A 112,193-nucleotide genomic window follows, 5' to 3' on the forward strand; every position below is an offset into this window, starting at 1 on the left:
TGCAGCGGGCTGTAGCTCGCCAGTTCTTCACCGAGGTAATCCAGCAGCGCTGGCAGCGTGGCGAGGGCGACGTGATTGACCTGGCCGGGCACCAGCTCCAGCACGTGGTAATGCTGTTGGACCTGAATCAGGTAGCGATGATTGAGGTTACTCAACAGCAGGTTCTGTGCGGTATCGAGGACTTCTTCGACCCGGCGTGCGATGAACTGCGCGCGGTTGTGGCAAAAGCAGCGAACCCGCAACTTGGGTTGTTGTGCTCCGCCAGGGAGGTTGTTGAGGTAGTTGCGCAGGCAGTCGAGTAGCGCATGGGGGCCGTCATAGCGGCTGACCAACACTTCGTTCCAGCTATTAAGCGTGACCTGGTCCAGGGTCAGCACCAGATTTTCGCGGACCCCGGCGTAGCTCAAGGAGTCGGTGCGTTCGGTGGTCATCAGGATGTTCAGGTCGCGGTGATGCTTGAGCGGATCGACGCCGACGTTCACCAGAATCAGCACTTCACTTGGCACGCTGGGGCGCAGCAACGGTTCTTCGGCAACCGTTACCAAGGGCAGGACGATGGTCTGTTGCAGGCTGCCAAGCAGGTTGAACAGTTCAAACTCGCTCAAGTCGCTGGTGCCGGGGTGCAAGGCGAGACGGGTGCTGCTGTCGATCACACCGTTACGATGGCACCAGGTCAGCAACTCCAGCAACTGGCGGCTGCGCTTGATCGGCGCGAAATGTTCCCACTCGTGGGCGGCCAGGCTGCCGTTGTACAAACACCACTGAATGTTCCCCGGCTCTTTCTTGTTGGGCGCCTGAACCAGCGTCAGGGTGTCTTCGGCCAGGTCCGGGGCGATGCCAGGGTTGATGAACTCGACTTTGTCCGCTTTGCGCTCAAACGCCGCGTACAGCCGCCGACCCAGCACATTGAGGTCGCGTTTGTTGATCAGGCTGACGGTTCGTTCGTTGCGGGCAAACTGGGTCAGGAAGCGGTAGCTGTAGTTCAGCTCGTTGACCAGGGCGCGGCGTTCTGCGCTGACCTGGCGGACCTTCCATTGGCTGCGGCTGTCGAGCAGCGCGAGTTGTCGCTGATCCCAATTCCATTCATGAGCCAGCCGCTCAAGCAGTGAGCGCTGCCAACTCTGGGTGCGACTGCTGCCGGTGAGCTTGCGGTTGACCTTCAGGTACAGCGCGCGGCGGACCAGTTCCAGCCGCTCAGGCTCGCCACGGGCCGTGAGGTATTCCTCGATGCGCCGATAAACCACGATGTAGGGATCGAGCTCATCGAGGTCCAGCTGATTGGCGAACACCGCTTGCTTGAAGCGCAGGCTCAGGCAATGCACCTTGGGATGTTCGCTGGCGTAGACCTCGGTCAGTAACAGCTTGAGCACGGACTTGTACGGCGACTCGATGCCTTTGAACAACTGCCAGAGCCCGGCGCCGATGAATTCGCCGGGCGGGATGTAGGCCAGATGCCCCAGATCCAGTGACTCATCAGCCCGGATGAAACGCTTGGACAGCAGCGTGTGGGTGTAACGGTCGTAGGCCGCTTCCTCGTAGACCGGCACCAGCCACCAGATGGGCGTGCGTCCGGCCAGCCAGATGGCGGTGCGGTAGAACTCGTCCAGTAACAGGTAGTGCTGAGTGGTGCCGCAGTCTTCCGAACTCAGCTGCGTGTCGCGCTCGCCGAGCACGAAGCGCGTCGGGTCGATCAGAAAGAAATGCGCCTCGGCGCCTTGGCTGGCGGCCCAGACTTCAAGCAACTGGCACTTTTTACGCAGTTCGCCGAGTTCATTTTCGCTCAGGTCCGGCGCGTGACAGACCCACATATCCATGTCGCTCTGATCGGCCTGGGCCAAAGTGCCCAGGCTGCCCATCAGGAACAGGCCGTGAATCGGTCGCGGCGGATTGCTGCCGTGGCGCGGCTTATAGGAAAACGATCGGGTCAGGCGTTGGGCTTCAGCGAGGGCGTTGGCGTCAGGCTCGAAATTCGCCAGCCCCGCCGGCGTGCTGCCCGAAACGTAACCTGGCAACAGCGGATGATTGACGTGGAAAAACAGTGGCAGCAGCGTCAGCACTGTTTGTTGGCGGGTCGACAGCCCTTCCATGGCGCGGGCCATGCGGCCTTCGTTGAGTTTCAGAAAACGTGCGCGCAGTTGGCTGAGAACCTTGCGGTCGATTCCCTCGTCCAGATCGGGTCGGATTTCATGGGTGCGGGTCATGTCAGCTCAAACCGGCTCGCGTAGCTCGGACGTGGGGTCTGCGGATGAGGGGCAGTTTAGCGCCTCGTGCCCGGGACTTTTAAGCTGATTTTGTATGTTTGACGTCAGATTCTTATCGTGCGGCGACGGCAGGAAGCGAAGTGTGCCCGCGGAAATCCCGTGGCAGGGGTTTCCGTGGGCGATGCGTTGATGCTCAGGCTGTTTCCTGGACGCTCAGAATCGTCAGAACGGTTTGTACGTTTTGTGCGGCGTCACGACCCAGACTGGTCAGATAACCGCCATCGGGCTGGTCGATCAGTTCTTTTTCGTACAGGCGTTGAGCGGCAGCAATGGCTTTCGGGGCAGCGGTCTGATGAATTTTCAAACCTTCCTGGGAACTGTCCAGGTTGAAGAGGGCAAGGATTTCCAGTTCGGCAACCAACTCAGGGGTAAGCGACATAAGGACTCCAGACTTTCTAGGAATTGGACGACAGCGCCCCTAAGGTGAGCCCACTCGTGCGGCATGTCCAGTGCCGGCATCAGGGTTTTTTCGCCTTGGGAAGCATTCCCCGGCGGGTGGTGCGGCAGCGGGGTGCGTACCAGTGTAGTCAGGGGCTGGGGGAAGGCAGGAATGTTTCGTGACAATCTGTGTTGGGAGCGCGTTGCACGCTCCCGACGGTGTTCGATTTACTTCTTTTCCGGCGGCAATTCCGGCAGCGCACGCAGCGCTGTTTCGTACCATTCGGTATTGAACGCGCGGTCTTCTTCCAGGATCGCGTCGATTTCTACCGCTAAAACGTGAGCCATCAGGTTGAGGATTTCTTCACGTTCGTAACCCACCAGTGTCAGCTTGTTGAAGGTGGCCTTGGCCGCTGGAGGGTTGTCGCTTTCAATCTGGTTTTCGATGGCTTCGATCAGTGTGTTTTCGGCGAACTCTTCTTCGTCGATCTCGATATCAGTTGGCTCGCTCATGGCAGGCTCCTCAAGTTAAGGCGGCCAGTTTACCTGCATTCAGCGCTGTGATGCTGCTGGCAAGAATCGCCTTGGCATTCTATAAAACAGGACTGCCAACCCCGCACGGCCTGGAGGCTATGTGATGCTCAAGCTTTATGGTTTTTCCGTCAGTAACTACTACAACATGGTGAAACTGGCGCTGCTGGAGAAGGGACTGCCGTTCGAAGAAGTGCCTTTTTATGCCGGCAATAGCCCCGAGGCGCTGGCCATCAGTCCACGCGGCAAAGTGCCGGTGCTGGGCGTCGAGCAAGGTTTTATCAACGAAACCGCTGTAATTCTTGAATACATCGAGCAAAGCCAGGCCGGCACGCCGCTATTGCCGAGCGATCCGTTCGAGCGGGCGCAAGTGCTGGCGCTGGCCAAGGAAATCGAGCTGTACATCGAGCTGCCTGCTCGGGCCTGTTTTCCCCAGGCGTTTTTCGGCATGCAGGTGCCGGACGCGATCAAGGAAAAGACCAGGGCGGAGCTGTTGCTGGGGTTTGCGTCCTTGGGCCGGCACGGCAAATTCGCCCCTTATGTGGCGGGTGAGCGTCTGAGCCTTGCCGATTTGTATTTCCTGTACAGCGTGCCGTTGGCCTGTGCGGTTGGGCAGAAGCTGTTCGATATCGATCTGCTGGCCGAAATGCCGGCGGCCAAGGCGCTGCTGGAGCGTCTGGAACAGAATCCGAACGTGAAGAGAATTGCAGCGGACAAGGAAGCGGCGATGCCAGCGTTTATGGCGATGGTCGCGTCCAAGAAGTGAGCTTTATAAGGTTCTGAAGTCAGTCATCGCGAGCAGGCTCGCTCCCACAGGTTCAGTGTGATCCTTGTGGGAGCGAGCCTGCTCGCGATGCTTTTTAGCGGCTGGCGAGCAGCGCCTGGCCGCGTGCCACTGCCTTCTTGACCTGCGCCGGCGCAGTGCCGCCGATATGGTCGCGGGCATTGACCGAGCCTTCCAGGGTCAACACGGCAAACACGTCCTGATCGATCTGGTCGCTGAACTTGCGCAGCTCTTCGAGGCTCATTTCCGCCAGGTCTTTACCGCTTTCCACGCCGTACTTCACGGCATGACCAACGATTTCGTGGCAGTCACGGAACGGCAGGCCACGACGCACCAGATAATCGGCCAGGTCGGTGGCGGTGGAGAAACCGCGCAGGGCCGCTTCGCGCATCATCGCGTGCTTGGGTTTGATCGCCGGGATCATGTCGGCAAAGGCCCGCAGCGAGTCGCGCAAGGTGTCGGCGGCGTCGAACAGCGGTTCCTTGTCTTCCTGGTTGTCCTTGTTGTAGGCCAGTGGCTGGCCTTTCATCAAGGTCAGCAGGCCCATCAAGGCGCCGAACACACGGCCGGTCTTGCCGCGAACCAGTTCTGGCACGTCCGGGTTTTTCTTTTGCGGCATGATCGAGCTGCCGGTGCAGAAACGGTCCGGCAGGTCGATGAACTGGAATTGTGCGCTGGTCCACAGCACCAGCTCTTCGGAGAAGCGCGACAGGTGCATCATCGCGATGCTCGCGGCCGAGCAGAACTCGATGGCGAAGTCGCGATCGGAGACGTTGTCCAGTGAGTTGCCGCCGACCGCGTCGAAGCCCAAAAGCTGAGCGGTGTATTCACGGTCGATCGGGTAGGTGGTGCCGGCCAGTGCAGCACTGCCCAGTGGCATGCGGTTGGTGCGCTTGCGGCAGTCGACCAGGCGTTCGTAGTCGCGGCTGAGCATTTCGAACCAGGCCAGCATGTGGTGCCCGAAGGTCACCGGCTGTGCGGTTTGCAGGTGAGTGAAGCCCGGCATGATGCTGCCCGCTTCGCGCTCGGCCTGTTCCAGCAAGCCTTTTTGCAGGCGGGTGATTTCGCTCAGGATCAGGTCGATCTCGTCACGCAGCCACAGGCGGATGTCGGTGGCCACCTGGTCGTTACGGCTACGGCCGGTGTGCAGCTTTTTGCCGGTGACGCCGATGCGGTCGGTCAGGCGCGCCTCGATGTTCATATGCACGTCTTCGAGGTCGATGCGCCAGTCGAACTGGCCGGCCTCGATTTCGCTCTGGATGGTCTTCAGGCCATCGGTGATGCTGTCGCGCTCGGCATCGGTCAGCACGCCGACCTTGGCCAGCATGGTGGCGTGGGCGATCGAACCCATGATGTCGTGGCGATACAGGCGCTGGTCGAAAGTGACGGAGGCGGTGAAGCGGGCGACGAAGGCGTCGACGGGTTCACTGAAGCGGCCGCCCCAGGACTGATTGGTCTTGTCAGTGCTCATGAATTCGCTCGTATCGGCTGGAGAAAAATGTCGTTGGAAGCTGCCGCGGATAATAACAGGGTTGCCAATCCTGTCGCTGACACTGGTCGACACGTTTTTTTCTCATCCCCCGGTCCATACTCAGGGCAGGCCTTGTGGGAAATTGCACAACGATATTTTTCAATTGAGCAATATCGTCTCGGCAACCGTCTACAGTTGGACAGTAGGATCAGCGCACTTCTGGGCGCTGCCGCTGACTATAAAAAGAGGGGGTGTTCATATTGTGTATCGGCAAACCCTACGGCGATACCTCGCTAACGCGGGCCAGAGCCTCCAAACATTCGGCAGTTGAAAATTTAGCCGGCGGTCTCGCGGCACTTTTTGGCCCTCGCGCCAGTCTTAGCGTGGATCGCGGTGACGGACGTCACTTCCCCTGTCTACGCTATCCTTGTGCGAGACTCACGCAGGAATCCAGCGCAATATGAATGTCCTGATCGTTGATGACGAACCCCTAGCCCGCGAGCGCCTGAGCCGAATGGTTGGCGAACTTGAGGGATACAGTGTCCTGGAGCCCAGCGCCACGAACGGCGAAGAGGCGTTGGCACTGATCGACAGCCACAAGCCGGATATCGTGCTGCTCGATATCCGTATGCCAGGCCTTGATGGCCTGCAAGTGGCTGCCCGGTTGTGCGAACGCGAAACCCCGCCCGCCGTGGTGTTTTGCACCGGGCCCGATGAATTTGCCGTGGAAGCCCTGCAGGCCAGCGCCGTGGGCTATCTGGTGAAGCCTGTGCGAACTGAACATTTACATGAAGCATTGAAAAAAGCCGAGCGGCCCAATCGTGTCCAGCTCGCAGCCCTGACCCGTCCCGCCGCCGAAACCGGCAGCGGCCCGCGTAGCCATATCAGTGCCCGTACCCGTAAAGGCATTGAACTGATCCCCTTGGGTCAAGTGGTTTACTTTATTGCCGACCATAAGTACGTGACCTTGCGCCACGAAGGCGGCGAAGTGCTGCTGGATGAACCGCTCAAGGCCCTTGAAGATGAGTTCGGCGATCGATTCGTGCGAATCCACCGTAATGCATTGGTCGCTCGCGAGCGTATCGAGCGCTTGCAACGCACGCCTCTGGGGCATTTTCAGCTGTTCCTCAAAGGCCTGAACGGTGACGCCCTGATCGTCAGCCGCCGTCATGTGGCCGGCGTGCGAAAAATGATGCAACAGCTTTAATACGCTGTTTGCAGGCGGATTTCATACCCGATTGCTGGAGATTCGAGGCCAGGGAGGCCGCGCAGTGTCTGATACAAGTCAAAGTGGATTTGGCTGAGCTGTTATTATCCGCCGTATCTATTCAGTACGGATTGATCCATGTCCTCTCGCGAAATCCGCATCGCCACCCGCAAAAGTGCTCTCGCCCTGTGGCAGGCCGAATACGTCAAAGCCCGTCTGATCGAGGCCCATCCGGGTCTGCTCGTGACGCTGGTGCCCATGGTCAGTCGCGGCGACAAACTGCTCGACTCGCCGCTGTCGAAAATCGGTGGCAAGGGCCTGTTCGTCAAGGAGCTGGAAACCGCGCTGCTGGAAAACGAAGCCGACATCGCGGTGCACTCCATGAAAGACGTGCCGATGGACTTCCCCGAAGGCCTCGGCCTGTTTTGTATCTGCGAGCGCGAAGACCCACGTGATGCCTTCGTTTCCAACACATATGCCAGCCTGGATGCGTTACCACCGGGCAGCATCGTCGGGACGTCGAGCCTGCGTCGCCAGGCCCAATTGTTGACCCGTCGCCCGGACCTGGAAATCCGTTTCCTGCGCGGCAACGTCAACACCCGTCTGGCCAAGCTCGATGCTGGCGAGTACGACGCCATCATTCTGGCGGCGGCCGGCCTGATTCGCCTCGGCTTTGAAGATCGCATCACCTCGCCGATCAGCGTCGACGATAGCCTGCCGGCCGGTGGCCAGGGCGCAGTCGGTATTGAATGCCGCAGCGCCGACAGCGAAATCCACGGGTTGCTGGCGCCGCTGCATCACCAGGACACTGCCACTCGGGTGATCGCTGAACGTGCTCTCAACAAACATCTGAATGGCGGCTGCCAAGTGCCGATCGCCTGCTACGCCGTGCTTGAAGGCGAACAGCTCTGGTTGCGTGGTCTGGTCGGCGATCCGAGCGGCGGCTTGCTGCTCAGCGCTGAGGCCCGTGCGCCGCGCGGTGACGCAGAAGCCTTGGGCGTACAAGTCGCCGAAGACTTGCTGAGTCAGGGTGCCAACGACATCCTCAAGGCGGTCTACGGCGAAGCAGGTCACGAGTGACGGGTTGGCGCCTGCTGCTGACACGCCCTGCGGATGAGTCAGCGGCGTTGAGTGGCGCGTTGGCGCAAGTGGGGATTTTCAGCAGCAGCTTGCCGCTTTTGGAAATAGCCCCGATCCCGGTATCTGACACAATGCGCGACGTCATTCAGGGGCTGAACCGGTTTGACGCGGTGATCGTGGTCAGCAAGCCGGCCGCTCGCATAGGTGTTGACCTGCTCAATCGATATGGGCCGCAGCCATCGTCCCCAAGCTGGTTCAGCGTGGGGGCGGCGACCGCGCAGGTCCTCGCGGATAACGGGGTAAATGTGAGTTTTCCTGTCGAGGGCGATGACAGTGAAGCCTTGCTTGAACTTCCCTCGTTGCGCGAGGCTGTCGCTCGACCCTTTTCACGCGTGTTGATCATGCGCGGGGAGGGCGGTCGTGAGTTGCTGGCTGAGCGTTTGCGCGAGCTTGGTGCTAGTGTCGAGTATCTGGAGTTGTACCGTCGGGAGCTGCCTCAGTACCCGCCGACGGCATTGCCTGGCCGGATTGAAGCGGAACGCTTGAACGGGCTGGTGGTCAGCAGTGGGCAGGGTTTTGAGCACCTGCGCCAATTGGCGGGTGATGCCTGGCCTGCGCTGGCGCGGTTGCCGTTGTTTGTTCCAAGCCCCAGGGTCGCCGAGCTGGCACGTGCCGCCGGGGCCCTGACAGTTGTGGATTGTCGTGGCGCCAGTGCCGCGGCTTTGCTGACGGTGTTACGGGAGCATCCCGAACCCGTTTTTTAATGCAAAGGATGGATACGTGAGCGAAACAGCCTTGCCTAAAGATGACGTCCAGCCGGTGCTCGATGCACCGGTTGATGCACCGGTTCAAACACCACCACCCGCTGCTGTGCAGCGCCGGGGCAATGGGCTGGCAATCGTCGCGCTGCTGTTGGGCGCTGCCGGTGTTGCCGTAGGCGGTTGGGGTGTCTGGCAGGTGCGTCACCTGCAAGCCAATACCCAGCAGCAATTGAGCCAGGTCCAGGCGTTGAGCGATCAGGCGCAAAGTCTGAAACTTAACGAACAACGACTGAGCGCGCGCCTTGAGCAACTGCCCGCGGCCGAGGAACTGGACGCTCGCAGCCGTCTGGTGATTCAGCTTCAAGCTGATCAGCAACGCCTGAACCAGCGTCTGGAAACCGTCCTCGGTGCCAGTCGCAAGGATTGGCGTCTGGCCGAAGCCGAGCACTTGTTGCGTCTGGCCAGCCTGCGCCTTTCCGCGTTGCAGGACATCAGCAGCGCTCAGGCCCTGGTGCAGGGTGCCGATGAAATTCTTCGCGAACAGAACGACCCGGGTTCCTTTGCCGCTCGCGAGCAAGTGGCCAAAACCCTGGTGGCTCTGCGCAGCACCGAACAACCGGATCGCACCGGACTGTTCTTGCGACTGGGCGCTTTGCGTGATCAGGTCATTAACCTCACTGAACTGGCGCCTGAGTACAAGGATCGCGGTGAGTCGCTGTTGGGCCTGACCGCCGATGGCGATGGCGCCAGTCGTTGGGCGCAGTGGTGGGACCAGATTTCGCGCTACATCCGTATCGATTTCAATGCCGACAAGAATGTTCGTCCGTTGCTGGCTGGGCAGAGTCTGAGTCAGGTACGTCTGGCCCTGAGCCTGACACTTGAACAAGCGCAATGGGCCGCGCTCAACGGTCAGGCCGCTGTTTATACCCAGGCGCTGGCCGAGGCGCGTGACGTATTGAAAGGCAATTTCAACCCGGACAACCCGCAAAGCAAAGTCATGCTTGAACAGGTGGCCGAGTTGAGCACGCAGCCGGTGACGGTCATCACACCGGACCTGACCGCAACGTTGAGCACGGTTCAGGGTTATCTGGAGCGCCGTAATGTGAACGCCGAAGATTCGATCAAACCAATGGCCAAACCTGCTGCGAACACTGCGCCGGAGGCCACGCCATGAAGCGTCTCTATGTGATCGTGTTTCTGGTCATCGCGGCGGCCGCCGCGCTGGGCCTGGCGATCGCCGAGCATTCCGGTTACGTGTTGATCGCCTACAAAACCTTTCGCTATGAAGCGAGCCTGTGGGCAACCCTGGCGCTGGTCGCGGTGCTCTGGCTGGTGTTCTGGGGCATCAAGGCGCTGATCGAGCTGGTCGCGACCTCCAGTGGCGTGGTCAATCCCTGGTCGCGGCGCAATCGTAGTCGTCGGGTGCAAGTGGCGATCGAGCACGGCCAACTGGACCTGGCCGAGGGACGCTGGGCCAGTGCGCAGCGTCATCTGCATCGCGCCGCCGAAGCCGAGCGCCAACCGCTGCTTTACTACCTCGGTGCGGCGCGTGCCGCCAACGAACAAGGCCTTTACGAAGAAAGCGACAACTTGCTGGAACGCGCCCTTGAGCGTCAGCCCCAGGCTGAACTGGCCATTGCGTTGAGCCATGCCCAGTTGCAGACCGATCGGGGTGACACCGAGGGCGCCCTGGCGACGCTGCAAGCGATGCACGAACGCCATCCTCATAACGTCCAGACCTTGCGCCAGTTGCAGCGCCTGCACCAGCAGCGCGGCGATTGGTCGGCAGTGATTCGTCTGCTGCCGGAGCTGCGCAAGGATAAAGTATTGCCACCCGCCGAACTGACCGAACTGGAACGCCGGGCCTGGGGCGAAAACCTTACGCTGGCGGCGCGTCAGGAAGAGGACGGCACGGTCGGACTGCAATCGCTTAACCGCGCCTGGCAGCAGCTCACTTCCGCTCAGCGCCAAGAGCCACAGCTGGTCCTGGCCTACGCCGAACAGTTGCGGCAATTGGGTGCACAAGTCGAAGCTGAAGAGGTTCTGCGCACGGCCCTCAAGCGTGAGTACAACAGTCACCTGGCGCGTCTCTACGGCTTGGTTCGCGGTAGCGATCCGGCGCGTCAGTTGCACACTGCCGAAGGTTGGCTCAAGGATCACCCCGCAGACCCGAGCCTGTTACTGACACTGGGCCGCTTGTGTCTGCAAAGCAGTCTTTGGGGTAAGGCGCGGGACTATCTGGAAAGCAGTTTGCGGGTGCAGCGCAATCCCGAGGCGTGTGCCGAACTGGCACGGTTGCTCGCGCAACTGGGCGACACGGAACGCAGCAATCAGTTGTTTCAGGAAGGTCTGGGACTGCTGGATGAACGCTTGTTGGCAGCACCGCTGCCGGCGCCTGTTTATGCCTGAAACCGGTCCTCAGTGGCTGTAGCGTTGCGCAGTCACTTCGGGGGCCGAAGCTGATTTTTGGCGCTATTCTGTCGCCCAAAATGGGTTGGATGTTAGGCGTTGTAGTCCCTTATAGGCATCGTCCTACACGGGACTACACCAAGTCCTCTAGCTCCTGTCGGGAATTCCCTACACTTTTGGTGAAGTGTCCGTGCTGGCCTGCCTTGAAAGGCTGGCGCGCTTTCCTCTACCGTAACAGCCTGTCTCTACTGTTACGGATAAGCCATGTTTTTGGCCTGCTCACGCTCCTTGTTTTTCATGGCTTTCATTGCAGGTGCCCTGGCCTTGGGTGTTTCCTATTACCTGGAATATGCGGTCGGTCTCAAGCCTTGCGGATTGTGCCTTTTGCAGCGGCTTTGCCTGGCATTGTTCGCCGGTGTCTGCCTGGTGGCTTCGGTACATGGCCCTGGCCGCTTCGGGAACTTCCTCTATTGGCTGCTCGGCCTGTTCTGCAGTCTTGCGGGTACGGTCACCGCATGGCGACAGGTTTTATTGCAGAGCGATCCGTTGCAGCTCTCGGCTTGTTCGGCAAATTCCGGGGCGCTGTATGAGGACGTGCCGTGGTTGTGTCGAGTGACGAAAATGTTCAGCGGAGACGCGGATTGCGCAGAAATCTCCTGGACGCTATTCGATTTGAGTCTCCCGGAATGGAGTCTGCTGCTGTTCATGGCGATGACGATCCTGGGGATCTATCAGCTGCTGCGCATTGTCTGGCTTGCCTGCAAACGACCGCTCAGCGGCACGTCGTCGCACCGGGCACCGGCGGGAGATTAAACACTTGTATGAACTTTATCTCCTGCGTACCTTGAAGCCATTGTCGCGCGGGCATAATCTGGCCCGCACGTGTCATTGGAATTATGTTGCTCGATGACGCTCTGCCTGGTCGTTTCTTGATTTCAAGTCTGCGACAGGTGTAGGGCAGCATGACCCACAAGGGAAGAGAGATCACCATGCTCGAAAGTTGTCAGAATGCTCAGGAACGTTGGGGTGGAGTGCATCTGCTGATCGATCGCTGGTTGCAGGAGCGTCACGAACTGGTTCGAGCCTACGATGCTCTCGGTGCCAAGCCAGAGGCTTTGGGCGAAAATCGAAAGCCTTTGCAGGAATTCTGCGGAGTGCTGGTTGACTACGTGTCTGCCGGGCATTTCGAGATCTACGAACAGCTGACCGGGGAGGCCAAAGCCTTCAACGACAAGCGTGGTCTGGAACTCGCCGAGACCATCTACCCGCGCATCGACGTCATCACCGAGAAGCTGCTCGCGTTCAACGACCTGTGTGATGCAGGCAAATGTGTCGCGGAGAAATTCAAGGAGCTGGGCGGGTTGTTACACGAGCGCTTCGAGCTGGAAGATTGTCTGATCGAAGTGCTGCACACCGCTCACAAGGAAGAGGACTCGGTTCAGGCCTGAGTCTTCCCTGCAAGATCCTCCCTCCCAAAGGGAAGCTGAAAACGGTGCGCCATGCGCGCCGTTTTCGTTTCTGGCTATCAGCTCGTGACGCCGCGCAATTCGACTTCAAACACCAGCGGCGTGAACGGCGCGATCAGGTCGCCGGCACCTTCTGCGCCGTAGGCTTGAGACGATGGAATCACCAGTCGCCATTTCGCGCCGACCGGCATGTTTTGCAAGGCGCTGCGCCAGCCGCTGATTACACTGTCGAGACTGAACCATTGCGGCTTGCTGTTCTGGTCGAACACGGTGCCGTCCGGAAGGCGCCCGATGTACACCACTTCGACCTTGCCATTTGGGCCAGCCTTCGCTCCAGTGCCCGGCGCCAACTCCGTCAGTAAAATTCCATCCGCGAGTTCGCGAACACCCGGCCTGGCTTTTTCCTCGGCGAGAAAATGTTGCTCTTTTTCAAGCGCAACTTCACTTTGCGGGACGGAGGACTGCTCGGCGACTTGCGCTTCATGCTGGGCAAGAATCTGTTCGATCTGCTCGTCTTTCAACGCCAGCGGTTTGCCTTGGTAAGCTTGCTGCAAGCCGTCGAGCAGTGCCTGGATTTGCAGGTCCGGTACCTCTTGGCGCAAGCGTTCGCCCAGGCTCGCACCCAGGCTGTAAGCGAGATCGTGAGCGTCATTTGCAGTGGTTTTTTCAGCGGCCTGGGCAACGGAAAAAAACACGCACAGCGATAAAAAAAGGTAGCGCGACATGGGCACTCTCCGACCTGAGATGCGGTGGATTATGCCAGTGTGAAAGCGCTCGAAGGTGAACTGGTTTTGCGCAAGTGCAGAAGATTTTCGATCCGTTGCAACGCAGCGCTTTCGATACTGTCAACATGCCCTAGCGGCGGTGTCTACAGAGGTCTAGTATGACCCGCACCCACGTCAGCCAGGAGGTAAACCATGTCGGCCACCAAGAAGCCAGTAAATACCCCGTTGCACTTACTCCAACAACTCTCGGGCAGTCTGCTCGAGCATTTGGAAACCGCTTGTTCGCAAGCCTTGGCTGATGCTGAAAAACTGCTCGCCAAACTGGAAAAGCAGCGCGGAAAAGCGCAGGAGAAATTGCACAAGTCCCGTACCAAATTGCAGGACGCCGCAGCAGCTGGAAAAGCCAAGGCGCAAACCAAAGCCAAGGATGCGGTGAAAGAACTTGAGGACTTGCTCGATGCCCTCAAGGATCGTCAATCCGAAACGCGCAGCTACATTCTGCAACTCAAGCGCGATGCTCAAGAAAGCCTGAAACTGGCCCAGGGCGTCGGTCGTGTACAAGAGGCTGTCGTCAAGGCGTTGTCCCTGCGTTCGGCCAAGCCTGCTGCGGCACCTGCCAAGAAAGCTGTTGCCAAACCGGCTGCTGTAAAAGCACCGGCCAAGCCTGCTGCCAAGGCACCGGTGAAAGCTGCAGCCAAGCCAGCTGCTAAAACTGCCGCTGCAAAACCAGCTGCAAGAACTGCCGCTGCCAAACCTGCTGCCAAGCCAGTTGCTGCGAAAACAGCTGCCGCTAAACCTGCTGCAAAAACCGCTGCTGCCAAACCGGCTGTGGCGAAAACCGCAGCGGCAAAACCAGCTGCTAAATCGGCCGCAAAGCCAGCCGCTAAAACTGTTGCTGCCAAGCCAGCTGCTAAAACTGCCGCTGCAAAACCAGCTGCTAAAACTGCAGTTGCCAAACCGGCTGCCAGAACTGCCGCTGCCAAACCTGCTGCCAAGCCAGCCGCGGCAAAAACCGCTGCAGCGAAACCGGCTGCAAAAGCTGCGGTAAAACCAGCCGCCGCAAAACCTGCTGCAGCCAAACCCGCCGCTGCGAAGCCAGCTGCAAAACCTGCTGCCAAACCAGCCGTGAAAAAACCGGTTGCTACTGCCAAGCCAGCCACTGCGCCAGTTGCAAAGCCAGCGACTTCGGCTCCGGCACCTGCTGCATCGGCTGCTTCGGCGCCAGCCACAACCTCGACAACTGCGCCTGCGCCAACGCCAGCTGCCCCGTCGAGCACCAGCACCACCCCAACCAGCGCTTCCTAAGTGCCGGTTACCGCGACGCGCAGCTGATGCAGCGCGTCGCGGTCCAGGTGTGCGGCGCCTGCCGCTACACCTTCCAGCCAGGCCGTTAGATCGGTCGCCTCATACTGCGGCCAACGCTGCGCCAAACGCTCCAGCCGCGACAACAAATGCCGTTCGGCTTCCATCTCAAGTGACTTCACTTTTTCGCGTAAACCATCCAACCCGGCGTCCTCGCTCGCGGCAGCTTTCCATTGCTGGCGTAAAGCGCGCAACGGTTGCACGACATCCGCGTCCCAAGGCTCGGCTACATCGCGAAGCTGCTGCAAGCGTTGTTCGTTACAGGTCACGCCACGTTCTTCCAGCCACAACCCGCACAGCAGCAGGCACACGTTCACCCCCGCCGACTGCAAGTGCAGGCACGAACGTTCAACCCCAGGTCGGGCGTAGGCGGTCAGGGAAAAGCTCCACAGGTCAGAGGACATAGTGCTACTCGCGCCAGTTGCGAGCGAAGCTGGTAGACTCCGCCGCCATTATGATTCGACTTCAGAACCTGACTTTACAGCGTGGCCCTCAACGTCTGCTAGAAGACGCTGAGCTGACCCTGCACGCCGGCCACAAAGCCGGCCTCATCGGTGCCAACGGCGCCGGCAAATCGAGCCTGTTCGCCTTGATCCGGGGCGAACTGCACCCGGACTCGGGTGACTGCTTCCTGCCGGCCGACTGGCGCATCGCCCACATGCGCCAGGAAATCGAGACGCTCGAACGCCTGGCGGTCGACTACGTGCTCGATGGCGACCTGCGCCTGCGTGAGGTGCAACGTGACCTCGCTGCGGCCGAAGCGGCGCATGACGGCGCGGCTCAGGCCCGCCTGCACTCGGAACTCGACAGCGCCGACGGTTACACCGCCGACGCCCGTGCCCGCAAACTGCTGGCCGGCCTCGGGTTCACCAACGAGCAGATGGATCGCCCGGTAGGAGATTTCTCTGGTGGCTGGAGGATGCGTCTGAACCTGGCGCAGGCTTTGATGTGCCCATCGGACTTGCTGCTGCTCGACGAACCGACCAACCACTTGGACCTCGACGCCATCATCTGGCTCGAAGAGTGGCTCAAAAGCTACCCCGGCACCTTGCTGCTGATTTCCCACGACCGGGATTTCCTCGATGCCGTGGTCGATCACGTCGCCCATGTCGATCAGCGCAAGATCACCCTGTATCGCGGTGGTTACAGCGCCTTTGAACGCGCCCGTGCCGAACGTCTGGCGCAGCAACAGCAGGCCTACGAGAAGCAACAGGCGCAACGTGCGCACATGGAAAGCTACATCGCCCGCTTCAAGGCCCAGGCCACCAAGGCCCGTCAGGCGCAGAGCCGGATCAAGGCGCTGGAGCGGATGGAAGAACTGTCTGCCGCCCACGTCGATTCGCCGTTCGACTTCGTCTTCCGCGAATCGCAGAAAATCTCCAGCCCATTGATCGATTTGTCGGACGCTCGTCTGGGTTACGGCGACAAAGCGGTGCTGGAGAAGGTCAAGCTGCAACTGACTCCGGGCGCGCGGATCGGTTTGCTCGGGCCAAACGGTGCGGGTAAATCGACCCTGATCAAAAACCTCGCCGGCGAACTCGAGCCGTTGGCTGGTCGCCTGACGCGCGGTGAGAACACCGTCGTGGGCTACTTTGCCCAGCATCAGCTGGACTCTCTGGATTCCAAAGCCAGCCCGTTGCTGCACTTGCAGCGCTTGGCTCCGACCGAACGCGAGCAGACATTGCGCGACTTCCTCGGTGGTTTCGATTTCCGTGGCGCACGTATCGATGAGCCGGTGCTGAATTTCTCCGGGGGCGAAAAGGCCCGTCTGGCCCTGGCCTTGATTGCCTGGGATCGGCCGAACCTGTTGCTGCTCGACGAACCGACCAACCACCTGGACCTGGAAATGCGCCTGGCGCTGACCATGGCCCTGCAGGAATTCAGTGGCGCGGTATTGGTGGTCTCCCACGATCGCCATCTGCTCAAAAGCACCACTGACAATTTCTATCTGGTGGCCGACGGCAAGGTCGAGGAGTTCGACGGTGACCTGGAAGACTACGCCCGTTGGCTGGTCGAGTATCGTCAGCGCAATGCCCCGGTCAGCAACACCCCGGTCAATCCGGACAAGACCGACAAGAAAGCCCAGCGTCAGGCCGCTGCTGCGTTGCGTCAGCAACTGGCGCCGCACAAGCGCGAAGCTGACAAGCTTGAAGCCGAGCTGGGCAAGCTGCACGAGAAGCTGGCGAAGATCGACACAAGTCTTGGCGACAGCGACATTTACGAACCGGCGCGCAAGAACGATTTACGTGACCTGCTGGCCGAACAGGCCAAGCTGAAAGTGCGTGAAGCCGAGCTGGAAGAAGCCTGGATGGAAGCCCTGGAACTGCTGGAAAGCATGCAGGCGGAGCTGGAGGCGCTGTCCTGATGGACGCCTTCAAGCTGCCGCTGCCAGCGGTGTGGATCGAGCCGATCTGGCTCGTTGCGCAAATCCTGTTGATCCTGCTGGCCGGCTACTTCGCCCAGCGCTTCGTCGCTAAATGCCTGACCCGCCTGGGTGATCGTTACCCGTTTCCGCCGCAGTTGCTCATGCCGCTGCGCGGTGGGTTGCGCTGGCTGATCATGGGCAGCGCGCTGATTTTCGTGCTGGAACGCCTTGGCGTCTCGGCGACAGTGCTCTGGACGGCGTTGTCCGGGTTTGTGGCCGTCGCGGCGGTGGCATTCTTCGCCATGTGGAGCGTGCTCTCCAATCTGCTGTGCGCCGTTTTGATCTTCACCGTCGGCCCGTTCCGCCTCGGCGATGTGGTCGAACTGGTGGACACCACCGACAAGCCTGGCGTCAAAGGTCGGGTGGTGGCGATCAATCTGCTTTACACCACACTGATCGAAGCGCAAGAGCTCGGCACTGGTAGCGCCATGGTGCAAGTGCCCAACAGCCTGTTCTTCCAGCGCTCGGTACGACGCTGGCGCGGCAGTGACGTGATTCCTTCGAGCGGGTTTGAGAAGTAAATCTTCCGATAGACCGCTTTCGCGAGCCTGATGCCGTAAACGCTGGTCGGTAGCAGCAACATCCTGCAAAAAATCGGTGGTCATCGGCCCAAAGCCGCATTAGCTTAGACGTCTGATACGAGTCTGAGTCGAGGTGTGCGATGGAGCTTCAAACATGGCTGGCATTTTTTGCCGCCTGTTGGGTGATCAGTTTGTCTCCCGGTGCCGGCGCCATTGCGTCGATGTCCAGCGGTCTGCAATACGGTTTCTGGCGTGGTTACTGGAATGCGCTGGGCCTGCAATTGGGTCTGGCGGTACAGATCGCGATTGTTGGCGCCGGTGTTGGCGCGATTCTCACGGCGTCTGCTTCAGCTTTTTATGCGATCAAATGGTTCGGCGTGGCGTACCTGGTGTACCTCGCGGTCAAGCAATGGCGCGCGCTGCCCAGCGACATGAGCGACGACGCAGCCGTGCGCCAGATTGGCAAGCCGATGGCGTTGGTGTTCCGGGGCTTCCTGGTCAACATCAGCAACCCCAAGGCGCTGGTGTTCATGCTGGCGGTGTTGCCGCAATTCATTGATCCGCATGCGCCGCTACTGGCTCAGTACCTGATCATTGGCGTGACCATGGTCTGCGTTGACCTGATCGTCATGGCCGGTTACACCGGATTGGCGTCGAAGGTGCTGCGTCTGTTGCGCACGCCCAAACAGCAAAAACGCATGAACCGCACGTTTGCCGGGCTGTTTATCGGTGCGGCGGCGTTTATGGCGACCCTGCGCAAAGCGGCAGTCTAAAAGGCTCAGGTACAAAAAAAGGCGACCCTCGAGGTCGCCTTTTTCGTTTCAGGTTTCAGCGCAGAATGACTGGCGCGGTATCCGGCGGCAGGTCATTGCGTGGTTCTGGTTGCCCCGACGGCACATACCTGCCATCCCCGAGCTGTTCGATCAATTGGCGAACCACGTCCTCGCCCAAGGACCTCGACACGTCCCGCACCACTCGCGGGCGGTTCACCGATACGTGGATATCACGATCATTCACCAGTTTAGTGTCCTGGGCTTCACCCATGGCGGTGAACGCCGAGGTGATCTCGTACGTCCTGGTGTTGATCAGGCTGAAGTCCGCGACCAGAGTGAGTGCCAGCACTGCCGAATAGCCGTCGGTAATGGCCAGTTCATTCATGTCATCGGTGAAATCGATGTCCGACAGTGTGCCGAACAACACGTATTCGGCCCCTTCGAATTGGCCAGCCTTGATGCGTCTGATCACGTCGTACACATCGCTTTTGGCGCTGGCGGTGTAGGGCGTGCCCTGAATCAACTGGAACCTACCGGTCTTGAGCATCTGGCCTTTGATGTCGCCACTGAAACGACGGATTTCGGACTGTTCCAGATAGCTGTTCTGCGTCGTGTACTCGTCATATCTGGACAAGCCGCTGACCCCGTAATAATCCTGCTGATGGTTGTCCCGGGCCGAGATCACGTGGACGTATTGATCCACGCTGGCTTCATAGGCAAGGTCGGTAACGGCGATTTTCGGGGCCGCCTGGGCGCTAACGGCGCAGGCCAGGGCCATGATGCCAATCCATGCACGCATTGCTTAGCGCTCCGTGGTTTTGCGGATTTCTTTCTCGTCCATCCACTCGGCCAGCCCGCTTTCGACGTCGACCAATTGCAGGCTGAATTTGTAGAAGACGTCCTTGTAGTCGTTGCTGCGCTTGATGATCGAACTGATCGAGCCTTCCAGACGATAGCGTGCAGCGATCATGTTGCCGGTTTTGGCCACCGTACTTTTTTTGTACAGACCGCTCTGGTTCTGCAGTTTGAGGTGGTCGACCTGGCTCTGCATGTCCGTGTTGTCGCTGGCAAAGCGCGCGGTGCCGGAGCGCATCAGTTGGGTCTTGATCGACGTGGTGATTTCGCGGGTATCGATGTACTCGCTGGTCTTGTTCATCACGTCGTAGACCTGAACCACCGGCCGTCCTTTCAGAACGCCCGACTGCGCGAGCGAGCGGGTCATGCTTTCAGCGATCATCTGCAGGTCAGTCGAGCCGAATTCGTTGGTCACCAGTTCAACAGCTTTCGGGTCGCCGTAGCTGATGTTGCCACTGCCCAGCACAGGCGAGCGATTCTCAGCGCAGCCACCGATCAGCAGCGCGGCCAGGGTCAGCAACGAAACGCGTAAAAACATGGGCAAGGTCTCAAGGGGACGGTTCACGGCGTATTGATCTCCAGACGGAAATCCACGGCTTGTGGCACGGGGGCGATGGCCGGCACAAAACTGGTTTGCCCTGCGTACAGGGTCAAGCTTTTCCAGGTGTCGGCTTCGGCCACGGGAAAACCTTCTGGCCCCATCCACAAATAGCGGTAATAGAGCGTTCGATTGTGGGTGTCGTTGTTGCTCAACTGCGCGTTGACTGTCAGGAAACCGTTCTCCCTGGCCATGCGCATCGGACCGATTGCCACGGCCTCAATCGGTCCCGTGGCCAGCACTTTGCTGGCGGCACTGCCCGGCTCCGGCGGCGGTTGGGTGGCGCAACCAGCCAACAGGGCCAGCGCGACAATAGCGAAGCGTTTCAATCCCATGAAATTCTCCGTTCAGGGGTGGGCAGGGCTGGCTGCAGACTGCGGTGCGGGATGGGGCGCGAGTTGCAAGGCAACATCAGCGGCGAATCTGCGGTTACCCACTGCGCGCAAGCTGAAGGCTTGATGTGTCTGTTCCACCTTGAAGCTGACCGGTTTTGCGTCCGGCGCATTGGGCACGGTCAGTTGATGCACGCCTTTCTTGAGGCGCAGGCGGGCGACCAGCGTCTTGTCCGGCAGTGTGCGCCAGACGCGGGTGTCGGCATCCTCGCGTTGCGTCTGCAGCAGGAGTGTTTCTTCAAGCTTCTCGGGCCTGTGCTTTTTCAGATAAGCCAGGTATTCGACATTGGATCGGGCGCGATGGAGCGTGCGTTGAATAATGCCCGGCATGTCGTCACGCAAGGTGCGCCGTGACATGTCGCCGAAGCTGTTGAGCAGCGTCAGCTTGTGTTTCTTGCCGTCCACCATAACGAAGTCCACGGGGGGCGTGGAGGTGTCGGGGACGATGATCGGGAACGACATGTTGGTGATGTAGGTTTCACCCTCGACATCCACCGAAATCGGCACGCGCACCGAACTGCGAGCCGGCGCCAGCCCGGTTTGCACGATCAACAGAAAATCACTTTCGTCCGCCTTGAGTGGGGATTTGGCCAGGTTGCGCAATGATTGTTCAAGCAGCGGCGTATCCGGGCGCAGTTCAATGGCCTGGCGATAGCCCGGTGCGGCGAGGTCTTTCTCGTCCAGCGTTTCATAGATGAAACCGGCGAGGTAATGGCTGAACGCACTCTGGTAGCTGTTTTTCAGTGCGATCACTTCGGGGGCGTCGAGGGTTGCTACCGGGTAGCCCTGAAGGTCCTGGAGTTTCATCGCGACCCCTTGCTCTTTGGCCTGGGTTTCCAGTTCCAGGTATTGCTTGTCACGTTTGTCGGCAATGGTTGCTTCGCGCTCGTGGGTTTTCTTGATCATGACGCGCGCCAGTTCCGTTTCGGAGCCGGAGAGCAGCATCAGGGCCATTTGCGTGGTGAGGGCGACTCTCTCGAAATCGTAGCCATCGTATAAGCGCACCTTGTCGTTGGCGCTGTAACTGTTGAACTCGGTGAATTTTTTGAAGGGGACGAACATAGGCGAATTGTCCCAGCCTTCAATCAACCGGTCGGCGTAGTCCCAATGTTGATAACTGTCGGGGAAATTACCGCTGAGGCGCAGCAATTCGCCTTTTTCGAAGTGGTAAAGCAGGTCGCCCGGAGGAATGGGGTTGTTGCGGTCGAGTACGGCAACCGCACCATCGAGCTGACCGGCCTTGAAATAATCGAGGGTCTCGTTCAGTTCGGCGTTGTAGTCACGCAGGGTAGGACAGCCACTCAGTAGCAAACAGGCACTGAGTACAAACATGAGGCGCAGGCGGGTGACCATTTACCTTGAGTCTTCCTTGAAAAAAAGCCGTCATGAGGCGGCAAATTATAGACTTGGATGATGGCACTTTGTTCCTGTACTTCAGCGGCCGCCGCAGACAAAGCTTGAGTGAATGGCATTGGAAGTGAACAATGTGTTACTTCGTATTTCCAATTGAGATTCATTCATGACTGCCCCGTCCCGATTCCTGGCCTGGCTGGTGTTTCCGCTGTTTGCCTTGTGCAGTTTCAATCTGCTGGCCAACACCGTAGAAGGAGCGCCGCAAGCGCTGCATTTGCTCGATTACATCGGCGCGGATTACCCGGACACGGTGCAAGCGGGCAAGGTCATTGATGAGGGTGAATACCGCGAGCAGCTGGAATTCATCAAGGTGCTGCAAGGCTTGATCGCCGCGATGCCGGCCAAGCCGGAAAAAGACGGGCTGGAGCAGGGCATCAGCACGCTGCGCAATGCCATTTCTGCGCGTCAGGACGGTGCGGACGTCGCCCGCCAGGCCCGCCAGCTCGGTGCAAAACTGGCCGTGGCCTATGAAGTCAGCCAGGCGCCGATCATTACCCCGGATCCGACACGGGGTGCGCCACTGTACGCCCAGCATTGTTCGGTTTGTCATGGTGATACGGGGGCCGGTGATGGTCCGGCTGGTGTCGGTCTGACGCCGCCACCGGCCAATTTGCGTGATGCCGCGAGACTGGATCGCCTGAGCTTGTATGCGCTCTACAACACCTTGGGAATGGGCATCGAAGGCACCGACATGCCCGCTTTCGCCGATCAACTGGACGATCGCCAACGCTGGGACTTGGCGACCTACATCGCCAGTTTCAGTGCCGACCCGGCCGCAACAACATCAACATCCGAAAAAACCTACAACATCGCTGACCTGGCTCGTCAGACCCCCGTCGAAGTGCTGGCCGCTGACGGCCCACAAGCCGCGGCGACCTTCCGTGCGCAGCGCGCACAACCGGCGCAGGTCAAGCGCGGCCCGGCGCAGTTGCTCGATTACACCGCCGCTACATTGGACAAGAGCATCGCCGCCTACCGCGCCGGGGATCACGATCAAGCCTATGACCTGTCGGTAGCGGCGTATCTGGAGGGCTTCGAGCTGGTTGAAAGCTCGTTGGACAACGTCGACGCCAACGTGCGCAAGGACACTGAGAAATCGCTGATGGCTTACCGTCAGTCGTTGCAGGACGGTTTGCCGGCGGCCGAGGCGCAGCTGCGTCTGGACGCGGCCAAGGCCAAGTTGAAGCAATCGGCGGGTTTGTTGGGCAGTGATGGCTTGAGCTGGTCCCTGAGCTATATCTCCGGCCTGCTGATTCTGCTGCGTGAAGGGCTGGAAGCGATTCTTGTGCTGGCGGCGATCCTCGCGTTCCTGCGCAATACCGGCCAGCAATCGGCGGTGCGCAGTGTCAACGTCGGTTGGGGCCTGGCGCTGTTGGCGGGCCTGGGGACCTGGGCGGTGGCGGCCTATGCGATTGATGTCAGCGGATCGCAGCGGGAATTACTGGAAGGTGCGACGGCGTTGTTTGCCGCCGTCATGGTGCTCTGGCTCGGCGTGTGGATGCACGACCGTCGGCACGCCGCAGCCTGGCAGGATTACATCAAGAGCAGCCTGGTGGGCGGTGGCGGGCGTTTCGGGTTTGCGACGCTGGCGTTCTTCTCGGTGTATCGCGAGTTGTTCGAAGTGATTTTGTTCTACGAAACCTTGTGGTTGCAGGCAGGGCCTGCGGGGCATAACGCAGTGCTGGCCGGTGGCGCAACGGCGCTGGTGCTGCTGGTCGGCCTGGCGTGGGTGATCCTGCGGGGTTCGGCGAAGTTGCCGCTGGCGTTGTTCTTCAGCATCAACGCCGGATTGCTCTGTGCATTGTCGGTGGTGTTTGCCGGACATGGCGTGAAGGCATTGCAGGAAGCCGGCATCTTCGGCACTCGGCCGGTGGCGTTCTTCGACTTCGATTGGCTGGGGATCCACGCTGATGCGTATTCGTTGAGTGCTCAGGCGGTGGCGATCATTGCGATCATTGTGCTGTATGGGCGTAGCTGGATGGCGGAAAAGCGGCGGGTGCCGGCTTCTTAAGAGCATTCGCTGCGCTCATATTCGCGGGCAAGCCCGTTCCCACAGGTTTAGCGTTAACCTTGTGGGAGCGGGCTTGCCCGCGATGCTTTTCAAAAGAGGAAAACACAATGCGTGTCTGGATTGATGCCGATGCCTGTCCCCGGGCGGCCAAGGATCTGGTGGTGAAGTTTGCGCTCAAGCGCCAGTTCGAAGTGGTGCTGGTCGCGGGACAGCCGCAGACCAAGCCCGGCCTGGCCCTGGTCAAGCTGATCGTGGTGCCGAGCGGCCCGGATGCAGCGGACGATTATCTGGTGGAGTACGCGGTGCCGGGTGAGCTGGTGATTTGCAGCGATGTACCGCTGGCGGATCGGCTGGTGAAGAAAGGCGTCGCCGCGCTGGACCCACGAGGCAAGGAGTTCGATGCGCAAAACATGGGCGACCGGCTGGCGGTGCGCAACCTGTTCACCGATTTGCGTGAACAAGGCCAGATGAGTGGCGGGCCAGCGCCGTTTGGCGAACGGGAGAAGCAAGCGTTCGCCAATGCGCTGGACCGGATCCTGACACGGCTCACACGCAAAACCTGAGTCTTGCAAAGAACCCTGTGGGAGCGGGCTTGCTGGCGATAGGGCCGGCACTTTCAACATTGATGGCGCCTGATAGGTCGCTATCGCGAGCAAGCTCGCTCCCACATTTGAATCGGGTCAGTCGTCGTTTTCGTGGGTCAGTTCGAGGACGCGGTCGACCAGTTTGTTGATGCCCGACGCCGCTTCGCTGATCGATTGAGCCAGCATGTACGCCGGGGTGCTGACCAGTTTGCGTGCCTTGTCTTCAACAATTTCCGTTACCGCGCAGTCAGCGTGGGTCGCGCCCATCTTGTTCATGGCGGCGGCGGTATCGGCGTCATTGCCGATGGTGCAGGTCACGCCCGGCCCATAAATCTTCGCCGCCAGCGCTGGCGAGATGCAGATCAGGCCGACCGGTTTCCCCGCTTCGGCGAACGCTTCGGTCAAGGCCAGGACATCCGGTTGAACCGTGCAGCCAGCGCCTTCGATGGCGAAGTTCGACAGGTTCTTGGCCGCGCCGAAACCGCCAGGCACGATCAGCGCGTCGAAGTCTTCGACGTTGGCCTCACGAATGTCCTTGATGTTGCCCCGGGCAATCCGCGCCGACTCCACCAGCACGTTACGCGACTCGGGCATTTCGTCGCCGGTCAGGTGATTGATCACATGCAACTGCGCAATATTGGGGGCAAAGCATTGCACCTGGGCGCCACGCTGGTCCAGTCGCAGCAGGGTGATCACGCTTTCGTGGATCTCGGCGCCGTCGTACACGCCACAACCGGAAAGGATCACTGCGATTTTTTTGCTCATGGGTTTTTCTCCAGATTCATGGCGTTAAATGTCCACTAATTTGTCACTCGTTGCCATAGGGTTAATTCACGGCTACACCTAGCATCTGTCCTCAAGATTCCGATCAGGGCGCGTCATGGACTTCATTCTGTATGCGGTGCCGTTCTTCTTTGTGTTGATCGCCGTCGAGCTGCTGGCCGATCGTTGGCGCGGGGTGAGCAATTATCGGGTGGCGGATGCGATCAACAGCATCAGCACCGGGGTGTTGTCGACCACCACCGGCCTGCTGACCAAGGGTGTCGGCCTGGTCACCTACGCCTTTGCCCTCAAGCATCTGGCGCTGTTCGAACTGTCTGCCGACAGCGTCTGGGTCTGGGTGTTGGCCTTTGTTCTCTATGACTTCTGTTACTACTGGCTGCATCGCATGGGCCATGAGCGCAACATCCTCTGGGCCGCGCACTCGGTGCATCACCAGAGCGAGGACTACAACCTCTCCACGGCCTTGCGCCAGACCAGTACCGGTTTCCTGTTGAGCTGGATTTTCTACTTGCCGATGGCGGTGGTCGGGGTGCCGCTGCTGGTGTTTGTCAGCGTTGCGGCGTTGAACCTGCTGTATCAGTTCTGGGTGCATACGCGGCACATTCCCAAGCTTGGCTGGTTCGAGTGGTTTTTCGTGACGCCGTCCAATCATCGGGCCCACCACGCGCAGAACGCTCTCTACATGGATCGCAACTACGGCGGGGTGTTCATTATTTGGGACCGTCTATTTGGCTCGTTTCAGGAAGAGGACGACAACGAACCGGTGATTTTCGGTGTGACCACGCCTTTGGCGAGCTGGAATCCGTTGTGGGCCAACGTGCAGTTTTATGCGCAGCTTTGGGACGATGCGCGACGGGCTGAAAGCAAATGGGACACGTTGCGGATCTGGTTCATGCGCACTGGTTGGCGGCCAGCGGATGTGGCGGCGAAATACCCGATGAGCAAGCCGGACTTGAGCCAGTTCCGTAAATTCGAGGTGCCGCTGGACGGGCGTCAGCAGTTGTACGTGGCGGTGCAGTTCTGTGTCTACATCGCGCTGGGCAGCTACTTGATGAATCTGGAACCGAGTTTGCCGACCGCAGCGCTGGTGCTGGGCTGGAGTGCCGTGGCGCTGGGTCTGTTTACGTTGGGGATGGCCCTGGAGAATCGCCCGCAGGCGCTGAAGCTGGAGCTGCTGAGGCTGGCGTCGAACGTGCCGCTGGTATGGCTGGCGCCGCTGGTCGGGTTATGGCCGGCCAGTGCGGCGGGTTGGGTCGGCGTGCTCAGTTACAGTCTGCTCAGCGGGATCGGTCTCTACTGTTGTAGAAACCGCTTCACTCGACTGGCGTCTTAGTCTCGGCAGCCTTGGCCAGTTCAGCCTGCTCGTCGGCGTAGATCTTCTTCGCCAGACGGGCATTCTTGAAGCGGCGGCGCAGCCACAGGCACAGACCCAGCAGGAGCAGGGCGCCAAGGACCCACAGCTCGTACTTCTTGACGCTGCCCAGCATGCCTTCGAGCACCGCGCCGAAGTGATAGGCCGCAGCAGCCAGCGCGGCCGCCCAGATCGCAGCACCAATCCCGTTGAGCAGCAAATAACGTCCTGGTGGATAACCCGACAAGCCGATTGCCACCGGCATCACCGTGCGCAGGCCATAGACAAAGCGGAAGCTCAGCACCCAGATGTCCGGGTGTTTGCGAATATGTTCCAGCGCCCGGTCACCCATCAATTGCCAGCGTGGTTTGCGCGCCAGCAATTTGCGCCCGTGCTTACGCCCGAGGAAATACCACAGCTGATCGCCGGCATAACTGCCACAGAAAGCCACGATCGTGACGATCTGGATGTCCATGTATCCGCGGAACGCGAGGAAGCCTGCGAGAACCAGAATGGTTTCGCCTTCGAAGAACGTACCGAGAAAAAGGGCGAAGTAGCCGAATTCCTGAAGAAATTGTTGGAGCATTGTCTGGGTGCTGGCGAAATGAACGCGCAGCCTAACCCTTCGTGCACATTCATGAAAGTGTCCAAATGTGTCTCGACGTGAACATTTCCTACAAGGACAATGGAATGCGACTACCTGTCACAGGGGTGCACATAACTGTAATACGACCGTCATAATGGTCGCTTATAACTGTCACGCTCGCCCCCCAGCGGGCTCAGGAGTCTGCCGTGAGCTTTACCCCCGCCAACCGTTTGTTTCCTGCAACCCGCCTGCGCCGCAACCGTCGTGATGATTTTTCGCGTCGACTGGTTCGTGAAAACGTACTGACCGTCGATGACCTGATCCTGCCGGTATTTGTGCTGGACGGTGAAAACCGTCGCGAAGCGGTGGCGTCGATGCCGGGCGTCGAACGCCTGACCATCGATCTGTTGCTTGAAGAAGCGGCGAAGTGGGTCGAACTGGGGATTCCCGCGCTGGCCCTGTTCCCGGTGACGCCACCGGAACTCAAGTCCCTGGACGCCGCTGAAGCCTGGAACCCCAACGGTATCGCCCAACGCGCCACTCGCGCCTTGCGTGCGCAGTTCCCTGAGCTGGGTGTGATCACTGACGTCGCCCTCGACCCGTTCACCACCCACGGGCAGGACGGCATCCTCGACGAAGAAGGCTACGTGCAGAACGACATCACCGTCGAAGCACTGGTCAAGCAGGCCTTGTCCCACGCCGAAGCCGGTGCTCAGGTGGTGGCTCCGTCGGACATGATGGACGGTCGCATCCAGGCAATTCGCGAAGCGCTGGAGCTGGCCGATCACGTTAACGTGCGGATCATGGCCTACTCCGCCAAGTACGCCAGCGCCTATTACGGCCCGTTCCGCGATGCGGTGGGTTCGGCGCTGAACCTGGGCAAGGCCAACAAAGCGTCCTATCAGATGGATCCGGCCAACAGCAATGAAGCCCTGCATGAAGTGGCGGCGGACTTGTCAGAAGGCGCGGACATGGTCATGGTCAAGCCTGGCATGCCGTACCTGGACATCCTTTACCGGGTCAAAGAAGAATTTAAAGTGCCGACCTTTGTTTATCAGGTCAGCGGTGAATACGCCATGCACATGGCGGCGATACAGAATGGCTGGTTGAGTGAAGGAGTTATCCTCGAATCCCTGACCGCTTTTAAACGAGCAGGGGCTGATGGCATCCTGACTTACTTTGCCGTGCGTGCCGCTCAATTGTTACGAGAGCAAAAATAGCCCTCACAGGAACATTCCATGAATACCGAAGGACTCACTGAAGTTGCCGTAAAAGACGCTCAACCCCTGGTGGAGCAAATCGCCGAGACCCCGCCGGAGCTGGAGCCAGCTCCCGTCGTGGTGGTGGCCGATGGCGCCGCCGCCGCCGCCGCCGCCGCGGCCCCGGCGATTGCCATTCCCGGTCTGGATGACAGCAGCCTGTATATCCACCGCGAGCTGTCGCAACTGCAGTTCAATATCCGCGTGCTGGAGCAGGCGCTGGACGAGTCCTATCCCTTGCTGGAACGGCTGAAGTTTTTGCTGATCTTCTCCAGCAACCTGGACGAGTTCTTCGAAATTCGTGTGGCCGGCCTGAAGAAGCAGATCACCTTCGCCCGTGAACAGGCGGGCGCCGATGGCCTGCAACCACATCAGGCCCTGGCCCGCATCAGCGAGCTGGTACACGGTCATGTCGACCGCCAGTACGCGATCCTCAACGACATCCTGCTGCCGGAGCTGGAAAAACATCAGGTCCGCTTCATCCGTCGTCGTCACTGGAACACCAAGATCAAAACCTGGGTGCGCCGCTATTTCCGCGACGAGATCGCTCCGATCATCACCCCGATCGGCCTCGACCCGACGCACCCGTTCCCGTTGCTGGTGAACAAGAGCCTGAACTTCATCGTCGAGCTCGAAGGTATCGACGCCTTCGGTCGCGATTCCGGGCTGGCGATCATCCCTGCGCCGCGCCTGTTGCCGCGTATCATCAAGTTGCCGGAAGAAGTGGGTGGGGCTGGCGACAACTATGTGTTCCTGTCGTCAATGATCCACGCGCATGCCGATGACCTGTTTCAGGGCATGAAGGTCAAGGGCTGCTACCAGTTCCGTCTGACCCGAAACGCCGACCTCGCGGTCGATACCGAAGATGTCGAAGACCTGGCCCGCGCGCTGCGCGGTGAGTTGTTCTCCCGTCGCTACGGTGACGCGGTGCGCCTGGAAGTGGCCGACACATGCCCGAAACACCTGTCCGACTACTTGCTCAAGCAGTTCAACCTGCACGAGACCGAGTTGTATCAGGTCAACGGTCCGGTCAACCTGACCCGGCTGTTCAGCATCACCGGCCTGGACAGCCAGCGAGCGCTGCAATACATGCCGTTCACGCCGCAGATCCCGAAACTGTTGCAAAACAGCGAGAACATTTTCAGCGTGATCAGCAAGCAGGACATTCTGCTGCTGCACCCGTTCGAGTCGTTTACCCCGGTGGTCGACCTGCTGCGTCAGGCTGCCAAGGACCCGCATGTGTTGGCGGTCCGTCAGACCCTTTACCGTTCCGGTGCCAACTCGGAAATCGTTGATGCGCTGGTGGATGCGGCGCGCAACGGCAAGGAAGTCACCGCGGTGATCGAATTGCGCGCACGGTTCGATGAAGAGTCCAACCTGCAACTGGCCAGCCGTCTGCAAGCGGCCGGTGCGGTGGTAATTTACGGTGTGGTCGGCTTCAAGACTCACGCCAAGATGATGCTGATCCTGCGTCGTGAGGCCGGCGAAATCGTACGCTACGCCCACTTGGGGACCGGCAACTACCACGCGGCCAACGCCCGTCTGTACACCGACTACAGCCTGCTGACGTCCGATGATGCCTTGTGCGAAGACGTCGGCAAACTGTTCAGCCAGCTGATCGGCATGGGCAAAACCCTGCGAATGAAGAAGCTGTTGCATGCGCCGTTCACGCTGAAGAAGGGCATGCTCGACATGATTGCCCGCGAAACCCAGTTCGCCCTCGATGGCAAACCGGCGCACATCATCGCCAAGTTCAACTCGCTGACCGATCCGAAGATCATCCGCGCGTTGTACAAGGCCAGCCAGTCCGGGGTGCGTATCGACCTGGTGGTGCGCGGCATGTGCTGCCTGCGTCCGGGCATCGCCGGGGTTTCGCACAACATCCACGTGCGTTCGATCATCGGTCGTTTCCTGGAACACACCCGGGTCTTCTACTTCCTCAATGGCGGTGAAGAACAGATGTTCCTCTCCAGCGCCGACTGGATGGAGCGCAACCTCGACAAGCGCGTCGAGACTTGCTTCCCGGTGGAAGGCAAGAAGCTGATCATGCGGGTCAAGAAAGAGCTGGAGCTCTACCTGACCGACAACACCCACAGCTGGAGCTTGCAGGCGGACGGTCGTTACATCCGCAACACACCGACCGGCAACCAGAACCCGCGCAGTGCGCAGGCGACCTTGCTGGATCGTCTGGGCAGCCCGATCCTGGCTGTGCGTTAACGCACAAAACCTGTGGGAGCGGGCTTGCTCGCGAAGGCGTCGTTTCAGTCAATATCGTTGTTGCCTGACACACCGCTTTCGCGGGCAAGCCCGCTCTCACATGAGGTTTATGGTGTTTGCTGGATGCTGGATGCTGGATGCTGGATGCTGGATGCTGGATGCTGGACATGAAAAAGGCCTTCCGAAGAAGGCCTTTTTTTATTTCAGCGAACGTCTTTAGCGAACGTTGAGGATGAACCCCACACGGGTCAGCCATTCCGCTTCCAGGGCGAAGTCGGCCTGGGTCAGCTGGTTTTCGTCCAGCCAGTTTTCCGGGAACAGTACATCGAGGTTCTCGCCGTTGGCTTGCAACACGACCTGAGGCATTTCCTGGGTGCCGCGGATGTGATGGAACAGGATCGCAAAGCGCAGCAGCACGCACAGGCGAATCAGCTTGATGCCTTCATCGCCGAACTCGGCAAACTTGTCCTTGGGAATATTGCGACGGTGGCCCCGTACCAGTAGCGCGAGCATTAACTGGTCTTCGCGGGAGAACCCGGCCAGGTCCGAGTGCTCGATCAAGTAGGCGCCGTGCTTGTGGTACTGATAGTGGGCGATGTCCAGGCCCACTTCATGCACCTTGGCCGCCCAGCCGAGCAATTCGCGCCAGACGCCGTCGTCCAGCTCCCAGTCTTCGGCGACCTGATCAAAGGCATGCAGCGCTTTGCGCTCAACGCGTGCCGCTTGTTCCAGATCGACGTGATAACGCTCCATCAAGGAGCTGAGCGTGCGCTCACGGACGTCTTCGTGATGATGACGGCCCAGCAGGTCGTAGAGCACGCCTTCGCGCAGGGCGCCTTCACAGTGGTCCATGCGTTGCAGCTCAAGGGCGTCGAAGATCGCTTCGAGAATCGCCAGACCGGCGGGGAAGATTGCCCGACGGTCAGGCTTGATGCCTTCAAAATCGATCTTCTCGACGTCGCCGAGTTTGAACAGTTTGCGCTTGAGCCAGGCCAGGCCTTCGGCATTGACCTCGCCGGCGCTGTGGCCGCCGGCTTTCAGCGCCAGGCCAATGGCGCGAATGGTGCCCGAGGAGCCGATGGCTTCATCCCAGGTCAAGCGGTGCAGGGCGTGCTCGATGCTCATGATCTCCAGCCGCGCCGCGGTGTACGCCTGGGCGTAACGGGCCGGGGTGATCTTGCCGTCCTTGAAATAACGCTGGGTATAACTGACGCAGCCCATTTGCAGGCTTTCGCGCAGCAGCGGTTCGAAGCGCTGGCCGATGATGAACTCGGTACTGCCACCGCCGATGTCGGCGACCAGGCGTTTGCCCGGGGTGTCGGCAAGGGTGTGGGACACGCCGAGATAGATCAGGCGCGCTTCTTCACGGCCGGAGATGACTTCCACCGGGTGGCCGAGGATTTCTTCGGCGCGGCGGATGAATTCGTTGCGGTTACGGGCTTCACGCAGGGCGTTGGTGCCGACGATCCGCACGGCGCCGGGAGGCATACCGTTGATCAGTTGGGCAAAACGCTTGAGGCAATCGAGCCCGCGTTGCATGGATTCTTCGCTGAGCTGACGCTCTTCGTCGATGCCGGCGGCCAGCTGAACCTTCTCCCCGAGACGTTCGAGAATACGGATTTCGCCATTCTGGGCCTTGGCCACGACCATGTGAAAGCTGTTGGAGCCCAGGTCGATCGCGGCGATCAGGGACAGATTCTTGGCTTGGGATTGCGGCATGATCAGGGGGTCTCGGTCGATTACCTCGACATCGTGCCACGATCAACCGCTGGCGCCAACGCGTAGCGTTCAATGCCTTGATCCGGCGCAGGAAAGCGGGGGATCTGATCGTTCCCACGCTCCGCGTGGGAATGCAGCCCGGGACGCTCTGCGTCCCATTGGAACGCAGAGCGTCCCTTGAGGCATTCCCACGCGGAGCGTGGGAACGATCAGAGGGTGTTTTCAACCGTGCCAATGAAATTCGCCAGCTCCGCGGTCTGCGGATTGGCGAACAACACCTTCGGATCCCCTACCTCATGCACCTTACCCTGATGCATGAACACCAACTTATCCCCAACCTCCCGGGCAAAACGCATCTCATGGGTGACCATAATCAAAGTCATTCCTTCCCTGGCCAGTTGGCGAACCACGCTGAGCACCTCGTTGACCAGTTCCGGGTCAAGCGCCGAGGTGATTTCGTCGCACAGCAACACTTTTGGCGACATTGCCAGGGCCCGGGCAATCGCCACCCGCTGCTGCTGTCCACCTGACAGCCGATCCGGGAAAGCGTCAAACTTCTCTCCCAGCCCGACGCGCTCCAGCATCTCCCGCGCCAGCACGGCTGCTTTGGCTTTAGGCACTTTCTGCACCACTTGCGGCGCGAGCATGATGTTCTCGCCCACGGTCAGGTGCGGGAACAGGTTGAACTGCTGAAACACCATCCCGACTTTCTGCCGCAAGCTGCGCAGGTCGGCGCGAGCGGCATCCAGGTATTCGCCGTCGACTTCAATCACGCCATCGTTGATCGACTCCAGGCCATTGAGCGTGCGCAGCAACGTCGATTTGCCCGAGCCGCTGCGGCCGATGATCGCCACGACCTGGCCTTCCTCGACGCTCAGGTCGATGCCTTTGAGCACATGGTGGTCGCCGTAATATTTATGCAGGGCGGAAATTCTAAGCAGAGGCATGCAGTCTCCTTTCCAGGTAGCGCGCGCTGAGGGACAAGGGAAAACAGAGCAGGAAGTAACCGAGGGCCACGAGGCCGTAGACCATGAACGGTTCGAACGTCGCGTTGGCGAGCATGCCGCCGGTCTTGGTCAGTTCGGTGAAACCGATGATCGAGGTCACGGCGGTGCCTTTGACCACTTGCACCGAGAAGCCCACCGTCGGTGCCACGGCGATGCGCAAGGCTTGCGGCAGGATCACGTAGCGCAATTGCTCCAACGGGTTGAGTGCCAGGCTCGACGAGGCTTCCCACTGGCCGTTGGGAATCGACTCGACGCAGCCGCGCCAGATCTCTGCCAGGTAGGCGCTGGTGAACAGCGTCAGGGCCAGCGCTGCCGCCATCCACGGTGAAATCTCCACGCCGGCAAGGGCCACACCGAAAAACACCAGAAACAGCTGCATCAGCAGCGGCGTGCCCTGGAACAGTTCGATGTAGGTGCGCGCGACGTTGCGTGGCAGGGACTTTTTCGAAATGCGCATGACCATGATCAGCAAACCGATCAAGCCGCCGCCAATAAACGCCACCAGCGACAGCGCCAGCGTCCATTGCAGGCCGGTGAGCAGGTTGCGCACGACGTCCCAGAAGGTGAAATCGCTCATTGGCTGCTCCTTGCGATGTAGCGCCGGCCGATCCAGTTCAGCAGTTGGCGGATCAGCAAGGCCATGCACAGATAAAGCAGAGTGGTCAGGGCGTAGGTTTCAAACGCGCGGAAGTTGCGCGATTGAATAAAGTTGGCGGCAAAGCTCAGTTCTTCGGTGGCGATCTGCGAGCAGACTGCCGAGCCGAGCATGACGATGATGATCTGGCTGCTCAACGCCGGCCAGACCTTGCCCAGCGCTGGCAGCAAGATCACGTGGCGAAAGGCTTCGAAGCGGGTCATCGCTAGCGCGGCAGCGGCTTCGAGCTGTCCACGGGGAATTGCCTGAATGCCCGCGCGAATGATCTCGGTCGAGTAAGCCCCCAGGTTGATCACCATTGCCAGCACCGCCGCCTGCCATTCTGAAATCTGCAGGCCCAGCGACGGTAAGCCGAAGAAGATGAAAAACAATTGCACCAGAAACGGCGTGTTGCGGATCAACTCGACGTAAACCCCGAAAATCGCCGAGAACGGGCGAATGTTCCACGCCCGCACCAGCGCCCCGACGATGCCCAGCCCTACGCCCAGCACCGCGCCGATGGCCGTTAGTTCAAGGGTGAACAGCGCACCGCGCAGCAGCAGGTCGGTGTTTTGCACCACCGGTATGAAGTCGAACTGATAGGCCATATCAAATCTCCCGGGCGACGATCAGAGATCGGCCGGCAGCGGCTCTTTGAGCCAGGTCCGGGAATTTTTCTCCAGCGCGCCGTCAGACTTGGCGGACGCGAGGATCTGGTTGACCTTGCCCAGCAGCGCCGGCTCGTTCTTGTTCACGCCGACATAGACCGGCGAATCCTTGAGCTTCACTTTCAACGCGGGTACGCGCTTTGGATTTTTTTCGCTGATCGCGACCATCACCACGTTGCCGCTGGCAATCAGGTCGACTTGCCCTGCGAGGTACGCGGCGATCGTCGAGTTGTTGTCTTCAAAGCGCTTGATGGTCACGCCTTCAGGGGCGACTTTGGTCAGTTCGATGTCTTCGATGGCGCCACGGGTGACGCTGATGGTCTTGCCCTTGAGGTCGTCGAGGCCTTTGATGTCGGCGTCTGGCGGGCCGAATACGGCGAGGTAGAACGGCGCGTAGGCGCTGGAGAAATCGATGACTTTCTCGCGATCGGGGTTTTTGCCCAGGCTTGAAATCACCAGGTCGACCTTGCCGGTGGTCAGGAACGGGATGCGGTTGGTGCTGTTGACCGGGGTCAGTTCGAGTTTGACCTTGAGTTGGTCGGCGAGCAGCTTGGCGGTGTCGATATCTAGGCCGCGCGGTTTCATGTCGGGGCCGACCGAACCGAACGGCGGGAAGTCCTGAGGCACGGCCACCTTGAGGACGCCACGTTTGACCACGTCCTCCAGTCCGTCGGCATGGGCGGGCACCTGGCTGAGCATCAGGCTGGCAAACAGGGAGGCGAGGAGGGCGCTGTAACGCAGGGTCATGGCAAATCTCCGGATCGGCGAGAAGTAATTTCTGCGGATCGACAGAGCACGGGCCATGCCAAGAATCGGTTTTGGGGGTTGCAGGCCACGGTTTTGCTGGGTTGATTCGGTCTTACTGGTCTGAACAGTTGCGCCGGGATTCGCACCCCGATGGCGCATCTGCCCAAACCGTCGAACCCCCATGGGGCACGACTTGCCGGGCGCTGCGAATAGCTTTAAAACTAGCGGCACATTCGCCTGGTCCGTCTGAAAAACATGAACTCGATTTCCCGAGCCGTACCTGAAGTGGCGCTGCAAGCCATCCGCAAACTCATCACCGAGCAGGGTTTCGGGCCGGGTGATGCCTTGCCCTCGCAGCGGGACCTGGCGGTGCAATTGGGGGTTAGCCGGGCGTCGTTGCGCGAGGCGTTGTCGTCGTTGAGTGCGTTGGGCGTGGTCAGCATTCAGCCCGGTAAAGGCGTGTTCGTGCAGTCGCCAGTGGATCTGTCACGTTCAGAAGCGGCGTTGAGCTGGCCGTTCGCGGCCCAGGCTTCGCCGCTGGATATTTTCCAGTTGCGCTATGCCCTTGAGGGTTTCGCCGCCGGCTTGGCCGCCGGGACCCTGAGTACGCAGGAGCTCGATGCGCTGGAAGACAACGTTGCTGCCATGCGCAACGAGTTGAAGGCCGGCGATTTCGAGGCGGCAGCGCGACTGGACTTCGAATTCCACCGGCGGATCCTGCTCGCCAGCGGCAATCAGGCGATGCTGAGTATCCTGACGGCCAGCGCCGAGATCTTTCTGGAGAGCCAGAAGCTACCGTTCATCCGGGCCGAAAGGGCCCTGGAAACCTGGCAGGAGCACCGCAAAATCCTTCGTGCGCTGGCTCGGCGCTCGTCCTCCGCGGCGCAGAAGGCCATGCATGAGCATGTGCGCAACGCGGCACTGCGCACAGGAATTGCCTTCGTCGCTCCCGCCACCTCATGACTTGAGCTATACCCAAACTCATGCGCCACCATAGCGAGACTCAATCATCTGCACCTTCCTGAACGAGGGAAGGGCGGCTATGATGGGCCACGTTTTTTTGCTTACAACCTGGAGACTTCCATGAGCAGCGATCTTATCAAACACGTTAGCGACGCTAGCTTCGAGGCCGACGTACTCAAGGCCGAAGGCGCTGTACTGGTCGACTACTGGGCTGAATGGTGCGGCCCTTGCAAAATGATCGCTCCTGTTCTGGACGAAATTGCTGAAACCTACAAAGGCAAGCTGACCATTGCCAAGCTGAACATCGATGAAAACCAGGAAACCCCGGCCAAGCATGGCGTGCGTGGCATCCCGACACTGATGCTGTTCAAGAACGGCAACGTTGAAGCGACCAAGGTCGGCGCACTGTCGAAGTCGCAACTGGCTGCTTTCCTCGACGCCAACATCTAAGCGTCGTTGTAAAGTGTCCGAAAAAAGGCCCCGCACATTGCGGGGCCTTTTCGTTATTCAGGGCTAGACGCTCTGAAACTCAGGTGGTACATTCGGCCCCGCACTGGTTTCTCCATTGCCCCCTGCTAGCCGTCGCCGACGCACTCCTTTTCGAATAAGTACGCGATCCTGTCGCCTTCTCTGCGGCGCGGCCTCATTAAGCCAAAAGCTTAATTTCCCCCCCTCCATAAATGATTACGTCATTCCTATATGAATCTGACTGAACTCAAGCAAAAGCCGATTACCGAACTGCTCGAATTGGCCGAACAGATGGGCATAGAAAATATGGCCCGTTCGCGCAAGCAGGACGTGATTTTCTCCCTGCTCAAAAAGCACGCGAAAAGCGGCGAGGAAATCTCCGGTGATGGCGTGCTGGAGATTCTCCAGGACGGCTTCGGCTTCCTGCGCTCCGCTGACGCTTCCTATCTCGCCGGCCCAGACGATATTTACGTCTCGCCGAGCCAGATCCGCCGTTTCAACTTGCGCACCGGTGACACCATCGTTGGCAAGATCCGCCCTCCAAAGGAAGGCGAGCGTTATTTCGCACTGCTCAAGGTCGACACGATCAACTACGATCGTCCCGAGAACGCGAAAAACAAGATTCTCTTCGAGAACCTGACCCCGCTGTTCCCGACCGTGCGCATGAAGATGGAAGCCGGCAACGGTTCCACCGAAGACTTGACCGGTCGTGTCATCGACCTGTGCGCCCCGATCGGCAAAGGCCAGCGCGGTCTGATCGTTGCACCGCCCAAAGCGGGCAAGACGATCATGCTGCAGAACATCGCGGCGAACATCGCACGTAACAACCCTGAAGTTCATCTGATCGTGTTGCTGATCGATGAGCGTCCGGAAGAAGTAACCGAAATGCAGCGCACCGTGCGCGGCGAAGTGGTTGCCTCGACGTTCGACGAACCGCCAACCCGCCACGTGCAGGTTGCTGAAATGGTGATCGAGAAGGCCAAGCGCCTGGTCGAACACAAGAAAGACGTGGTGATCCTGCTCGATTCCATCACCCGTCTGGCCCGCGCCTACAACACCGTGATCCCGAGCTCCGGCAAAGTGCTCACCGGTGGTGTCGATGCCCACGCACTGGAGAAACCGAAACGTTTCTTCGGCGCTGCGCGCAACATCGAAGAAGGCGGCTCGCTGACCATCATCGCCACCGCGCTGGTTGAAACCGGCTCGAAGATGGATGAAGTGATCTACGAAGAATTCAAAGGCACCGGCAACATGGAATTGCCTCTGGATCGTCGTATCGCTGAAAAACGCGTCTTCCCGGCTATCAACATCAACCGTTCCGGCACCCGCCGCGAAGAGTTGCTGACTGCCGATGACGAGTTGCAGCGTATGTGGATCCTGCGCAAGCTGCTGCACCCGATGGACGAAATCGCTGCCATCGAGTTCCTGGTCGACAAGCTGAAAACGACCAAAACCAACGACGAGTTCTTCTTGTCGATGAAGCGTAAGTAAGACGGTTTTCCAACCGTCTGGAATGGCGCCCTTCGGGGCGCCATTTTTTTTTGCCTGAAAAGTGTGATGACGCAGGGCTTTGCCGTGTCGAGCAAGATGGTCACTCGCTTTAGACCGATGACAATCACCTGTCCGAGGTCGGTGCCCGCTTCATCGCGCCGGTGCTTGAGCCGCTGTTCAAGCGCCTGCAAACCCTGGCGGCGCTGCGCAATGGCAACGTGAATGCGGCCAAGTAAGCAGCGATAAGCTGCCAGCGAGCGGCAGAGCAGGTAGGATGTACGCCTATTTTAGGGGTGCCATCGTCAATGAAATTCAAGGACCTTCGGGATTTCGTGCAGCAGCTTGAGCAGCGCGGAGAGTTGAAACGCATCCAGATCCCCGTCTCTCCAGTGCTGGAGATGACCGAAGTCTGTGATCGCACGCTGCGGGCAAAAGGCCCGGCGCTGCTGTTCGAAAACCCGACCGGGTACGACATCCCGGTCCTCGGTAACCTGTTCGGCACCCCCGAGCGGGTGGCCATGGGCATGGGGGCCGAGGCGGTCAGCGAGCTGCGCGAAATCGGCAAGTTGCTGGCTTTCCTCAAAGAACCCGAGCCACCGAAGGGCTTGAAGGATGCCTGGTCCAAACTGCCGATCTTCCGCAAGATCATTGCCATGGCGCCCAAAGTCGTCAAAGACGCGGTATGCCAGGAAGTGGTGATCGAAGGCGACGACGTCGACCTCGCAATGCTGCCGGTGCAGACCTGCTGGCCCGGCGACGTCGGTCCGCTGATCACGTGGGGCCTGACCGTCACCAAAGGCCCGAACAAGGATCGCCAGAACCTCGGCATCTACCGCCAGCAAGTGATCGGCCGCAACAAGGTGATCATGCGCTGGCTGAGCCACCGTGGCGGCGCGTTGGATTACCGCGAGTGGTGCGAAAAGCATCCTGGCCAGCCGTTTCCTGTGTCCGTGGCACTGGGCGCTGACCCGGCGACCATTCTCGGCGCCGTGACACCGGTGCCGGACAGCCTCTCCGAGTATGCGTTCGCCGGTCTGCTGCGCGGCAACCGCACCGAGTTGGTGAAGTGCCGTGGCAACGACCTGCAAGTGCCAGCCACCGCCGAGATCATCCTTGAAGGCGTGATCCATCCGGGCGAGATGGCCGATGAAGGTCCGTACGGCGATCACACCGGTTATTACAATGAAGTCGACAGCTTCCCGGTGTTCACCGTCGAGCGCATCACCCACCGGATCAAACCGATTTATCACAGCACCTACACCGGCCGTCCGCCGGATGAGCCGGCGATTCTGGGCGTGGCGCTGAACGAAGTGTTCGTGCCGATACTGCAGAAGCAGTTCCCCGAAATCACCGACTTCTACCTGCCGCCCGAAGGCTGCTCCTACCGCATGGCCATCGTGACCATGAAGAAGTCGTATCCGGGTCATGCCAAGCGGGTAATGCTCGGTGTCTGGTCGTTTTTGCGACAGTTCATGTATACCAAGTTCGTTATCGTCACGGACGACGACATTAACGCGCGGGACTGGAACGACGTGATCTGGGCCATCACCACGCGCATGGACCCCAAGCGCGACACGGTGATGATCGACAACACGCCGATCGACTACCTCGACTTCGCCTCGCCGGTCTCTGGCCTGGGGTCGAAGATGGGGCTCGATGCCACGCATAAATGGCCGGGCGAAACCACTCGCGAGTGGGGCCGGGTCATCGTCAAGGACGAAGCCGTGACCAAGCGGATCGATGCCATCTGGAATCAGTTAGGAATAGATTGATGCGTGTAACCTTGCAGCCCTCCGGAGCAGTGCTTGAGATATTGCCCGGCGAGCGGATTCTCGATGGCGCGCGGCGCCTGGGTTATGAATGCCCGCAAAGCTGCCGCAATGGCAATTGCCATGTGTGCGCGGCCTTGCTGGTAGAAGGGCGGGTCGAGCAGGCCGGCGGTGTGCGCGATCATGGCGAGTTCTACACTTGCATAGCAGAGCCGCTGGAAGACTGCATCGTGCTGTGGGATGGCGTGCTTGCGCTGGGAGAACTGCCGGTGCGCAGCTTGTCGTGTCAGGTCATTGAATGCAGGGACGTCGGCGGGGATACCTTCCGCGTGCATCTGCGAGCGCCGGCCGGCAAGTCGCCGCGCTATCACGCCGGTCAGTATTTGATGATCGAGCGCGAGAACGGCGAGAAATCCGCCTTCTCCCTGGCCTCGGCACCGCACTCGGGGCGCGACCTGGAAATTCATGTGCTGGCGCGCGAAAGCAGTGCGCTGAATCTGATCGAGCAACTTCGGCGCAATCCGATGGTGCGAATCGAGATGCCGTTCGGCGATACCCACCTGGCGGAATTGCCCGACGGTCCGTTGGTGTTGATTGCCGCCGGCACTGGCATGGGGCAGATCCACAGCCTGATCGAACATTGCCGCGCCACCGGCTTCAAGCACCCCGTGCATCTGTATTGGGGCGTGCGTCGACCTGAAGACTTTTATGCCATCGAACATTGGGATGAGTGGTTGAAACTGCCCAACCTGTTCCTGCATAAAGTCGTCAGCGACCAATGCGGCTGGCAAGGGCGCTGCGGGATGCTGCATGAGGCGGTGTGTGAAGATTTCCAGGACCTCAAAGCCTTGCATGTCTACGCCAGTGGCTCACCGGCCATGGTCTACGGCACGCTGGATGCGTTGGTCGACGCCGGGATGGACGCTCACCAGATGCGCGCAGACGTTTTTGCGTACGCGCCTCGATCTTGATCCGCGATCTTGATCCTGGATCTTAAATCGTTATACCTCCCTATATAGCCGATCGGTATTTATAAATTTATATAAATGCCGGTAGGTTATATCTCGTTCAGGTAATTATTCAAAAACAGTGCGTGGCACTTAAATTGCCTTAAAACATATGTGCCTTATTGTTACAGCGGTGCGTTCTATTTAGTAATTCTTTATTCGCGGGGAGCTGAACGCTATTCGCCATGAGTGCCATCGAATCTGGATTTTTGAATCTGGCTTACCCTCCGCGGCTCGATCTGGGGCCGCAGCTTACGCACGAACAATTGCTCAGCTCGATGCAATCGACCATGGCGCGCCACAAGGGCGGGCCGGTCTGGCTGTTTGCTTATGGTTCGCTGATCTGGCGCCCCGAATGCCCGGCGGTTGAACGTGTTCGCGGCCGAGTGCATGGCTACCATCGCGGTTTGTACCTGTGGTCCCACGAACATCGCGGCACCCCCGAAGTGCCAGGGCTGGTCTTTGGTCTGGATCGGGGTGGTTCTTGCAGCGGCTTCGCTTATCGCTTGCCTGAAGAACAACTTGAAGCGTCGCTATATGCTTTATGGCAACGAGAGATGCCATTCCCGTCCTATCGCCCACACTGGCTCAATTGCCGTCTCGAAGATGGAAGCCAGGTTCAGGCGTTGGGGTTTGTATTGGAGCGACACCTGCCCAGCTATGCCGGCAACTTGCCGGATCACGTGCTGAGTCATGTGTTCGAAAACGCTTGCGGGCGTTACGGCACCACTCGCGATTATGTCGAGCAGACCGCCAACGCCCTGCGTAGCCACGCCATGCCAGACCGGAATCTGGAGGCGCGGCTCAAGCGCTGCAAGTCAAAAGTCGATCAGGCGATCGCTTCGCGGGTCTGACTGGCGACGTTCTTGTGGCCCAATGTCGGCGCCAGGAACACCATCGCCAGCAGGCAGGCAACGACCAGCAGAATGAAGCCGCCATCCCAGCCGAAATAGTCCACGGTGTAACCCATCAGGGCACTGGCTGCGACTGAACCGCCCAAATAACCGAACAGACCGGTAAAGCCCGCCGCCGTACCCGCGGCTTTCTTCGGCACCAATTCCAGCGCCTGCAAGCCGACCAGCATCACCGGACCGTAGATCAGGAAGCCGATGGCGAACAGCGAGATCATGTCGATCATCGGGTTGCCTGGCGGATTGAGCCAATACACGATTGTCGCAACGGTCACCAACGCCATGAACACCATGCCGGTCAGGCCACGGTTGCCACGGAAGATCTTGTCCGACATCCAGCCGCACAACAGCGTGCCGGGAATCCCTGCCCACTCGTACAGGAAGTACGCCCACGAGGTCTTGTCAAAGTCGAAATGCTTGACCTCTTTGAGGTAGGTCGGGGCCCAGTCCAGGATGCCGTAGCGCAGCAAGTAGACGAAGACGTTGGCCATGGCGATGAACCAGAGCATTTTGTTGCGCAGCACGTATTTGACGAAGATGTCCTTGGCGCTGAATTCCTCTTCGTGGCTGGCGTCGTAGCCTTGCGGGTAATCGTTCTTATACTTCTCGATCGGCGGCAAGCCGGTCGATTGCGGCGTATCGCGCATCACAATGAAGGCAAATACGGCGACCAGCAGCGCCACGGCGGCCGGGACATAGAACTTACTGTGCCAGTCGTTGAACCAGCCCATGCCGAGAATCGCCAACGGGCCGATCAAGCCGCCGCCGACGTTATGCGCGGTGTTCCAGACCGACACCACGCCTCCGCGTTCTTTCTGCGACCACCAGTGCACCATGGTCCGGCCACTCGGTGGCCAGCCCATCCCTTGTGCCCAACCGTTGATGAACAACAGGATGAACATCATGGTCACGCTGGACGTTGCCCATGGCGCGAAACCGAACACGAACATCACCCCTGCAGAGACCACCAGGCCGAAGGGCAGGAAGTAACGCGGGTTGGAGCGGTCGGAGACGATGCCCATCAAAAACTTGGACAGGCCGTAGGCGATCGCAATCGCCGACATGGCCACGCCCAACTGACCCTTTGTGTAGCCTTGGGCGATCAGATCCGGGAACGCCAGTGTGAAGTTCTTGCGCAGCAGGTAGTAACCCGCATAGCCAATGAAAATCCCGGCGAAGATCTGCCAGCGAAGGCGTCGGTAGGTGCTGTCTATTTTTTCTTCAGGCAATGGAGCCTGATGTGCGGCAGGACGAAAGAAAGCAAACATTCAAGAGCTCCAGATTTCTTGTTTTGACTGCGGATGCGAATGTTACAGTTTCGTTACCGAAAATAGCACCGGTTCGCATTAGCAAAACAGCGGAAATCAGGGCGATCGCATGTTCTTTTACGAACATGTCGCTCAGGTATAAGTGAAGGGCGGTATGGGAGCCGTCCTATGCCGCTACACCCGAGCCTATTTTTTGAATGTGATTTGTACGCAGTAGTTGGAGCGCGAGCTGCTCCTATCGTTGATCGCCAACCTGAACAGGCGCGTTTCTCTGGGCCCGGACAATAAAAAAGCGGCCTGGCTAAACCAGACCGCTTTTCCTGGCTCAGCGAACTTGAACCACCACTTTGCCGACCGCCTTGCGCTGGCCAAGATCATTGATCGCCTGCGCCGCATTGCTCAGCGGGTACACCTGAGACACCAACGGCTTCAGCTTGCCTTCGGCAAACCAGCCAAACAGTTGCTGGAAGTTCGCCGCGTTGTCCTGCGGCTGGCGTTGGGCAAAGGAGCCCCAGAACACACCGACCACGGCGGCACCCTTGAGCAGCGCCAGGTTCACCGGGAACTCCGGGATCCGTCCGCTGGCGAAACCGACCACCAGCAGGCGGCCGTTCCAGGCGATGGCGCGCACGGCCTGGTCAAACAAGTCGCCGCCGACCGGATCGTAAATAACATCGGCGCCCTGGCCGTCGGTCAGGCGTTTGATTTCGTCCTTGAGGCTGGTTTCGCTGTAGTTGATCAGCTCATCGGCGCCAGCAGCCTTGGCCACGGCCAGCTTCTCGGCGCTGCTGGCGGCGGCAATCACGCGGGCGCCCATGGCCTTGCCGATTTCCACCGCAGCCAGGCCAACACCGCCGGAAGCGCCGAGCACCAACAGGGTTTCGCCTGGTTGCAGGTTGGCGCGTTGCTTGAGCGCATGCATCGAAGTGCCGTAGGTCATGCTGAAGGCAGCGGCGGTGTTGAAGTCCATCGACGGCGGAATCGGCAGCACGTTGTAGCCCGGCACTGCGACCTGTTCGGCGAAGCTGCCCCACCCGGTCAGGGCCATGACCCGGTCACCGACCTTGAGGTGACTGACCTTTTCACCCACCGCACTGACCACGCCCGCCGCCTCACCGCCCGGCGAGAACGGGAAGGGCGGCTTGAACTGGTATTTGCCCTCGATGATCAGCGTGTCCGGGAAATTCACCCCGGCGGCGTGCACGTCCAGCAGGATTTCATTCTTCTTCGCGACAGGGCTGGCGACCTCTTCCAGCACCAGCGATTCGGCAGGGCCGAAGGCTTTGCACAGCACGGCTTTCATCAGGGCTATTCCTTTGGGAGTGATGGCCGATAAGTGTAGGTGTGTGAGTCGATGGGTCAACGAGCATGCCCGACCCTGATAGTCAGCCATAAGCTTGTGCTTGAGCGGCGGGTCGTTATGCTAGGCCGCAAACCGGATAAGGAGCGAATTGTGAAAGCGTGGATCATGTTGTTGCTGGCCCTGTCTCTGCCTGTGGCAGCGATGGCCGAAGAAGCCAAAGAGGGTGAAGCTCCGAAGGTCAATTACATCACCTTGAGCCCGCCGTTCGTGGGCAATTACGGGCTGGACGGTACGCCAAAGCTCAAGGTCTACAAGGCCGATGTGGCATTGCGCGTGACCGGTGAGGAGGCCACCAAAGCGGTGAAGGCCAACGAGCCGTTGATCCGCAATCAGTTGGTCGCGTTGTTCGCACAGCAGACGACCGAGGCGATGAATAACGTCGAAGCCAAGGAGAAGCTGCGCCAGGAAGCCCTGAAGCAGACTCAGCAAGTGATGAACGATGAAACGGGTAAGCCGGTGGTTGAGGATTTGTTGTTTAACAACCTGATCATTCAGTGAGCCCCCCCGTTTTGCTAGTAGTTCTGTTCACTTAAGATGGTTTTGGGGTTGGGGTTGGGGTTGGGGACATATCCGTTTCTGCGGTAACGGCGGCTTAGGGTTCCGCCCTGACGGCGGGTCACTTGGAAAAGCCCCAAGTAACCAAGGGCTCTTGCCCCTGACGTTCGGTGCCTCGCTAAGGCTCGGCATGCCCTTGCTCCGGTCCTGCTCCGTGGGCCCGCCGCCATCGGCCATCCATGGCCGGGGGCGGCTACCGCGGCATCCTTGCCGCGGTGCCCACTGCGCAGAACCTGCGCTCGGCCTCTCGATGGGGCATGCACCGCAAAAGCCAAAGCGAGGCGGCCTGCGGGCCGGCCTGTTTGCTCAACGCTTGCGCGTCGTGATGGTCGTGATCGTTCCCATGCTCCGCGTGGGAATGCCGCCGGGGACGCTCTGCGTTCCGCTGTCGACACCAGACTTGAGTCTTGCGCAAGGGTGACGCGGAGCGTCACGGGATGCATTCCCACGCGGAGCGTGGGAACGATCAACGGTGTACACCCGTCGCTCCTCACCACTCTTCAGGTCGAGCGTTAGCTCGCCTTCCGCTTTTGATCTTGATCTTGATCTGCCCCGTCGGAAGGCCGAACGCAGGTTCTGCGCAGTGGGCAACCCGGCATGGATGCCGGGTTAGCCGCCCACGGCCATGGATGGCCGATGGCGGCGGGCCCACGGAGCAGGACCGGAGTGAGGGAATGCCGAGCCTAAGCGAGGCACCGTACGTCAGGGGCGCAAGCGCTTGGTTACTTGGCGCTTTTCCAAGTAACCCGCCGTCAGGGCGGAACCAATAGCCGCCGTTACCCCAAAAACGGATATGTCCCCAACCCCAACCCCAACCCCACCCCCAAAACCGCCACCATTCAAGACGCCAGACTCTTGCGAAACCGCATCAACGCAATCGCAAAGAACAGCAGCCCGATGGCGCTCAATGCCAACAGGTCCGGCCAGACCACGCTCAGCCCGGCATCGCGAAACAGGATGGCGGCGCCGAGGCTGACAAAGTGCGTTGATGGTGACCCCTGCATCACCCATTGCAGCCATTGCGGCATGCTGTCGAGCGGCGTGCTGCCACCGGACAGCAACAGCATCGGAATGATCACCGGAATGGCCAGCAGGCCGAATTGCGGCGTCGAGCGAGCCAGGGTCGCGAGGAAAATCCCCAGCGCCGTACTGGCGAACAGATAAACCGCGGTGACCATCAAAAACAGGCTCATGGAGCCCGCCAATGGCACGCCCAGTGCGCCTTTGACGATCACTTCCAGCGAAATCCAGGTGCACACCACCACCACCAGCATGTTGCTCCATATTTTCGCCAGCATGATTTCCAGCGCGGTCAACGGCAGCACCAGCAAATGGTCGAGGGTGCCATGTTCACGCTCGCGCAGCAGTGCCGTGCCGGTCAGGATGATGGCCAGGATGGTGATGTTGTTGACGATCTGAATCACCGCCAGGAACCAGCCACCTTCCAGATTGGTATTGAACAGCGAGCGGGTGGTCAGCAGAACCGGTGCCTGGTTGGCGGGATCGTTTTGCCCACCGTAGTTGAGCAGTTCGCGCTGGAAGATCCGCCCGATGTAACCCGCGCCCATGAACGCTTGGCTCATGGCCGTGGCGTCCACGTTCACTTGCACCGCCGGTTGGCGACCGGCCAACAGATCCGCCTGGAAATTCGCCGGCACATTGATCACAAAGGTGTATTTCCCGCTGTCCATGACCTGATCGAGTTGCGCGTAAGGCAGCAGCACCGGTCGCTGGAACTCCGGCGGTTGCAGGGCTTGCGCCAGTTGGCGTGACAGGTGGCTGTGATCTTCATCCACCATCGCTACGCTGGCGTTGTGCACGCCAATCACCGAGCCGGCGGCGGGCATATAGATCGCCACGGTAAAGGCGTAGAACAGGAACACCAGCAACACACTGTCGTGCCGCAGGCTGGTCAGCTCCTTGAGGCCCAGCCGAAAAATATGCGCAAGCTTGTGCATCAGGCCTCCTGCTTTTTCAGCATCACCAGGCTCAGCCCGGTGAAGGCAAGAAAGAACCCGAACAGCGCCAGGCATTGGGGCCATAACTGTCGCAGGTCGAGCGCTTTGGTGAAGGTGCCGACGGCGATATCGAGAAAGTAACCGGCCGGAAACAGCATGCCCATCACTGCGGCGGCGCCTTCCAGGGAGGAGCGCGGCACGATCAGACCGGAAAACTGGATAGTCGGCAGGCTGGTGATGATCATCGTGCCGAGGATGGCGGCGATCTGGGTGCGGGTGAATGCCGAGATCAGCAGGCCCATGCTGGTGGTTGCCAGCACATACAGCAGCCCGCCGAAGGCCAGGGTCAGGCCGCTGCCCTTGAACGGTACGCCGAACAACCAGCGGTTCATGGCTGTCAGCACCGCCAGGTTGATCAGGCTGACCGCCAGGTACGGCGCTTGTTTGCCGAGCAGGAATTCCAGGCGTGTCAGCGGCGTGGCGTAGAAGTTGGTGATCGACCCCAGCTCTTTTTCCCGCACGATCCCCAATGCAGTGAGCATGGCCGGAATGAACGCGAGAATCAGCGCCATCACCCCGGGGCCGATGGCGTTGACGCTGACGACATCCTGGTTGTAGCGGAATCGGGTTTGCAGTGTGGCCGCGGCTTGTCGATTCAGTGCAGGGCTGCTCTGTTCGGCCAACTGTTCAATGTTGGCCTGATGCACCGCCTCCACGTAATTGCGGCTGGTCTCCGCGCGAAACGGCATGCCGCCATCAAGCCAGGCAGCCACGGCCGGTTGACGTCCGGCGTACAAATCCCGGCCAAAACCTGGCGGCACTTCCAACGCCAATTTGATTTCCGAGCGCTGAAGGCGTCGATGCAGCTCTTTGGTGTCGCGAATCGGCGCTTGTTCGGCGAAGTATCGCGAGCTGCGGAACGCTTCCAAATAGGTGCGGCTTTGCGGCGTCTGGTCCTGATCGAACACGGCGAACGCGAGTTTTTCCACGTCCAGGGAAATCCCATAGCCGAAGATCACCATCATGAAGATCGCCCCGAGCAAAGCGAACGCCATCCGCACCTTATCGCGCAGCAACTCCTTGGCTTCGCGGCTGGCCACTGCCACCAGGCGAGCGACACTGAAACCACGTTGCTTCATCGGTGGAGGCGGTGCGACGGCTACTTCGGTGGGCACCGCAGGCGTCGGTGCTTCGCTTGTGCCTTGGGCCTGTTCCAGGCAAGTGACAAACGCTGCTTCCAGGGTTTCGCCCTCGAACTGTTGTTGCAAGGCCGCCGGGGTGTCACAGGCCAGTACCTTGCCGGCGTGCATGAACGAGATGCGGTCGCAGCGCTGGGCTTCATTCATGAAATGCGTGGAGAGGAAAATGGTCACGCCTTGCTCGCGGGACAGTTCGATCAGCAATCGCCAAAAGTCGTCTCGCGCGGCCGGATCCACGCCGGAGGTGGGTTCGTCGAGGATCAGCACTTCCGGGCGATGCAGCACCGCCACGGCCAGCGACAGTCGCTGACGCAAACCCAAGGGCAGGGCGCCGGACGGCTGATCGGCGACACTGTCCAGATTGAAACGTTGGATGAGTTCGTCAATGCGCCGGGCGCTGTCGGCCTTGGGCAAATCGAACAGTCGCGCATGCAAGTCCAGGTTCTGTCGCACGCTGAGTTCGCCATACAGCGAGAAACTCTGGGACATGAAACCGACCCGTTTGCGGGTGGCCAGGTCCTTGGCGTTTACCGGATTGCCCAGCAGGGTGGCGCTGCCCTCAGTGGCGGGCATCAACCCGGTGAGGACTTTCATGGTGGTGGTCTTGCCGCAGCCGTTGGAGCCGAGAAAGCCGAAAATCTCACCGCGACCGATGGCGAAACTGACGTTATCCACCGCAGTGAAATCGCCAAAGCGCAACGTCAGGCCGTGGGCCTCGATGGCGATATCCGTGCTGGCGCCGGTCCTGGGTGGTATCACCAGCGGCAGGTTGTCGTGGCCGCTGGCGCCCTGAAAGTGAGTGAATGCTTCGTCGAGTTTGCCGCTGGGCGTCGCGGCGGCCAATTCGCTGCTCAGTCCCGTGGCAATCAGTTTGCCGCCGTCGAGCATCAGGCAATGTTCGAATTGCTCGGCTTCTTCCATATAGGCGGTGGCGACGAGCAATGTCAGTTGCGGGCGTTGGCGGCGTACGTCGTCGACCAACTCCCAGAAATGTCGGCGGGACAAGGGGTCTACGCCGGTCGTTGGTTCGTCGAGAATCAGCAGGTCTGGTTCATGGATCAATGCGCAACACAGCCCGAGTTTCTGTTTCATGCCCCCCGAGAGCTTGCCCGCCGGGCGATCGGCGAACCGCAGCAAATCGGTGGCCAGCAACAGGCTGTGCATGCGCTCATCGAATTCAGCTTTCGACAGGCCGAACAGGGTGGCGAAAAAGTGGATGTTCTCGCTGATCGACAAATCAGGGTAAAGGTTGCCGCCCAAGCCTTGGGGCATGAAGGCGATACGGGCATAGAGACTCGTGCGGTGGCGGCGATCCTGGATCGAGCCGCCCAGCACGTCCAGTTGACCGTCCTGCAGGGTTTTCACGCCTGCAATCAGTCCCAGCAAGCTCGACTTGCCGGCACCATCGGGGCCGATCAACCCGCAGCGGGTGCCCGCCGGCAGGCTGAACAGGATGTCACTGAGCGCGTGCTGCTTGCCGTAACGGTGGTTGATGCCGGTCGCTTGCAGCGCCAGGTTGGTCATTGCAGGTTGGCCGGCCAGTTGATCGGCGCCGTGCGCACGTAACCGGCGCCCGGCATGCCCGGTTTAGCCTGGGGCAGGGCGCTCGGATCGGTCAGGCGCAACTTGACGCGGAACACCAGTTTTTGCCGCTCGTCGCGCGTCTCGACTTCCTTGGGGGTGAATTGCGACTTGGCCGCGACGAAGCTGATTTTTGCCGGCAGCGGATGGTCGGGCAGGGCGTCGAGGAGGATCCGCGCTTCTTCGCCGACCGCCAGGCGTCCGGTGATGGAGGCCGAGAGGTAAAGGTTCATGTATTGGTCGCTGGGGTCGATCAGCAACAGCACCCGTCCGCCGGCGCCCAGCACTTCGCCGGGTTCGGCCATGCGCAACTGGATCACCCCGTCGATGGGCGCGCGCAGGCTGCTGTCATCGATTTCGCTGGTCAACATGGCAACTTGTGCCTGCGCCGCTCCGATCGCTGCGCCGACCGCCGAGACTTGCGCTCGGGCCGCTGCGACGGCTGCACCGCCGGTGTCCAGGCGGGCTTGTTGCTGATCAATGATCTGGCCGCTCACGAAACCGTGTTTGAACAGTTCCTGAGACCGTTTCAGTTCCTGTTGAGCGAGCAGTTGTTCGCTCTGGCGCAGTTGCACGTTGGCCTGGGCGGCGGAGAGGTTTTCCCGGGCGCGCAACACCTCGGCTTGCGCCTGATCGCGCTGGGCTTCGAGGGTGCGCGTGTCCATCCGGGCCAGCAGTTGGCCTTTGCTGACCTTGTCGCCTTCATTGACCAGCACTTCGGCCAGTCGACCAGGGGTTTTGCTGGCGATCTGCACTTCCGTGGCCTCGAGCCGGCCGTTGCCGACATACAAGCCTTCGGGCAATCGGTCATGCATCGACTTCCAGTAACCGAAGCCCCCGGCGGCCAGCAGTAAAACCAGCAAAGCGCTGGCAAAAAGAATCGAAGAGCGGCTGTGAGTCGACATGCTGGCATCCTGCGGCTATTGCGTCCTAGTCTGGCAGAGCAAACGCCGGGGCGAGTTGATGCCAGTCAACTGGGACACAGGCTAACCCGGTTCTGCACGCAAAAGGGATGGCGAAGTGGTTTTGATTTTTTAGCGTAGATCGAGAACGGCCGCCCACTGCTCGGCTGTCACCGGCATGACCGACAATCTCGAGCCTTTCTGCACCAATGGCATCTGCTCCAACGCCGTTTGCTGCTTTAGATAATCGAGCTTCAACACCTTGGCAAACGTCTCGACATGCGCGACATCAATGGCGCTCCAGGCGTTTTTTTCTGCGCTGGCCTTCGGGTCGTAGTAATGGCTTTCAGGTTCCAGTGCCGTCGGGTCCGGGTACGCGGCTTCGACAATCTTGCCGATTCCGGCAATCCCGGGCTCGGGGCAGCTGGAGTGATAGAAGAAAAACTCGTCGCCCACCGCCATTGCACGCAAAAAGTTGCGCGCCTGATAGTTGCGAACCCCGTCCCAGCGCGCTCGACCCAGTTTCTCGAGGTCTTTGACCGAGAGCTCGTCGGGCTCGGATTTCATCAGCCAGTACGCCATCGTTTTTGCTCCTTGCGAGGTGGTTGGGCAAGTTATCGGGCGATTTTATGACAAACCGACGGTCGGTTGACGCCAGCGTTTGCGTGTCAGTTCACGTTGTCGCAAAATGCCGGCCTTCTAAGCTTGACGCTGCTGCACGGCCTACACCTACAACGGAAACCGCTGCTGTCATCGTATTGATGTGCCTTTGGGGGGCAATCGATGAAACGCAAACCGGATTTACTATGGATTTTGGTTATTTTGTTCGGCCTCGGCGTCGTGACCACTGGCTATGCCCAAAGCTTGTGGAGCAACAAGACCGACGCGCCAATCGAAATCGCCCAGCAAAAACCCTCGGCTTTCAAACGCTGAACCCGTCTTCGGACGCCGCTGATACCAGTGGCGTCTAGCCTGCGAAATACCACGCCCTGTCTGTCACCGTTCCTTGCAACGGCACATCCCAGCTCGCTTGAGCCAATCGTTCGACTTTCTGACATTCATGGGCCAGTCCCAGCAGCGTTGGCTTGCGCCAGGTTTGGCGGCGCGCCATATAGGCCAGGCTCCGGTCATAGAAACCACCGCCCATGCCGAGGCGTCCGCCGACGTCGTCAAACCCTACCAATGGCAGCAACACCAGGTCCAGCGCCCATACCTTGCGTTGCCGGGCGATGTTTGCCCGGGGTTCAAGAATGCGGAAACGGTTGGGTTTGAGTGTCTCGCCGGGACGGATCCGCTGGAACACCATTTTAGTCCGCGGCCAGGCACTGAGCACCGGCAGATACGTCGCCTTGCCCCGGCGTTGCGCGGCGCGCAGCAACAGGCGCGGATCGATTTCACCGTCGGTGGGCAGATACAGGGAGATGTGTTTTGCGCGGCGAAACAATGGCTGCTGGGCCAATTGCTTGTACAACCCGCGAGCAGCCTGGCGCTGCTGACTGGGCGTCAGTGCGCGGCGGGCCTTGCGCAGCATGCGTCGAAGTTGCGGGCGGGGTAGCTGCGCAGGTTCGTTCATGAATTCAGGCTTCTGCAGGACGAGTACATAAAGCGTACCCGTAAAAAAGCCGATGCCGGTAATTAAACCGGCATCGGACACAAATCAGGCTCCCCGGATGAACCGCTGCTGACTTAGCCCTTGAACCCGAAAGTTCAAGGTGGAAGATGCAGTAGGCTTTAAGGCTTTCCGTCTAGCGGACATGCACACCAGCCCAACGTGCAACTTCCAGGGTAGTGCGAATCGGCTCAGGGACGTGGTCAACTGGCAAGCACCCCAGGGAGTGATGCGAGTATAACCCAAGCCGCCAGCCGAATCAGCCCTTGGTGACGTCCGGATCAGTGGCGAGCACCAGATCGACGCGATCGAGCAGGTCGCGAACCTGCTCGCGAGTCGAACCGCTGGCCTGTACATCCGGGCGTTCTTCCTTGTGCAGAAGATCGTGGGTGATGTTCAGTGCGGCCATCACGGCAATACGGTCGGCGCCGATGACTTTGCCGCTGCTGCGGATTTCGCGCATCTTGCCGTCCAGGTAACGGGCGGCGCTCACCAGATTGCTGCGCTCCTCTTGCGGGCAGATGATCGAATATTCTTTATCGAGGATCTGCACGGTAACGCTATTGCTTGAACTCATGAGTCTTGCTCCAGGGCCTTGAGGCGCGAAATCATTGATTCGACCTTACGCCGGGCGATTTCGTTCTTTTCAATGAGGTGAGCGCGTTCCTCGCGCCAGGTTTTTTCCTGAGCTAATAGGAGTCCGTTTTGACTCTTTAGTTGCTCGACCCGATTAATTAGCAGTTCGAGTCTTGCCATCAGCGCTTGCAGGTCGGTGTCTTCCATTGTGTCCACTGAATTCGGTCTGATGGAGGGTAGATGGCGGACAGCCTTTAATAGTCTTGGCGAGTCTGTCGATGTAGGATACAAGGCCTTCATTCTAGACATAGCGCCGTCTGGCGCCTAGCTGCCCATGCCCATTCAGAATTCCCCGTACCAAGCCTTCGCCACCCTGCTGACTTCCAGCGGTCATAACGTCTCGCCTGCCGAACTGCACGGCCTGTTGCTCGGTCGCAGTTGCGCCGGTGCAGGTTTCGACGCCGAAGGTTGGCTGGTTGATGCTGCCGAACTGCTCGAAAACGAGCCACAGGACAATGTCCGCAACGCCCTGATCGGCTTGCAGGAAATGGTCAAGGGCGAGCTCACCGGCGACGACGTGACCGTCGTTCTGCTGCTGCCGACCGATGACGAACCATTGGCTGATCGTGCCGTAGCACTGGGCCAATGGTGCCAGGGTTTCCTCAGCGGTTTCGGGCTGAACTGCCGTGACAGCAGCATGCTGAGCACCGAGGCCACCGAAGTGTTGCAGGACCTGGCGGCGATTTCCCAGGTGCAAGACGCCCTGGAAGAGTCCGAAGACGGTGAAAGCGACTACATGGAAGTGATGGAATACCTGCGGGTCGCGCCATTGCTGCTGTTTTCCGAAACCAAAAAAGCAGATGCGCCGGCCGCGGCCAAACCGTCGCTGCATTAATCGTTTGCCAGGGAAAGCCATCTGCCCATGATTCATATCCCGAAATCGGAATACAGCCGTCGCCGCAAGGCCTTGATGGCGCAGATGGAACCCAACAGCATTGCCATCCTGCCCGCCGCCGCGGTAGCCATCCGCAACCGCGACGTCGAGCATGTCTACCGCCAGGACAGCGACTTCCAGTACCTCAGCGGTTTCCCCGAGCCTCAAGCCGTCATCGTCCTGATGCCTGGCCGAGAGCACGGCGAATACGTGCTGTTTTGCCGTGAGCGCAACGCCGAGCGCGAGTTGTGGGACGGTCTGCGTGCCGGCCAGGAAGGCGCGATCCGCGACTTCGGCGCTGACGACGCGTTCCCGATCACCGACATCGACGACATCCTGCCGGGCCTGATCGAAGGGCGCGACCGAGTCTATTCGGCCATGGGCAGCAATCCGGAATTCGACCGTCACCTGATGGACTGGATCAACGTGATCCGCTCTAAAGCGCACCTCGGCGCGCAGCCACCGAACGAATTCGTTGCCCTGGATCATCTGCTTCACGACATGCGCCTGTATAAATCGGCGGCAGAAGTGAAGGTGATGCGCGAAGCCGCGCGGATATCCTCCCAGGCGCACATCCGCGCCATGCAGGCCAGCCGGGCCGGGCTGCACGAGTTCAGCCTCGAAGCCGAACTCGATTACGAATTCCGCAAGGGCGGGGCGAAGATGCCGGCATACGGTTCGATCGTCGCGTCCGGGCGCAACAGCTGCATCCTGCATTACCAGGAGAATGATGCGGTGCTCAAGGATGGCGATCTGGTGCTGATCGATGCCGGGTGCGAGATCGACTGCTATGCCAGCGACATCACCCGCACCTGGCCGGTCAACGGCAAGTATTCACCTGAACAGAAGGCGATCTACGAGTTGGTGCTGGCGTCCCAGGAAGCCGCATTCGCCGAGATCGCCCCGAACAAACACTGGAATCAGGCACACGAAGCCACGGTCCGGGTGATTACCGCGGGGCTGGTGAAGTTGGGCCTTTTGCAAGGCGACGTTGACGAGCTGATCGCCAGCGAAGCCTATAAAGCCTTTTATATGCACCGCGCCGGCCACTGGCTGGGCATGGATGTGCATGACGTCGGCGATTACAAGGTCGGCGGCGAATGGCGCGTGCTGGAAGTCGGCATGGCGCTGACCGTTGAACCGGGGATCTACATCTCGCCGGACAATCAGAACGTAGCGAAGAAATGGCGCGGCATCGGCGTGCGCATCGAGGATGACGTGGTAGTGACCAAAACCGGTTGTGAAATCCTGACCAACGGCGTGCCTAAAACCGTCGCCGAGATCGAGGCCTTGATGGCCACTGCAAGGACGCACGCGGCATGAGCCGAGTCAATCTGGCGATTATCGGTGGTGGCCTGGTGGGCGCCAGTCTGGCGTTGGCCTTGCAGGCCGGGGCGAAGGCGCGCGGTTGGAAGATCGTACTGATCGAGCCGTTTGCTCCCGGCCATACTTATCAGCCGAGCTATGACGCCCGTTCTTCAGCGTTGTCCTACGGTGCCAAGCAAATTTATCAACGGTTGGGCGTGTGGCAGGAAATCACCCGTCGCGCTGAGCCGATCAAGCAGATTCATGTCTCCGACCGTGGCCGTTTTTCCACTGCGCGCTTGTCCGCGATGGAAGAAGGCGTTCCGGCCCTAGGCTATGTGGTGGAAAACGCCTGGCTAGGCCAATGCCTCTGGCAAGGCCTGGACAAGGACGTGGTCACTTGGCGTTGCCCGGCGGAAGTGACGCGGATGGAACCGTTGACCGATGGCTATCGCCTGACCCTCAACGACGAAACCACACTGGAATGCGACCTTGCGGTACTGGCCGATGGCGGCCGTTCCGGCCTGCGCGAGCAGTTGGGGATCGGCATCAGGAAGCGCCCGTACAACCAGAGCGCCCTGATCGCCAATATCACCCCGAGTGAAGCCCACAACGGCATGGCATTCGAGCGTTTTACCGACGACGGCCCGATGGCGTTGCTGCCGCTGCCGGAAAACCGCTGCGCCCTGGTCTGGACCCGCCTGGGGATGGACGCGCAACGGTTGGCGGCGCTCGATGAGCGCAGCTTTCTCAGTGAATTGCAGGGCGTGTTCGGTTATCGCCTTGGCACCCTGAAACAGGTGGGCGCGCGGCATCTGTACCCGCTGACGCTGATCGAGGCCGAAGAGCAGGTGCGCCCGCACCTGGCGATCCTTGGCAACGCCGCCCACAGCCTGCACCCGATTGCCGGCCAGGGTTTCAACCTGTCCTTGCGTGATGCCCAGGCGTTGGCCGATGCCTTGTTGGCCAGCGAGAAAGCGCCCGGCGACTTTGCGACTTTGCAGGCTTACCGCGAGCGCCAGCGCCTGGATCAGAACCTCACCGTGGGCTTCTCCGATCAAGTCACCCGATTGTTTGGCAGCACCCAGCCGCTGGTTTCGCTGGGTCGCAACATCGGCTTGCTCGGCCTCGATCTGCTGCCACCGGCCAAGCGCTGGTTCGCCCGGCAAGCCATGGGTCTGGGTACACGTCCCGATGCTTAAGTGGCTGACCGACACGTTCGGCAAAGCGCGGTTGATGCGCTGGGTCATGACCTTCTACCCGCCGTATCTGGGGGCCGGGGTTCGGGTTCAGCACATCAGCGATGATTTTCGCGACATCAAAGTGTCCATGGGCCTGAGCTGGTACAACCGCAATTACGTCGGCACCCAGTTTGGCGGCAGCCTGTATTCGATGGTCGACCCGTTTTTCATGCTGATGCTGATGGAAAACCTCGGTCACCGTTACATCGTCTGGGACAAGGCCGCCGACATCGATTTCATCAAGCCGGGCAAAGGTCCGGTGTTCGCCCGTTTCACGATCGACGACACCTTGCTCGACGAGATCCGCCGGCAGACGGCCAATGGCGAAAAATACCTGCCGCAGTTGCAGGTCGATATTCATGACGGCGCCGGTCACCTGGTGGCGCGGGTCGGAAAAACCCTTTACGTGCGGCGCAAGCCGCAAGCGAGACAGGCTTAAAGCATGGAAATGCGCGCAGATCTGCTGATTGTCGGGGCCGGAATGGTCGGCAGCGCCTTGGCGCTGGCGTTGCAGGACAGCGGGCTGGAAGTCCTGCTGCTCGATGGCAGCCCGATGAGCGTCAAACCCTTCGACGGGCAAGCACCGTTCGAGCCACGGGTGAGCGCCTTGTCGGCTGCCAGCCAGCGGATTCTGGAACGCCTCGGCGTGTGGGACGGCATCGCCAACCGGCGCAGCAGCCCGTACACCGACATGCATGTGTGGGATGGCAGCGGCACCGGACAAATCCACTTCTCGGCTGCCAGCGTGCATGCCGATGTGCTCGGGCATATCGTCGAGAACCGCGTGGTTCAGGACGCCTTGCTCGATCGTTTGCACGACTGCGACCTGGGGATGCTGGCCAATGCGCGCCTTGAGCAGATGCGCCGTTCCGGCGATGACTGGCTGCTGACCCTGGCCGATGGCCGCACGTTGCGTGCGCCGCTGGTCATTGCGGCTGATGGCGCCAACTCAGCGGTGCGGCGCCTGACCGGCGTGGCAACGCGCGAGTGGGACTATCTGCATCACGCGATCGTCACCAGCGTGCGCTGCTCCAGACCGCATCAAATGACCGCGTGGCAGCGTTTCACCGACAACGGTCCGCTGGCGTTTCTGCCGTTGGACCGCGACGGACAACAGGATTGGTGTTCGATCGTCTGGTCGACCACGCCGAGCGAAGCCGAGCGCTTGATGGCGCTGGACGATGAGGCGTTCTGCCGCGAGCTGGAGCGAGCCTTCGAAGGCCGGCTCGGCACGGTTCAAAGCGCCGATCCGCGTCTGTGCGTGCCATTGCGCCAGCGTCATGCCAAGCGATACGTGGCCGAGGGCCTGGCTTTGATCGGCGACGCTGCCCATACCATCCACCCGCTGGCCGGGCAGGGCGTCAACCTGGGCTTCCTCGATGCCGCCGTCCTGGCTGAAGTGCTGTTGCAGGCTGCGGAACGTGGCGAGCGGTTGGCGGATGTGAAAGTGCTCAGTCGCTATGAGCGTCGGCGCATGCCGCACAACCTGGCCTTGATGGCGGCGATGGAAGGCTTCGAGCGCTTGTTCCAGGCCGATCCGTTGCCGGTTCGCTGGTTGCGTAACGCGGGCTTGAAGATGGTCGATCAGATGCCCGAGGCCAAGGCGCTGTTTGTGCGTGAGGCGTTGGGGTTGATCGGGGATCTGCCGGCGCTGGCCAAGGCCTGATCACTTCATTGCGGCTGATGGCCCCATCGCGAGCAAGCTCGCTCCCACATTGGTTTTGTGAACACCGAAGATCCCTTGTGGGAGCGAGCCAGCTCGCGATAGGGCAGGAACATTCCACCGCCAATTTCGAGCGGTGCAACATCTGGTAACTCCTCCGCGAACTGTTTGATTGAGAAGCTAAATGTGAGTCCTTATCATTTGGCCTCATTTTTTCAATCGTGAGATCGCTCCCATGTTGGCACCGAAGCGTCTACTGACCGCACTCGCCCTGACCCTGATTGGCAGCACCGCTGCTCAGGCCGCTGACGAGGTGGTGGTTTACTCCTCGCGTATCGACGAGCTGATCAAACCGGTCTTCGATGCCTACACCGCGAAAACCGGTGTGCAAGTGAAGTTCATCACCGACAAGGAAGCGCCGCTGATGCAGCGCATCAAGGCCGAGGGCGAGAACGCCACCGCCGACCTGTTGCTCACCGTCGATGCTGGTAACCTCTGGCAAGCCGAGCAGATGGGCATCCTGCAACCTTTCACCTCCAAGGTGATCGACGCCAACATTCCGCTGCAATACCGCTCGTCCGCCCATGCCTGGACCGGCCTGAGCCTGCGCGCGCGGACCATCGCTTACTCCACCGATAGGGTGAAGCCGGGCGAGCTCACCACCTACGAAGGTCTGGCCGACAAGAACTGGGAAGGACGCCTGTGCCTGCGCACGGCGAAGAAGGTCTACAACCAGTCCCTGACCGCCACCATGATCGAAGTGCACGGTGCCGACAAAACCGAGAAGATCCTCAAGGGCTGGGTCAGCAACCTGTCTACCGACGTCTTCTCCGACGACATCGCGGTACTGGAAGCCATCAATGCGGGCCAGTGCGACGTCGGCATCGTCAACACTTACTACTACGGTCGTCTGCACAAGCAGAAACCTGATCTGGCGGTGAAGCTGTTCTGGCCAAACCAGGGGGATCGGGGTGTGCACGTCAATCTGTCAGGCATCGGCCTGACCAAGCATGCACCGCATCCAGAAGCCGCCAAAGCCTTGGTGGAGTGGATGACCACGCCGCAAGCGCAGCGGATCTTCGCTGACGTGAACCAGGAATTCCCGGCCAATCCTGAGGTTCAGCCCTCCGCGGAAGTCGCGAGCTGGGGCAAGTTTGTCGCGGATACCTTGCCAGTGGAAATTGCCGGCAAGCGCCAGGCCGAAGCGATTCGCATGATGGATCGGGCCGGCTGGAACTGAGACCCGCGCTGATCGTTCCCACGTCGAACCGTCTGCGTGGGAATGCATCCACCGACGCTCCGCGTCGACGCGTGACGCAGAGCGTGGGCACAATCATTAAACGAGACTTTTCCTTGGCCCACCCCGCCCAACGCCGCTGGTATCCCCTGGTCTTCGCCATCGCCGCGCTGGTCCTGCTGCCACTGAGCGTTCTGTTTCTTTCCTGGCAAACCATCGATCATCAAATCTGGTCCCATCTCTGGGACACCCAGATGCCGCGCTTGCTGGGCAACACGCTGACCCTGGTGCTTGGCGTCGGTGTCGGCGTAACACTGTTGGGCGTCAGCCTCGCCTGGCTCACCAGTCTCTGCGAATTCCCCGGCCGGCGCTGGCTGGATTGGGCGCTGATGCTGCCCTTCGCCATTCCTGCCTACGTTCTGGCGTTTGTCTTTGTTGGCCTGCTGGATTTCGCCGGCCCTGTGCAAACCCTGATGCGCGAATGGTTCGGCAGCGGCCTGCGGTTGCCTCGAGTGCGCTCCACCGGCGGCGTGATCATCGTTTTGGTGCTGGTGTTTTATCCCTACGTTTACCTGCTGGCGCGTAGCGCGTTCCTGGCCCAGGGCAAAGGCTTGATGGAAGCGGCGCGGGTCTTGGGCCAATCCCCGTGGCAGGCCTTCTGGCGAGTCGCCTTGCCGATGGCGCGCCCGGCCATCGGCGCTGGTGTGGCGCTGGCCTTGATGGAAACCCTCGCGGATTTTGGTGCGGTGTCGGTGTTCAATTTCGACACGTTTACGACCGCGATCTACAAAACCTGGTACGGATTCTTCAGTCTCTCCAGCGCCGCACAACTGGCCAGTCTGTTGCTGTTGGTGGTGATGCTGGTGCTGTATGGCGAACGCAGGGCTCGCGGGGCCAATCGGGCGAGTAACGAACGGCCGCGGGTCAAGGCGCTGTATCACCTGCGTGGTTTTAAAGCTGTGGCGGCCATGAGCTGGTGCGGTCTGGTATTCGCCTGTGCGTTTGTCATTCCGATGCTGCAACTGGTGGTGTGGTTCTGGCAGCGTGGGCGCTTCGATCTGGATGAGCGCTACGCCGCGCTGATCGTTCACACCTTGTACTTGGGGGGCATGGCGGCGTTGTTCACCGTCAGCGTTGCCTTGGTGCTGGCGTTTGCCCGACGCCTGGCGCCGACCCGGGCGATCCGTATCGGGGTCAGCCTGGCCAATCTCGGCTATGCGCTGCCGGGATCTGTGCTGGCGGTGTCGATCATGCTGGCGTTCAGTTATCTGGACCGGGAGCTGGTGATTCCGCTGTCGGGTTGGCTCGGCGGAGCAGGCAAGCCGCTGCTGCTGGGCAGTCTGTCGGCGTTATTGCTGGCCTATCTCGTGCGTTTCATTGCTGTGGCCTATGGGCCGTTGGAAAGCAGTCTGGCGCGAATACGGCCTTCTTTGCCCGAAGCAGCACGTAGTCTTGGGGTCAGTGGGCCACGACTGTTTTTCAAAGTGTATCTGCCGTTATTGCTGCCTGGCACGTTGAGTGCTGGGCTGCTGGTGTTCGTCGATGTGCTCAAGGAAATGCCCGCAACCCTGCTGATGCGCCCGTTTGGCTGGGACACGCTGGCCGTACGGATATTTGAAATGACCAGCGAAGGGGAGTGGGCGAGGGCCTCGCTGCCGGCCTTGACACTGGTTTTGGTCGGGCTTCTACCGGTCATCGGATTGATTCGACGTTCGGCGCATCGAAACGCCTAGGTGCCAGTCCTACACCTTGAGGCTACAATGCGCGGCATTCGGTGCGGTCCGTCCTTCGGGCCCGGTAGCTGAGATCGGCTGCAAGCCTTGTACTTCAAGGCTTTCAGTGGTCAAGCACCTTCCCGCACCTTCGCCACGCCCGGAAGGAGAAACCCATGGGACAGCGTACGCCTCTGTATGACCTTCATCTCGCCCTCGGCGCGAAGATGGTCGATTTTGGCGGTTGGGATATGCCTTTGCATTACGGCTCGCAGGTCGAGGAACACCATCAGGTGCGCCGCGATTGCGGGGTATTCGATGTATCCCACATGACCGTGATCGATGTCAGCGGTGCCCAGGCCAAAGCCTGGCTCCAGCATTTGCTGGCCAATGATGTCGCGCGCCTGCACAGCCCCGGCCGTGCCTTGTACAGCGCCATGCTCAATGAACGTGGCGGTATCGTCGACGACATGATCGTCTATCGACTCGAGGACGGTTATCGGTTGGTGGTCAACGCCTCCACCCGCAATCAGGACCTCGCCTGGATGCAGGCTCATCTCGACGGTTTTGATGTGCAGCTCAACGAGCGCTCTGAATTGGCAATGCTGGCCATTCAGGGGCCCCATGCCCGGCATAAAATCTCCGAACTGGTGACCCAGTCCCGCAGCAACCTGATCCAGATGCTCAAACCCTTCGAAGGGTTGGCCGACGGTGACTGGTTCATCGCGCGCACCGGCTACACCGGCGAAGATGGCCTCGAAATCGTTCTGCCGGCCAATCAGGCACCAGGTTTCTTCAACGATCTGGTGGGCGCCGGGATTTCGCCAATCGGCTTGGGCGCGCGCGACACCTTGCGCGTGGAAGCCGGCATGAACCTGTACGGCCAGGATATTCATCAAGACGTTTCGCCACTGGCCTCGAACATGGCGTGGAGCATTGCCTGGGAACCGGCCACGCGCCAGTTCATCGGTCGCACTGCCCTGGAAGCCGAGCGGGCGGGTGGCGTTCAGCACAAACTGGTCGGTCTGGTCCTTGAAGAACGTGGTGTTTTGCGCGCTCATCAAGTGGTCCGCATCGCCAATGTTGGCGAAGGAGAGATCACCAGTGGTAGTTTCTCTCCTACGCTTAGCAAGTCGATTGCACTGGCGCGCGTGCCGATGGCAACTGCCGACCGCGCAGAAGTGGAAATCCGTGGCAAATGGTACCCGGTCCGAGTGGTCAAACCGACCTTCGTACGCCACGGCAAAACCTTGATCTAACCTTTTTTGGCGGGCAATGACCGCTGACAATTTTCTTGAGGATACAGAACATGAGCGATATCCCTGCCGACCTGCGTTTTGCCGAAAGTCACGAATGGGCCCGTCTGGAAGCCGATGGCACCGTCACCGTGGGCATCAGCGATCACGCTCAGGAAGCCTTGGGCGACGTGGTGTTCGTTGAACTGACCGAAGTCGGCAATGTGTTTGCTGCCGAAGATCAAGCCGGTGTGGTGGAGTCGGTTAAAGCCGCCTCTGACATCTACTCACCGATTGCCGGTGAAGTGATCGCGGTCAACGAAGAACTGAGCGGTTCGCCTGAATTGCTCAACTCCGACCCGTACGGCGCCTGGATCTTCAAGCTCAAGCCAAGCAACGCGGCTGATCTGGACAAGCTGCTCGATGCCGCAGGCTACAAAGCCGCCATCGGCGAGTAAGCCCCAGACAAGCAAAAGCCTCGATCACTCGAGGCTTTTTTTTTGGGTTTTTTTCAGGCAGCTCGCAAAACCGCCTTCACCGCTGCCACCGATCGCTCGACGTCCGCTTTGCTCATGGCCGTAAACATCGGCAATGAAACAATCAGGCGTCCAACCCGTTCTGCTACCGGGAACATGCCTTCCTTGAATCCGCGCTCGCGGTAAAGGCTCAGCAGATGAATCGGCGGGTAGTGATAGCCAATACCGACACCCAATGCCTGCATCTGCTCCATAAACGTGGCCCGTGCCGGGAGGCCATCCTTGCGCTCCGGCAGCACCAGCTGGAATAAATGCCAATTGCTGTTCTCGAAATCTGCCGGGGGCAGTTGAGCGCCGTATTGGGCTTCGAAGTCCTCGCCAAAGCAGGCGAAATAGTGTTTGGCCAGTTCACGGCGATGAGCCGTAATCGCTTCGATGTGAGCAAATTGCCCCAGGCCGATAGCCGCCGCGACATCGGTCATGTTGAATTTGCCGCCAAGCACATCCACGTCCAGCCCATCGAAACCGGTGCGGGTTACACCCTGTAATCGGTACTTTTCCGCCAGTCGGGTTTCTTCGGCAGTGTTCAGCACCAGGCAGCCGCCCTCCGAAGAGGTGACGTTTTTGTTTGCCTGAAAACTGAAGGACACGAAGTCACCGGTTGCACCGATACGCTGTCCATTCCAGCTCGAGCCCAGCGCCTGGGCCGCGTCTTCCACTATCCGTAAACCGTGCTTTTTCGCCAGTGCGTAAAGGCGCGTCATGTCCACCGGCAGCCCGGCGAGGAACACCGGGATGATGGCTTTGGTGCGCGGGGTAATGGCGGCTTCAAGCTGATCCAGGTCGATGTTGCGAGTGACCGGGTCGATGTCGGCAAACACTGGCGTCGCGCCGACCTCCAGAATCACGTTGGCGGTGGCTACCCAGGAGATCGGTGTGGTGATTACTTCATCGCCCGGTCCGATCCCGGCGATGCGCAAGGCGATTTCCATGGTGCAGGTGCCGGAGTTGAAGGTGCGCACAGGGCGCCCACCGAAATATTCCGAGAGTTGCGCTTCAAAGGCCTGAACCTTGGGGCCGCTGGTAATCCAGCCTGAACGCAAGACATCGCCGACAGCAGCGATTGTGGTCTCATCAATGGTGGGTTTGGAGAAGGGCAGAAAAGGCAGTTGGCTCATAAGTATGGACACCGATCAGCGGACGTAAGGCATGCGCCGAACATGATGATGCGAATTGGCCAACCGCGCTACGCCCTCCGCATGTTTATCGACTGCTATGCTGCTTTGATCGTGTTGCATCGACGTTGAGCGCCAGTCAAGAGAGAGCCCGTCATGTCCCAGTTGCCGTCCTTGAGCCAGTTACGCGATCCCAATGCCTTTCTTCGCCGCCACTTGGGGCCCGATGCCGCCGAACAGCAGGCGATGCTCGATAGTCTCGGCCTGGGCAGTCGAGTGGAGCTGATCGAGCAAACTGTGCCGCCGGGAATCCGTCTGAACCGGATGCTCGATTTGCCGCCCGCCCTCGACGAAGAGGCCGCGCTGGCCAAGCTGCGTGGCTACGCCGAACAGAACCAGGTCTGGACCAGCCTGATCGGCATGGGTTACCACGGCACGCTCACGCCGAACGTCATTGCGCGCAACGTGCTGGAAAACCCTGGTTGGTACACCGCCTATACGCCTTACCAACCTGAAATCGCTCAAGGCCGGCTAGAGGCGCTGCTCAATTTCCAACAATTGACCATCGACCTCACGGGGCTCGAGCTGGCCAATGCTTCGTTACTCGATGAGGCCACGGCCGCCGCGGAAGCCATGGCCTTGGCCAAACGTGTCGCCAAGTCCAAGAGCAATGTGTTCTTCGTCGACGAGAACTGCCATCCGCAGACTATTTCCGTGGTGCAGACCCGTGCCGAAGGCTTCGGCTTCGAGTTGATCATCGATGCACTGGATAACCTGAAAACCCACCAGGTATTCGGCGCGTTGCTGCAATATCCCGACACCCACGGCGAAATTCGCGACCTGCGTCCATTGATCGATCACCTGCATGCCCAGCAAGCCCTGGCGTGCGTCGCAACAGACTTGCTGAGCCTGCTGTTGCTGACGCCACCGGGAGAACTGGGTGCCGACGTGGTGTTCGGTTCATCTCAGCGTTTCGGCGTGCCCATGGGGTACGGCGGTCCTCACGCGGCCTTTTTCGCCAGTCGCGATGAATACAAACGAGCCATTCCCGGGCGCATCATCGGCGTCTCGAAGGACGCTCGCGGCAACACCGCGTTGCGTATGGCCCTGCAAACCCGTGAGCAGCATATTCGCCGGGAGAAGGCCAATTCGAACATTTGTACCGCGCAAGTGCTGCTGGCCAATATCGCCAGCTTCTACGCGGTTTATCACGGCCCCGAGGGCTTGAAGCGGATCGCCCAGCGGGTGCACCGGCTGACCTGCATCCTCGCGACCGGTCTTGAACGCCACGGCATCACCCGGCTCAACAAACACTTCTTTGACACCTTGACCCTAGAGGTTGGAGGCACGCAGACCGCTATCATCGAAAGCGCCCAGGCTGCACAGATCAACCTGCGGATTCTGGGGCGCGGGCAATTGGCGCTCAGCCTCGACGAAACCTGTGACGAAACCACGGTAGCCAAGTTGTTCGATGTGTTCCTCGGTTCCGATCATGGACTTAACGTCGACGAACTGGACGCCGAAACGCTTGATTGCGGCATTCCTGTCGAGCTGCTGCGCACGTCGCCTTATCTGCGCCATCCAGTGTTCAGCACCCATCACAGTGAAACGGAGATGCTGCGCTATCTCAAACAACTGGAGAACAAAGACCTGGCGTTGAACCAGTCGATGATTCCTCTCGGTTCTTGCACCATGAAACTCAATGCCACCAGCGAGATGATTCCCATCACCTGGCCGAAATTTGCCAATCTGCACCCGTTTGCGCCGAGGGAGCAAGCGGTGGGTTATGCGCTGATGATCGAAGAACTGGAGCGTTGGCTGTGCGCGATTACCGGTTTCGATGCGATCTGCATGCAGCCCAACTCCGGCGCTCAAGGTGAGTACGCCGGGTTGCTGGCAATTCGCAAATACCATGAGAGTCATCAACAGGGGGCGCGGGATATCTGCCTGATCCCGTCGTCGGCTCACGGCACCAACCCGGCTTCGGCGCAAATGGCCGGGATGCGCGTGGTGATCGTCGAGTGCGATGAGGCGGGCAACGTCGATCTGGATGACCTCAAAGGCAAAGCCGCGGAGGCGGGCGACAAACTTGCCTGCCTGATGGCCACCTATCCTTCGACCCACGGCGTGTACGAGGAAGGCATCAGCGAGATGTGTGAAGTTATCCACAGTCACGGCGGCCAGGTGTACATGGATGGCGCCAACCTCAATGCCCAGGTCGGATTGGCGCGCCCGGCGGACATTGGCGCCGACGTGTCGCACATGAACCTGCACAAAACCTTCTGCATTCCCCACGGCGGCGGCGGGCCAGGCATGGGCCCGATCGGGGTGCGCGCGCACTTGGCGCCGTTTGTCGCCAATCACCCGGTGGTGCCCATCGACGGACCGCTGGCGCAGAACGGCGCGGTCAGTGCTGCGCCTTGGGGCAGTGCGAGCATTCTGCCGATCAGCTGGATGTACATCGCGATGATGGGGCCGCAACTGGCGGATGCGAGCGAGGTGGCGATCCTTTCCGCAAATTACCTGGCGCAGCATTTGTCCGGCGCGTTTCCAGTGCTCTACACCGGGCGTAATGAGCGAGTCGCTCACGAGTGCATTCTGGATTTGCGGCCACTGAAGGCGCTAACCGGTATCAGTGAAGAAGACGTCGCCAAACGTTTGATGGATTACGGCTTCCATGCGCCGACCATGTCGTTCCCGGTGCCGGGGACCTTGATGGTCGAACCGACCGAGAGTGAATCGAAGGCCGAGCTGGACCGGTTTATCGGCGCGATGCTGAGTATCCGCGCCGAGATCACCGAAGTGCAGAATGGCAATTGGTCAGCCGAAGACAACCCGCTCAAGCGTGCGCCGCATACCTTGGCCGATATCACTGGGGTGTGGGAGCGGCCTTACAGCATTGAGCAGGCGGTGACGCCGGATGCACACACCAAGGCGCACAAATATTGGCCGGCGGTGAATCGGGTGGATAACGTTTATGGGGATCGCAATTTGTTTTGTGCGTGTGTCCCGGTCGATGATTACCGCTGAATTACTGGCCAACACACATCCCCTGTGGGAGTGAGCCTGCTCGCGATAGCGGAGTAACAGTCGCTGATGAGGTTGACTGATCTACCGCTATCGCGAGCAGGCTCACTCCCACAGTGGTTTGCGGTGGGCAAAAAAATGCCGCTCATGTGAGCGGCATTTTCATTCAGCTGAACGGATTATTCCGAAGCCACGGCGTTCTTCGCCAGGATCGCGTTCGCCAGTTCCATGTCCGTGGCCTGAAGGCCCGGGTTGTCGGCGCGGACTTTCTGCATCGCGGCTTCCAGATAAGGACCGCGAATGCCGCCATCACTGGCAACAAAGCTGCCGGCATCGTCCTGGGCTGCGACGATCAGCTTGTGATCCTTGAAAGTCAGGTAGGTCGAGCCGGTGGTTGCACCGGACGAAATGACGTTACGCCAAAAGCTATCGGCCATCGCCGAACCGACTGGAAGGGACAACAAGGCGAGGGTAGCGACAGCAAGTTTGAGACGCATAGGGGTACTCCACTGGGTTAACTACGGGATTTGATTGCCATTCCCTCAATCGAGTTCCGTGACGCCCAGCCTACTTCTGCTCGCTCTGTGGTGTCACCCGTAGAACCTCCTCGACCGTGGTCAATCCGGCCGCCACTTTCTGGGCCCCCGACAATCGCAGACTGCGCATGCCTTCCTTGAACGCCTGTCGCCGCACTGCGAGCAAATCGGTATCGGGATTGATCAGCGCCTTGACGCCGTCAGTCATTTGCATGATTTCGTAGACCCCGGCGCGACCGCGATAGCCGGTGTCGCGGCATTCCAGGCAGCCGATGGCGCGCTGGGCATTGGTGGGCAGTGGCGCTTGCCAGGGTTTGGTCAGGGTTTGCCAGTCTTCTTCGCCCAAGGTCAGCGGGGCCTTGCAATCGGGGCACAAGGTTCGCACCAGGCGCTGGGCCATGACGCCGAGCACCGTGGCCTTGATCAGGTAATGCGGCACGCCGAGTTCGAGCAGGCGGCTGATGGCGCTCGGCGCATCGTTGGTGTGCAGCGTCGAGAGCACCAAGTGACCGGTGAGCGCGGCCTGGATCGCCATTTCAGCGGTTTCCAGGTCGCGGATCTCGCCGATCATGATGATGTCCGGGTCCTGTCGCATCAGCGCGCGCACGCCGGCGGCGAAGGTCAGGTCGATGTTGTGCTGGACCTGCATCTGATTGAAGGCGGGCTCGACCATCTCGATCGGGTCTTCGATGGTGCAGAGGTTGACCTCCGGTGTCGCCAGCTTCTTGAGCGTGGTGTACAGCGTGGTGGTCTTGCCTGAACCGGTCGGTCCGGTGACCAGAATGATGCCGTTGGGCTGGCGGGTCATGTCCTGCCAGCGACGCAGGTCTTCGGCGGAAAACCCCAGTTGGTCGAAATCCTTGAGCAGCACTTCCGGGTCGAAGATCCGCATGACCATTTTTTCGCCGAACGCGGTCGGCAATGTCGACAGCCGCAACTCGACTTCGCCACCGTCCGGCGTCTTGGTTTTCACCCGGCCGTCCTGAGGCTTGCGCTTTTCCGCGACGTTCATCCGCCCGAGGCTTTTCAAGCGACTGACGATTGCCATCGTCACCTGTGGCGGGAATTGGTAGACGTTGTGCAGCACGCCGTCGATGCGAAAACGCACGGTGCCTTGCTCGCGCCGGGGTTCGATGTGGATATCGCTGGCGCGTTGCTGGAACGCGTACTGGAACAGCCAGTCGACGATGTTGACGATGTGCGCGTCGTTGGCGTCCGGTTCCTGGTCGCTGGCACCGAGGTTGAGCAGTTGTTCGTAATTGCCAAGGTTGCTCGTTTTTTGATCGGTGCTGGTCGCGCCGCTGACCGATTTGGCCAAACGGAAAAACTCGACGCTGAAGCGCTGGATGTCCACCGGGTTGGCCACTACGCGTTTGATCGGCAGCTTCAACACGTGGGTCAGGTCGGCTTCCCAGCCGTTGACGTAAGGTTGGGCGCTGGCCACGGTCACCGCGTCGCGGTCGACGGACACCGCCAGAATCTTGTGACGCTGGGCGAAGGCATAGGACATCAGCGGTGTGATGGCCGCGACGTTGATCTTCAGCGGGTCGATGCGCAGATAAGGCTGACCGGCCTGTTGTGACAGCCACAGGGTCAGGCTTTCCAGGTCCAGGTGTTTACCGGGGCGGCTGAGGTCGTCCAGGTGCTGGCTGGCGATGAATTCCAGTGGGTGCATCTGGCCACTGGTGGCGTGGCGACGGCGGGCATTGAGCGCGTGCTCGGCCGAGTCCTGGCTGATAAAGCCTTGGGCGACCAGTTCGCGCAGCAAATCATTGAGATCCAGCCAGCGGTCCTGAATGGCAAGTTGAACGGACATGCGGGCTCCTCATGAACAACGGTGCGCAAAGGATAGTCTCGCAGCCACCGACCGCTGGGCCACTACTCGACGAAGCCGTGTCGAGGTTTGTCAGCCAGCCGCTTGAGCGGGTTCATTCCAGGCCGCATCAGCCGTTTGCAGGTCTACCGAAAACACGCTGATCAAGTTACGCAGTTTTTCCGCGATCACTTGGGCTCGATGCCAGCTCAGGCCGTCCATGACGATATCGATTGCCAACCGATCGTCCGTGCGCTGCACATTGACCTGTTGTGGTGTCAGGCACTGCAATGCAAAAAAGTTGAGGGCTCTGCACAGCAGGTCCGGCTCGGCTTCGGCCAGTAATTGATAGTGGACGCGGCAGTGAGCGTTGCTGACGTTCCAGACATCGGCACGGGTGGGCAGGGTGTTGACGGCTTCCAAAGGGGGCATGGTCGATCTCCAAATTCTCTGGAGGAATTTTTACATTCGTTGCCGGGCATTTCTTATCTATGATTGGCTTTATTGGCGATTTATCGAATCGTTTAATTCAATACTGCGTCACTTAAAGGTTTTGTTATGCACAGCGAGCTGGATGGCTACGACCGCAAGATTCTGGCGTTGCTGCAGGAGGACGCTTCGCTTTCCAGCGCGCAGATCGCCGAACAGGTGGGGCTCTCGCAGTCGCCGTGCTGGCGGCGGATTCAGCGCATGAAAGAGGAGGGCATCATTCGCGGTCAGGTGACGCTGCTTGATCGCAAGAAGATCGGGCTTAACACGCAGATCTTCGCCGAGATCAAACTCAACGCGCACGGGCGTTCGAACTTCACTGAGTTCACCGAAGCGATTCGCGGTTTTCCCGAAGTGCTGGAGTGTTACGTGCTGATGGGGTCGGTAGATTTCTTGCTGCGGATCGTGACGGCGGACATCGAGGCGTATGAGCGCTTCTTCTTCGAGAAGCTGTCGATGGTGCCGGGGATACAGGAGGTGAACTCGATTGTGGCGTTGTCGGAGATCAAGTCGACGACGAGTCTGCCGGTCTGAAGCCTTGCGGGTGACTGTGCTTGATCGTTCCCACGCTCTGCGTGGTAACGCCTCAAGGGACGCTCCGCGTCCAGGTGACGCGGAGCGTCACCGGCTGCATTCCCACGCAGAGCGTGGGAACGATCAGCGCCGTGGATTACATGCGCAGCAGCATCTTCCACGCACGATTCTGATACACCGCAATCGCCTGCTGCTTACGCGCATCCAGCGATTCATCAGTGATTGGCTCGTTGGCCAGTTGTGCCAACAGTTTCAGCTCACCGTACAGGCGATCCATTTCCGGGATGTCCAGCACGTTGCGGGCGTGATGCAGCCAGGCCTGGATGCGCTCGATGCGCGGCAATTGTTCAGCCAGGTCTTCGGGCTGCTGCTGATAACGCTGCAATTGCAGGGACGTGGCTTCTTCACCCAGCAGGCGCGGCAGCCAGCTGCCCAATTGCGCAGCGCCCTGGCGATTGCCACGCACGTTACGGTCGGCTGCCCAAGTACGGGCCAGCAACCAGCGCGACGTGTTCAGCGAGAACAAGCCCCAGCGCGGGTCTTCCAGTTCTTCAAGGAACTGCTCCGGCGCGGCTTTGCGCACGTCTTCGTCGTCGATACCGGCTTGCACCAGTGGACGCCAGTCTTCGAGCAAGGCATCCAGCGCGACGCGCAGATCGTGAGTCGACTGACGCGGCGCGGCTTGGCCCAGGCTACTCAACAGTGCACGCAATTCCGCCAGGTTTTCGACCCAGTCCAGCAACAGGCGCCAATGGCCATTGAAGCGATACTGTTCGGCCAGACGCTGGCTGCTGCTCAGCAAGTGCCAGGCCAACGCAGCAAATGCGTCGTCCAGCGGGGTTTCGGCGGTGATCTGCGGCGCGGGCAGGCTCAGCGAGTAGCTGTTGGCGTCGTACAAGCGATAACCGCGCTCGGCCTTGCTGATGTCACACGGCATCAGGGCCAGGGTCGCGGCCAGTTCGGCGGCCAGTTCCAGCAACGCGGCGGGTTCGCCTTCGCGCAGTTCCAGTTCCAGCTCGCAGATTTCTTCTTTCTGCTTGCCCACCACCACGTGGCCCAGGTCCAGCGCGGCTTCGATGACCACTTTGGTCTTGCCACGGCCCCAAGCGATTTCGGCGCGCTCGCGCACGAAATCGGTGGTGAAAATCGGCTTCAGGGTTTTCTTGTCCAGTTCGGCCAGCTCGACCGGCCAGCATTCGCCGTCGAGTTTCTTCACGTCGAGCTTGGCTTTGGGCAGGTTCCAGTCGTATTCGTTACGCTCGGACAGACCGGCGACGCTTTGGCCGCGGGTCTTGAGCGTTTGAATCACTTCTTCGCCATCCTTGCGCAGGCGCAGGGCAACCTTGGCGCGGGCCAGGTCGCGCTCAGGCGTATCGAAGTATTGGTTCATCAACTCACGGCGTTCCCAGCCACTTTTGTTGCGTTTTTTCAGGAGCGGGTGCTCGCGCAGGGCGGCGAGGGTTTCGCGGCTGACGCGGAGTTTGATTTCAGTTTCTTTCTGCATGGCCGGAAAATCCAGGATCGGGAGCGCAGCCGGGGGGAATGTGTGGCTGCCAAGGTCGTGCAGTGTACAGGACTCGATCATCCTCCGCGCCGCGACGGTTTATTCCTGTCGCCAGATGGTTCTATGATGGACTTCAATTCGGGAGTGGGAGTCAGCGATGCCTTTGCCGTCCATGAAAGATCAGTTCGCTGCGCTGATCGCCGCACCGTCCGTCAGCTGTACACAGCCCAGCCTCGATCAGACCAACCGTCCTGTCATCGATTTGCTGGCGATGTGGCTTGGCGACCTGGGTTTTGCCTGCGACATCCAGCAGGTCAGCCCCGGCAAATTCAACTTGCTGGCCAGTTTCGGTTCCGGCCCCGGCGGCCTGGTGCTGGCGGGCCACAGTGACACCGTGCCCTTTGATGGCGCCCTGTGGCAGACCGATCCGCTGAAACTCACCGAAGTCGATGGCCGCTGGGTCGGATTGGGCAGTTGCGACATGAAGGGCTTTTTCGCCCTGGCCATTGAAGCCGTCATCCCGCTGCTCGACCAGCCGTTCAAGCAGCCGCTGCTGATCCTCGCCACGTGCGATGAGGAAAGCTCCATGTCCGGTGCCCGCGCGTTGGCCGAAGCCGGGCGTCCGTTGGGGCGCGCGGCGGTGATTGGCGAGCCGACCGGGCTCAAGCCGATCCGCATGCACAAAGGCATCATGATGGAGCGCATCGACATCCTCGGGCAGAGCGGTCATTCCTCGGACCCACGCCTGGGTCACAGCGCCCTTGAGGCCATGCACGATGCCATTGGCGAACTGCGTGGCCTGCGCCTGTTGTGGCAGCGCGAGTTCCGCAATCCACAGTTCGGCGTGCCGACGCCGACCCTGAATCTTGGCTGCATCCATGGCGGCGACAATCCGAACCGTATTTGCGGCCAGTGCTCGCTGGAGTTCGATCTGCGGCCGTTGCCGGGAATGGACCCCAAAGCATTACGGGCGGAAATTCTGCAGCGGCTCAAGCCGGTTGCCGAACGCCATCAGGTGAAGATCGACTACGCGCCGCTGTTCCCCGAAGTGCCGCCATTCGAGCAAGCCGAGGACGCCGAATTGGTCCGGGTCGCGGAGAAGCTCACCGGCCATCGGGCCGAAGCAGTGGCGTTCGGCACCGAAGCGCCTTATCTTCAGCGCCTTGGTTGTGAAACGCTGGTGCTGGGCCCGGGTGATATTGCTTGTGCACACCAACCGGGGGAATACCTCGAAATGTCACGTTTGCAGCCTACGGTGCATCTATTACGTTCATTGATTGAACATTACTGCCTGATGCCGGCCAAAACGCCGATGCTAGTCAGTTGAGCACAACCCCACAGGTTCTGTGCCTGACCGGGTAAACGGTATAAATTGCCAGTGTCCCAACCCGTATTCATGAGGAGAGCGCGCGTGTCGCCAAGCCTGTTCCGACGATAACCATCAGCCCGCTGTGCATTCCAGTTTCACCCATTTTTTGGCTGCTATTTATTACAGGCCCAGGTTCATGCCCGAATACGTTAATTGGCTTCGCCACGCTTCGCCTTACATCAATGCCCACCGGGATTGCACCTTCGTCGTCATGCTGCCCGGCGACGGCGTCGAGCACCCCAACTTTGGCAATATCGTCCACGACCTGGTGTTGCTGCACAGCCTGGGTGTGCGACTGGTACTGGTTCACGGTTCCCGCCCGCAAATCGAAACCCGTCTTGCCGCACGCGGCCTGATCCCGCATTACCACCACGGCATGCGCATCACCGATGCTGCAACGCTTGAGTGCGTAATCGATGCGGTGGGCCAACTGCGGATCGCCATCGAAGCGCGGCTGTCGATGGACATGGCCTCGTCGCCAATGCAGGGCTCGCGTCTGCGGGTGGCCAGCGGCAATCTGGTGACCGCACGGCCGATCGGTGTGCTTGAAGGCGTCGATTATCATCACACCGGCGAAGTGCGTCGGGTCGACCGCAAGGGCATCAATCGTTTGCTGGACGAGCGCTCCATCGTGCTGCTGTCACCGTTGGGCTACTCGCCGACTGGTGAAATTTTCAACCTTGCATGTGAAGACGTCGCCACCCGCGCGGCCATCGATCTGGGGGCGGATAAATTGCTGCTGTTCGGTGCCGACCTGGGGCTGATCGATGAAAACGGTCGTCTGGTTCGCGAACTGCGCCCGCAACAAGTGCCAGCGCATTTACAGCGCTTGGGCAGCAACTATCAGGCGGAACTGCTGGATGCCGCGGCAGAGGCTTGCCGAGGCGGCGTGGCGCGCAGCCATATCGTCAGTTACGCCGAAGACGGCGCGCTGCTGACTGAACTGTTCACCCGTGACGGTGGCGGTACGCTGGTCGCCCAGGAGCAATTCGAGGTTGTTCGCGAAGCGGCGATTGAAGACGTCGGCGGTTTGCTGGACTTGATCAGTCCGCTGGAAGAGCAGGGCATTCTGGTACGCCGTTCTCGCGAGGTCCTGGAGCGTGAGATCGAACAGTTCAGCGTGGTCGAGCGTGAAGGTATGATCATCGCGTGTGCGGCGCTGTATCAGATTGCCGATTCGGATGCCGGGGAGTTGGCCTGCCTGGCGGTGAACCCGGAGTATCGCCATGGCGGTCGCGGTGATGAGCTGCTGGAACGCATCGAAACCCGTGCCCGAGCCCAAGGGTTGAAGACCTTGTTCGTGTTGACGACCCGCACCGCTCACTGGTTCCGCGAGCGTGGTTTCGAGCCGAGCAGCGTCGAGCGCCTGCCGTCGGCGCGGGCTTCGCTGTACAACTATCAGCGTAATTCGAAGATCTTCGAAAAGTCCCTGTGACCTGATCATTCCCACGCTCCGCGTGGGAATGCAGCCCGGGACGCTCCGCGTCCCAACAACCGAACGCGGAGCGTCCGTTGAGGCATTCCCACGCAGAGCACGGGAACGATCATAACGAGTGTTATTCAGCGACGAACTTTGCGCTGACATACGCCGAATAATCCGGCAGCACCGTCTCGACCTTCCCTTGCTCCTTCAAAAATTTCGCTGTCTCACCTATTGACTTGGCCGTACCACCGTCCAGTAACGCGGTGGTCAGTTGTGCCTTGGCATCCGGGAACGCGGAACCGGCCAGCAGCTCCGGCACATCAGCGGCATTGGCGCCGGTCAGTTTGGCGATTTTCTGCACGGGCACCGAGTCTGCCGTCCAGCTGTCTTTATGCGCGGCGTAGTCGGCGAAGGCGTCCAGGGTGACCTTGGCGAACTTGGCCACAACGTCTGGATGCTTCTGCGCGTAATCCTTGCGCGCCACCCACACCTCGAACGTCGGTGCACCCCATTGGCCGACCTGTGCTGCGTCGGTCAAGGTCTTGCCCGTCTTGCGGATTTCCCCCAGCGCCGGCGACCAGACAAACGCGCCATCAATGTCGCCACGCTTCCACGCCGCCGCGATTTCCGCCGGTTGCAGGTTCACCACTTTGACTTTCGAGGCATCCAGGCCCCAATGCTTCAGCGCGCCGAGCAAGCTGTAGTGGGAGGTGGAAACGAATGGCGTGGCGATGGTCTTGCCGATAAGATCTTGCGGTTTATCGATGCCGCTGCCGTTGCGCACCACCAGCGCTTCCGCGGCATTGATCTGGGCGGAAACAATGAACGCCACAATCGGTAAATTGCGCGAAGCGGCTGCCGCCAGCGGGCTGGAACCGAGATTGCCGATCTGTACATCACCGGACGCAATCGCCGTCACTACTTCCGGGCCGCTATTAAATCGGCGCCAGTCGATTTTCTGGCCTAAGGTTTGCTCGTAAACGCCGTCCGCCTGGGCGACTTTGCTGGGGTCGATGCCGGTTTGATAGCCCACCGTGAGGCTCTCTGCGTGAGCGCTTAAAGAAACCACTAGCAATACATAAACTGTAACAATTAAGCTGGATAGTGCGCGTTTGGTCGTCATGGCGCTGCCTTTCGATGGGTTTGATTGTGGGGTTTGATCAAAGCTAATCGATCTAAAAAAAGGCTAACAAATACCATTTAGGAATTAGCTTATGAGCCGGTACCTCGCCTCGGCTCAAGGGGAAATCGCTGAGCTAAATTCCTAAAGGGTATGAAAAGAAATTGGGTAATTTCTTTTTGGGCGGACGTCCCGGCAGGAGCGAATTTAATGGGGGTTAGACGATGGTCGTAGACACACATGGTTACGATTGACTTGTGGGTCACGGTCTGGCGCTAATCGCGCACCTTAGGATCCCGGGCATTCGACTCAGGGCCAGGAACACAAGAATTAGAAACGAGAGGAGCTGAACAATGAACAAGTCCACCTTGGCCCTGGCCGTGGCAGTAGGGGTTATGGCGCAGCAGGCAGGCGCCGCGGGTTTCCTGGAAGACAGCAAGGCTTCCGTTAGCTCCCGCACCATGTATTACGACGCTGATATGCGTGAAGGTGCGAGCACAGCTGCTAACAGACAGCGCGAAACCGCTGAAGGGCTCAAGTTCGATTACCTGTCCGGTTTCACACCGGGTACTGTTGGTTTTGGTATCGACGCCCAGGCGCTCGTTGGTATTCATCTGGATGGCGGCAAAGGGCATCACCCGGTGGGTAACGCCAACTCCTTCTTCCCTAGCGATGGCAATGCTTCGGCGGATGAGTGGAGCCGTTTGGATGGCAACGTCAAGGCGCGCTTCTCGAAGACCGAAGCCCACCTGGGTGGCGCTCTGGCACCCCAGTTGCCGATTCTGCTAGCGAACGACAGCCGTTTGCTGCCTCAGACCTTTGACGGTGGCACCATCACCTCGAAGGAAATCGACAACGTGACCTTCAACTTGGGTCAACTGGAGCACGCGTCGGGTCGCGCCTCCTCCAACAGAACTGGCTTGGCGGTAGCAGGCGGTACTCAGGACAGCAATCAGTTCCGTTACGCGGGTGCTGACTGGAAAGTGACCAAAGACCTGTTGCTGCAGTACTACTATGCGAACCTGGAAGACTACTACAAGCAGAACTTCCTCGGCCTGGTGCACGTTTACCCGATCGCTCCCAACCAGTCCTTCAAGACCGACATTCGCTATTTCGATAGCCGCTCTGACGGTAAGAATGGCGACGTCGGCTACCGCTTCAACAACAACAACGGTTTTGCGAAAACCCCGGGCGAGGTTGATAACAAGACCTGGAGCGCCATGTTCACGTACACCCTGGGCGGTAGCGCGTTCCTGCTCGGGCACCAACGTGTCAACGATGACGGCGGCTTCGTTTTCTTGAACCAGGGCAGTCTTGTTGATGACAAAGGTCGTCAAGAAGGCGCCGGCGGCTCCAGCTTCTACTCGTTTACCGACGCCACGGTTGGCAGCTTTATCCGTGCCGGTGAAAACACCACGTTCGGTCAGTACTCCTATGATTTCGCCTCACTGGGCGTCCCAGGCTTGAAAGCTTCGATTGCTTACTTGAATGGCCAGGACATCAAGGCTACCAACGGTATTGGTAAAGACCTGAGTGAGCACGAGACTGACGCGCGTATCGACTACGTGATTCAAACAGGCTTGCTTAAAGGGTTTGGTACAACGCTGCGTCACGGTACTTACCGTGGCAACACCAGCACCCTTGATCAAGACCAGACTCGCTTGATCTTCAACTACACCTACAGCTTCCTGTAAGCACCCTCCCCAAAAGAACCTCGCCTTCGGGCGAGGTTTTTTTATGCCTTGCAATATTCCAAAAAGTGCTTACTTAGTAATTTTTTATTCTTTTTGGCTTTTAGCGCAAGCGCCTAAAGTGGGCGGCAGTTGCGCCGATAGCCTGTGTCACGGCGCCTGTCTATATTCCTGAATGGCATGAAAAATAATGAATTAAATATTTTTAGGTTTAACATGCCGGCCCGAATCACGTGGGACAGACCACGACACTCGATGCACGCAGTCCGGTGGACGTGCGGTCTGGCGCTAAACGCGCACTTCAGGATCCGGGGCATTCGACCCAGGACCAAAAAATTAGAAACGATAGGAGCGAAACAATGAACAAGTCCACCTTGGCCCTGGCTGTGGCCGTAGGGGTTTTGGCGCAGCAGGCAAGCGCCGCCGGTTTCATCGAAGACAGCAAGGCTACTTTGGGGCTGCGCAACTTCTACATCAACACCGATAACCGCGACTCTGACGCGGGTACCGCCAAGGTCAAGGCCAACGGCGTTCAAAGCAAGAACGAAGAATGGGGCCAGGGCTTCGACCTGCGCTTCATCTCCGGCTACACCCAGGGCACAGTCGGCTTCGGTATCGACGCAATCGGCCTGCTGGGCGTACGTCTGGATTCGGGTGGCGGCACCAACGGCGCCACTGCCACTTCTTACGGCGGCACGGTTTTCCCAAGCAAGTCCAACGGTGAAGCGGTTGATAACTTCTCCAGCCTGGGCCTGACTGCCAAAGCCAAGATCTCCCAGACTGAGCTGAAGCTGGGCACCCTGCAGCCAAAACTGCCGGTAATCGTGACCAACGATGGTCGCCTGCTGCCGCAAACCTTTCAAGGTGGCCAGATCACCTCGAACGAGATCAAGGACCTGACACTGGTTGGTGGTCAGATCGAGCACGCCAAGGGTCGTAACTCCAGCAACAATGAAGCGTTGTCGATTGCCGGTGCGAACTCGCCTACCTCTACGGGTCGTCGCAGCAACAAATTCATCTACGGCGGTGGCGACTACAAACTCACCAAAGACCTGACGGCCCAGTACTACTACGGCAACCTGGAAGACTTCTACAAGCAGCACTTCCTGGGTCTGCTTCACAATTGGTCGATCGGTCCGGGCGTACTGAAGTCCGATTTCCGTTACTTCAACAGCCGTAACGATGGCGCCAACGGCCATGACTCCGCCTACTACACCACGGGTGACTACGGTACTGGCATCACCAAAGGCAAAGTCGACAACAACCTGTACAGCGGCCTGTTCCTGTACTCGGTTGCCGGTCACACCTTCGGTGGCGGTTACCAGGTCAGCAGCGGTAACAGCGATTTCCCTTGGCTGAACCAGGGTGACGGCTCGTCGGCTTACATCACTACTGACTCGCAGATTTCCAAGTTCGCTCGCGCTGGCGAACGTACCTGGCAAGCTCGCTACTCGTATGACTTCGCCAAGCTTGGCCTGCCAGGCGCAACTGCCGGCATCGTTTACCTGCGTGGCGACGACATCGACACCACCGGTAAAGTGGGTGCTGCTCAGACGAGCGTCAACGCAACCGGTCGTTCCGAGTGGGAACGCGACCTGACCCTGGCGTACGTAGTCCAGGCAGGTCCACTGAAAAACCTGGGTCTGACGTGGAAAAACGCCATGTGGCGCAACGATGTTCCAGGCCAGCGCGACCAGGACGAAAACCGTCTGATCGTCAGCTACTCGATCCCGCTGTTGTAATAGCGTGTGGGAGCGAGCCTGCTCGCGAAAACGGTGTGTCATTCAGCAAAATTTGTGACTGACACGGCACCTTCGCGAGCAGGCTCGCTCCCACAGTGGCTAATCGAAGTAAAAAAAGCCCCGCCCGGCATCTCGCCGGGCGGGGCTTTTACGTTTCAAGGCGAGGTCACCCCCGTAATCCCGCCTTGAATATTTCCCTCTTTGCAGCAACTCAAGGCCTTCTCGAACCTTGTGAGCGATAGTCTTCTCGATGTTCACCAAGGTCCAGTGAACAGATCTTTAATATTCATTTGTGATCTAAACAAATGGATATTTATTCTTTTTAATCCATAAAAAACTTAGGCACAGTTGAGCTCAACAGCACTCACCAGGAGCAGCACCATGAGCCTCAGACTGGGCGACATTGCCCCCGACTTCGAACAGGAATCCAGCGCCGGCACTCTTCGTTTCCACGAATGGCTGGGCGATAGCTGGGGCGTGCTGTTTTCCCATCCGGCGGACTTCACCCCGGTGTGCACCACCGAACTGGGTTTCACTGCAAAGCTCAAGGATGAGTTTGCCAATCGCGGCGTCAAAGCCATTGCCCTGTCAGTTGACCCGGTGGACTCGCACCACAGGTGGATCGAGGACATCAACGAAACCCAGAACACACGGGTCAATTTCCCGATCCTTGCCGATGCCGATCGCAAGGTCTCGGACCTCTACGACCTGATTCATCCGAATGCCAACGACACCCTGACCGTGCGCTCGCTGTTCGTGATCGACCCGAACAAAAAGATTCGGCTGACGATTACTTACCCGGCAAGCACCGGGCGCAACTTCCACGAAATCCTGCGGGTGATCGACTCGTTGCAACTCACCGACAACTACAAGGTGGCCACACCGGCCAATTGGCAGGACGGTGATGAAGTGGTGATCGTGCCGTCGCTTAAGGATGAAGACGAAATCAACAAACGCTTTCCAAAGGGGTATCGCGCGGTGAAGCCTTACCTGCGCCTGACGCCACAACCGAACCGGTAACTCGGCTAACTATCGTTCCCACGCTCTGCGTGGGAATGCCTCAAGGGACGCTCCGCGTCCAGTGACGCGGAGCGTCACGGGCTGCATTCCCACGCGGAGCGTGGGAACGATCACCATAAAGCAGGGGATTTAAGGCCGTTTCGACGGCCTATTTTTTTGCCCGGAAGAAGTAAAATTTCATATCTCCAAAGTGCATAACCAAATGAATAAATATGATTTATGGATATAACAATCACCTGTTAAGGTCACTTCCATCCAAGCGAGATTGCAAACCGCGAATCGCCAAGACCCTTCAAGGAATCATCTGAATGCTGGTTGTCTCACTCGGCGGCAGTCCCAGCCAACGCTCCCGTTCCGGGGTGCTGCTGGAGCGCTCCCAACGCTGGTTGCAGGAGCAAGGTGTGGAAGTGGTGAGTTACCAGGTACGGGACTTCCCGGCCGAAGACTTGCTGCACGCACGCTTCGACAGCCCGAAGGTGATCGACTTGCTGCAACAGATTGAAAACGCGGATGGCCTGCTGATCGCCACGCCGGTTTACAAGGCATCGTTCTCCGGCGCTCTGAAAACGGTGTTGGACCTGCTGCCCGAGCGCGCCCTGGCGCACAAGGTAGTCTTGCCGATGGCCACCGGCGGCAGCATCGCCCACATGCTGGCGGTGGATTACGCGCTCAAACCGGTGCTGTCGGCGCTGAAAGCCCAGGAAATGCTCCACGGGATTTTCGCCGTAGACAGCCAGATCGCTTACGGCGAAGGCAGCGCCCAGGCGCAGTTGGCGCCAGAGCTGGAACAACGACTGACTGAATCGCTGGAGCTGTTTTTCAGCGCCATGGCCCGACGGCCCAAGCCGCTCGATCCGAACTTGTTGAATGAACGTTTGTTGAGTGCTCGCTGGAGCATTTGACGCTTTTTAATTTTTTAGTTTGAAAAGTCGCCGAGCGAAGCTCAGGCACTTTTCGAACAAAAAATCACCTTACTCAGCCGCTAACGGCTTAGCAGGTGCAGCCAAAACCCTACTGCAAAAAGGAGAGCGCTATGCGCACTGTCATTTTGCGTCGTGGTCTGGTCGCTCTGTTTATTGCGGCTGTGTCCTTCGGCGCCATCACTCAAGCTCAAGCCGAAACGCTGCGAATCGGTTATCAGAAATACGGCACCCTGGTGCTGCTCAAAGCCAAAGGCACCCTCGAAAAGCGCCTCGCCGCCCAAGGCGTGGACGTGCAATGGACTGAATTTCCAGGTGGCCCGCAACTGCTCGAAGGCCTGAACGTCGGTTCCATTGACTTCGGTGTCACCGGCGAAACCCCGCCGGTATTCGCTCAAGCGGCGGGTGCCGATCTGCTCTACGTCGCCTACGAACCACCAGCGCCCCACAGCGAAGCGATCCTGGTGCCAAAGGACTCGACGATCAAGTCGGTGCAGGACCTCAAGGGCAAGAAAGTCGTCCTGAACAAAGGCTCCAACGTTCACTACCTGCTGGTTCGCGCGCTTGAAGACGCCGGCCTCAAATACACCGATATCCAGACCGTTTTCCTGCCGCCGGCCGATGCCCGCGCCGCGTTCGAACGTGGCAGCGTCGACGCCTGGGTGATCTGGGACCCGTACCAGGCCGCTGCCGAACAACAACTGCAAGCGCGCACCCTGCGCGATGGCCAGGGCATCGTCGACAACCATCAGTTCTACCTGGCAACCAAGCCTTACGCACAGAAAAATCCGGAGGTGATCAAGACCCTGGTGGAAGAAGTGCGCGCGGTCGGCGAATGGTCCAAGGCCAATCCTGAAGATGTGACCAAACAGGTATCGCCACTGCTCGGCCTGCCAGCGGACATCACCCTGACCTCGATGAAACGCCAAGGCTACGGCGCGCTGTTCCTCACGCCGGAAGTGGTCGCCGCGCAGCAGAAAATCGCCGACACCTTCTACCAGCTCAAGCTGATTCCGAAGCCGCTGAGCATCAAAGACGTGATCTGGACGCCCCCGGCAGCCGTTGCCAAAGCTCAGTAACCAAAAGCCCAGTCACTCGATTCCCTAAGGAGACCACTCCATGAGCCTCAATATTTTCTGGTTCCTGCCTACCCACGGCGACGGCCATTACCTTGGCACCGCCGAAGGCGCTCGCGCCGTCGACCACGGTTATCTGCAACAGGTCGCGCAAGCGGCGGATCGACTGGGCTTCGGCGGGGTACTGATTCCCACCGGTCGCTCGTGCGAAGACTCGTGGCTGGTGGCCGCGTCGCTGATCCCGGTGACCCAGCGTTTGAAGTTTCTTGTCGCGCTGCGCCCCGGGATCATTTCCCCGACGGTGGCCGCGCGTCAGGCCGCGACGCTGGATCGCTTGTCTGGAGGTCGTGCGCTGTTCAACCTGGTCACCGGCGGTGATCCGGAAGAATTGGCCGGCGACGGCTTGTTTTTGACTCACGAAGAACGCTATCAAGCCTCGGTGGAATTCACCCGCATCTGGCGTCGTGTGCTGGAAGGCGAAACCGTTGATTACGACGGGCAGCACATCAGCGTGAAGGGTGCCAAGTTGCTCTATCCGCCGATTCAGCAACCGCGTCCGCCACTGTATTTCGGCGGCTCGTCGGAAGCGGCGCAAGACCTGGCGGCAGAGCAGGTGGAAATGGTCCTGACCTGGGGCGAACCGCCGGCCGCCGTTGCCGAGAAGATTGAACAAGTGCGCGCCAAAGCCGCGAAGCTCGGACGCACCGTGCGCTTCGGCATTCGTCTGCATGTGATCGTGCGCGAAACCAACGACGAAGCGTGGCAAGCGGCGGATCGGCTGATCTCGCACCTGGACGACGACACCATCGCGCGCGCCCAGGCTTCCCTGGCGCGCTTCGACTCGGTCGGCCAGCAACGCATGGCCGCGCTGCATGGCGGTAGCCGTGACAACCTGGAAGTCAGCCCCAACCTGTGGGCCGGTGTCGGTCTGGTGCGCGGCGGTGCCGGTACAGCATTAGTGGGCGATGGTCCGACCGTGGCGGCTCGCGTGAAGGAATACGCGGACCTGGGCATCGACACTTTCATCTTCTCCGGTTATCCACACCTGGAAGAGTCCTATCGCGTCGCCGAATTGCTCTTCCCGCACCTCGATATCGAACGCCCAGAGCTGCCGAAAAGCGCCGGTTACGTCAGCCCGTTCGGCGAGATGGTCGCCAACGACATTCTTCCCAAAGCCGCGTCCCAGAGCTGAGGCGCACCATGAAAAAAATCATCCATAACCTCGCGCCCTGGGCGTTGCCGGTGTTGCTGCTGGCGGTGTGGCAGTTGTCAGTGTCGGCGGGCTGGTTGTCGACACGGATTCTGCCGGCACCCATCGCGGTCATCGAAGCCGGCGTGAGCCTGGTGCGCAGCGGTGAAATCTGGACGCACCTGGCAATCAGCGGCTGGCGCGCGGCGCTGGGTTTCACCATCGGTGGCAGCATCGGCCTGGCGCTGGGCTTCATCACCGGCCTGTCGAAATGGGGCGAACGCCTGCTCGACAGTTCGGTACAGATGATTCGCAACGTGCCGCACCTGGCGTTGATACCGCTGGTAATCCTGTGGTTCGGCATCGACGAGTCAGCGAAGATTTTTCTGGTGGCGCTGGGCACGTTGTTCCCGATCTATCTGAACACCTATCACGGCATCCGCAACGTTGATCCGGCGTTGGTGGAAATGTCGCGCAGTTATGGCTTGTCTGGTTTCAGTCTGTTCCGTCAGGTGATTTTACCGGGTGCGCTGCCGTCGATTCTGGTCGGTGTGCGCTTCGCCCTTGGCTTCATGTGGCTGACGCTGATCGTGGCCGAAACCATCTCCGCCAGTTCCGGCATTGGCTACCTGGCGATGAATGCGCGGGAGTTCTTGCAGACCGACGTGGTGGTGCTGGCGATTCTTTTGTACGCGGTGCTCGGCAAACTCGCCGACCTCGCAGCCCGTGGCCTTGAGCGCGTCTGGCTGCGTTGGCATCCGGCTTATCAGGTTGCCAAGGGAGGTGCGGCATGACGGCTCAACAACCTCCACGCCTGCTGCGCGGTATTCCGCTGGTAGTGCGCAAACTGCAGAAGACGTTTGGTTCGCGGCAGGTTTTGCGCGAGATCGATCTGCACATCCCGGCGGGGCAGTTTGTTGCCGTGGTCGGTCGCAGCGGTTGCGGCAAAAGCACCTTGTTGCGCTTGCTCGCCGGTCTGGACAAACCCACCGGCGGCGAATTGCTGGCTGGTTCCGCACCGCTGAGCGATGCGCGGGAAGACACCCGATTGATGTTCCAGGAAGCACGCCTGCTGCCATGGAAAAAGGTCATCGACAACGTCGGTCTCGGGCTCAAGGGCAACTGGCGGCCGCAAGCGCTGGAAGCGTTGGAGTCGGTCGGTCTGGCGGATCGTGCCAACGAATGGCCGGCGGCCCTGTCCGGTGGCCAGAAGCAACGAGTGGCCCTGGCCCGCGCGCTGATCCATCAACCGCGCTTGCTGTTGCTTGACGAGCCCCTGGGCGCACTGGATGCCCTGACCCGAATTGAAATGCAGCAACTGATCGAACGGCTCTGGCAGAAGCACGGCTTCACTGTGTTGCTGGTGACCCACGACGTCAGTGAGGCGGTGGCGATTGCCGATCGGGTGATCCTGATCGAAGAGGGCGAAGTCGGCCTCGACCTGCACGTTGAACTCCCGCGCCCTCGCGTGCGCGGCTCTCATCGGTTGGCGGCGCTGGAAACCGAAGTCCTCAATCGCGTGCTGTCGCTACCCGGCCAGCCGCCGGAACCGGAACCTGTTTCACCCTTGCCTACGCAACTGCGCTGGGCGCAATAGAAGCAGCGGCAAGTTGCAAGCTTCAAGCGGCAAGAGGAAGCAAAGCGCTTTTACTTGCAGCTTGTCGCTTGGAGCCTGCAGCTCATTTCGACTCGAGGAGAAATCGCATGACTATCAAAGCCATCAACGTTCGTAACCAGTTCAAAGGCTCGATCAAGGAAATCGTGCTGGGTGACGTGCTGTCGGAAATCGACGTGCAGACCGCTTCCGGCATCGTCACTTCGGTGATTACCACACGCTCGGTCAAAGAGCTGGAACTGGTGGTCGGCAGCGAAGTGATCGCCTTCGTGAAATCCACCGAGGTGTCGATCGCCAAGTTGTAAGTCAGTCAGTGAGGTCGGCTGCCAGATCGTTCCCACGCTCTGCGTGGTAATGCCTCTTCGGACGCTCCGCGTTCGGTTTTTGGGACGCAGAGCATCCCGGGCTGCATTCCCACGCGGAGCGAGGGAACGATCATTACGAGGAGAAGGTGCGCTTGAGCAGATACGGCGGTAGATACAGCCCTAGATACGCATCGAATACCCGCATCCCTTCTTCCGCCATGCGCGGCGTGATCTGCCCGTGCTGCTGCACCGAGCGTGCATAGACCCGATCACCCAACTCCATCGCCAGTGCAAACACGTCAACATCCGTCGGTAGCTTCGGCAATTCGAAGTGGTGATCGAACAGCTTGTGCATCAGGTCGCCCAGCTCGATGTCGTGCTGACGGTCGGCCTGGGTGACTTCAGTCAGCCCGTGCTGGGCGAGAATGAGTTGGCGGGCGGCGGCGTCCTGATCGTAGATGTCGAGCATGCGCTGTTCCACGAGACGCGACAGGTCGCGCCAGCCTTTGAGCGCGCTGTGATCGATGGGCGCTTGCAGGCAGGCGCGAAACGCGGCGTGGACGTCGGCGGTCAGTGCTTCGAGCAGAGCCGGGACGCTGGCGAAGAAGTGGTAGACGGAGGAGGGCGGGATCTGCGCGCGTTCGGCGACGCTGTAGATCGACAGACTCGCCACGCCTTCGGCTGCCAGCAGTGTGCGGGCGGCATCGAGTATCGAGTCGATCCGGGCCTGACTGCGTGCACGGGGTTTGCGGATGGTGGCGGGGCGCGTCATTGAAGTCCTCCTGCGGGGCAGGGGGCATTGTACGAGCAGGCATCCATGTTGTCTGCCAGGACGCCATCGCTAGCAGGCTAGCTCCCACAGGGACTTCCGGTGTACACGGAATTGATGTTCACTGGAGATCAACTGTGGGAGCTAGCCTGCTAGCGATCCGCTGAAGGCGGCCATAAAAAAACGCCGCTGACTGTAAAGTCGGCGGCGTTGTTTTTTACTGCAACCGTTTACACGGTATGCAGGTACCAGTTGTACTCAAGGTCGGAGATGGAGTGTTCGAACTCCTCCAGCTCACTTTCCTTGCAGGCCACGAAGATATCGATGTATTTCGGATCGATGTACTTGGCCATGACTTCGCTGTCGTCCAGCTCACGCAATGCGTCGCGCAGGTTGTTCGGCAGGCTTTGCTCGTTCTGCTCGTAGGAGTTGCCTTCTACGGGCGCGCCCGGCTCGATCTTGTTGGTCAAGCCGTGATGCACGCCTGCCAGGACCGAAGCCATCAGCAGGTACGGGTTGGCATCGGCGCCGGCCACACGGTGTTCGATGCGCACTGCATCGGAGGCACCGGTTGGAACGCGGATCGCTACAGTACGGTTGTCCAGGCCCCAGCACGGCGAGTTCGGCACGTAGAACTGTGCGCCGAAACGACGGTAGGAGTTGACGTTCGGGCAGAGGAAAGCCATCTGTGCGGGTAGGGTCTCGAGCACACCGCCGATCGCGTGACGCAGTGCGGCGTTCTGCTCGGGATCCTCGCTGGCAAAAATGTTTTTGCCGTCTTTATCAAGAATCGAGATGTGGACATGCAGACCGTTGCCCGCTTGGCCCGGGTAAGGCTTGGCCATGAACGTGGTGTCCATTTCATGGTCGTAGGCGATGTTCTTGATCAGGCGCTTGAGCAGGACCGCGTAGTCGCAGGCCTTGATCGGGTCAGCCACGTGGTGCAGGTTCACTTCGAACTGCGCCGGGGCACTTTCCTTGACGATGGCGTCGGCCGGGATACCTTGCTCTTTCGCACCTTCCAGAATGTCCTGGAGGCAGTCGACGTATTCGTCGAGGTCGTCGATCAGGTAGACCTGTGTCGAATGCGGGCGTTTGCCGGACACTGGCGAGCGTGGTGGTTGCGGGCGACCGTTCACGTTCTCCTGGTCGATCAGGTAGAACTCCAGTTCGAACGCAGCGCAGATGGTCAGGCCCATCTCGTCGAACTTGCGCACGACGTTGGCCAGCACTTCTCGGGGGTCGGCAAAGAACGGCTGACCTTCGAGTTCGTGCATGGTCATCAACAGTTGCGCGGTAGGGCGCTTCTGCCAAGGCTCGTTGCACAGTGTGTCAGGGATTGGATAGCAGATTCGGTCAGCATCACCGATGTCCAGGCCCAGGCCGGTGCTTTCCACCGTCGAGCCATTGATATCCAGAGCAAATAGAGAGGCCGGCAGGTTGATGCCTTTCTCGTAAACCTTGTGGAGGCTGGTGCGTTCTATGCGCTTGCCGCGCACCACACCATTCATATCCGCAATCAGAAGGTCAACGTACAGAACCTCAGGATGTTCCTTAAGGAACGCGTTCGCTTCGTTAAGCTGAACGGCACGCGGGGGTACCGACATGATGCAACACCTTTGTTGTTAAAAATATCAATCATTGATCTCTTCGGATTCCAGTCAACCCGAACGGCATGCCGAAGTCAAGCGAGGCCTTTTTTGCCCCAAAAAAGCGCTCGTAGAGCTTTTTTGAGGCAGTTTGGGGCGTTTTTATGCTGTTCAGCGCTTTGGCGACCGCAGGCTTGAGCGGGCCGTGTTGTATTTTTTACGGGGGTGTTGTGTAAAAAAATGAACAAGGCTAAGCTCGAATCAAACCCATAACAGCAATAATACCGGGGTGTTTCATGTCTCGCCTGCCGTTAATCGGCGTCGCCATCTGCTCCAGGCAGATCGGTCTGCATGCTTATCACATCAGTGGCGACACTCGCGCCCATGCCGTGGCCTCAGCGGTCCCGGGCTTCCCGGCAATCCTCCCGATGCTGATGGATGTCGCATCCCCGTCCGATATTCTGGACATGCGCTATGACACCCCCATTACGGTTACTTCATTCAATATAGAACCGATTCACAATAGCAGCTCGGCGATTGCGCAGGGCCCCGCTCGTGATTCTGCACGCCTGGCATTTGTCGCACGGTCCGCAAAAAACACGATAGCTTGTCGTAGACACCCATTTCAACGCGACGCCGATGCGTCAAACATCGCCTGACTCGCAAGAGTCAGGAAACTCAAAGCCTAGAGGCATTTATGAGTCACAACCTCGACCAGCTCACCGATTGGTTGAAAGACCACAAGATCACAGAAGTCGAATGCATGATCGCCGATTTGACCGGGATCACCCGGGGCAAAATTTCGCCGACCAATAAGTTCATCGCCGAAAAAGGCATGCGTCTGCCCGAGAGCGTTCTGTTGCAGACCGTGACTGGCGACTACGTTGAAGACGACATCTATTACGAACTGCTCGACCCGGCCGACATCGACATGATCTGCCGCCCGGATGCGAAAGCCGTGTACCTGGTGCCATGGGCCATCGAGCCGACCGCCCAAGTGATCCACGACACCTATGACAAGCAAGGCAACCCGATCGAGCTGTCGCCGCGCAACGTGCTCAAAAAGGTGCTCAAACTCTATGCCGACAGAGGCTGGCAGCCGATCGTGGCGCCGGAAATGGAGTTCTACCTGACCAAGCGCAGTGACGACCCGGACTACCCGCTGCAACCGCCGATTGGCCGTTCAGGTCGTCCGGAAACCGGTCGTCAATCGTTCTCCATTGAAGCGGCGAACGAATTTGATCCGCTGTTCGAAGACGTCTACGACTGGTGCGAATTGCAGGAGCTGGACCTCGATACGCTGATCCACGAGGACGGCACGGCGCAGATGGAAATCAACTTCCGTCACGGCGACGCTCTGTCCCTGGCCGACCAGATCCTGGTGTTCAAGCGCACGATGCGTGAAGCCGCGCTCAAGCACGACGTTGCCGCCACCTTCATGGCCAAGCCCATGACCGGCGAGCCGGGCAGCGCGATGCACTTGCACCAGAGCATCATCGACATCGAGACCGGCAAGAACGTCTTCTCCAATGAAGACGGGACCATGAGCCAACTGTTCCTGCACCACATCGGAGGCCTGCAGAAACTGATCCCCGAGCTGTTGCCGCTGTTTGCACCGAACGTCAATTCGTTCCGCCGCTTCCTGCCGGACACCTCGGCGCCGGTGAACGTGGAATGGGGCGAAGAGAACCGTACCGTGGGCCTGCGGGTTCCGGATGCAGGGCCACAAAACCGTCGGGTGGAAAACCGCCTGCCGGGCGCCGATGCCAACCCGTACCTGGCGATTGCCGCGAGCCTGCTCTGCGGCTACATCGGCATGGTCGAAGGCCTGAACCCGAGTGCGCCGGTGGTAGGTCGTGGCTATGAACGCCGCAACCTGCGCCTGCCACTGACCATCGAAGACGCGCTGGAACGCATGGAAAACAGCGCGACCGTCGAGAAATACCTGGGCAAGAAATTCATCACTGGCTACGTCGCGGTCAAGCGGGCCGAGCATGAAAACTTCAAGCGCGTGATCAGCTCCTGGGAGCGGGAATTCCTGCTCTTCGCCGTCTGATGCGCCGGGCGCCGTGCTGTCGACGGCGCTTTCACCTGATTTTTTTTAGGAGATTCGTATGACCAGCAACAATCCACAAACCCGTGAATGGCAGGCCCTGAGCAACGATCACCACCTGGCCCCGTTCAGCGACTTCAAACAGTTGAAAGAGAAAGGCCCGCGCATCATCACCAATGCCAAAGGGGTTTACCTCTGGGACAGCGAAGGCAACAAGATCCTCGACGGCATGGCAGGCCTGTGGTGTGTCGCCATCGGCTACGGTCGCGATGAGCTGGCGGACGCTGCCAGCAAACAGATGCGCGAACTGCCTTACTACAACCTGTTCTTCCAGACCGCTCACCCGCCGGTGCTGGAACTGGCCAAGGCCATCGCCGACATCGCGCCAGAAGGCATGAACCACGTGTTCTTCACCGGTTCCGGCTCCGAAGGTAACGACACCATGCTGCGTATGGTTCGTCACTACTGGGCGATCAAGGGTCAGCCGAAGAAGAAAGTCATCATCAGCCGCAAGAACGGTTATCACGGTTCCACCGTGGCCGGCGCGAGCCTGGGTGGCATGACCTACATGCACGAACAAGGCGACTTGCCGATCCCGGGCATCGTCCATATCGCCCAGCCTTACTGGTTCGCTGAAGGCGGCGACATGACACCGGAAGAGTTCGGTGTGTGGGCGGCCAATCAGCTGGAAGAGAAAATTCTCGAGATCGGCGTCGACAACGTCGGTGCCTTTATTGCCGAGCCGATCCAGGGCGCCGGCGGCGTGATCATTCCGCCAGAGACCTACTGGCCGCGCATCAAGGAAATCCTCGCCAAGTACGACATTCTGTTTGTAGCTGACGAAGTGATCTGTGGTTTCGGCCGCACCGGTGAGTGGTTCGGTACCGATTTCTACGACCTCAAGCCCGACATGATGACCATCGCTAAAGGCCTGACTTCCGGCTACATCCCGATGGGTGGCCTGATCGTGCGTGACGAAGTGGTCGCGGTGCTCAATGAAGGCGGCGATTTCAACCACGGTTTCACTTATTCCGGGCACCCGGTGGCCGCTGCGGTGGCGCTGGAAAACATCCGCATTCTGCGCGAAGAAAAAATTATCGAGCGCGTTCATGCTGAAACGGCACCCTATTTGCAAAAGCGTCTACGGGAACTGAACGATCATCCGTTGGTGGGGGAAGTGCGTGGGGTGGGCCTGTTGGGGGCCATCGAACTGGTTCAGGACAAAGCCACACGCAAGCGTTACGAAGGCAAGGGCGTCGGCATGATTTGCCGTCAGTTCTGCTTCGACAACGGCCTGATCATGCGCGCCGTGGGCGACACCATGATCATTGCTCCGCCGCTGGTGATTACACCGGCAGAAATCGATGAGTTGGTGACCAAGGCACGCAAGTGTCTGGACCTGACCCTGAGTGCGTTGCAGGGCTAAGTGCTAGGCTCTGAGCGCAACTCATGAAACTTTCGCTCGGAGCAGTCTTGAAGGGCGGGCTTTCCTTGAAAGACCGCCTCGGATCTTGCCAGACTAGTCGCGGTTCCAGTTGTCCGGGTTCGCCGCTGAACAAAGTGGTTCAAAAAAGAAAAATTTGGAGCATTACGAATGAAGGCATTAGGAAAAAAGTTTGCTGGCAAGACTCTCCTCGCCATGTCCCTGATGGGCATGATGGCGGGCGCGGTGCAGGCGGACGACAAGGTCCTGCACGTTTATAACTGGTCCGACTATATTGCACCGGACACCATCGCGAACTTTGAAAAAGAGTCCGGGATCAAGGTGGTGTACGACGTTTTTGACAGCAACGAAACTCTGGAAGCCAAGTTGCTGGCAGGCAAGTCCGGTTACGACATCGTCGTACCGTCGAACAACTTCCTGGCCAAGCAGATCAAGGCCGGTGTTTACCAGAAGCTGGACAAGTCCAAGCTGCCTAACTGGAAGAACCTGAACCCTGACCTGCTCAAAGCGGTATCGGTGAGCGACCCGGGCAACGAACACGCCTTCCCTTACATGTGGGGCTCGATCGGTATCGGCTTCAACGCCGAGAAGGTCAAGGCTGCATTGGGTGCCGATGCTCCAACCAACTCCTGGGACCTGATCTTCAAACCTGAAAACGCCGCCAAACTGAAGTCTTGCGGTATCAGTCTGCTGGATTCGCCAACCGAGATGATTCCGGCGGCGCTGCACTACCTGGGCCTGCCTACCGACAGCCAGAAGAAAGAAGACATCGACAAGGCTGAAGCGCTGCTGCTGAAAGTTCGTCCTTCGATTGCTTACTTCCACTCGTCCAAGTACATCTCCGACCTGGCCAACGGCAACATCTGCGTCGCAGTCGGTTATTCGGGTGACGTCTATCAGGCCAAGTCCCGTGCTGCTGAAGCCGGTGACAAGGTGAAAGTCAGCTACAACATTCCGAAAGAAGGTGCAGGCAGCTTCTACGACATGGTCGCCATCCCTAAAGATGCCGAAAACGTCGAAGGCGCCTACAAGTTCATGACCTACCTGCAGAAGCCGGAAGTCATGGCTGCAATCACCAACGCCGTGCGCTTCCCGAACGGTAACGCCGCCGCCACCGCACTGGTCAATAAAGACATCACCAGCGACCCGGGCATCTACCCGTCGGCGGACGTGCAGGCCAAGCTGTACGCGATTGCCGACTTGCCGGCCGCGACCCAGCGGATCCTGACGCGCAGCTGGACCAAGATCAAATCGGGTAAATAAGCCGGTTTGAAGCAATAACCTGCTGTCGTCGCCTGCGCGGTGACGGCAGCAGGTGTAATTAAATGACAGAAAGTTTTGCTGGAACGGTTTTTCGAGGGTAAGTTGCGCGCCGGTTTTGTTGCTGGGCAGCCATGACTGTCATGTAACGCGGGGCAACTTGGGCCCAACTAATTTTAGAGGACCTCCACTTGCCTATTTTTTCTTTGTTGCGCAATGCCGTGCTGGCCGGCGCTGGACTGACACTGGCTGTCAGCGTCCAGGCCGCGAGTACCGTGCATATTTATAATTGGTCGGACTACATCGGCTCGACGACCCTGGCTGACTTTCAGAAAGAATCCGGCATCAAACCGGTTTATGACGTTTTCGACTCTAACGAAACCCTGGAAGGCAAGTTGCTGGCCGGGCGCACCGGTTACGACGTGGTCGTGCCGTCCAATCACTTCCTGGGCAAGCAGATCAAGGCCGGTGCTTTCCAGAAGCTCGACAAGTCGAAGCTGAGCAACTATGCCAATCTTGACCCGGTGCTGCTCAAGCGTCTGGAGCAAAACGATCCGGGTAACCAGTACGCCGTGCCGTATCTGTGGGGCACCAACGGCATTGGTTACAACGTCGACAAGATCAAGGCTGTGCTGGGCGTCGACAAGATCGATTCCTGGAGTGCGGTGTTCGAACCGGAAAACATCAAGAAGCTGCAAAGCTGCGGCGTGGCGTTCCTCGACTCCGCCGATGAAATGATGCCCACAGTCCTCAACTACATGGGCCTCAACGCCAACAGCACCAACCCCGAAGACTACAAGAAGGCCGAAGCCAAGTTGTTGGCTGTACGGCCTTACGTGACGTACTTCCATTCGTCCAAGTACATCGCAGACCTGGCCAACGGCGATATCTGCATCGCGATCGGCTTCTCCGGTGACATGTTTCAGGCCAAGGCCCGGGCGACTGAAGCCGGTAAAGGCATGAACATCGCCTACTCCATTCCCAAAGAGGGCGGCGCGCTCTGGTTCGACATGCTGGCGATCCCCAAGGATGCGGCCAACGTCAAGGAAGCCCACGCCTTCATCAACTATTTGCTGAAACCCGAGGTGATCGCACAGGTCAGTGATTCTGTTGGCTATGCGAACCCCAACCCCGGCTCGGACAAATTGATGGAACAGTCCATCCGCACTGACGAGTCGGTTTATCCACCGCAAGCAATCCTCGACAAGACCTACGTGTCGGTCGAGTTACCACCAAACATTCAACGTTTGATGACCCGCAGCTGGACCAAGGTCAAGTCGGGCAAATAGCTGCAAGGCTCAAATTATCCAAGGTTGGCTCACCTTGAGCGAACTGCACTCTTTTTTTCTGGGAGTTTCGTAAATGGCAGTTGCCTCCGGCGCCTATAAGAAAGCCCTCGAGGGCGACCAGACACCTAAACAGGTGTTGGTCAAAATCGACCGGGTCACGAAGAAGTTCGACGAGACGATTGCCGTGGACGATGTGTCCCTGGAAATCAAGAAAGGCGAGATTTTCGCCCTGCTCGGCGGTTCGGGATCGGGCAAATCCACGTTGCTGCGCATGCTCGCAGGCTTCGAACGGCCCACGGAGGGGCGAATTTTCCTCGATGGCGTAGACATCACCGACATGCCGCCCTACGAGCGGCCGATCAACATGATGTTCCAGTCCTATGCCTTGTTCCCGCACATGACCGTGGCGCAGAACATTGCCTTCGGCCTGAAGCAGGACAAAATCCCCTCCGCTGAAGTCGATGCCCGTGTCGCGGACATGCTTAAGCTGGTTCAGATGACGCAATACGCCAAACGCAAGCCGCACCAGCTGTCCGGCGGCCAGCGTCAGCGTGTCGCCCTGGCCCGTTCCCTGGCCAAGCGTCCGAAGCTGCTGCTGCTCGATGAACCGATGGGTGCACTGGACAAGAAACTGCGTTCGCAAATGCAGCTAGAACTGGTCGAGATCATCGAGCGCGTCGGCGTAACCTGCGTCATGGTGACCCATGACCAGGAAGAGGCCATGACCATGGCCGAGCGCATCGCGATCATGCACCTGGGCTGGATCGCCCAGATCGGCAGCCCGATCGACATCTACGAAACCCCGACCAGCCGCCTGGTCTGCGAATTCATCGGCAACGTCAACATCTTCGACGGTGAAGTGATCGACGACGCCGAAGGCCACGCAACCATCACCTGTAAAGACCTGGATCGCCAGATCTACGTGGGCCACGGCATCAGCACCTCGGTGCAGGACAAATCCGTGACCTACGCGATCCGTCCGGAAAAACTGCTGGTGACGCCGACCATGCCGACTTGTGAATACAACTGGTCCAGCGGCAAGGTGCACGACATCGCCTACCTCGGAGGCCACTCGGTGTTCTACGTCGAACTGCCGAGCGGCAAGATCGTCCAGTCTTTCGTCGCCAACGCCGAGCGCCGCGGCCAGCGCCCAACCTGGGGTGACCAGGTGTACGTGTATTGGGAAGACGATAGCGGCGTGGTGCTTCGCTCATGAACATGCGCAAATTGAAACGCCGTCTCAATCGAATAATTCCCGGTGGCCGTCAGATGGTCATCGGGGTTCCATTCCTCTGGCTGTTCATGTTCTTCATGTTGCCGTTCTTCATTGTCTTGAAGATCAGCTTCGCCGAAGCCGACGTGGCCATTCCGCCGTACACCGAAATCTACAGCTATGCCGAACAGAAGCTGCAGTTGCTGCTCAACCTGAGCAACTACGCGATGCTGGCCGGCGACGAGTTGTACATCGCCGCTTACCTGGGCTCGTTGAAGATGGCGCTGATCAGCACCGTCCTCTGTTTGCTGATCGGCTACCCGATGGCCTACGCCATCGCCAGTGCCCGTAAAGAGCTGCAAACGGTGCTTGTGCTGCTGATCATGATGCCGACCTGGACCGCGATCCTGATCCGCGTCTATGCGTGGATGGGCATCCTCAGCAACAACGGTCTGCTCAATGGTTTCCTGATGACCATGGGCTGGATCAACGAACCGCTGCAGATCCTCAACACCAACCTTGCGGTGTACATCGGCGTCGTTTATTCGTACCTGCCATTCATGATCCTGCCGCTTTACGCCAACCTGGTGAAACACGATGCCAGCTTGCTGGAAGCCGCGTCAGACCTGGGTTCGAGCACGTTCAACAGCTTCTGGAAAATCACCATTCCGCTGTCCAAGAACGGCATCGTCGCCGGTTGCATGCTGGTGTTCATTCCGGTGGTGGGCGAGTTCGTGATCCCGGAACTGCTGGGCGGTCCGGAAACCCTGATGATCGGTAAAGTGCTCTGGCAAGAGTTCTTCAACAACCGCGACTGGCCGGTGGCGTCTGCCCTGGCGGTGGTGATGCTGGCGATTCTGATTGTGCCGATCATCCTGTTCAACCGTAGTCAGGCCAAAGAAATGGAGGGCAAAGAATGAAGCGCTTCAGATTCTCAAGCTTGATGCTGGTGTTGGGTCTGCTGTTCATCTACGCACCGATGCTGATCCTGGTGATCTACTCGTTCAACGCCTCCAAACTGGTAACGGTATGGGGCGGCTGGTCGATCAAGTGGTACGTCGGCTTGATGGACAATACTCAACTGATGGGCTCGGTGGTGCGCTCGCTGGAAATCGCCTGCTACACGGCGGTAGCAGCGGTGGTGCTGGGTACCTTGGCGGCGTTCGTCCTGACGCGAATTACTCGCTTCAAGGGTCGCACGCTGTTCGGTGGACTGGTGACTGCTCCATTGGTGATGCCCGAAGTGATCACCGGTCTGTCGCTGTTGCTGTTGTTTGTGGCCATGGCGCAGATGATCGGCTGGCCACAGGAACGCGGCATCGTCACCATCTGGATCGCCCACACCACGTTCTGTGCGGCGTATGTGGCGGTGGTGGTATCGGCGCGCTTGCGTGAGCTGGACCTGTCCATCGAAGAAGCGGCCATGGACCTCGGTGCGCGGCCATGGAAGGTGTTCTTCCTGATCACCATCCCGATGATCGCGCCATCGCTGGGCGCCGGCGGCATGATGTCTTTCGCCCTGTCGCTGGATGACCTGGTGTTGGCCAGCTTCGTGTCGGGCCCGGGCTCGACGACCTTGCCGATGGAAGTGTTCTCGGCGGTGCGCCTGGGCGTGAAACCTGAGATCAACGCCGTGGCCAGCCTGATTCTGTTGGCGGTTTCGCTGATGACATTCATGGTCTGGTTCTTCAGCCGCCGTGCCGAAGAAAGTCGCAAGCGTGCAATCCAGCAAGCGATTGAAGAAGGCGCTGCCGACTCCTGGAAACAACCGGACGTGCGTCGCGCCCCGGCGCCGGAAGCGGCATAAAGGTTGGCCACAATTACGTGGCCAACCCGATCTAATGTGGGAGCGAGCCTGCTCGCGATAGCGGTCTATCAGTCAACATCTTTGTCGACTGACATGGCCTCATCGCGAGCAAGCTCGCTCCCACATTTGTTTTAGGAAACCCAAGGGGATTTGCGGATGATCTCGACGAAGTTCATCGGCTTGAACCCCGGCTCGCTGTCCACCAGCACGTCGGCATTCACGGTGCCGAACGTGGTGTCCGGTTTGTGCTTGAAGCCATTGGCGAACGCACACAGGATGCATTCCTTGAAACCCTCTCCCCGTGGATGCGCATGCACCACTGCCTCACGCTGTGCAGTCGGGAACGCCGCGTAATCGATACCCAGCACGTCCATCTCGACGCCGGCAGTCACCAGCGCAACGTTAGGCCGCAAGTGTTGCGGCACGCCCGGTGTCGTGTGCAGCGCGATTGACAGCCACACCTGCTCGATATCGTCGTCGGACAAACCATACGGCTTGAGAAATGCTTTGGCGGCGTTGGCACTGTCGACTTCGAAGCGCTCGTCGTCAGTGCGATGGCCTTCCACCAGGCCCAGGTCATGGAACATCGCGCCGACGTACAACAACTCTGGATCGTAGGCCAGTTGCTTGCGTTCACCGCTCAAGGCGCCAAACAGAAACACTCGGCGTGAATGGTGGTAAAGCAGGTCAGGCTCTGCGTCGCGAATGTATTCAGTGGTGGCCCTGGCTAATGCGCTGTCGGGGATATGGATACCGGCGATGGTGCTGCTCATGGGTACTTTCCTCGTGGGGAACGCCGTGGCGGCGCTGATGGAACAAGTCTGTTCCGGCCCCCCAGGCCGGACAATCGATCCATGGCTGCGATCCCGGCCAATGAGCATGCATATCGCGCCAACCTCGCTTGTTGCGCGCGGATTGGCTAGGGTTGGAAGGTAAGTGCGGTCCCTGTGGGAGCGAGCTTGCTCGCGAAAGCGCTGTATCAGTCGACATCTCTTTCGACTGACACGGCCTCTTCGCGAGCAAGCTCGCTCCCACAGGTTTTGTGTTTGCCGTACTTGCGGCATCCACCCTTGAGGGCGTTTCCTGCCATGAGTAAAACCGTTGCCATCGTGGTGTTCGCGGGCGTCCAGTCGCTGGACGTCACCGGGCCCATGGATGTGTTTAGCGAGGCCAATCGCTTCCTTGAACCGCAAGACCATTATCGGTTGGAGGTGATCGGTGTCGAGCATGGGTTGATGCCGTGTTCCAACGGTTTGTCGCTCATTGCTCATCGGCATTTCAGCGAAGCGCTGGAGGCTTATGACTTGCTGCTGGTGGCCGGCGGCCCGCAGTTACCCTTCATGGATTTCGGTGTGGCGTTCGATGCCTGGTTGCGCGATGCGTGTGGGTCGGCGCGGCGCTTTGGTTCGATCTGCAATGGCGCATTCATGCTCGCCCGCGCCGGGTTGCTTGAGGGGCGAACCGTCACCACGCATTGGAACGATGCCCCAGCGTTGGCCGCGTCATGCCCGTCGACGCAGGTAGACGCTGATCGGCTGTACGTGCAGGACGGCGAGCTCTACACCTCGGCCGGGGTCACGGCCGGGATCGATTTGTCGTTGTATCTGCTGGCTCAAGACTATGGACCGGAAGTGGCCTTGAGCGTGGCCAAGCGCCTGGTGGTGTTCACCCAGCGTTCGGGCGGGCAATCGCAGTTCAGCCCGTTTCTCACACCGCACGCCGAACCGACCTCGGCGGTGGCGCTGGTTCAGCTTTACGTGCTGGCCAACCTCACTGGCGACCTGACCATCGCCGATCTGGCGAACGCAGCCAACATGAGCGCCCGCAACTTTTCCAGGGTGTTCGCCAAGGAAGCGAAAGTCACCCCGGCGGAATTCGTCGAGCAGGCGAGGGTGGATGCCGCGCGGGTGCTGCTTGAGAGCACCCGCTCACCGCTGAAAACCGTGGCGTACCAGTGCGGATTTCGCGACGCCCAGCACATGCGCAGCGTGTTCAATCGCAGGCTTGGTGTGACGCCGCAGCAGTTCAGGCAGAATTTTGCGGCGATGGTTTAGCGCAATTTTGTGTCGCCTGTCAGGGCCCCATCGCGAGCAGGCTCGCTCCCACATTGGAATGCATTTCAATTGTGGGAGCGAGCCTGCTCGCGATGGGGCCAGCCCAGCCAACAAAAATCTAAGGTGCTGCCCGCGCCGGCAAAAACTTCAACGTACTGCGCGTATTGGCCGTCACCTCTTCTTCATTGAAATGCGCCTGGTAGTAAATCCCTTCGACATACGCCTCGGACTGATCCTCATAGTGGCTGTCGAACGGCACGCCGCTCTGGCCGACCGGGTTGATGGTCAGGCTGTGGGCCGGATCGGAAAAATCGACCAGGCGCCGAGTTGATGGTCCGTAAGTCACCGGCCATGGTGCCGGGCCGATCTTGGCGGAGAGGTTGTTTGGCACTTCGTGGGTGCCGGGCGCCGCGAACGGGCCGACGTTGAAAATCCGGTCCAGCGGCTTTTGCGTCCCCAGCGGATGGCCATGCGTCAGGGTGTGGGCCTTGCCCCATTGCCATTGGGTGAAGTCAGGTCCCAGGACGGTCTTGAGATGGGCGATGCTCGCCTGCCACGCGACCTTGACCGTGTCGGCGCGGGTTTCCTTGCCGAGGGTGTTGCGGTTGTCCCACCAGGGCGAATCGGGGTTGGCCGCCAGTCGCGGCAACGCGGCATCTATCACTCGGGTCGAAAGCAGGGTTTCGAAAAAATCGTTGCCCAGTTCATCGTGCATCGTTGCGTCGGCCAGATTGAACAGGAACTGGTTGAACAACGTGGCGCTGGTCGACTCAAGCGGGTAATCGCCTCGCCATTGGGCCAGTTGCTCGACCAGTTTGAGTTCGGCCGGATCGCTCACCACTTCACGCAGTACCGGCAACAACGGCGCCAGCAGGCGAGGGCCATAGGCGGTGGTGGTGCCCAGTTGCAGTTTCTGGTTGGCGTCGTTGTCCCACTTCACGCTCTTGTCGCCGAGCTGGCGATTAAGTTGCTGGCCGCGATCGGCGAGGTTGTAGTAACCGGGAATCTCCATGCCGGTTGGTGACACAGGCTGGAAGTTGGCCGAAACGATATAGCCACGCGCCGGGTTTTCTTCCTGGGGGTTGGCGCTGAACGGGTAGAAACCTTCCTTGTCCGCCTGATTGGTGCTGCCATCGAGGATGAAACCGGGCTTCACTCCAGCCGCACGCTTGGGCAGCAGCGCCGAGGCCCACCAGCCAATATCGCCCTTGGCGTTGGCATAGACGATGTTCAACCCCGGCGCCTGAACCTTGGCCGCTGCGGCGCGCGCCTTGGCCAGGGTGTCGGCGCGGTTGAGCTGGTAGAAGCCATCGAGGATCGGGTTGGGTGTTTCAAGGAACGCCCACCACATGGCGATCGGTGTCTTGCCGGCGGCAGTGCCGAGTACATCATTGATGATCGGGCCGTGGGGTGACTGGCGCAGCGTCAGCGTGACCGGCGCCTGACCTTTCACTGCGATCTGTTGCTCGGTGTTGACCATGTCCACCCAATTGCCGCGATACCAGACCTGGTTCGGGTTGTCCGGGTTGATCTTCTCGGCAATCAGGTCGAGGTCATCGTTCTGGAACATGGTCAGGCTCCAGCCGAAATCCAGGTTGTGGCCGAGAAAGGCGAACGGCACCAGCGCCTGGTGATGTCCGTATAGCTCAAAGCCCGGTGCCGACAATTGCGCTTCGTACCACACCGACGGCACCGAGAAGCGAATGTGCGGATCACCGGCCAGCAGCGGCTTGCCGCTTTTGCTGCGGTTACCGGAAATCACCCAGGCGTTGCTGCCCTCGAATTGCGGCAAGCCGTTTTCGGCCAGGGCCTGTTCACTCAGGCGGGCGAGGGCGTTCAGGTCTTTCCAGTCACCGGCGGCAAGCGCGGGGGCGGTAGTTGGACGGGTCTTGGCCAGCACTCCTTTGGGCTGCCAGTCGAGGTCAAAAATGTTCAGGTACTCGGCGCCCAGTTGATCGCGCACGTAGGTCAATAACGGTTCGGTGCGAAACGCTGCGGCAAAGCTGTAAGCCATGTAGCCGGCAACACTGATGCTGTCTTGCGCCGTGAAAGGACGCTTGTGGATGCCCAGCACATCGAACTCGATGGGCGCTGCGTGAGTGTCCTGATATTGATTGATGCCATCCAGATAGGCTTCCAGCGCCTTCCACGCCGGTGACTGATGATCCAGGGCGGCCACGTAGCTTTCGGCGCGTTCACGAATGCGCAGGCTGCGGAACAGTTTGTCGGTGTCCAGCAGTTTCGGGCCGAGCACTTCGGCCAGTTCGCCCCGGGCGAGGCGGCGCATGGCTTCCATCTGGAACAGCCGGTCCTGGGCCTGCACATAGCCGAGTGTGCGGTAAAGATCGGTTTCGTTTTCGGCGCGGATGTGCGGCACGCCGCGCTCGTCGTAGCGCACCGTTACCGAACCTTGCAGGCGCTGAAGTTCCACTTGGCCCTGGCGCGTCGGCTGCTTGATGTACACGTACCCGCCAACCCCGATGACGAGCGTGACGATCAGCAATACAAGTACGGTCAGGACGCGTTTCATGGAGACTCCTTGTTCTTCGGGATTGCCGCCCTCGCGGGCAGCAACATGTAGCACAGACCTCCTGTGCCGGGCATCGCGGTCCTGGAAAAGTCAGGAATGCCTTACTTCACATCCGCTTGCCAAGGGCAGTAGCAACCGACGGCCAGCGTATGGGTGGCGCCCACCGCGCGACCTTCGCTCAGTGCTTGCAGAATGGGTTCGATAAAGCTGTTGTTCGAATTGCAGGTCAGGCCTTCGCTGTACGGGCCGAAATACGCCAGTTTGCCGCTGCGGTCCCAGATCGCCACCGCAGGGCTGGCGGGGATCTGTTCGGAGCCCGGGAGCACGGTGATGGGTTTCAGGCGGCTCAGGGTGCTGGGCAACTGACCATGACTGCCGGGCTTTTGTACCGAATAAAACTCGACGCCGCGCGACGCATACTGCTCAACCAGTTCGGTCAGGTGTTGTTGGTTGCCGACATTGCACGGGCAGGCAGGGTCCCAGAAATGCACCAGGCGGATGGGGCCGGGGCCGGCGAGGTCGTCGGGCAGGCGCAGCGGATCGCCAGAGAAGACGGCGGTGTGTGAGCTGAACGCGCGCAGGTAGCGACCCTGGAACCAGTCATACGCAGCCCACAATACGCCGGCACACACGAGGGCGAGCAGGCTGGCAAGCAGTGTGGTGCGAAAGGCCGGGCGCATGGGTTTCAATCCTCGAAGGTCGGCTAGCTTGCCATGCTTGCCGCGACAGATGAATATCGCAGGCCCATAAAGTCTGTTTAGCGTCTGGAATAGTACATGCCTGCCACTTTCGACCCCGATCATCTGCGCGCCAGCTTGAGGCCATTGGCCGAGTGGCAGCCGCTTTCGGCAGAAGCCCTGGTGTACCAGCGGTTCTACGGGCTCGAATTCGCCGGGCGAACGCTGCGTCGGGGGCTTGGGCGTTTCGAGGTCGATGGCTATCAGGTGGTCAGCCAGGTCTGGTGGCCCGAGCGAGCGAAAGCGACGCTGTTTCTGTTCCACGGCTTTTACGATCACACCGGGCTCTATCGGCATGTGATCGAGTGGGCACTTGATCAAGGCTTTGCGGTGATTGCCTGCGACTTGCCAGGCCATGGTTTGTCCAGTGGCGAGCGGGCCAGCATCAAGGATTTCGCCGAGTATCAGCACACCCTGCAAGGGTTGTTCGCCGACGCCGTGGCCCTCGATTTGCCGCAGCCGTGGCACTTGTGCGGGCAAAGTACCGGCGGGGCGATCGTGATCGATCATGTGCTGAATCAAGGAGCGAGCAGTCCGGCCCAGGGGCAGCTGATTTTGCTCTCGCCACTGGTTCGGCCACGCGCCTGGGGCTGGTCGCAGCTCAGCTATTACCTGCTCAAACCCTTCGTCAAAGCGATCGCCCGACGCTTCAGCGAGAACTCCAACGACCCTGACTTCTTGCCTTTCCTGCAAGCCGATCCGTTGCAACCACTAAGGTTGCCGACTGCCTGGGTCGGTGCGCTGGCGCGGTGGATCAAACGCATCGAGGCCGCGCCAAACAGTCCGCGCCGGCCACTGATCGTGCAGGGGCAATCGGACATGACGGTGGATTGGGAGCACAACCTTGAGGTGTTGAAGGCCAAGTTTGATCGGCCGCAGGTGCTGATGCTGCCTGAGGCGCGGCATCATTTGGCGAACGAGACGCTGGCGTTGCGGGAGGAGTATTTCGGGTTTCTGAGCAAGCGGATCAAAGGGCGGAATCTTTAGCGACTGTCAGGGCCTCATCGCGAGCAAGCTCGCTCCCACATTAGACCGAGTACGTCTGGACAACTCGGTCAACTGTGGGAGCGAGCTTGCTCGCGATAGCGATTTATCAGGCGCCAAAGATTACTGGGAAAGACTCGACGTCTCCTGCCCCACCGCCAGCCCCGCCCGAATCGCCGCCAACGCTGCCTGATAATAAGCCTTGCCCTCGGCGGACTCGGCAAACGTGGCGAACTCTTCCAGTTCTTCATCCGACAGATCGCGATAGACATACAGCAGCGTGTTGTTCAAGTCAGCGCCGATCTGGTCCATCAAGCGCTGGCGCTGACCATTGAGCATGCCTTGCGCCTGACCATTGCCGAGCAAACCGGGAATCATCGAACTGAGGCTGTCCGCTGCGACGCCAGCAATCGCCAGGCTGACTTCTGCACCGGCCTCGCGGGCGGGCAGGGCCTGGGCCAGATGGCCGATGATCAGCGTGCGGCTGTCACTGGCTTGAATCTTGGGTAACCCCTTGGCATTTTTCGCCAGCTGATCGCGACGGGTCGCCAGCAGTTCGGCGGCGACGATTTTTTTGCCCAAGGGGGATTGAAAGAAGGTCAGTGCGGGATTCGGATCGGTGAGGCTTTTGCGCAGTTGTGCTTCGGCGCGTTGATCCACCGCCTGAGGAGCGAAACGCTGATTGCTGTTGTTGACCAGGGCCTGAAACACCGCCGGTGGCAGGCTGTTCTGGTAGCGCTGCTGCGCCGCCGAGAGCGCGTCGTTGAAATGCGCGCGCTGATCTGGCCAACCGGCGACCTTGTACAACTGGTCGTGGCCGTCTGCCCATGCGGGCAAAGCACAGAGTATCAGCAGTGAAAAAAGCAAACGGCGCATAGGGACTCCTGTCAGCAGGCGACTATTCTCCGTGCGGCTTTCGTACTTGTCGAGAATTCGTATCAGTAATCCGATAAATCCTCCGCTCCGCGGCTCTGTCGGATTTGCAGGCACAGGAATACTATGCGCGCCATGCAAATATCCTCTGATCAACCGCTGCTGTTACGTATCGTCGACGACTTGGCCGAACGCGGCTGGTCGCAGCAGAATATCTTCCTGCCTCTGGATCTGACCCGAGTGTTGGCGGCTGAGTGCCGTAAACGTGCTGCCGAAGGCGAGTTGGCCCCTGCAGCGGTCGGGCGCGGGCCGACGTCGGAAATTCGCGAGGGGATTCGTGGCGACCATATTCAATGGCTTGAACCCGGCGAGGCTGAAGCCTGCGACCGTTATCTGAGCTTGATGGACAGTCTGCGCGAGGCGATGAATCGCGGGTTGTTCCTGGGCCTGGAAGACTTTGAAAGCCATTTCGCGCTGTATCCGCCCGGCGCCTTCTACCTCAAGCATGTCGACCGTTTTCGCGATGACGATCGGCGCATGGTGTCAGCGGTGATCTACCTCAATGATGCCTGGTTGCCCGAGCACGGTGGTCAGCTGCGCATGTACCTGGAGGGAGGCATCGAACACGATGTGGTGCCCACCGGCGGATGCCTGGTGGTGTTTCTGTCGGGCGAGGTGCCCCATGAAGTCCTGCCCGCGACCCGGGATCGCCTGTCATTGACGGGCTGGTTCCGGCGCCGTGGTAACGAGCCGTTCTGAGCATGCAGAAAATTCTGGTAAGCCGCTGCCTGTTGGGCCACCGCGTACGTTACGACGGCGGGGCGAGCGGGCCGTTTGATCAGCTTCAACAGTGGCTCGACGAAGGTCGCGTCGTGCCGTTGTGCCCGGAAGTCGCTGGAGGCTTGCCGACGCCCAGAGCGGCGGCCGAAATCCCGGGCGGGCAGGGCAGTGAGGTGCTCGATGGCCAGGCGTCAGTGATCACGACCGAGGGCGAGGATGTCAGTGCGGCGTTTTTGTCGGGCGCTTATCAGGCGTTGGAGTTGGTGCAAAAGCACGGCATCCGCATTGCGGTGCTCAAGGCCAACAGCCCGTCTTGCGGGAATCTGTTCACGTATGACGGGACGTTCAGCGGCGTGAAGGTCCGTGGCGAAGGGGTAACGGCGGCGTTGCTCAGGCGCCATGGCGTTCAAGTGTTCAGTGAGCTGGAGCTGGCCGAAGCGGCTGCTGCCTTGGCAACCCTGACCTGACGTCCTGCATAGAACCCCTGTGGGAGCGGGCTTGCTCGCGAATGCGGTGTGTCAGTCGACATCTCTATCAACTGACACACCGCATTCGCGAGCAAGCCCGCTCCCACATTAGATTTACAGCGTCTTATGGTTTGGACTCTTCGCTCGCCTGCGCACCAAACCATTTCTTCTCCAGCTTCTGCAGTCGCCCATCCGTCTTGATCCGCTGCAAGGCGTTTTCCAGGCTGGCGTGGAACGCCGGGTTACCCTTCTGAAACGGAATCGCCAGGCTCACGGCCGGGGCGACTTTGGGTTTTTCTTCCGTCAGCGACTGCACCAGCAGGATTGAACGCGGTGTGTCGTCTTTCTGCGCGATCAATTGCGCATGGGTGCGAATGTAAGGTTCGGTGAAGTCGAAACGATCCTTCAAATCCGGGGTCATTTCTATGTGGTTGATGGCGATGTCGTACTTGCCGGTTTCAACTCCGGACAACAGGTCGCTGGAGTCAGTCACGACGAAGTCCGTTCGCACATCCAGTTCACTGGCCAGCATTTGGCCCAGTTCGACTTCGAAGCCTGTGAGTTTGCCGTCGTCCTTGAAATTGAACGGCGGTGTATTAGCCTCAAGGGCAATGCGCAGCTCGCCACGGTCATTTATATCGTCAATCAGTTCGGCATGAGCCAGAGGGCTCAAAAGGGGTAGCAGGCAGATCAGGCCAGGCAAAAGGCGCATGGTCACTCCTTTGAATACATTTATTGCGATGCTCTGAGTCAGGCTCGCTTTGCTATGGTTGTCGAGTGCCTTCGACAACAAATGGCCGTGAAGTTGTCATGGCCACGCCGATTTTACGGAAAAACTGGAGAAGAGAATGAAAACGTTTATGTCACGAGCAGCATTCGCCGGGCTATTGCTGAGTGCTTCGATGCTGGCGACGGCGGCTACGCCTGCCCCCAAGGGTGCAGAGGTGTTCATCGTATCTCCCGCAGACGGCGCCACGGTCTCGGAAACCTTCACCGTCAAATTCGGCGTCAAGGATATCGCGCTGGCTCCGGCCGGCGACGTGACCAAGAACACCGGTCACCACCACCTGCTGATCGATGTCGACAAGCTGCCTGCCGCCGGCGCGCCGATTCCGAATGATGCCAACCACATGCACTTCGGCAAGGCGCAGACCCAGGCTGAAATCAAATTGACGCCGGGCAAGCACACCTTGCAGCTGGAGTTGGGCGACAGCGGCCACATGCCGTTCGATCCGCCAATCGTGTCGAAGCAGATCACCGTCAACGTTAAGTGACAGTGTAGCGCCTATGAAAAAGGAGCCCCGAAGGGCTCCTTTTTTTTGTCGCTCAAGCCGCTATCAGAACAACACACGGCAACGGATGGTGCCGATGATGTGCTGCAGCTTCTCTTGCGCCATTTCCGAGTACTCGGCGTCGACGTCGATTACCACATAGCCGACTTTCTAGTTGGTCTGCAGAATCCACCAAAGAATTTCTGCCGGAAATCGGATTTTTTGATGTAAGACTTTTTACTATAGATAGTAGTTGTATTGAGTTTTACGTAATTTTTAATCACGGAATATGCAGTAAAAATTTTACTGTTGATAGGGTGCCGTTGTTGCGGCATAACTTAGGTGTTTTTACCAAAGGGAATTCAATTTATTGCAAGGGATGCTGCATGCAAAAATCTATCACTTTTCCTCCGCCTTTGAAATCGTCGGGCGATTTGCTCAATGAAGACAAAAAATATCCAGGATATATTTCAGGTTTAGACAGCGCTCTAAACTGGGACGGAACTCTCCCGGAAGTCACTGTGGCTTACCGTATTGAAACTATCGATAGAGAGCGCGACGCATACTCAAAGTTGGTAGCCATAGGGCACTCGGTGCAAGATCAGATAGGAAGCGTTTTTTCGAATAGCACGGCGAGTGTGCGAAGTGAAATAGAGGAGCGCTTAAGTTCAGCTGTTGACACCCATCCATTTAATGATCTGGAGGGTACTTTAAAAAAGAAAGTGGTTGTTGTCGAGCTTCTGCAACAAATCAAAATGAATAGAAGTTGGTATGAGGCGAATATATTTGCTGGCATAGATTTATTGTCATTGGGCAGTATGGAAAATGCCGAGGCATTCGCCGCTAGTTTGGATACGGCAGAAGACGAGGAAGAACGCCGAGGCTATTACGAAAATTTTCTGAGATCGCTGACAGCCGCCTACGTTAAACGAATCCTTGCCGAAGCTGTTTCCATTTTAGAGGACGCTTCGCCAGCAATAGATGCTGCGATCCATTCTGCTTTGGCTAGAGGTGAAACTGCCTACAGCTTCAATTTAACCTTTAGTCAATCCGCACAGGTGGTAACTGTGGCGGGTGCCGCCACTCTCCAAAACACGGACGGTTGGACCTTCGAGGCCGCGATCCGTAAAGGCACTCTGTTGTTGACAGGTTTGGGAGAAGCACTTCTCAGTCGAGCGACGGCGATCGGGATCGGCACTTTGCTCTATTCACCGGCTCTGGGTAACGGCGAGCGATATCCTCAAACGGTTCTCAAATTATCGGGTAGTGCAGTCTTGCCAGGTGCACCGACTAACCTGAACGAAATCGCCGCTGTCGAAGGAACCATTGATCTTCCCTATCGGATTTATGGTGACCTTGGCCAATACACGCTCGTTGCAACACCGAAGGGAGGAAGCGTTTCGCCAGCGGTACCAGTTCGAGCGCTGGAGTTCGACCTGAAGACGAACAGCTACAGTTTCACCTCCGCCGACACACCGCCCATCACCCTCAGTTTTCCAATTATCCACTGGGGTAACAGTTCGACAACTTCACCTGCCAGGCCCGTGGAAGTGCCGCGTTACACGGGTGTTGAGCTGTTGCCACTACTCGTGCAGCCGGAACCATTGCCTGCGTCCGAGTTACCGGATTTCAGGGATTGTATTTATTGCTTCCCGATCAACAGCGGCTTGCCGCCGATTTATGTTGTTTTCAATAGCCCTTATGAAGGGGCTACCACGAGAGGGAAGTACAGCGGCCGACTTTTCAATCCTGCCAAAGCGGGAGGTCCAATTCTGGATCTCGATTGGACGAGTGCGACCGTAACTCAAGCGGGTATCGACCTAGTGAAAGTGCATACGGGCCGATTCGGTCCTTCGGATGCCAATGCCATCATGATTGATCGCTTGGAAAAAATTCACCAAGGTAAATTGGTAGTCACGTCCATGGACAAACGTTTCTATACTCATGAGTTGAGAGAGCTTGAACGTTTCAGAACATTAGGGGTGGCTGACGGTGTAAATCCGAATGATGAAGGTGCCATTTGGAATAACACCCACGCAGCGACACTGGAGGATTACAAACTAAAAGATAGTTTCGAGTTGCTCTATACGCTTGAAGCTTTAGAGGCGCACAGAAAGCAAGCGGATAGAGAGTACGAACAACTGGGAGGAATATAATAATGAGCGTTATAGAAAAAGCTGTTCTCAACGAGAAGCCTGAAGAGGTAATTCTATTTCTTACCAAGAATGAATTGGGCATCTCTTTTCCTCGGCTTGATGGTCTCTACAACCAGGCTAATTGGGCGCATGTGGCGGATAATATGGGGCTATTGAAAATCGTCTGGGAAATGTGTGACGCGGGCTTTATAAAATCTAATGGCACCGGAATTGTCAGGGGCATCAACTGGAGAGAGCCGGCATTCATGCTAGAGGGAAAATATACTTTTGATTGATATTGCGAAGCGTCTGTCGACTTTAGGGGGCGATAAACAATATCTATTGTTTCGAGGACGTCCGGCTTCCTGATGTTGGTGATTGGATTCTGTCTAGTTTAGAGATAGGTTTACGATTGTTCGGGACAAGTGCATGAAAAAGGGAGCCCTAAGGCTCCCTTTTTTTGTCGCTCAAGTCGCTATCAGAACAGAACGCGGCAACGGATGGTGCCGTTGATGTGCTGCAGCTTCTCTTGCGCCATTTCCGAGTACTCAGCGTCGACGTCGATTACCACATAGCCGACTTTCTCGTTGGTCTGCAGGAACTGACCGGAGATGTTGATGCCGTTTTCGGCGAAGACCTTGTTGATCTCGCTCATCACACCCGGGATGTTTTCGTGGATGTGCAGCAAACGGTGCTTGCCAGGGTGAGCCGGCAGGGCCACTTCCGGGAAGTTAACCGACGATACCGACGTACCGTTGTCGCTGTACTTGACCAGTTTTTCCGCCACTTCCAGACCGATGTTGGCTTGCGCCTCAGCGGTGGAGCCGCCGATGTGCGGGGTCAGGATCACGTTGTCCAGGCCACGCAGCGGGCTTTCGAACTCTTCGTCGTTGGAGCGAGGCTCCACCGGGAACACGTCGATGGCCGCGCCGATCAGGTGCTTGTCCTTGATCGCGTCCGCCAGGGCTTGCAGCTCGACCACGGTGCCGCGCGCAGCATTGATCAGGATGCCGCCCTTCTTGATGGCGCGGATTTCCTTCTCGCCGATCATCCACTGGGTCGCCGCGGTTTCCGGAACGTGCAGGGTGACGATGTCGGACATGCCCAGCAGTTCGTGCAGGTTGCCGACCTGGGTGGCGTTACCCAGTGGCAGCTTGGTCACGGTGTCGTAGAAGTACACCTGCATGCCCAGGCCTTCAGCCAGGACCGACAATTGAGTACCGATCGAACCGTAACCGACGATGCCCAGCTTCTTGCCGCGGATTTCGAAGGAGTTGGCAGCGCTCTTGATCCAGCCGCCACGGTGGCAGGAAGCGTTCTTCTCAGGGATGCCGCGCAGCAACAGGATCGCTTCGGCCAGCACCAGCTCGGCAACGGAGCGAGTGTTGGAGTACGGCGCGTTGAATACCGCGATACCGCGTTCGCGAGCAGCGTTCAGGTCGACCTGGTTGGTACCGATGCAGAAACAGCCGACAGCGACCAGTTTCTTCGCGTGATCGAAGATCTCTTCGGTCAGTTGAGTACGGGAGCGAATGCCGATGAAGTGCGCATCAGCGATCTTTTCCTTGAGCTGGGCTTCCGGCAGAGAACCTGTAAGGTACTCGATGCTGGTGTAGCCCGCCGCCTTGAGGACGTCGACAGCCGATTGGTGGACGCCTTCGAGAAGAAGGAACTTGATCTTGCTCTTATCGAGAGAAGTCTTGCTCATCTGCGTAAACCTGTATCCCGGAGAAAAATGGCAGGAAGCCAGCAGACGCTGACCCGGACGGCAAGAATGCCGTCGCCGCAGAAGGCCGTTGGGCACTATGCTGCGGGGTCGGTATGCTAGCATATGCACCCCGCTAAACACTCATTCCTGCGACGTGAAGCGTTCTCAGGATGACCATGAATTGTTCGAGAGTTCTGTCGATGACCAATCCTGCCTTGATTGAAGAGCTGAAGACCCTGGTTGAGCCTGGCAAGGTGCTGACCGATGCCGACTCCCTGAATGCTTACGGTAAGGATTGGACCAAGCATTTCGCCCCGGCCCCGACCGCCATTGTGTTCCCCAAGACTACCGAGCAGGTCCAGGCCATTGTGCGCTGGGCCAATGAACACAAGGTGGCGCTGGTGCCATCCGGTGGTCGCACCGGGCTTTCCGCCGCAGCGGTCGCCGCCAATGGCGAAGTCGTTGTGTCCTTCGACTACATGAACCAGATTCTCGAAGTGAACATGACCGACCGCACCGCGGTCTGCCAGCCTGGCGTGGTCACCGAACACTTGCAGAACGTCGCCGAAGAGAAAGGCCTGTATTACCCGGTGGACTTCGCTTCGGCGGGTTCCAGCCAGATTGGCGGCAATATCGGCACCAATGCCGGCGGGATCAAGGTGATTCGCTACGGCATGACCCGCAACTGGGTGGCTGGCATGAAGGTCGTCACCGGCAAGGGCGATCTGCTTGAGCTGAACCGCGACCTGATCAAGAACGCCACCGGCTACGACATGCGTCAGCTGTTCATCGGCGCTGAAGGCACCCTCGGTTTTGTGGTCGAAGCGACCATGCGCCTGGACCGTGCCCCGAAAAACCTCACCGCGATGGTGCTCGGCACCACCGATTTCGACTCGATCATGCCGGTTCTGCACGCCTTCCAGAGCAAGCTCGACCTGACCGCCTTCGAATTCTTCTCCGACAAGGCCTTGGCCAAGGTCATGGCGCGCGGTGACGTGCCAGCGCCATTCGAAACCGGCTGCCCGTTCTACGCGCTGCTGGAATTCGAAGCGACCACCGAAGAAGTGGCCAACCACGCCCTGGAAACCTTCGAACACTGCGTCGAGCAGGGCTGGGTGCTGGACGGCGTGATGAGTCAGAGCGAAACCCAACTGCAGAACCTGTGGAAGCTGCGCGAATATATTTCCGAAACCATTTCGCACTGGACGCCGTACAAGAACGACATTTCGGTCACCGTATCGAAAGTCCCGGCGTTCCTGAAGGAAATCGACGCGATCGTCGGTGAACACTACCCAGACTTCGAAATCGTCTGGTTCGGTCACATCGGCGACGGCAACCTGCACTTGAACATCCTCAAGCCGGATAACCTGAGCAAGGACGAGTTCTTCGCCAAGTGCGCCACCGTGAACAAGTGGGTGTTCGAAACCGTCGAGAAGTACAACGGTTCGATCTCCGCCGAACACGGCGTGGGCATGACCAAGCGTGATTACCTGACCTATAGCCGCTCGCCGGTCGAGATCGAGTACATGAAAGCGGTCAAGGCGGTGTTCGACCCGAATGGCATCATGAACCCGGGCAAAATTTTCGCTGTTTGACTTTCGAACTTAAGCGCTACGAACCAGGAGTCGGTCAATGAGCTATCAGCACCAGTATGTCGACGGCACGCGAATTCATTTCCCGCTGGGGAAAGTGGTGTGCATCGGCCGCAACTACGCCGAACACGCCAAGGAACTGGACAACCCGGTGCCTACCGAGCCACTGCTGTTCATCAAGCCGGGCAGTTGCGTGGTGCCGCTGGAAGGCAGTTTCAGCATTCCGACCGAGCGCGGTTCGGTGCATTACGAAGCGGAAATTGCCGTGTTGATCGGCAAGCCTTTGTCGACCAAGCCAAGCCGTGAAGAAGTGCTGGATGCGATTTCCGGTTTTGCCCCGGCCCTGGACCTGACCCTGCGCGACAAGCAGGCCGAGCTGAAATCCAAAGGCTTGCCATGGGAAATCGCCAAGTCCTTCGACGGTGCGGCAGTGATTGCGCCGTTCGTGGCCGGCAGCACCTTTGCCGACCTGACCGACATCGGTATCCGCCTGACCATCAACGGCGAAGTGCGTCAGGATGGCAACAGCAAAGACATGCTCAACCCGATCGTGCCGATGATCCAGTACATGGCCGGCTGTTTCTCGCTGCAGGCCGGTGATGTGATCCTGACGGGCACTCCGGTGGGCGTGGGTCCGTTGAATGTTGGTGATGACATCGTGCTGGAATTGCCGGGTGTCAGCAGCTTCA

The 112,193-nt window shown here is 59.3% G+C and carries 104 protein-coding genes, 1 other RNA gene and 2 pseudogenes (2 of these 107 cut by a window edge); 65 read left to right on the forward strand and 42 right to left on the reverse strand.

Annotated elements, in window-relative coordinates; all coding sequences use genetic code 11:
* The 3 genes from ACM6I0_RS16940 to ACM6I0_RS16950 form a co-directional block, all read right to left on the reverse strand.
* Positions 1–2,201, reverse strand: the 5' portion of a protein-coding gene (locus tag ACM6I0_RS16940; RefSeq protein WP_414922855.1) for a class I adenylate cyclase. 643 nt of this gene lie to the left of the window's left edge; 2,201 of the gene's 2,844 nt are visible here — the first part of the coding sequence; it begins with the start codon at positions 2,199–2,201; its stop codon lies off the left edge, out of view.
* Positions 2,202–2,394: 193 nt separating this feature from the next.
* The gene (locus ACM6I0_RS16945; RefSeq protein WP_094470036.1) at positions 2,395–2,640 is read right to left on the reverse strand and encodes a TIGR02647 family protein; all 246 of its coding nucleotides are present in this window, start codon (positions 2,638–2,640) and stop codon (positions 2,395–2,397) included.
* A 227-nt stretch (positions 2,641–2,867) separates the two neighbouring features.
* Positions 2,868–3,152 (reverse strand): hypothetical protein, encoded by a 285-nt coding sequence (locus ACM6I0_RS16950; protein WP_007894899.1) that lies wholly within the window; start codon positions 3,150–3,152, stop codon positions 2,868–2,870.
* A gap of 124 nt (positions 3,153–3,276) precedes the next feature.
* Between ACM6I0_RS16950 and ACM6I0_RS16955 the strand changes: the two genes are divergently transcribed.
* A complete protein-coding gene (locus tag ACM6I0_RS16955; protein ID WP_414922856.1) occupies positions 3,277–3,936 on the forward strand; it encodes a glutathione S-transferase family protein in 660 nt (219 codons plus the stop codon).
* Positions 3,937–4,030: 94 nt separating this feature from the next.
* Here ACM6I0_RS16955 and argH read toward each other — a convergent pair whose 3' ends face one another.
* Complete coding sequence (gene argH, locus ACM6I0_RS16960) at positions 4,031–5,425, reverse strand: argininosuccinate lyase (RefSeq protein WP_414922857.1); 1,395 nt, start codon at positions 5,423–5,425, stop codon at positions 4,031–4,033.
* Between the two features lie 347 nt (positions 5,426–5,772).
* On the opposite strand from argH, the pseudogene ACM6I0_RS16965 reads away from it, so the two are divergent.
* The 8 genes and pseudogenes from ACM6I0_RS16965 to ACM6I0_RS17000 all read left to right on the forward strand — a co-directional run.
* A pseudogene (locus ACM6I0_RS16965) lies at positions 5,773–5,889 on the forward strand (sensor histidine kinase); the annotation flags it as partial.
* Positions 5,886–6,632, forward strand: a complete 747-nt coding sequence (locus ACM6I0_RS16970; RefSeq protein WP_392892521.1) for a LytR/AlgR family response regulator transcription factor — start codon at positions 5,886–5,888, stop codon at positions 6,630–6,632. The pseudogene ACM6I0_RS16965 and the gene ACM6I0_RS16970, both read left to right, overlap by 4 nt.
* Positions 6,633–6,770: 138 nt before the next feature.
* On the forward strand, positions 6,771–7,712 hold the full coding sequence (gene hemC / locus ACM6I0_RS16975) for a hydroxymethylbilane synthase (RefSeq protein ID WP_285431738.1): 942 nt from the start codon (positions 6,771–6,773) through the stop codon (positions 7,710–7,712).
* Complete coding sequence (locus tag ACM6I0_RS16980) at positions 7,709–8,476, forward strand: uroporphyrinogen-III synthase (protein ID WP_414922858.1); 768 nt, start codon at positions 7,709–7,711, stop codon at positions 8,474–8,476. Before hemC ends, ACM6I0_RS16980 begins: the two co-directional genes overlap by 4 nt.
* Positions 8,477–8,492: 16 nt before the next feature.
* Positions 8,493–9,647: a uroporphyrinogen-III C-methyltransferase gene (locus tag ACM6I0_RS16985; RefSeq protein WP_285431742.1), complete on the forward strand. Its 1,155-nt coding sequence runs from the start codon at positions 8,493–8,495 to the stop codon at positions 9,645–9,647.
* The gene (locus ACM6I0_RS16990) at positions 9,644–10,882 is read left to right on the forward strand and encodes a heme biosynthesis protein HemY (protein WP_414922859.1); all 1,239 of its coding nucleotides are present in this window, start codon (positions 9,644–9,646) and stop codon (positions 10,880–10,882) included. Before ACM6I0_RS16985 ends, ACM6I0_RS16990 begins: the two co-directional genes overlap by 4 nt.
* Before the next feature lie 264 nt (positions 10,883–11,146).
* Positions 11,147–11,695, forward strand: a complete 549-nt coding sequence (locus tag ACM6I0_RS16995) for a disulfide bond formation protein B (RefSeq protein WP_414922860.1) — start codon at positions 11,147–11,149, stop codon at positions 11,693–11,695.
* 176 nt (positions 11,696–11,871) lie between these two features.
* Positions 11,872–12,330: an Rsd/AlgQ family anti-sigma factor gene (locus tag ACM6I0_RS17000; protein ID WP_064680385.1), complete on the forward strand. Its 459-nt coding sequence runs from the start codon at positions 11,872–11,874 to the stop codon at positions 12,328–12,330.
* 77 nt (positions 12,331–12,407) lie between these two features.
* Here the strand turns inward: ACM6I0_RS17000 and ACM6I0_RS17005 are convergent, their stop codons facing one another.
* On the reverse strand, positions 12,408–13,073 hold the full coding sequence (locus ACM6I0_RS17005) for an FKBP-type peptidyl-prolyl cis-trans isomerase (RefSeq protein ID WP_414922861.1): 666 nt from the start codon (positions 13,071–13,073) through the stop codon (positions 12,408–12,410).
* A gap of 192 nt (positions 13,074–13,265) precedes the next feature.
* On the opposite strand from ACM6I0_RS17005, the gene ACM6I0_RS17010 reads away from it, so the two are divergent.
* Complete coding sequence (locus tag ACM6I0_RS17010; RefSeq protein WP_414922862.1) at positions 13,266–14,378, forward strand: AlgP family protein; 1,113 nt, start codon at positions 13,266–13,268, stop codon at positions 14,376–14,378.
* Here the strand turns inward: ACM6I0_RS17010 and ACM6I0_RS17015 are convergent.
* Positions 14,375–14,839: a TIGR02444 family protein gene (locus ACM6I0_RS17015; protein WP_414922863.1), complete on the reverse strand. Its 465-nt coding sequence runs from the start codon at positions 14,837–14,839 to the stop codon at positions 14,375–14,377. The two genes, ACM6I0_RS17010 and ACM6I0_RS17015, sit on opposite strands and share 4 nt — an antisense overlap.
* 50 nt (positions 14,840–14,889) lie before the next feature.
* On the opposite strand from ACM6I0_RS17015, the gene ACM6I0_RS17020 reads away from it, so the two are divergent.
* The 3 genes from ACM6I0_RS17020 to ACM6I0_RS17030 all read left to right on the forward strand — a co-directional run bounded on the left by ACM6I0_RS17020 (position 14,890) and on the right by ACM6I0_RS17030 (position 18,154).
* Positions 14,890–16,800, forward strand: a complete 1,911-nt coding sequence (locus ACM6I0_RS17020; protein ID WP_285431752.1) for an ATP-binding cassette domain-containing protein — start codon at positions 14,890–14,892, stop codon at positions 16,798–16,800.
* Complete coding sequence (locus ACM6I0_RS17025) at positions 16,800–17,381, forward strand: mechanosensitive ion channel family protein (protein WP_285431754.1); 582 nt, start codon at positions 16,800–16,802, stop codon at positions 17,379–17,381. Before ACM6I0_RS17020 ends, ACM6I0_RS17025 begins: the two co-directional genes overlap by 1 nt.
* A 140-nt stretch (positions 17,382–17,521) precedes the next feature.
* Positions 17,522–18,154 (forward strand): LysE family transporter, encoded by a 633-nt coding sequence (locus ACM6I0_RS17030; protein ID WP_414922864.1) that lies wholly within the window; start codon positions 17,522–17,524, stop codon positions 18,152–18,154.
* A 55-nt stretch (positions 18,155–18,209) separates the two neighbouring features.
* Here the strand turns inward: ACM6I0_RS17030 and ACM6I0_RS17035 are convergent, their stop codons facing one another.
* The 4 genes from ACM6I0_RS17035 to ACM6I0_RS17050 are packed head-to-tail and all read right to left on the reverse strand — an operon-like array spanning position 18,210 to position 21,352.
* Positions 18,210–18,953, reverse strand: coding sequence for a penicillin-binding protein activator LpoB (locus ACM6I0_RS17035; protein WP_414922865.1), 744 nt, complete (start codon positions 18,951–18,953; stop codon positions 18,210–18,212).
* Positions 18,954–18,956: 3 nt separating this feature from the next.
* Positions 18,957–19,547: a penicillin-binding protein activator LpoB gene (gene lpoB, locus ACM6I0_RS17040; protein WP_222590306.1), complete on the reverse strand. Its 591-nt coding sequence runs from the start codon at positions 19,545–19,547 to the stop codon at positions 18,957–18,959.
* Positions 19,548–19,570: 23 nt separating this feature from the next.
* Positions 19,571–19,942: a YcfL family protein gene (locus ACM6I0_RS17045; protein ID WP_285436397.1), complete on the reverse strand. Its 372-nt coding sequence runs from the start codon at positions 19,940–19,942 to the stop codon at positions 19,571–19,573.
* A gap of 12 nt (positions 19,943–19,954) precedes the next feature.
* Complete coding sequence (locus ACM6I0_RS17050) at positions 19,955–21,352, reverse strand: COG3014 family protein (RefSeq protein ID WP_285436395.1); 1,398 nt, start codon at positions 21,350–21,352, stop codon at positions 19,955–19,957.
* Positions 21,353–21,518: 166 nt separating this feature from the next.
* Here ACM6I0_RS17050 and ACM6I0_RS17055 point away from each other — a divergent pair, with 166 nt between their 5' ends.
* Both ACM6I0_RS17055 and ACM6I0_RS17060 read left to right on the forward strand, forming a co-directional pair.
* Complete coding sequence (locus tag ACM6I0_RS17055; protein ID WP_414922866.1) at positions 21,519–23,423, forward strand: FTR1 family protein; 1,905 nt, start codon at positions 21,519–21,521, stop codon at positions 23,421–23,423.
* A 107-nt stretch (positions 23,424–23,530) separates the two neighbouring features.
* Positions 23,531–23,986 (forward strand): YaiI/YqxD family protein, encoded by a 456-nt coding sequence (locus ACM6I0_RS17060; RefSeq protein ID WP_285436391.1) that lies wholly within the window; start codon positions 23,531–23,533, stop codon positions 23,984–23,986.
* A gap of 117 nt (positions 23,987–24,103) precedes the next feature.
* Here the strand turns inward: ACM6I0_RS17060 and elbB are convergent, their stop codons facing one another.
* Positions 24,104–24,772, reverse strand: coding sequence for an isoprenoid biosynthesis glyoxalase ElbB (gene elbB, locus ACM6I0_RS17065; RefSeq protein WP_285436388.1), 669 nt, complete (start codon positions 24,770–24,772; stop codon positions 24,104–24,106).
* A 115-nt stretch (positions 24,773–24,887) separates the two neighbouring features.
* On the opposite strand from elbB, the gene ACM6I0_RS17070 reads away from it, so the two are divergent.
* Entirely contained in the window at positions 24,888–26,123 is a 1,236-nt protein-coding gene (locus ACM6I0_RS17070) for a sterol desaturase family protein (protein WP_285436386.1), read from the forward strand.
* Here the strand turns inward: ACM6I0_RS17070 and ACM6I0_RS17075 are convergent.
* Complete coding sequence (locus ACM6I0_RS17075; RefSeq protein WP_285436384.1) at positions 26,104–26,727, reverse strand: DedA family protein; 624 nt, start codon at positions 26,725–26,727, stop codon at positions 26,104–26,106. The two genes, ACM6I0_RS17070 and ACM6I0_RS17075, sit on opposite strands and share 20 nt — an antisense overlap.
* A 206-nt stretch (positions 26,728–26,933) precedes the next feature.
* Here ACM6I0_RS17075 and hemB point away from each other — a divergent pair, with 206 nt between their 5' ends.
* Both hemB and ppk1 read left to right on the forward strand, forming a co-directional pair.
* The gene (hemB, locus tag ACM6I0_RS17080) at positions 26,934–27,947 is read left to right on the forward strand and encodes a porphobilinogen synthase (RefSeq protein WP_414922867.1); all 1,014 of its coding nucleotides are present in this window, start codon (positions 26,934–26,936) and stop codon (positions 27,945–27,947) included.
* An 18-nt stretch (positions 27,948–27,965) separates the two neighbouring features.
* Positions 27,966–30,203 carry a polyphosphate kinase 1 gene (gene ppk1, locus ACM6I0_RS17085; RefSeq protein WP_414922868.1) on the forward strand — a complete coding sequence of 746 codons (2,238 nt, stop codon included), beginning with the start codon at positions 27,966–27,968 and terminating at the stop codon, positions 30,201–30,203.
* A 216-nt stretch (positions 30,204–30,419) separates the two neighbouring features.
* Here the strand turns inward: ppk1 and ppx are convergent, their stop codons facing one another.
* The 5 genes from ppx to ACM6I0_RS17110 all read right to left on the reverse strand — a co-directional run bounded on the left by ppx (position 30,420) and on the right by ACM6I0_RS17110 (position 34,978).
* Positions 30,420–31,922: an exopolyphosphatase gene (ppx, locus tag ACM6I0_RS17090; protein ID WP_414922869.1), complete on the reverse strand. Its 1,503-nt coding sequence runs from the start codon at positions 31,920–31,922 to the stop codon at positions 30,420–30,422.
* Between the two features lie 209 nt (positions 31,923–32,131).
* Positions 32,132–32,869, reverse strand: coding sequence for an amino acid ABC transporter ATP-binding protein (locus tag ACM6I0_RS17095; protein WP_285436377.1), 738 nt, complete (start codon positions 32,867–32,869; stop codon positions 32,132–32,134).
* Positions 32,856–33,506, reverse strand: coding sequence for an amino acid ABC transporter permease (locus ACM6I0_RS17100; protein ID WP_285436375.1), 651 nt, complete (start codon positions 33,504–33,506; stop codon positions 32,856–32,858). Before ACM6I0_RS17100 ends, ACM6I0_RS17095 begins: the two co-directional genes overlap by 14 nt.
* Positions 33,503–34,171: an amino acid ABC transporter permease gene (locus ACM6I0_RS17105; protein ID WP_285436373.1), complete on the reverse strand. Its 669-nt coding sequence runs from the start codon at positions 34,169–34,171 to the stop codon at positions 33,503–33,505. The genes ACM6I0_RS17100 and ACM6I0_RS17105 overlap by 4 nt, the downstream gene beginning before the upstream one ends.
* A 21-nt stretch (positions 34,172–34,192) precedes the next feature.
* Positions 34,193–34,978, reverse strand: a complete 786-nt coding sequence (locus ACM6I0_RS17110) for a transporter substrate-binding domain-containing protein (RefSeq protein ID WP_285436371.1) — start codon at positions 34,976–34,978, stop codon at positions 34,193–34,195.
* 255 nt (positions 34,979–35,233) lie between these two features.
* Between ACM6I0_RS17110 and ACM6I0_RS17115 the strand changes: the two genes are divergently transcribed.
* The 6 genes from ACM6I0_RS17115 to ACM6I0_RS17140 all read left to right on the forward strand — a co-directional run bounded on the left by ACM6I0_RS17115 (position 35,234) and on the right by ACM6I0_RS17140 (position 41,530).
* On the forward strand, positions 35,234–35,941 hold the full coding sequence (locus ACM6I0_RS17115; RefSeq protein WP_285436370.1) for a FadR/GntR family transcriptional regulator: 708 nt from the start codon (positions 35,234–35,236) through the stop codon (positions 35,939–35,941).
* A gap of 120 nt (positions 35,942–36,061) precedes the next feature.
* Complete coding sequence (trxA, locus tag ACM6I0_RS17120; RefSeq protein WP_003177349.1) at positions 36,062–36,391, forward strand: thioredoxin TrxA; 330 nt, start codon at positions 36,062–36,064, stop codon at positions 36,389–36,391.
* A 249-nt stretch (positions 36,392–36,640) separates the two neighbouring features.
* Positions 36,641–37,900 (forward strand): transcription termination factor Rho, encoded by a 1,260-nt coding sequence (gene rho, locus ACM6I0_RS17125; RefSeq protein ID WP_007942421.1) that lies wholly within the window; start codon positions 36,641–36,643, stop codon positions 37,898–37,900.
* 305 nt (positions 37,901–38,205) lie between these two features.
* Complete coding sequence (gene ubiD, locus ACM6I0_RS17130; protein ID WP_149660221.1) at positions 38,206–39,672, forward strand: 4-hydroxy-3-polyprenylbenzoate decarboxylase; 1,467 nt, start codon at positions 38,206–38,208, stop codon at positions 39,670–39,672.
* On the forward strand, positions 39,672–40,640 hold the full coding sequence (locus tag ACM6I0_RS17135; RefSeq protein ID WP_414922870.1) for a CDP-6-deoxy-delta-3,4-glucoseen reductase: 969 nt from the start codon (positions 39,672–39,674) through the stop codon (positions 40,638–40,640). Before ubiD ends, ACM6I0_RS17135 begins: the two co-directional genes overlap by 1 nt.
* A gap of 221 nt (positions 40,641–40,861) precedes the next feature.
* Positions 40,862–41,530 (forward strand): gamma-glutamylcyclotransferase, encoded by a 669-nt coding sequence (locus ACM6I0_RS17140; RefSeq protein WP_285436363.1) that lies wholly within the window; start codon positions 40,862–40,864, stop codon positions 41,528–41,530.
* Here the strand turns inward: ACM6I0_RS17140 and glpT are convergent.
* Positions 41,506–42,855, reverse strand: coding sequence for a glycerol-3-phosphate transporter (glpT, locus tag ACM6I0_RS17145; protein WP_414922871.1), 1,350 nt, complete (start codon positions 42,853–42,855; stop codon positions 41,506–41,508). The two genes, ACM6I0_RS17140 and glpT, sit on opposite strands and share 25 nt — an antisense overlap.
* A 325-nt stretch (positions 42,856–43,180) precedes the next feature.
* Positions 43,181–44,158: an NADPH:quinone oxidoreductase family protein gene (locus ACM6I0_RS17150; RefSeq protein WP_285436359.1), complete on the reverse strand. Its 978-nt coding sequence runs from the start codon at positions 44,156–44,158 to the stop codon at positions 43,181–43,183.
* A 150-nt stretch (positions 44,159–44,308) separates the two neighbouring features.
* On the opposite strand from ACM6I0_RS17150, the gene ACM6I0_RS17155 reads away from it, so the two are divergent.
* A complete protein-coding gene (locus ACM6I0_RS17155; RefSeq protein WP_038980837.1) occupies positions 44,309–44,716 on the forward strand; it encodes a flagellar basal body-associated protein FliL in 408 nt (135 codons plus the stop codon).
* A gap of 896 nt (positions 44,717–45,612) precedes the next feature.
* Here the strand turns inward: ACM6I0_RS17155 and ACM6I0_RS17160 are convergent.
* The 4 genes from ACM6I0_RS17160 to ACM6I0_RS17175 all read right to left on the reverse strand — a co-directional run bounded on the left by ACM6I0_RS17160 (position 45,613) and on the right by ACM6I0_RS17175 (position 50,995).
* Entirely contained in the window at positions 45,613–46,731 is a 1,119-nt protein-coding gene (locus ACM6I0_RS17160; RefSeq protein WP_285432997.1) for an ABC transporter permease, read from the reverse strand.
* Positions 46,731–49,454, reverse strand: coding sequence for a ribosome-associated ATPase/putative transporter RbbA (gene rbbA / locus ACM6I0_RS17165; protein WP_414922872.1), 2,724 nt, complete (start codon positions 49,452–49,454; stop codon positions 46,731–46,733). The genes ACM6I0_RS17160 and rbbA overlap by 1 nt, the downstream gene beginning before the upstream one ends.
* A complete protein-coding gene (locus tag ACM6I0_RS17170) occupies positions 49,451–50,416 on the reverse strand; it encodes an HlyD family secretion protein (protein WP_414922873.1) in 966 nt (321 codons plus the stop codon). Before ACM6I0_RS17170 ends, rbbA begins: the two co-directional genes overlap by 4 nt.
* A gap of 129 nt (positions 50,417–50,545) precedes the next feature.
* Positions 50,546–50,995: an EVE domain-containing protein gene (locus ACM6I0_RS17175; RefSeq protein ID WP_285432994.1), complete on the reverse strand. Its 450-nt coding sequence runs from the start codon at positions 50,993–50,995 to the stop codon at positions 50,546–50,548.
* A 201-nt stretch (positions 50,996–51,196) separates the two neighbouring features.
* On the opposite strand from ACM6I0_RS17175, the gene ACM6I0_RS17180 reads away from it, so the two are divergent.
* Positions 51,197–51,346, forward strand: coding sequence for a hypothetical protein (locus tag ACM6I0_RS17180; RefSeq protein ID WP_285432993.1), 150 nt, complete (start codon positions 51,197–51,199; stop codon positions 51,344–51,346).
* Positions 51,347–51,380: 34 nt separating this feature from the next.
* On the opposite strand, the gene ACM6I0_RS17185 is transcribed toward ACM6I0_RS17180, so the two are convergent.
* From ACM6I0_RS17185 to ACM6I0_RS17200, 4 genes are all read right to left on the reverse strand, one after another.
* Entirely contained in the window at positions 51,381–51,986 is a 606-nt protein-coding gene (locus ACM6I0_RS17185; RefSeq protein ID WP_285432992.1) for a 5-formyltetrahydrofolate cyclo-ligase, read from the reverse strand.
* An 86-nt stretch (positions 51,987–52,072) separates the two neighbouring features.
* Positions 52,073–52,251: non-coding RNA, 6S RNA (ssrS, locus tag ACM6I0_RS17190), on the reverse strand.
* 30 nt (positions 52,252–52,281) lie between these two features.
* Positions 52,282–52,599: a cell division protein ZapA gene (locus ACM6I0_RS17195; RefSeq protein WP_007942435.1), complete on the reverse strand. Its 318-nt coding sequence runs from the start codon at positions 52,597–52,599 to the stop codon at positions 52,282–52,284.
* The gene (locus ACM6I0_RS17200; protein WP_003213954.1) at positions 52,596–52,805 is read right to left on the reverse strand and encodes a TIGR02449 family protein; all 210 of its coding nucleotides are present in this window, start codon (positions 52,803–52,805) and stop codon (positions 52,596–52,598) included. The genes ACM6I0_RS17195 and ACM6I0_RS17200 overlap by 4 nt, the downstream gene beginning before the upstream one ends.
* Before the next feature lie 127 nt (positions 52,806–52,932).
* Between ACM6I0_RS17200 and ACM6I0_RS17205 the strand changes: the two genes are divergently transcribed.
* From ACM6I0_RS17205 to gcvH, 9 genes are all read left to right on the forward strand, one after another.
* Complete coding sequence (locus ACM6I0_RS17205; protein ID WP_090178283.1) at positions 52,933–53,493, forward strand: YecA family protein; 561 nt, start codon at positions 52,933–52,935, stop codon at positions 53,491–53,493.
* A gap of 27 nt (positions 53,494–53,520) precedes the next feature.
* Positions 53,521–54,855: a Xaa-Pro aminopeptidase gene (gene pepP / locus ACM6I0_RS17210; protein WP_414922874.1), complete on the forward strand. Its 1,335-nt coding sequence runs from the start codon at positions 53,521–53,523 to the stop codon at positions 54,853–54,855.
* On the forward strand, positions 54,852–56,039 hold the full coding sequence (gene ubiH, locus ACM6I0_RS17215; RefSeq protein WP_285432990.1) for a 2-octaprenyl-6-methoxyphenyl hydroxylase: 1,188 nt from the start codon (positions 54,852–54,854) through the stop codon (positions 56,037–56,039). Before pepP ends, ubiH begins: the two co-directional genes overlap by 4 nt.
* Positions 56,032–56,517 carry a DUF4442 domain-containing protein gene (locus tag ACM6I0_RS17220; RefSeq protein WP_285432988.1) on the forward strand — a complete coding sequence of 162 codons (486 nt, stop codon included), beginning with the start codon at positions 56,032–56,034 and terminating at the stop codon, positions 56,515–56,517. Before ubiH ends, ACM6I0_RS17220 begins: the two co-directional genes overlap by 8 nt.
* Before the next feature lie 9 nt (positions 56,518–56,526).
* Entirely contained in the window at positions 56,527–57,744 is a 1,218-nt protein-coding gene (locus ACM6I0_RS17225; protein WP_285433004.1) for a 2-octaprenyl-3-methyl-6-methoxy-1,4-benzoquinol hydroxylase, read from the forward strand.
* A gap of 232 nt (positions 57,745–57,976) precedes the next feature.
* On the forward strand, positions 57,977–58,981 hold the full coding sequence (locus tag ACM6I0_RS17230; protein WP_285432987.1) for an extracellular solute-binding protein: 1,005 nt from the start codon (positions 57,977–57,979) through the stop codon (positions 58,979–58,981).
* A 113-nt stretch (positions 58,982–59,094) separates the two neighbouring features.
* Positions 59,095–60,711: an ABC transporter permease gene (locus ACM6I0_RS17235; RefSeq protein WP_414922875.1), complete on the forward strand. Its 1,617-nt coding sequence runs from the start codon at positions 59,095–59,097 to the stop codon at positions 60,709–60,711.
* 155 nt (positions 60,712–60,866) lie between these two features.
* Positions 60,867–61,949, forward strand: a complete 1,083-nt coding sequence (gcvT, locus tag ACM6I0_RS17240; protein WP_414922876.1) for a glycine cleavage system aminomethyltransferase GcvT — start codon at positions 60,867–60,869, stop codon at positions 61,947–61,949.
* Between the two features lie 50 nt (positions 61,950–61,999).
* Entirely contained in the window at positions 62,000–62,383 is a 384-nt protein-coding gene (gene gcvH, locus ACM6I0_RS17245; RefSeq protein WP_285432984.1) for a glycine cleavage system protein GcvH, read from the forward strand.
* 53 nt (positions 62,384–62,436) lie between these two features.
* Here the strand turns inward: gcvH and ACM6I0_RS17250 are convergent, their stop codons facing one another.
* A complete protein-coding gene (locus tag ACM6I0_RS17250) occupies positions 62,437–63,579 on the reverse strand; it encodes a DegT/DnrJ/EryC1/StrS family aminotransferase (RefSeq protein WP_414922877.1) in 1,143 nt (380 codons plus the stop codon).
* Positions 63,580–63,732: 153 nt separating this feature from the next.
* Between ACM6I0_RS17250 and gcvP the strand changes: the two genes are divergently transcribed.
* Positions 63,733–66,606 carry an aminomethyl-transferring glycine dehydrogenase gene (gene gcvP, locus ACM6I0_RS17255; protein ID WP_285432981.1) on the forward strand — a complete coding sequence of 958 codons (2,874 nt, stop codon included), beginning with the start codon at positions 63,733–63,735 and terminating at the stop codon, positions 66,604–66,606.
* A gap of 176 nt (positions 66,607–66,782) precedes the next feature.
* Here the strand turns inward: gcvP and ACM6I0_RS17260 are convergent, their stop codons facing one another.
* From ACM6I0_RS17260 to ACM6I0_RS17270, 3 genes are all read right to left on the reverse strand, one after another.
* Positions 66,783–67,100 (reverse strand): DUF2388 domain-containing protein, encoded by a 318-nt coding sequence (locus tag ACM6I0_RS17260; RefSeq protein ID WP_007951791.1) that lies wholly within the window; start codon positions 67,098–67,100, stop codon positions 66,783–66,785.
* Between the two features lie 70 nt (positions 67,101–67,170).
* The gene (locus ACM6I0_RS17265; protein ID WP_414922878.1) at positions 67,171–68,955 is read right to left on the reverse strand and encodes a GspE/PulE family protein; all 1,785 of its coding nucleotides are present in this window, start codon (positions 68,953–68,955) and stop codon (positions 67,171–67,173) included.
* Between the two features lie 90 nt (positions 68,956–69,045).
* The gene (locus ACM6I0_RS17270; protein WP_285432978.1) at positions 69,046–69,384 is read right to left on the reverse strand and encodes a hypothetical protein; all 339 of its coding nucleotides are present in this window, start codon (positions 69,382–69,384) and stop codon (positions 69,046–69,048) included.
* Positions 69,385–69,510: 126 nt separating this feature from the next.
* On the opposite strand from ACM6I0_RS17270, the gene ACM6I0_RS17275 reads away from it, so the two are divergent.
* Entirely contained in the window at positions 69,511–69,975 is a 465-nt protein-coding gene (locus ACM6I0_RS17275) for an Lrp/AsnC family transcriptional regulator (RefSeq protein WP_046045137.1), read from the forward strand.
* A gap of 136 nt (positions 69,976–70,111) precedes the next feature.
* Here the strand turns inward: ACM6I0_RS17275 and ACM6I0_RS17280 are convergent, their stop codons facing one another.
* On the reverse strand, positions 70,112–71,479 hold the full coding sequence (locus ACM6I0_RS17280; protein WP_285432976.1) for an inorganic triphosphatase: 1,368 nt from the start codon (positions 71,477–71,479) through the stop codon (positions 70,112–70,114).
* Between the two features lie 157 nt (positions 71,480–71,636).
* On the opposite strand from ACM6I0_RS17280, the gene argE reads away from it, so the two are divergent.
* The gene (gene argE / locus ACM6I0_RS17285; protein ID WP_414922879.1) at positions 71,637–72,806 is read left to right on the forward strand and encodes an acetylornithine deacetylase; all 1,170 of its coding nucleotides are present in this window, start codon (positions 71,637–71,639) and stop codon (positions 72,804–72,806) included.
* A gap of 178 nt (positions 72,807–72,984) precedes the next feature.
* On the forward strand, positions 72,985–74,283 hold the full coding sequence (gene argA, locus ACM6I0_RS17290) for an amino-acid N-acetyltransferase (protein WP_222588920.1): 1,299 nt from the start codon (positions 72,985–72,987) through the stop codon (positions 74,281–74,283).
* Between the two features lie 121 nt (positions 74,284–74,404).
* On the opposite strand, the gene tauA is transcribed toward argA, so the two are convergent.
* On the reverse strand, positions 74,405–75,394 hold the full coding sequence (gene tauA, locus ACM6I0_RS17295) for a taurine ABC transporter substrate-binding protein (RefSeq protein WP_414922880.1): 990 nt from the start codon (positions 75,392–75,394) through the stop codon (positions 74,405–74,407).
* 350 nt (positions 75,395–75,744) lie between these two features.
* Between tauA and ACM6I0_RS17300 the strand changes: the two genes are divergently transcribed.
* The 9 genes from ACM6I0_RS17300 (at position 75,745) to ACM6I0_RS17340 (ending at position 84,949) form a co-directional block, all read left to right on the forward strand.
* Positions 75,745–77,085 (forward strand): OprD family outer membrane porin, encoded by a 1,341-nt coding sequence (locus ACM6I0_RS17300; protein WP_414922881.1) that lies wholly within the window; start codon positions 75,745–75,747, stop codon positions 77,083–77,085.
* Positions 77,086–77,441: 356 nt separating this feature from the next.
* Positions 77,442–78,824 carry an OprD family porin gene (locus ACM6I0_RS17305; RefSeq protein ID WP_414922882.1) on the forward strand — a complete coding sequence of 461 codons (1,383 nt, stop codon included), beginning with the start codon at positions 77,442–77,444 and terminating at the stop codon, positions 78,822–78,824.
* A 381-nt stretch (positions 78,825–79,205) separates the two neighbouring features.
* Positions 79,206–79,844, forward strand: coding sequence for a peroxiredoxin (locus ACM6I0_RS17310; protein WP_285432969.1), 639 nt, complete (start codon positions 79,206–79,208; stop codon positions 79,842–79,844).
* Positions 79,845–80,152: 308 nt separating this feature from the next.
* The gene (ssuE, locus tag ACM6I0_RS17315; RefSeq protein WP_285432968.1) at positions 80,153–80,746 is read left to right on the forward strand and encodes an NADPH-dependent FMN reductase; all 594 of its coding nucleotides are present in this window, start codon (positions 80,153–80,155) and stop codon (positions 80,744–80,746) included.
* Between the two features lie 131 nt (positions 80,747–80,877).
* Positions 80,878–81,843 carry a sulfonate ABC transporter substrate-binding protein gene (locus ACM6I0_RS17320; protein WP_285432967.1) on the forward strand — a complete coding sequence of 322 codons (966 nt, stop codon included), beginning with the start codon at positions 80,878–80,880 and terminating at the stop codon, positions 81,841–81,843.
* Positions 81,844–81,883: 40 nt separating this feature from the next.
* Positions 81,884–83,032 (forward strand): FMNH2-dependent alkanesulfonate monooxygenase, encoded by a 1,149-nt coding sequence (gene ssuD / locus ACM6I0_RS17325; RefSeq protein ID WP_150657605.1) that lies wholly within the window; start codon positions 81,884–81,886, stop codon positions 83,030–83,032.
* An 8-nt stretch (positions 83,033–83,040) separates the two neighbouring features.
* Complete coding sequence (gene ssuC, locus ACM6I0_RS17330; protein WP_222588914.1) at positions 83,041–83,823, forward strand: aliphatic sulfonate ABC transporter permease SsuC; 783 nt, start codon at positions 83,041–83,043, stop codon at positions 83,821–83,823.
* Entirely contained in the window at positions 83,820–84,626 is an 807-nt protein-coding gene (gene ssuB, locus ACM6I0_RS17335; protein WP_090178360.1) for an aliphatic sulfonates ABC transporter ATP-binding protein, read from the forward strand. Before ssuC ends, ssuB begins: the two co-directional genes overlap by 4 nt.
* A gap of 107 nt (positions 84,627–84,733) precedes the next feature.
* On the forward strand, positions 84,734–84,949 hold the full coding sequence (locus ACM6I0_RS17340) for a TOBE domain-containing protein (RefSeq protein WP_003229256.1): 216 nt from the start codon (positions 84,734–84,736) through the stop codon (positions 84,947–84,949).
* 133 nt (positions 84,950–85,082) lie between these two features.
* Here ACM6I0_RS17340 and ACM6I0_RS17345 read toward each other — a convergent pair whose 3' ends face one another.
* Positions 85,083–85,721, reverse strand: a complete 639-nt coding sequence (locus ACM6I0_RS17345; RefSeq protein WP_414922883.1) for a TetR/AcrR family transcriptional regulator — start codon at positions 85,719–85,721, stop codon at positions 85,083–85,085.
* 227 nt (positions 85,722–85,948) lie between these two features.
* The gene (locus tag ACM6I0_RS17350) at positions 85,949–87,325 is read right to left on the reverse strand and encodes a glutamine synthetase family protein (RefSeq protein WP_259153858.1); all 1,377 of its coding nucleotides are present in this window, start codon (positions 87,323–87,325) and stop codon (positions 85,949–85,951) included.
* Between the two features lie 278 nt (positions 87,326–87,603).
* Between ACM6I0_RS17350 and ACM6I0_RS17355 the strand changes: the two genes are divergently transcribed.
* From ACM6I0_RS17355 to ACM6I0_RS17390, 8 genes are all read left to right on the forward strand, one after another.
* Positions 87,604–87,966, forward strand: a complete 363-nt coding sequence (locus tag ACM6I0_RS17355; RefSeq protein WP_414922884.1) for a glutamine amidotransferase — start codon at positions 87,604–87,606, stop codon at positions 87,964–87,966.
* A gap of 38 nt (positions 87,967–88,004) precedes the next feature.
* Positions 88,005–89,363 (forward strand): glutamine synthetase family protein, encoded by a 1,359-nt coding sequence (locus tag ACM6I0_RS17360; RefSeq protein ID WP_285432957.1) that lies wholly within the window; start codon positions 88,005–88,007, stop codon positions 89,361–89,363.
* 58 nt (positions 89,364–89,421) lie between these two features.
* On the forward strand, positions 89,422–90,786 hold the full coding sequence (locus tag ACM6I0_RS17365) for an aspartate aminotransferase family protein (RefSeq protein WP_285432956.1): 1,365 nt from the start codon (positions 89,422–89,424) through the stop codon (positions 90,784–90,786).
* 168 nt (positions 90,787–90,954) lie between these two features.
* Complete coding sequence (locus ACM6I0_RS17370; RefSeq protein WP_285432955.1) at positions 90,955–92,067, forward strand: polyamine ABC transporter substrate-binding protein; 1,113 nt, start codon at positions 90,955–90,957, stop codon at positions 92,065–92,067.
* A 188-nt stretch (positions 92,068–92,255) separates the two neighbouring features.
* Entirely contained in the window at positions 92,256–93,353 is a 1,098-nt protein-coding gene (locus tag ACM6I0_RS17375; protein WP_414922885.1) for a polyamine ABC transporter substrate-binding protein, read from the forward strand.
* Between the two features lie 73 nt (positions 93,354–93,426).
* Entirely contained in the window at positions 93,427–94,569 is a 1,143-nt protein-coding gene (locus ACM6I0_RS17380) for an ABC transporter ATP-binding protein (protein WP_285432953.1), read from the forward strand.
* Between the two features lie 35 nt (positions 94,570–94,604).
* On the forward strand, positions 94,605–95,486 hold the full coding sequence (locus ACM6I0_RS17385) for an ABC transporter permease subunit (RefSeq protein WP_285433002.1): 882 nt from the start codon (positions 94,605–94,607) through the stop codon (positions 95,484–95,486).
* A complete protein-coding gene (locus ACM6I0_RS17390) occupies positions 95,483–96,373 on the forward strand; it encodes an ABC transporter permease subunit (protein ID WP_285432952.1) in 891 nt (296 codons plus the stop codon). The genes ACM6I0_RS17385 and ACM6I0_RS17390 overlap by 4 nt, the downstream gene beginning before the upstream one ends.
* A gap of 131 nt (positions 96,374–96,504) precedes the next feature.
* Here the strand turns inward: ACM6I0_RS17390 and ACM6I0_RS17395 are convergent, their stop codons facing one another.
* Positions 96,505–97,146, reverse strand: a complete 642-nt coding sequence (locus tag ACM6I0_RS17395) for an HD domain-containing protein (RefSeq protein ID WP_285432950.1) — start codon at positions 97,144–97,146, stop codon at positions 96,505–96,507.
* Between the two features lie 315 nt (positions 97,147–97,461).
* Here ACM6I0_RS17395 and ACM6I0_RS17400 point away from each other — a divergent pair, with 315 nt between their 5' ends.
* On the forward strand, positions 97,462–98,427 hold the full coding sequence (locus tag ACM6I0_RS17400; protein WP_414922886.1) for a GlxA family transcriptional regulator: 966 nt from the start codon (positions 97,462–97,464) through the stop codon (positions 98,425–98,427).
* 118 nt (positions 98,428–98,545) lie between these two features.
* Here the strand turns inward: ACM6I0_RS17400 and ACM6I0_RS17405 are convergent, their stop codons facing one another.
* Both ACM6I0_RS17405 and ACM6I0_RS17410 read right to left on the reverse strand, forming a co-directional pair.
* Entirely contained in the window at positions 98,546–100,957 is a 2,412-nt protein-coding gene (locus ACM6I0_RS17405) for a penicillin acylase family protein (RefSeq protein ID WP_285432946.1), read from the reverse strand.
* Positions 100,958–101,058: 101 nt separating this feature from the next.
* Positions 101,059–101,637: a DUF6436 domain-containing protein gene (locus ACM6I0_RS17410; protein ID WP_285432944.1), complete on the reverse strand. Its 579-nt coding sequence runs from the start codon at positions 101,635–101,637 to the stop codon at positions 101,059–101,061.
* 96 nt (positions 101,638–101,733) lie between these two features.
* Here ACM6I0_RS17410 and ACM6I0_RS17415 point away from each other — a divergent pair, with 96 nt between their 5' ends.
* Complete coding sequence (locus ACM6I0_RS17415) at positions 101,734–102,681, forward strand: alpha/beta hydrolase (protein WP_285432943.1); 948 nt, start codon at positions 101,734–101,736, stop codon at positions 102,679–102,681.
* 120 nt (positions 102,682–102,801) lie between these two features.
* On the opposite strand, the gene ACM6I0_RS17420 is transcribed toward ACM6I0_RS17415, so the two are convergent.
* Positions 102,802–103,554 carry a DUF2059 domain-containing protein gene (locus ACM6I0_RS17420; protein WP_285432941.1) on the reverse strand — a complete coding sequence of 251 codons (753 nt, stop codon included), beginning with the start codon at positions 103,552–103,554 and terminating at the stop codon, positions 102,802–102,804.
* Between the two features lie 123 nt (positions 103,555–103,677).
* Here ACM6I0_RS17420 and ACM6I0_RS17425 point away from each other — a divergent pair, with 123 nt between their 5' ends.
* Positions 103,678–104,310: a 2OG-Fe(II) oxygenase gene (locus tag ACM6I0_RS17425; protein WP_414922887.1), complete on the forward strand. Its 633-nt coding sequence runs from the start codon at positions 103,678–103,680 to the stop codon at positions 104,308–104,310.
* A gap of 2 nt (positions 104,311–104,312) precedes the next feature.
* Positions 104,313–104,798 carry a DUF523 domain-containing protein gene (locus tag ACM6I0_RS17430; RefSeq protein ID WP_414922888.1) on the forward strand — a complete coding sequence of 162 codons (486 nt, stop codon included), beginning with the start codon at positions 104,313–104,315 and terminating at the stop codon, positions 104,796–104,798.
* Between the two features lie 124 nt (positions 104,799–104,922).
* Here the strand turns inward: ACM6I0_RS17430 and ACM6I0_RS17435 are convergent, their stop codons facing one another.
* The gene (locus tag ACM6I0_RS17435; RefSeq protein WP_285432937.1) at positions 104,923–105,510 is read right to left on the reverse strand and encodes a transporter substrate-binding domain-containing protein; all 588 of its coding nucleotides are present in this window, start codon (positions 105,508–105,510) and stop codon (positions 104,923–104,925) included.
* Between the two features lie 136 nt (positions 105,511–105,646).
* Here ACM6I0_RS17435 and ACM6I0_RS17440 point away from each other — a divergent pair, with 136 nt between their 5' ends.
* A complete protein-coding gene (locus ACM6I0_RS17440) occupies positions 105,647–106,072 on the forward strand; it encodes a DUF4399 domain-containing protein (RefSeq protein WP_285432936.1) in 426 nt (141 codons plus the stop codon).
* 63 nt (positions 106,073–106,135) lie between these two features.
* Here ACM6I0_RS17440 and ACM6I0_RS17445 read toward each other — a convergent pair.
* A pseudogene (locus tag ACM6I0_RS17445) lies at positions 106,136–106,240 on the reverse strand (hypothetical protein); the annotation flags it as partial.
* A 215-nt stretch (positions 106,241–106,455) separates the two neighbouring features.
* On the opposite strand from ACM6I0_RS17445, the gene ACM6I0_RS17450 reads away from it, so the two are divergent.
* Positions 106,456–108,225: an S-type pyocin domain-containing protein gene (locus tag ACM6I0_RS17450; protein ID WP_414922889.1), complete on the forward strand. Its 1,770-nt coding sequence runs from the start codon at positions 106,456–106,458 to the stop codon at positions 108,223–108,225.
* A 2-nt stretch (positions 108,226–108,227) separates the two neighbouring features.
* On the forward strand, positions 108,228–108,500 hold the full coding sequence (locus tag ACM6I0_RS17455; protein WP_285432932.1) for a hypothetical protein: 273 nt from the start codon (positions 108,228–108,230) through the stop codon (positions 108,498–108,500).
* A gap of 182 nt (positions 108,501–108,682) precedes the next feature.
* On the opposite strand, the gene serA is transcribed toward ACM6I0_RS17455, so the two are convergent.
* Positions 108,683–109,912, reverse strand: a complete 1,230-nt coding sequence (gene serA, locus ACM6I0_RS17460) for a phosphoglycerate dehydrogenase (protein WP_285432930.1) — start codon at positions 109,910–109,912, stop codon at positions 108,683–108,685.
* A gap of 200 nt (positions 109,913–110,112) precedes the next feature.
* Between serA and ACM6I0_RS17465 the strand changes: the two genes are divergently transcribed.
* Together ACM6I0_RS17465 and ACM6I0_RS17470 are read left to right on the forward strand one after the other, a co-directional pair.
* Complete coding sequence (locus tag ACM6I0_RS17465) at positions 110,113–111,507, forward strand: FAD-binding oxidoreductase (protein WP_285432929.1); 1,395 nt, start codon at positions 110,113–110,115, stop codon at positions 111,505–111,507.
* Between the two features lie 37 nt (positions 111,508–111,544).
* A protein-coding gene (locus ACM6I0_RS17470) for a fumarylacetoacetate hydrolase family protein (RefSeq protein ID WP_285432928.1) crosses the window boundary here: on the forward strand, positions 111,545–112,193 show its 5' portion. The gene runs 17 nt beyond the window's last position; the window shows 649 of its 666 coding nt (coding positions 1–649); it begins with the start codon at positions 111,545–111,547; the stop codon falls past the right edge of the window.

Origin of the sequence: Pseudomonas sp. IT-P294, from assembly GCF_949767865.1 — a bacterium.
Lineage (GTDB): Bacteria > Pseudomonadota > Gammaproteobacteria > Pseudomonadales > Pseudomonadaceae > Aquipseudomonas.

Excerpts from the sequence above, each read along its gene's own strand:
- ACM6I0_RS16945 (WP_094470036.1), bottom strand. The coding sequence starts at position 2,640 with ATGTCGCTTACCCCTGAGTTGGTTGCCGAACTGGAAATCCTTGCCCTC.
- ACM6I0_RS16950 (WP_007894899.1), bottom strand. The coding sequence starts at position 3,152 with ATGAGCGAGCCAACTGATATCGAGATCGACGAAGAAGAGTTCGCCGAA.
- ACM6I0_RS16955 (WP_414922856.1), top strand. The coding sequence starts at position 3,277 with ATGCTCAAGCTTTATGGTTTTTCCGTCAGTAACTACTACAACATGGTG.
- argH (WP_414922857.1), bottom strand. The coding sequence starts at position 5,425 with ATGAGCACTGACAAGACCAATCAGTCCTGGGGCGGCCGCTTCAGTGAA.
- ACM6I0_RS16970 (WP_392892521.1), top strand. The coding sequence starts at position 5,886 with ATGAATGTCCTGATCGTTGATGACGAACCCCTAGCCCGCGAGCGCCTG.
- hemC (WP_285431738.1), top strand. The coding sequence starts at position 6,771 with ATGTCCTCTCGCGAAATCCGCATCGCCACCCGCAAAAGTGCTCTCGCC.
- ACM6I0_RS16990 (WP_414922859.1), top strand. The coding sequence starts at position 9,644 with ATGAAGCGTCTCTATGTGATCGTGTTTCTGGTCATCGCGGCGGCCGCC.
- ACM6I0_RS16995 (WP_414922860.1), top strand. The coding sequence starts at position 11,147 with ATGTTTTTGGCCTGCTCACGCTCCTTGTTTTTCATGGCTTTCATTGCA.
- ACM6I0_RS17000 (WP_064680385.1), top strand. The coding sequence starts at position 11,872 with ATGCTCGAAAGTTGTCAGAATGCTCAGGAACGTTGGGGTGGAGTGCAT.
- ACM6I0_RS17005 (WP_414922861.1), bottom strand. The coding sequence starts at position 13,073 with ATGTCGCGCTACCTTTTTTTATCGCTGTGCGTGTTTTTTTCCGTTGCC.
- ACM6I0_RS17010 (WP_414922862.1), top strand. The coding sequence starts at position 13,266 with ATGTCGGCCACCAAGAAGCCAGTAAATACCCCGTTGCACTTACTCCAA.
- ACM6I0_RS17015 (WP_414922863.1), bottom strand. The coding sequence starts at position 14,839 with ATGTCCTCTGACCTGTGGAGCTTTTCCCTGACCGCCTACGCCCGACCT.
- ACM6I0_RS17020 (WP_285431752.1), top strand. The coding sequence starts at position 14,890 with ATGATTCGACTTCAGAACCTGACTTTACAGCGTGGCCCTCAACGTCTG.
- ACM6I0_RS17025 (WP_285431754.1), top strand. The coding sequence starts at position 16,800 with ATGGACGCCTTCAAGCTGCCGCTGCCAGCGGTGTGGATCGAGCCGATC.
- ACM6I0_RS17030 (WP_414922864.1), top strand. The coding sequence starts at position 17,522 with ATGGAGCTTCAAACATGGCTGGCATTTTTTGCCGCCTGTTGGGTGATC.
- ACM6I0_RS17035 (WP_414922865.1), bottom strand. The coding sequence starts at position 18,953 with ATGCGTGCATGGATTGGCATCATGGCCCTGGCCTGCGCCGTTAGCGCC.
- lpoB (WP_222590306.1), bottom strand. The coding sequence starts at position 19,547 with ATGTTTTTACGCGTTTCGTTGCTGACCCTGGCCGCGCTGCTGATCGGT.
- ACM6I0_RS17045 (WP_285436397.1), bottom strand. The coding sequence starts at position 19,942 with ATGGGATTGAAACGCTTCGCTATTGTCGCGCTGGCCCTGTTGGCTGGT.
- ACM6I0_RS17050 (WP_285436395.1), bottom strand. The coding sequence starts at position 21,352 with ATGGTCACCCGCCTGCGCCTCATGTTTGTACTCAGTGCCTGTTTGCTA.
- ACM6I0_RS17055 (WP_414922866.1), top strand. The coding sequence starts at position 21,519 with ATGACTGCCCCGTCCCGATTCCTGGCCTGGCTGGTGTTTCCGCTGTTT.
- ACM6I0_RS17060 (WP_285436391.1), top strand. The coding sequence starts at position 23,531 with ATGCGTGTCTGGATTGATGCCGATGCCTGTCCCCGGGCGGCCAAGGAT.
- elbB (WP_285436388.1), bottom strand. The coding sequence starts at position 24,772 with ATGAGCAAAAAAATCGCAGTGATCCTTTCCGGTTGTGGCGTGTACGAC.
- ACM6I0_RS17070 (WP_285436386.1), top strand. The coding sequence starts at position 24,888 with ATGGACTTCATTCTGTATGCGGTGCCGTTCTTCTTTGTGTTGATCGCC.
- ACM6I0_RS17075 (WP_285436384.1), bottom strand. The coding sequence starts at position 26,727 with ATGCTCCAACAATTTCTTCAGGAATTCGGCTACTTCGCCCTTTTTCTC.
- ppk1 (WP_414922868.1), top strand. The coding sequence starts at position 27,966 with ATGAATACCGAAGGACTCACTGAAGTTGCCGTAAAAGACGCTCAACCC.
- ppx (WP_414922869.1), bottom strand. The coding sequence starts at position 31,922 with ATGCCGCAATCCCAAGCCAAGAATCTGTCCCTGATCGCCGCGATCGAC.
- ACM6I0_RS17095 (WP_285436377.1), bottom strand. The coding sequence starts at position 32,869 with ATGCCTCTGCTTAGAATTTCCGCCCTGCATAAATATTACGGCGACCAC.
- ACM6I0_RS17100 (WP_285436375.1), bottom strand. The coding sequence starts at position 33,506 with ATGAGCGATTTCACCTTCTGGGACGTCGTGCGCAACCTGCTCACCGGC.
- ACM6I0_RS17105 (WP_285436373.1), bottom strand. The coding sequence starts at position 34,171 with ATGGCCTATCAGTTCGACTTCATACCGGTGGTGCAAAACACCGACCTG.
- ACM6I0_RS17110 (WP_285436371.1), bottom strand. The coding sequence starts at position 34,978 with ATGACCCTGCGTTACAGCGCCCTCCTCGCCTCCCTGTTTGCCAGCCTG.
- ACM6I0_RS17115 (WP_285436370.1), top strand. The coding sequence starts at position 35,234 with ATGAACTCGATTTCCCGAGCCGTACCTGAAGTGGCGCTGCAAGCCATC.
- trxA (WP_003177349.1), top strand. The coding sequence starts at position 36,062 with ATGAGCAGCGATCTTATCAAACACGTTAGCGACGCTAGCTTCGAGGCC.
- rho (WP_007942421.1), top strand. The coding sequence starts at position 36,641 with ATGAATCTGACTGAACTCAAGCAAAAGCCGATTACCGAACTGCTCGAA.
- ubiD (WP_149660221.1), top strand. The coding sequence starts at position 38,206 with ATGAAATTCAAGGACCTTCGGGATTTCGTGCAGCAGCTTGAGCAGCGC.
- ACM6I0_RS17135 (WP_414922870.1), top strand. The coding sequence starts at position 39,672 with ATGCGTGTAACCTTGCAGCCCTCCGGAGCAGTGCTTGAGATATTGCCC.
- ACM6I0_RS17140 (WP_285436363.1), top strand. The coding sequence starts at position 40,862 with ATGAGTGCCATCGAATCTGGATTTTTGAATCTGGCTTACCCTCCGCGG.
- glpT (WP_414922871.1), bottom strand. The coding sequence starts at position 42,855 with ATGTTTGCTTTCTTTCGTCCTGCCGCACATCAGGCTCCATTGCCTGAA.
- ACM6I0_RS17150 (WP_285436359.1), bottom strand. The coding sequence starts at position 44,158 with ATGAAAGCCGTGCTGTGCAAAGCCTTCGGCCCTGCCGAATCGCTGGTG.
- ACM6I0_RS17160 (WP_285432997.1), bottom strand. The coding sequence starts at position 46,731 with ATGCACAAGCTTGCGCATATTTTTCGGCTGGGCCTCAAGGAGCTGACC.
- rbbA (WP_414922872.1), bottom strand. The coding sequence starts at position 49,454 with ATGACCAACCTGGCGCTGCAAGCGACCGGCATCAACCACCGTTACGGC.
- ACM6I0_RS17170 (WP_414922873.1), bottom strand. The coding sequence starts at position 50,416 with ATGTCGACTCACAGCCGCTCTTCGATTCTTTTTGCCAGCGCTTTGCTG.
- ACM6I0_RS17175 (WP_285432994.1), bottom strand. The coding sequence starts at position 50,995 with ATGGCGTACTGGCTGATGAAATCCGAGCCCGACGAGCTCTCGGTCAAA.
- ACM6I0_RS17180 (WP_285432993.1), top strand. The coding sequence starts at position 51,197 with ATGAAACGCAAACCGGATTTACTATGGATTTTGGTTATTTTGTTCGGC.
- ACM6I0_RS17185 (WP_285432992.1), bottom strand. The coding sequence starts at position 51,986 with ATGAACGAACCTGCGCAGCTACCCCGCCCGCAACTTCGACGCATGCTG.
- ACM6I0_RS17195 (WP_007942435.1), bottom strand. The coding sequence starts at position 52,599 with ATGAGTTCAAGCAATAGCGTTACCGTGCAGATCCTCGATAAAGAATAT.
- ACM6I0_RS17200 (WP_003213954.1), bottom strand. The coding sequence starts at position 52,805 with ATGGAAGACACCGACCTGCAAGCGCTGATGGCAAGACTCGAACTGCTA.
- ACM6I0_RS17205 (WP_090178283.1), top strand. The coding sequence starts at position 52,933 with ATGCCCATTCAGAATTCCCCGTACCAAGCCTTCGCCACCCTGCTGACT.
- pepP (WP_414922874.1), top strand. The coding sequence starts at position 53,521 with ATGATTCATATCCCGAAATCGGAATACAGCCGTCGCCGCAAGGCCTTG.
- ubiH (WP_285432990.1), top strand. The coding sequence starts at position 54,852 with ATGAGCCGAGTCAATCTGGCGATTATCGGTGGTGGCCTGGTGGGCGCC.
- ACM6I0_RS17220 (WP_285432988.1), top strand. The coding sequence starts at position 56,032 with ATGCTTAAGTGGCTGACCGACACGTTCGGCAAAGCGCGGTTGATGCGC.
- ACM6I0_RS17225 (WP_285433004.1), top strand. The coding sequence starts at position 56,527 with ATGCGCGCAGATCTGCTGATTGTCGGGGCCGGAATGGTCGGCAGCGCC.
- ACM6I0_RS17230 (WP_285432987.1), top strand. The coding sequence starts at position 57,977 with ATGTTGGCACCGAAGCGTCTACTGACCGCACTCGCCCTGACCCTGATT.
- gcvT (WP_414922876.1), top strand. The coding sequence starts at position 60,867 with ATGGGACAGCGTACGCCTCTGTATGACCTTCATCTCGCCCTCGGCGCG.
- gcvH (WP_285432984.1), top strand. The coding sequence starts at position 62,000 with ATGAGCGATATCCCTGCCGACCTGCGTTTTGCCGAAAGTCACGAATGG.
- ACM6I0_RS17250 (WP_414922877.1), bottom strand. The coding sequence starts at position 63,579 with ATGAGCCAACTGCCTTTTCTGCCCTTCTCCAAACCCACCATTGATGAG.
- gcvP (WP_285432981.1), top strand. The coding sequence starts at position 63,733 with ATGTCCCAGTTGCCGTCCTTGAGCCAGTTACGCGATCCCAATGCCTTT.
- ACM6I0_RS17260 (WP_007951791.1), bottom strand. The coding sequence starts at position 67,100 with ATGCGTCTCAAACTTGCTGTCGCTACCCTCGCCTTGTTGTCCCTTCCA.
- ACM6I0_RS17265 (WP_414922878.1), bottom strand. The coding sequence starts at position 68,955 with ATGTCCGTTCAACTTGCCATTCAGGACCGCTGGCTGGATCTCAATGAT.
- ACM6I0_RS17270 (WP_285432978.1), bottom strand. The coding sequence starts at position 69,384 with ATGCCCCCTTTGGAAGCCGTCAACACCCTGCCCACCCGTGCCGATGTC.
- ACM6I0_RS17275 (WP_046045137.1), top strand. The coding sequence starts at position 69,511 with ATGCACAGCGAGCTGGATGGCTACGACCGCAAGATTCTGGCGTTGCTG.
- ACM6I0_RS17280 (WP_285432976.1), bottom strand. The coding sequence starts at position 71,479 with ATGCAGAAAGAAACTGAAATCAAACTCCGCGTCAGCCGCGAAACCCTC.
- argE (WP_414922879.1), top strand. The coding sequence starts at position 71,637 with ATGCCTTTGCCGTCCATGAAAGATCAGTTCGCTGCGCTGATCGCCGCA.
- argA (WP_222588920.1), top strand. The coding sequence starts at position 72,985 with ATGCCCGAATACGTTAATTGGCTTCGCCACGCTTCGCCTTACATCAAT.
- tauA (WP_414922880.1), bottom strand. The coding sequence starts at position 75,394 with ATGACGACCAAACGCGCACTATCCAGCTTAATTGTTACAGTTTATGTA.
- ACM6I0_RS17300 (WP_414922881.1), top strand. The coding sequence starts at position 75,745 with ATGAACAAGTCCACCTTGGCCCTGGCCGTGGCAGTAGGGGTTATGGCG.
- ACM6I0_RS17305 (WP_414922882.1), top strand. The coding sequence starts at position 77,442 with ATGAACAAGTCCACCTTGGCCCTGGCTGTGGCCGTAGGGGTTTTGGCG.
- ACM6I0_RS17310 (WP_285432969.1), top strand. The coding sequence starts at position 79,206 with ATGAGCCTCAGACTGGGCGACATTGCCCCCGACTTCGAACAGGAATCC.
- ssuE (WP_285432968.1), top strand. The coding sequence starts at position 80,153 with ATGCTGGTTGTCTCACTCGGCGGCAGTCCCAGCCAACGCTCCCGTTCC.
- ACM6I0_RS17320 (WP_285432967.1), top strand. The coding sequence starts at position 80,878 with ATGCGCACTGTCATTTTGCGTCGTGGTCTGGTCGCTCTGTTTATTGCG.
- ssuD (WP_150657605.1), top strand. The coding sequence starts at position 81,884 with ATGAGCCTCAATATTTTCTGGTTCCTGCCTACCCACGGCGACGGCCAT.
- ssuC (WP_222588914.1), top strand. The coding sequence starts at position 83,041 with ATGAAAAAAATCATCCATAACCTCGCGCCCTGGGCGTTGCCGGTGTTG.
- ssuB (WP_090178360.1), top strand. The coding sequence starts at position 83,820 with ATGACGGCTCAACAACCTCCACGCCTGCTGCGCGGTATTCCGCTGGTA.
- ACM6I0_RS17340 (WP_003229256.1), top strand. The coding sequence starts at position 84,734 with ATGACTATCAAAGCCATCAACGTTCGTAACCAGTTCAAAGGCTCGATC.
- ACM6I0_RS17345 (WP_414922883.1), bottom strand. The coding sequence starts at position 85,721 with ATGACGCGCCCCGCCACCATCCGCAAACCCCGTGCACGCAGTCAGGCC.
- ACM6I0_RS17350 (WP_259153858.1), bottom strand. The coding sequence starts at position 87,325 with ATGTCGGTACCCCCGCGTGCCGTTCAGCTTAACGAAGCGAACGCGTTC.
- ACM6I0_RS17355 (WP_414922884.1), top strand. The coding sequence starts at position 87,604 with ATGTCTCGCCTGCCGTTAATCGGCGTCGCCATCTGCTCCAGGCAGATC.
- ACM6I0_RS17360 (WP_285432957.1), top strand. The coding sequence starts at position 88,005 with ATGAGTCACAACCTCGACCAGCTCACCGATTGGTTGAAAGACCACAAG.
- ACM6I0_RS17365 (WP_285432956.1), top strand. The coding sequence starts at position 89,422 with ATGACCAGCAACAATCCACAAACCCGTGAATGGCAGGCCCTGAGCAAC.
- ACM6I0_RS17370 (WP_285432955.1), top strand. The coding sequence starts at position 90,955 with ATGAAGGCATTAGGAAAAAAGTTTGCTGGCAAGACTCTCCTCGCCATG.
- ACM6I0_RS17380 (WP_285432953.1), top strand. The coding sequence starts at position 93,427 with ATGGCAGTTGCCTCCGGCGCCTATAAGAAAGCCCTCGAGGGCGACCAG.
- ACM6I0_RS17390 (WP_285432952.1), top strand. The coding sequence starts at position 95,483 with ATGAAGCGCTTCAGATTCTCAAGCTTGATGCTGGTGTTGGGTCTGCTG.
- ACM6I0_RS17395 (WP_285432950.1), bottom strand. The coding sequence starts at position 97,146 with ATGAGCAGCACCATCGCCGGTATCCATATCCCCGACAGCGCATTAGCC.
- ACM6I0_RS17400 (WP_414922886.1), top strand. The coding sequence starts at position 97,462 with ATGAGTAAAACCGTTGCCATCGTGGTGTTCGCGGGCGTCCAGTCGCTG.
- ACM6I0_RS17405 (WP_285432946.1), bottom strand. The coding sequence starts at position 100,957 with ATGAAACGCGTCCTGACCGTACTTGTATTGCTGATCGTCACGCTCGTC.
- ACM6I0_RS17410 (WP_285432944.1), bottom strand. The coding sequence starts at position 101,637 with ATGCGCCCGGCCTTTCGCACCACACTGCTTGCCAGCCTGCTCGCCCTC.
- ACM6I0_RS17415 (WP_285432943.1), top strand. The coding sequence starts at position 101,734 with ATGCCTGCCACTTTCGACCCCGATCATCTGCGCGCCAGCTTGAGGCCA.
- ACM6I0_RS17420 (WP_285432941.1), bottom strand. The coding sequence starts at position 103,554 with ATGCGCCGTTTGCTTTTTTCACTGCTGATACTCTGTGCTTTGCCCGCA.
- ACM6I0_RS17425 (WP_414922887.1), top strand. The coding sequence starts at position 103,678 with ATGCGCGCCATGCAAATATCCTCTGATCAACCGCTGCTGTTACGTATC.
- ACM6I0_RS17430 (WP_414922888.1), top strand. The coding sequence starts at position 104,313 with ATGCAGAAAATTCTGGTAAGCCGCTGCCTGTTGGGCCACCGCGTACGT.
- ACM6I0_RS17435 (WP_285432937.1), bottom strand. The coding sequence starts at position 105,510 with ATGCGCCTTTTGCCTGGCCTGATCTGCCTGCTACCCCTTTTGAGCCCT.
- ACM6I0_RS17440 (WP_285432936.1), top strand. The coding sequence starts at position 105,647 with ATGAAAACGTTTATGTCACGAGCAGCATTCGCCGGGCTATTGCTGAGT.
- ACM6I0_RS17450 (WP_414922889.1), top strand. The coding sequence starts at position 106,456 with ATGCAAAAATCTATCACTTTTCCTCCGCCTTTGAAATCGTCGGGCGAT.
- ACM6I0_RS17455 (WP_285432932.1), top strand. The coding sequence starts at position 108,228 with ATGAGCGTTATAGAAAAAGCTGTTCTCAACGAGAAGCCTGAAGAGGTA.
- serA (WP_285432930.1), bottom strand. The coding sequence starts at position 109,912 with ATGAGCAAGACTTCTCTCGATAAGAGCAAGATCAAGTTCCTTCTTCTC.
- ACM6I0_RS17465 (WP_285432929.1), top strand. The coding sequence starts at position 110,113 with ATGACCAATCCTGCCTTGATTGAAGAGCTGAAGACCCTGGTTGAGCCT.